At 43.2% G+C, this 115274-nt stretch carries 97 protein-coding genes, 1 pseudogene and 1 riboswitch (1 of these 99 only partly in view); of the genes and pseudogenes, 51 read left to right on the top strand and 47 right to left on the bottom strand.

Features of this window, described 5'->3' with window-relative positions; all coding sequences use genetic code 11:
• Nucleotides 1-75: 75 nt before the first annotated feature.
• The 7 genes and pseudogenes from JMX95_RS01375 to glnE form a co-directional block, all read right to left on the bottom strand.
• Nucleotides 76-816 (bottom strand): annotated as a pseudogene (locus tag JMX95_RS01375) (DegT/DnrJ/EryC1/StrS family aminotransferase); the annotation flags it as partial.
• Between the two features lie 106 nt (nucleotides 817-922).
• Nucleotides 923-1657, bottom strand: coding sequence for an N-acetyltransferase (locus JMX95_RS01370; protein WP_201559832.1), 735 nt, complete (start codon nucleotides 1655-1657; stop codon nucleotides 923-925).
• Nucleotides 1654-2049 carry a sugar 3,4-ketoisomerase gene (locus tag JMX95_RS01365; protein ID WP_201559831.1) on the bottom strand — a complete coding sequence of 132 codons (396 nt, stop codon included), beginning with the start codon at nucleotides 2047-2049 and terminating at the stop codon, nucleotides 1654-1656. The genes JMX95_RS01370 and JMX95_RS01365 overlap by 4 nt, the downstream gene beginning before the upstream one ends.
• Complete coding sequence (gene rfbA / locus JMX95_RS01360; protein WP_201559830.1) at nucleotides 2046-2924, bottom strand: glucose-1-phosphate thymidylyltransferase RfbA; 879 nt, start codon at nucleotides 2922-2924, stop codon at nucleotides 2046-2048. Before rfbA ends, JMX95_RS01365 begins: the two co-directional genes overlap by 4 nt.
• Entirely contained in the window at nucleotides 2924-3997 is a 1074-nt protein-coding gene (gene rfbB, locus JMX95_RS01355; RefSeq protein ID WP_201559829.1) for a dTDP-glucose 4,6-dehydratase, read from the bottom strand. The genes rfbA and rfbB overlap by 1 nt, the downstream gene beginning before the upstream one ends.
• A 103-nt stretch (nucleotides 3998-4100) precedes the next feature.
• Nucleotides 4101-5030, bottom strand: coding sequence for a branched-chain amino acid transaminase (locus tag JMX95_RS01350; RefSeq protein ID WP_201559828.1), 930 nt, complete (start codon nucleotides 5028-5030; stop codon nucleotides 4101-4103).
• Nucleotides 5031-5313: 283 nt separating this feature from the next.
• Nucleotides 5314-8193 carry a bifunctional [glutamate--ammonia ligase]-adenylyl-L-tyrosine phosphorylase/[glutamate--ammonia-ligase] adenylyltransferase gene (gene glnE, locus JMX95_RS01345; RefSeq protein ID WP_201559827.1) on the bottom strand — a complete coding sequence of 960 codons (2880 nt, stop codon included), beginning with the start codon at nucleotides 8191-8193 and terminating at the stop codon, nucleotides 5314-5316.
• A 216-nt stretch (nucleotides 8194-8409) separates the two neighbouring features.
• Between glnE and tusD the strand changes: the two genes are divergently transcribed.
• The 4 genes from tusD (at nucleotide 8410) to JMX95_RS01325 (ending at nucleotide 10048) form a co-directional block, all read left to right on the top strand.
• On the top strand, nucleotides 8410-8841 hold the full coding sequence (gene tusD, locus JMX95_RS01340) for a sulfurtransferase complex subunit TusD (RefSeq protein WP_201559826.1): 432 nt from the start codon (nucleotides 8410-8412) through the stop codon (nucleotides 8839-8841).
• 71 nt (nucleotides 8842-8912) lie between these two features.
• Nucleotides 8913-9236, top strand: coding sequence for a hypothetical protein (locus JMX95_RS01335; RefSeq protein WP_045454966.1), 324 nt, complete (start codon nucleotides 8913-8915; stop codon nucleotides 9234-9236).
• A gap of 114 nt (nucleotides 9237-9350) precedes the next feature.
• The gene (locus JMX95_RS01330) at nucleotides 9351-9695 is read left to right on the top strand and encodes a hypothetical protein (protein WP_201559825.1); all 345 of its coding nucleotides are present in this window, start codon (nucleotides 9351-9353) and stop codon (nucleotides 9693-9695) included.
• A complete protein-coding gene (locus tag JMX95_RS01325; RefSeq protein ID WP_087945575.1) occupies nucleotides 9692-10048 on the top strand; it encodes a TusE/DsrC/DsvC family sulfur relay protein in 357 nt (118 codons plus the stop codon). Before JMX95_RS01330 ends, JMX95_RS01325 begins: the two co-directional genes overlap by 4 nt.
• Before the next feature lie 83 nt (nucleotides 10049-10131).
• Here JMX95_RS01325 and JMX95_RS01320 read toward each other — a convergent pair whose 3' ends face one another.
• Entirely contained in the window at nucleotides 10132-10704 is a 573-nt protein-coding gene (locus JMX95_RS01320) for a tRNA (cytidine(34)-2'-O)-methyltransferase (RefSeq protein ID WP_045454970.1), read from the bottom strand.
• Nucleotides 10705-11006: 302 nt separating this feature from the next.
• Here JMX95_RS01320 and JMX95_RS01315 point away from each other — a divergent pair, with 302 nt between their 5' ends.
• Nucleotides 11007-11147: an entericidin A/B family lipoprotein gene (locus tag JMX95_RS01315; RefSeq protein WP_045447789.1), complete on the top strand. Its 141-nt coding sequence runs from the start codon at nucleotides 11007-11009 to the stop codon at nucleotides 11145-11147.
• Nucleotides 11148-11262: 115 nt separating this feature from the next.
• On the opposite strand, the gene hemW is transcribed toward JMX95_RS01315, so the two are convergent.
• On the bottom strand, nucleotides 11263-12561 hold the full coding sequence (hemW, locus tag JMX95_RS01310; protein ID WP_201559824.1) for a radical SAM family heme chaperone HemW: 1299 nt from the start codon (nucleotides 12559-12561) through the stop codon (nucleotides 11263-11265).
• A 276-nt stretch (nucleotides 12562-12837) separates the two neighbouring features.
• On the opposite strand from hemW, the gene JMX95_RS01305 reads away from it, so the two are divergent.
• The 5 genes from JMX95_RS01305 (at nucleotide 12838) to accC (ending at nucleotide 18546) form a co-directional block, all read left to right on the top strand.
• Nucleotides 12838-13332, top strand: a complete 495-nt coding sequence (locus JMX95_RS01305) for an EVE domain-containing protein (protein WP_201559823.1) — start codon at nucleotides 12838-12840, stop codon at nucleotides 13330-13332.
• Between the two features lie 148 nt (nucleotides 13333-13480).
• On the top strand, nucleotides 13481-14521 hold the full coding sequence (locus tag JMX95_RS01300; protein ID WP_201559822.1) for a hypothetical protein: 1041 nt from the start codon (nucleotides 13481-13483) through the stop codon (nucleotides 14519-14521).
• Nucleotides 14522-14983: 462 nt separating this feature from the next.
• Nucleotides 14984-16351 (top strand): MATE family efflux transporter, encoded by a 1368-nt coding sequence (locus JMX95_RS01295; RefSeq protein ID WP_201559821.1) that lies wholly within the window; start codon nucleotides 14984-14986, stop codon nucleotides 16349-16351.
• A gap of 250 nt (nucleotides 16352-16601) precedes the next feature.
• Nucleotides 16602-17030, top strand: coding sequence for an acetyl-CoA carboxylase biotin carboxyl carrier protein (gene accB / locus JMX95_RS01290; protein ID WP_201559820.1), 429 nt, complete (start codon nucleotides 16602-16604; stop codon nucleotides 17028-17030).
• Nucleotides 17031-17184: 154 nt separating this feature from the next.
• Nucleotides 17185-18546, top strand: a complete 1362-nt coding sequence (gene accC / locus JMX95_RS01285) for an acetyl-CoA carboxylase biotin carboxylase subunit (protein ID WP_045454980.1) — start codon at nucleotides 17185-17187, stop codon at nucleotides 18544-18546.
• Nucleotides 18547-18661: 115 nt separating this feature from the next.
• Here the strand turns inward: accC and JMX95_RS01280 are convergent, their stop codons facing one another.
• On the bottom strand, nucleotides 18662-19282 hold the full coding sequence (locus tag JMX95_RS01280) for a hypothetical protein (RefSeq protein ID WP_201559819.1): 621 nt from the start codon (nucleotides 19280-19282) through the stop codon (nucleotides 18662-18664).
• A 259-nt stretch (nucleotides 19283-19541) separates the two neighbouring features.
• Nucleotides 19542-21326 carry a 2-isopropylmalate synthase gene (gene leuA / locus JMX95_RS01275; protein ID WP_201559818.1) on the bottom strand — a complete coding sequence of 595 codons (1785 nt, stop codon included), beginning with the start codon at nucleotides 21324-21326 and terminating at the stop codon, nucleotides 19542-19544.
• Nucleotides 21327-21544: 218 nt separating this feature from the next.
• Between leuA and JMX95_RS01270 the strand changes: the two genes are divergently transcribed.
• Entirely contained in the window at nucleotides 21545-22033 is a 489-nt protein-coding gene (locus JMX95_RS01270) for an Lrp/AsnC family transcriptional regulator (RefSeq protein ID WP_201559817.1), read from the top strand.
• Nucleotides 22034-22042: 9 nt separating this feature from the next.
• Here JMX95_RS01270 and JMX95_RS01265 read toward each other — a convergent pair whose 3' ends face one another.
• From JMX95_RS01265 to JMX95_RS01245, 5 genes are all read right to left on the bottom strand, one after another.
• Complete coding sequence (locus JMX95_RS01265; RefSeq protein WP_201559816.1) at nucleotides 22043-23299, bottom strand: YbfB/YjiJ family MFS transporter; 1257 nt, start codon at nucleotides 23297-23299, stop codon at nucleotides 22043-22045.
• A 94-nt stretch (nucleotides 23300-23393) separates the two neighbouring features.
• The gene (locus JMX95_RS01260) at nucleotides 23394-24746 is read right to left on the bottom strand and encodes an ABC1 kinase family protein (RefSeq protein ID WP_055124146.1); all 1353 of its coding nucleotides are present in this window, start codon (nucleotides 24744-24746) and stop codon (nucleotides 23394-23396) included.
• Nucleotides 24747-24832: 86 nt separating this feature from the next.
• A complete protein-coding gene (locus tag JMX95_RS01255) occupies nucleotides 24833-25627 on the bottom strand; it encodes a HesA/MoeB/ThiF family protein (protein ID WP_201559815.1) in 795 nt (264 codons plus the stop codon).
• Nucleotides 25628-25662: 35 nt separating this feature from the next.
• Nucleotides 25663-26574 (bottom strand): peptide chain release factor N(5)-glutamine methyltransferase, encoded by a 912-nt coding sequence (prmC, locus tag JMX95_RS01250; protein ID WP_201559814.1) that lies wholly within the window; start codon nucleotides 26572-26574, stop codon nucleotides 25663-25665.
• 51 nt (nucleotides 26575-26625) lie between these two features.
• Nucleotides 26626-28527 carry an AmpG family muropeptide MFS transporter gene (locus JMX95_RS01245; RefSeq protein ID WP_201559813.1) on the bottom strand — a complete coding sequence of 634 codons (1902 nt, stop codon included), beginning with the start codon at nucleotides 28525-28527 and terminating at the stop codon, nucleotides 26626-26628.
• A gap of 739 nt (nucleotides 28528-29266) precedes the next feature.
• Between JMX95_RS01245 and katG the strand changes: the two genes are divergently transcribed.
• The 5 genes from katG (at nucleotide 29267) to JMX95_RS01220 (ending at nucleotide 34848) form a co-directional block, all read left to right on the top strand.
• Complete coding sequence (katG, locus tag JMX95_RS01240; RefSeq protein ID WP_201559836.1) at nucleotides 29267-31444, top strand: catalase/peroxidase HPI; 2178 nt, start codon at nucleotides 29267-29269, stop codon at nucleotides 31442-31444.
• Between the two features lie 140 nt (nucleotides 31445-31584).
• Nucleotides 31585-32169 (top strand): HAD family hydrolase, encoded by a 585-nt coding sequence (locus JMX95_RS01235; protein ID WP_060490936.1) that lies wholly within the window; start codon nucleotides 31585-31587, stop codon nucleotides 32167-32169.
• 182 nt (nucleotides 32170-32351) lie between these two features.
• A complete protein-coding gene (locus JMX95_RS01230; RefSeq protein ID WP_045446223.1) occupies nucleotides 32352-33281 on the top strand; it encodes a LysR substrate-binding domain-containing protein in 930 nt (309 codons plus the stop codon).
• Between the two features lie 346 nt (nucleotides 33282-33627).
• On the top strand, nucleotides 33628-34629 hold the full coding sequence (locus JMX95_RS01225) for an LLM class flavin-dependent oxidoreductase (protein ID WP_055124150.1): 1002 nt from the start codon (nucleotides 33628-33630) through the stop codon (nucleotides 34627-34629).
• A gap of 48 nt (nucleotides 34630-34677) precedes the next feature.
• Entirely contained in the window at nucleotides 34678-34848 is a 171-nt protein-coding gene (locus JMX95_RS01220; RefSeq protein WP_157908376.1) for a hypothetical protein, read from the top strand.
• Between the two features lie 148 nt (nucleotides 34849-34996).
• Here the strand turns inward: JMX95_RS01220 and JMX95_RS01215 are convergent, their stop codons facing one another.
• The 6 genes from JMX95_RS01215 to ispF all read right to left on the bottom strand — a co-directional run bounded on the left by JMX95_RS01215 (nucleotide 34997) and on the right by ispF (nucleotide 41282).
• Nucleotides 34997-36028 (bottom strand): ornithine cyclodeaminase family protein, encoded by a 1032-nt coding sequence (locus JMX95_RS01215; RefSeq protein WP_201559812.1) that lies wholly within the window; start codon nucleotides 36026-36028, stop codon nucleotides 34997-34999.
• 60 nt (nucleotides 36029-36088) lie between these two features.
• Complete coding sequence (locus JMX95_RS01210) at nucleotides 36089-37048, bottom strand: AEC family transporter (protein WP_201559811.1); 960 nt, start codon at nucleotides 37046-37048, stop codon at nucleotides 36089-36091.
• Between the two features lie 270 nt (nucleotides 37049-37318).
• The gene (gene mnmG / locus JMX95_RS01205; protein WP_055124153.1) at nucleotides 37319-39214 is read right to left on the bottom strand and encodes a tRNA uridine-5-carboxymethylaminomethyl(34) synthesis enzyme MnmG; all 1896 of its coding nucleotides are present in this window, start codon (nucleotides 39212-39214) and stop codon (nucleotides 37319-37321) included.
• A gap of 264 nt (nucleotides 39215-39478) precedes the next feature.
• Nucleotides 39479-40009, bottom strand: a complete 531-nt coding sequence (locus JMX95_RS01200; protein ID WP_055124154.1) for a hypothetical protein — start codon at nucleotides 40007-40009, stop codon at nucleotides 39479-39481.
• A gap of 217 nt (nucleotides 40010-40226) precedes the next feature.
• Nucleotides 40227-40577, bottom strand: a complete 351-nt coding sequence (grxD, locus tag JMX95_RS01195; protein WP_045446215.1) for a Grx4 family monothiol glutaredoxin — start codon at nucleotides 40575-40577, stop codon at nucleotides 40227-40229.
• Between the two features lie 201 nt (nucleotides 40578-40778).
• On the bottom strand, nucleotides 40779-41282 hold the full coding sequence (ispF, locus tag JMX95_RS01190; protein WP_045446213.1) for a 2-C-methyl-D-erythritol 2,4-cyclodiphosphate synthase: 504 nt from the start codon (nucleotides 41280-41282) through the stop codon (nucleotides 40779-40781).
• Between the two features lie 260 nt (nucleotides 41283-41542).
• On the opposite strand from ispF, the gene mnmA reads away from it, so the two are divergent.
• From mnmA to purB, 3 genes are all read left to right on the top strand, one after another.
• The gene (gene mnmA / locus JMX95_RS01185) at nucleotides 41543-42769 is read left to right on the top strand and encodes a tRNA 2-thiouridine(34) synthase MnmA (RefSeq protein ID WP_201559810.1); all 1227 of its coding nucleotides are present in this window, start codon (nucleotides 41543-41545) and stop codon (nucleotides 42767-42769) included.
• Nucleotides 42770-42822: 53 nt separating this feature from the next.
• Nucleotides 42823-44679 carry a hypothetical protein gene (locus JMX95_RS01180; protein WP_055124156.1) on the top strand — a complete coding sequence of 619 codons (1857 nt, stop codon included), beginning with the start codon at nucleotides 42823-42825 and terminating at the stop codon, nucleotides 44677-44679.
• 149 nt (nucleotides 44680-44828) lie between these two features.
• Nucleotides 44829-46220, top strand: a complete 1392-nt coding sequence (gene purB, locus JMX95_RS01175; RefSeq protein WP_055124157.1) for an adenylosuccinate lyase — start codon at nucleotides 44829-44831, stop codon at nucleotides 46218-46220.
• Nucleotides 46221-46344: 124 nt separating this feature from the next.
• On the opposite strand, the gene JMX95_RS01170 is transcribed toward purB, so the two are convergent.
• The gene (locus JMX95_RS01170) at nucleotides 46345-46539 is read right to left on the bottom strand and encodes an NF038104 family lipoprotein (RefSeq protein WP_045446204.1); all 195 of its coding nucleotides are present in this window, start codon (nucleotides 46537-46539) and stop codon (nucleotides 46345-46347) included.
• 156 nt (nucleotides 46540-46695) lie between these two features.
• Between JMX95_RS01170 and JMX95_RS01165 the strand changes: the two genes are divergently transcribed.
• On the top strand, nucleotides 46696-47868 hold the full coding sequence (locus tag JMX95_RS01165; protein ID WP_201559809.1) for a cupin domain-containing protein: 1173 nt from the start codon (nucleotides 46696-46698) through the stop codon (nucleotides 47866-47868).
• A gap of 174 nt (nucleotides 47869-48042) precedes the next feature.
• Here the strand turns inward: JMX95_RS01165 and JMX95_RS01160 are convergent, their stop codons facing one another.
• From JMX95_RS01160 to JMX95_RS01150, 3 genes are all read right to left on the bottom strand, one after another.
• On the bottom strand, nucleotides 48043-48735 hold the full coding sequence (locus JMX95_RS01160) for a 1-pyrroline-5-carboxylate dehydrogenase (protein WP_045446201.1): 693 nt from the start codon (nucleotides 48733-48735) through the stop codon (nucleotides 48043-48045).
• An 11-nt stretch (nucleotides 48736-48746) separates the two neighbouring features.
• On the bottom strand, nucleotides 48747-52010 hold the full coding sequence (putA, locus tag JMX95_RS01155) for a bifunctional proline dehydrogenase/L-glutamate gamma-semialdehyde dehydrogenase PutA (protein ID WP_201559808.1): 3264 nt from the start codon (nucleotides 52008-52010) through the stop codon (nucleotides 48747-48749).
• Between the two features lie 742 nt (nucleotides 52011-52752).
• Nucleotides 52753-54048 carry an NCS2 family permease gene (locus tag JMX95_RS01150; RefSeq protein ID WP_055124161.1) on the bottom strand — a complete coding sequence of 432 codons (1296 nt, stop codon included), beginning with the start codon at nucleotides 54046-54048 and terminating at the stop codon, nucleotides 52753-52755.
• A gap of 445 nt (nucleotides 54049-54493) precedes the next feature.
• Here JMX95_RS01150 and tolQ point away from each other — a divergent pair, with 445 nt between their 5' ends.
• The 4 genes from tolQ to JMX95_RS01130 all read left to right on the top strand — a co-directional run bounded on the left by tolQ (nucleotide 54494) and on the right by JMX95_RS01130 (nucleotide 58120).
• Nucleotides 54494-55234, top strand: coding sequence for a protein TolQ (gene tolQ / locus JMX95_RS01145; protein ID WP_055124162.1), 741 nt, complete (start codon nucleotides 54494-54496; stop codon nucleotides 55232-55234).
• 4 nt (nucleotides 55235-55238) lie between these two features.
• Entirely contained in the window at nucleotides 55239-55697 is a 459-nt protein-coding gene (gene tolR, locus JMX95_RS01140; protein ID WP_055124163.1) for a protein TolR, read from the top strand.
• A 75-nt stretch (nucleotides 55698-55772) separates the two neighbouring features.
• Nucleotides 55773-56744, top strand: a complete 972-nt coding sequence (locus JMX95_RS01135) for a cell envelope integrity protein TolA (protein ID WP_055124164.1) — start codon at nucleotides 55773-55775, stop codon at nucleotides 56742-56744.
• 74 nt (nucleotides 56745-56818) lie between these two features.
• Entirely contained in the window at nucleotides 56819-58120 is a 1302-nt protein-coding gene (locus JMX95_RS01130; RefSeq protein WP_227675919.1) for a translocation protein TolB, read from the top strand.
• A 144-nt stretch (nucleotides 58121-58264) separates the two neighbouring features.
• On the opposite strand, the gene JMX95_RS01125 is transcribed toward JMX95_RS01130, so the two are convergent.
• The 3 genes from JMX95_RS01125 to JMX95_RS01115 all read right to left on the bottom strand — a co-directional run bounded on the left by JMX95_RS01125 (nucleotide 58265) and on the right by JMX95_RS01115 (nucleotide 62240).
• Nucleotides 58265-58897 carry a c-type cytochrome gene (locus JMX95_RS01125; protein WP_201559835.1) on the bottom strand — a complete coding sequence of 211 codons (633 nt, stop codon included), beginning with the start codon at nucleotides 58895-58897 and terminating at the stop codon, nucleotides 58265-58267.
• Nucleotides 58898-59001: 104 nt separating this feature from the next.
• The gene (locus JMX95_RS01120; RefSeq protein WP_201559807.1) at nucleotides 59002-60603 is read right to left on the bottom strand and encodes a flavin monoamine oxidase family protein; all 1602 of its coding nucleotides are present in this window, start codon (nucleotides 60601-60603) and stop codon (nucleotides 59002-59004) included.
• Nucleotides 60604-60770: 167 nt separating this feature from the next.
• Nucleotides 60771-62240: a cytochrome c gene (locus tag JMX95_RS01115; protein ID WP_201559806.1), complete on the bottom strand. Its 1470-nt coding sequence runs from the start codon at nucleotides 62238-62240 to the stop codon at nucleotides 60771-60773.
• A gap of 642 nt (nucleotides 62241-62882) precedes the next feature.
• On the opposite strand from JMX95_RS01115, the gene JMX95_RS01110 reads away from it, so the two are divergent.
• A complete protein-coding gene (locus tag JMX95_RS01110; protein ID WP_193009190.1) occupies nucleotides 62883-63068 on the top strand; it encodes a hypothetical protein in 186 nt (61 codons plus the stop codon).
• A gap of 103 nt (nucleotides 63069-63171) precedes the next feature.
• On the opposite strand, the gene JMX95_RS01105 is transcribed toward JMX95_RS01110, so the two are convergent.
• The 3 genes from JMX95_RS01105 to JMX95_RS01095 all read right to left on the bottom strand — a co-directional run bounded on the left by JMX95_RS01105 (nucleotide 63172) and on the right by JMX95_RS01095 (nucleotide 66168).
• Nucleotides 63172-63774, bottom strand: coding sequence for a flavodoxin family protein (locus JMX95_RS01105; RefSeq protein ID WP_201559805.1), 603 nt, complete (start codon nucleotides 63772-63774; stop codon nucleotides 63172-63174).
• Nucleotides 63775-63860: 86 nt separating this feature from the next.
• Complete coding sequence (locus JMX95_RS01100; protein ID WP_201559804.1) at nucleotides 63861-64823, bottom strand: polyphenol oxidase family protein; 963 nt, start codon at nucleotides 64821-64823, stop codon at nucleotides 63861-63863.
• A gap of 106 nt (nucleotides 64824-64929) precedes the next feature.
• Entirely contained in the window at nucleotides 64930-66168 is a 1239-nt protein-coding gene (locus tag JMX95_RS01095) for an RluA family pseudouridine synthase (RefSeq protein ID WP_201559803.1), read from the bottom strand.
• Between the two features lie 781 nt (nucleotides 66169-66949).
• Here JMX95_RS01095 and JMX95_RS01090 point away from each other — a divergent pair.
• From JMX95_RS01090 to yfaE, 16 genes are all read left to right on the top strand, one after another.
• A complete protein-coding gene (locus tag JMX95_RS01090; RefSeq protein WP_087815188.1) occupies nucleotides 66950-68149 on the top strand; it encodes an outer membrane protein assembly factor BamD in 1200 nt (399 codons plus the stop codon).
• A gap of 208 nt (nucleotides 68150-68357) precedes the next feature.
• Complete coding sequence (locus tag JMX95_RS01085) at nucleotides 68358-70520, top strand: DNA primase (protein ID WP_201559802.1); 2163 nt, start codon at nucleotides 68358-68360, stop codon at nucleotides 70518-70520.
• Nucleotides 70521-71052: 532 nt separating this feature from the next.
• Nucleotides 71053-72969, top strand: a complete 1917-nt coding sequence (rpoD, locus tag JMX95_RS01080; protein WP_045452235.1) for an RNA polymerase sigma factor RpoD — start codon at nucleotides 71053-71055, stop codon at nucleotides 72967-72969.
• A 178-nt stretch (nucleotides 72970-73147) separates the two neighbouring features.
• Nucleotides 73148-73354, top strand: coding sequence for a ParD-like family protein (locus tag JMX95_RS01075; protein ID WP_045446174.1), 207 nt, complete (start codon nucleotides 73148-73150; stop codon nucleotides 73352-73354).
• Nucleotides 73347-74120, top strand: a complete 774-nt coding sequence (gene map, locus JMX95_RS01070; protein WP_201559801.1) for a type I methionyl aminopeptidase — start codon at nucleotides 73347-73349, stop codon at nucleotides 74118-74120. The genes JMX95_RS01075 and map overlap by 8 nt, the downstream gene beginning before the upstream one ends.
• Before the next feature lie 217 nt (nucleotides 74121-74337).
• Complete coding sequence (locus JMX95_RS01065) at nucleotides 74338-75264, top strand: bestrophin family protein (RefSeq protein WP_087815182.1); 927 nt, start codon at nucleotides 74338-74340, stop codon at nucleotides 75262-75264.
• A 372-nt stretch (nucleotides 75265-75636) separates the two neighbouring features.
• A riboswitch (TPP riboswitch) is annotated at nucleotides 75637-75756 on the top strand.
• Nucleotides 75757-75894: 138 nt separating this feature from the next.
• A complete protein-coding gene (tenA, locus tag JMX95_RS01060) occupies nucleotides 75895-76542 on the top strand; it encodes a thiaminase II (RefSeq protein ID WP_087815180.1) in 648 nt (215 codons plus the stop codon).
• Between the two features lie 112 nt (nucleotides 76543-76654).
• Nucleotides 76655-77353, top strand: coding sequence for a class I SAM-dependent DNA methyltransferase (locus JMX95_RS01055; protein ID WP_087815611.1), 699 nt, complete (start codon nucleotides 76655-76657; stop codon nucleotides 77351-77353).
• Between the two features lie 256 nt (nucleotides 77354-77609).
• Nucleotides 77610-77930, top strand: a complete 321-nt coding sequence (locus tag JMX95_RS01050; protein WP_045446256.1) for a YbeD family protein — start codon at nucleotides 77610-77612, stop codon at nucleotides 77928-77930.
• A 537-nt stretch (nucleotides 77931-78467) separates the two neighbouring features.
• On the top strand, nucleotides 78468-80744 hold the full coding sequence (gene nrdA, locus JMX95_RS01045) for a class 1a ribonucleoside-diphosphate reductase subunit alpha (protein WP_087815613.1): 2277 nt from the start codon (nucleotides 78468-78470) through the stop codon (nucleotides 80742-80744).
• A gap of 11 nt (nucleotides 80745-80755) precedes the next feature.
• Nucleotides 80756-81973, top strand: coding sequence for a hypothetical protein (locus tag JMX95_RS01040; RefSeq protein WP_109591375.1), 1218 nt, complete (start codon nucleotides 80756-80758; stop codon nucleotides 81971-81973).
• Between the two features lie 154 nt (nucleotides 81974-82127).
• Nucleotides 82128-82379, top strand: coding sequence for a type II toxin-antitoxin system Phd/YefM family antitoxin (locus JMX95_RS01035; protein WP_109591377.1), 252 nt, complete (start codon nucleotides 82128-82130; stop codon nucleotides 82377-82379).
• Nucleotides 82369-82656 carry a type II toxin-antitoxin system RelE family toxin gene (locus JMX95_RS01030; protein WP_201559800.1) on the top strand — a complete coding sequence of 96 codons (288 nt, stop codon included), beginning with the start codon at nucleotides 82369-82371 and terminating at the stop codon, nucleotides 82654-82656. Before JMX95_RS01035 ends, JMX95_RS01030 begins: the two co-directional genes overlap by 11 nt.
• A gap of 39 nt (nucleotides 82657-82695) precedes the next feature.
• Nucleotides 82696-83079, top strand: coding sequence for a hypothetical protein (locus tag JMX95_RS01025; RefSeq protein WP_087815623.1), 384 nt, complete (start codon nucleotides 82696-82698; stop codon nucleotides 83077-83079).
• A gap of 77 nt (nucleotides 83080-83156) precedes the next feature.
• Nucleotides 83157-84290 carry a class Ia ribonucleoside-diphosphate reductase subunit beta gene (nrdB, locus tag JMX95_RS01020; protein WP_045446160.1) on the top strand — a complete coding sequence of 378 codons (1134 nt, stop codon included), beginning with the start codon at nucleotides 83157-83159 and terminating at the stop codon, nucleotides 84288-84290.
• 86 nt (nucleotides 84291-84376) lie between these two features.
• Complete coding sequence (yfaE, locus tag JMX95_RS01015; protein WP_045446158.1) at nucleotides 84377-84643, top strand: class I ribonucleotide reductase maintenance protein YfaE; 267 nt, start codon at nucleotides 84377-84379, stop codon at nucleotides 84641-84643.
• 141 nt (nucleotides 84644-84784) lie between these two features.
• Here yfaE and JMX95_RS01010 read toward each other — a convergent pair whose 3' ends face one another.
• A complete protein-coding gene (locus JMX95_RS01010; RefSeq protein ID WP_087815625.1) occupies nucleotides 84785-86113 on the bottom strand; it encodes a S1C family serine protease in 1329 nt (442 codons plus the stop codon).
• 315 nt (nucleotides 86114-86428) lie between these two features.
• Here JMX95_RS01010 and JMX95_RS01005 point away from each other — a divergent pair, with 315 nt between their 5' ends.
• Together JMX95_RS01005 and JMX95_RS01000 are read left to right on the top strand one after the other, a co-directional pair.
• Nucleotides 86429-87262 (top strand): Nif3-like dinuclear metal center hexameric protein, encoded by an 834-nt coding sequence (locus JMX95_RS01005; protein WP_087815627.1) that lies wholly within the window; start codon nucleotides 86429-86431, stop codon nucleotides 87260-87262.
• 1054 nt (nucleotides 87263-88316) lie between these two features.
• Nucleotides 88317-89525 carry a transglycosylase SLT domain-containing protein gene (locus JMX95_RS01000; protein WP_201501400.1) on the top strand — a complete coding sequence of 403 codons (1209 nt, stop codon included), beginning with the start codon at nucleotides 88317-88319 and terminating at the stop codon, nucleotides 89523-89525.
• 129 nt (nucleotides 89526-89654) lie between these two features.
• On the opposite strand, the gene JMX95_RS00995 is transcribed toward JMX95_RS01000, so the two are convergent.
• The 3 genes from JMX95_RS00995 to JMX95_RS00985 form a co-directional block, all read right to left on the bottom strand.
• A complete protein-coding gene (locus tag JMX95_RS00995) occupies nucleotides 89655-92654 on the bottom strand; it encodes a LysM peptidoglycan-binding domain-containing protein (RefSeq protein WP_201559799.1) in 3000 nt (999 codons plus the stop codon).
• Nucleotides 92655-93004: 350 nt separating this feature from the next.
• Nucleotides 93005-93499 carry a nuclear transport factor 2 family protein gene (locus JMX95_RS00990; RefSeq protein WP_060490899.1) on the bottom strand — a complete coding sequence of 165 codons (495 nt, stop codon included), beginning with the start codon at nucleotides 93497-93499 and terminating at the stop codon, nucleotides 93005-93007.
• A 445-nt stretch (nucleotides 93500-93944) separates the two neighbouring features.
• A complete protein-coding gene (locus JMX95_RS00985; protein WP_087815657.1) occupies nucleotides 93945-95228 on the bottom strand; it encodes a CNNM domain-containing protein in 1284 nt (427 codons plus the stop codon).
• Nucleotides 95229-95767: 539 nt separating this feature from the next.
• Between JMX95_RS00985 and yajC the strand changes: the two genes are divergently transcribed.
• The 6 genes from yajC (at nucleotide 95768) to JMX95_RS00955 (ending at nucleotide 102788) form a co-directional block, all read left to right on the top strand.
• A complete protein-coding gene (gene yajC / locus JMX95_RS00980) occupies nucleotides 95768-96097 on the top strand; it encodes a preprotein translocase subunit YajC (protein ID WP_045446152.1) in 330 nt (109 codons plus the stop codon).
• A 584-nt stretch (nucleotides 96098-96681) separates the two neighbouring features.
• Nucleotides 96682-98559, top strand: a complete 1878-nt coding sequence (secD, locus tag JMX95_RS00975; protein WP_055124186.1) for a protein translocase subunit SecD — start codon at nucleotides 96682-96684, stop codon at nucleotides 98557-98559.
• Nucleotides 98560-98568: 9 nt separating this feature from the next.
• Nucleotides 98569-99831, top strand: coding sequence for a protein translocase subunit SecF (gene secF, locus JMX95_RS00970; protein ID WP_087815635.1), 1263 nt, complete (start codon nucleotides 98569-98571; stop codon nucleotides 99829-99831).
• 313 nt (nucleotides 99832-100144) lie between these two features.
• Nucleotides 100145-101560: an MATE family efflux transporter gene (locus tag JMX95_RS00965; RefSeq protein WP_176393095.1), complete on the top strand. Its 1416-nt coding sequence runs from the start codon at nucleotides 100145-100147 to the stop codon at nucleotides 101558-101560.
• Nucleotides 101561-101701: 141 nt separating this feature from the next.
• Nucleotides 101702-102433 (top strand): AzlC family ABC transporter permease, encoded by a 732-nt coding sequence (locus JMX95_RS00960; protein WP_227675918.1) that lies wholly within the window; start codon nucleotides 101702-101704, stop codon nucleotides 102431-102433.
• Nucleotides 102423-102788, top strand: coding sequence for an AzlD domain-containing protein (locus tag JMX95_RS00955; RefSeq protein ID WP_087815638.1), 366 nt, complete (start codon nucleotides 102423-102425; stop codon nucleotides 102786-102788). Before JMX95_RS00960 ends, JMX95_RS00955 begins: the two co-directional genes overlap by 11 nt.
• A 169-nt stretch (nucleotides 102789-102957) precedes the next feature.
• Here the strand turns inward: JMX95_RS00955 and purF are convergent, their stop codons facing one another.
• From purF to JMX95_RS00900, 11 genes are all read right to left on the bottom strand, one after another.
• On the bottom strand, nucleotides 102958-104493 hold the full coding sequence (purF, locus tag JMX95_RS00950; RefSeq protein WP_055124190.1) for an amidophosphoribosyltransferase: 1536 nt from the start codon (nucleotides 104491-104493) through the stop codon (nucleotides 102958-102960).
• Between the two features lie 317 nt (nucleotides 104494-104810).
• Nucleotides 104811-105308, bottom strand: coding sequence for a CvpA family protein (locus JMX95_RS00945; protein ID WP_045446136.1), 498 nt, complete (start codon nucleotides 105306-105308; stop codon nucleotides 104811-104813).
• Nucleotides 105309-105444: 136 nt separating this feature from the next.
• Nucleotides 105445-106479, bottom strand: coding sequence for a quinone-dependent dihydroorotate dehydrogenase (locus tag JMX95_RS00940; RefSeq protein ID WP_060490895.1), 1035 nt, complete (start codon nucleotides 106477-106479; stop codon nucleotides 105445-105447).
• Between the two features lie 182 nt (nucleotides 106480-106661).
• A complete protein-coding gene (locus JMX95_RS00935; protein WP_227675917.1) occupies nucleotides 106662-107207 on the bottom strand; it encodes a DUF4870 family protein in 546 nt (181 codons plus the stop codon).
• A gap of 165 nt (nucleotides 107208-107372) precedes the next feature.
• Entirely contained in the window at nucleotides 107373-107948 is a 576-nt protein-coding gene (gene gspM, locus JMX95_RS00930; RefSeq protein ID WP_087815640.1) for a type II secretion system protein GspM, read from the bottom strand.
• Between the two features lie 65 nt (nucleotides 107949-108013).
• Nucleotides 108014-109270, bottom strand: coding sequence for a type II secretion system protein GspL (gene gspL / locus JMX95_RS00925; protein WP_087815642.1), 1257 nt, complete (start codon nucleotides 109268-109270; stop codon nucleotides 108014-108016).
• A gap of 230 nt (nucleotides 109271-109500) precedes the next feature.
• A complete protein-coding gene (locus JMX95_RS00920) occupies nucleotides 109501-109959 on the bottom strand; it encodes a SixA phosphatase family protein (RefSeq protein ID WP_087815644.1) in 459 nt (152 codons plus the stop codon).
• A gap of 84 nt (nucleotides 109960-110043) precedes the next feature.
• Nucleotides 110044-111339, bottom strand: a complete 1296-nt coding sequence (locus JMX95_RS00915; RefSeq protein WP_201553718.1) for an NAD(P)H-dependent glycerol-3-phosphate dehydrogenase — start codon at nucleotides 111337-111339, stop codon at nucleotides 110044-110046.
• 177 nt (nucleotides 111340-111516) lie between these two features.
• Nucleotides 111517-112161, bottom strand: coding sequence for a nitroreductase (locus JMX95_RS00910; RefSeq protein ID WP_087815646.1), 645 nt, complete (start codon nucleotides 112159-112161; stop codon nucleotides 111517-111519).
• Between the two features lie 189 nt (nucleotides 112162-112350).
• Nucleotides 112351-113451 (bottom strand): cell division protein ZapE, encoded by a 1101-nt coding sequence (zapE, locus tag JMX95_RS00905; RefSeq protein WP_087815649.1) that lies wholly within the window; start codon nucleotides 113449-113451, stop codon nucleotides 112351-112353.
• Nucleotides 113452-113579: 128 nt separating this feature from the next.
• A complete protein-coding gene (locus JMX95_RS00900; protein ID WP_087815651.1) occupies nucleotides 113580-114239 on the bottom strand; it encodes an alpha/beta hydrolase in 660 nt (219 codons plus the stop codon).
• Between the two features lie 314 nt (nucleotides 114240-114553).
• Between JMX95_RS00900 and JMX95_RS00895 the strand changes: the two genes are divergently transcribed.
• Nucleotides 114554-114922: a hypothetical protein gene (locus JMX95_RS00895; protein WP_045446124.1), complete on the top strand. Its 369-nt coding sequence runs from the start codon at nucleotides 114554-114556 to the stop codon at nucleotides 114920-114922.
• Between the two features lie 233 nt (nucleotides 114923-115155).
• Nucleotides 115156-115274, top strand: partial view of an exodeoxyribonuclease VII large subunit gene (gene xseA / locus JMX95_RS00890; RefSeq protein WP_201553717.1) — the beginning only. It continues 1396 nt past the right edge of the window; 119 of the gene's 1515 nt are visible here — the first part of the coding sequence; the start codon lies at nucleotides 115156-115158; its stop codon lies beyond the right edge, outside the window.

Raw genomic sequence — 115274 nt, 5'->3', positions numbered from 1 at the left:
AGTGATCCAAAACGTCAATTACACCAGCTAAAACAATGGGTTAAACAGGAACTGAACTAGTTATCTAGGACAGCCCCTTAATTTAACACTCAACATAGCGGCCTGGATTTCATCCAAACGACTATTGATCCCTTGATATAGGTTTTTATATTTTTCATGTGAGCCATAATTACGTAACGCGCGCAATGTGTGAGCCAGCGCTTCGTCACTCGTAGTAATTGCACCCGCATCACCTAAGGCGCCAAGATTTTTACCAGGATAGAAACTAAAACCTGATGCATCACCCCAACTCCCTGCTCTCTTACCTTCAAGAGAAGCACCATGTGCTTGCGCAGAGTCTTCTAATACCAACAACTCATGACATTTAGCAATATCCATAATCGCTGGCATATCTGCTAGTTGCCCATATAAATGCACAGGAAGTATCGCTTTTGTTTTGCTAGTAATAGCCATCTCAATTTTTTTGGGATCAATATTGAAGCTGTCGACACATGGTTCAACTAAAATAGGCATTAAGTTATTAGCGCTAATTGCCAATATACTCGCAATATACGTATTTGATGGGACAATGACCTCGTCACCATCTTTTAGCTTACCTAGCTCCTTCCATGCTCGCAGCGTTAGAATAAGCGCGTCCAAACCATTAGCAACACCTATGGCAAATTTCGTCTCACAATAATCAGCAAACTGCTGCTCAAATTGTTCGAGCTCACTGCCGCCGATATACCAGCCTGAATCAATAACACGAGCACAAGCGTCTACAAGCTCATCACGATATTGAGCATTAATTGCTTTTAAATCAAGAAAAGGAATCATGTGGTAACCCTATGAGGTAAATATTTAAGCAAATAGTTAAATTGAGTATTATTGTGTTTGGTGATTGACTCTAGGCTACAAGGGCTTTCATACCTTTTTATCTTTTTTACTCACTCATCCACGATGTTACCAATTCTTCTGGATAACCACGATGGAAGTGTTTACGCCACGGATAAGCATCACCCGTTCCATCATGCAATTTGACTTTAGTAGTGGGGCATATTTTCTTAGCAGGAGAGCCGGCATAAATCATATCGGCTTCTGTGATACCTTTAATCGATGAATGCGCAGCAATTAGGCAGCCATGACTTATTTTAGCACCTGGCAAAACAACACTCATGGTGGCAATGACAGCATAATCTTCAACAGTGACACCAAGCAAGGTGTCGCTAGGCGGATGCGGATCATTGGTTAAGACCACATATGGAAAAATCCAAACATAGTTGCCGATTTTACTTTTTTGCCCAATATGGACATTACTGTGAAAACGTACAAAATCGCCTATGTCACAATGACCTTGTAAATCAGACAAAGTGCCTATTTGTAAGTTTTTTCCAGCGTTTACTTTCTCTCTTACCGTGACTCGATGACCTGTCACTAATGCTTCTAAAAAATGTGAGCCTTCATAGAAAATACTATGTGATCGAATATGGGAATTAACCCCTATATATAGCTTCTCTCCATTTGACAAATGATTTGAAACGCCTATCTCGCAGAACGCTTCAATCACTGTATTCTCACAGATCTCTACATTGTCATAAACAATGGTGTAAGCACCAATCTTTACATTAGAGCCTATAATAGCTTTGTCCGAAACTATTGCCGTAGGATGGATACTCATAGACACCTCAAAAATTCATCATAATCGCGAATATAATCATTTTCGTCGTAATGCTCGCTTGCCAGTACCAAAAGCACACAGTCGTGACTAAAGTTATGCATCTCACGCCATACCAAATCACCAACGATTAAGCCTTTCGTAGGAGAATCAAGCCAAGCTTCTTGACGCTGCGCACCATCATCAAGAACCATACGGCACTTACCAGTCACACAAATAGCAACCTGTTGGAGGTTGTGATGCGCATGAAAACCGCGTGACGCCTCTATCTGTGTACCAAAAATATAGTAGACACGCTTTATTTTAAATGGCACAGTCTTTTCTGCTTCCAAAGCAACTAGTGAACCACGTTCATCGCCCAATGCTGGAAAATCAACCCATTTTATTAAGCTCATGACTCTTCATCCGCTAGAGAAATCAAATACTGGCCATAAGCATTTTTGTTCATACTGCGACCAATCTCTAACACTTTTTGCTTACTCAACCAGCCATTATTGAGGGCAATCTCTTCCAAGCATGCCACTTTATAACCTTGACGCTTTTCAATAGTCTCAACAAACTGTGCTGCTTCTAGCAAGCTTTCATGTGTACCTGTATCAAGCCACGCAAACCCACGACCTAGTAGCTCTACGCTTAAATCACCACGTTCCATATACATCTGATTGACGGTGGTAATCTCAACTTCGCCTCGATCGGAAGGCTTAACATTTTTCGCAATCTCTATGACATCATTATCATAAAAGTATAAACCCGTCACCGCATAATTGGATTTAGGCTTGGTAGGTTTTTCTTCTATCGAAATAGCGCGCTTATCTTCATCAAATGCCACTACGCCAAAACGCTCTGGATCTTTCACTTGATAGCCGAAGACGGTTGCACCGTTTTTACGATTGACGGCTTGACGTAATAATGGCGTGAACCCTTGACCATAAAAGATATTGTCACCTAGTACTAGACAAACATTACTATCACCAATGAAGTCTTCACCAATAATGAATGCTTGAGCCAAACCCTCTGGACTTGGCTGTACTGCATAGCTAATGTTAATCCCTAGCTCGCTACCATCGCTAAGTAAACGCTTAAAACACCCTATATCATCAGGCGTACTAATGATGAGCACGTCACGGATACCTGCAAGCATCAATACGGATAACGGATAATAAATCATCGGTTTATCATAGATAGGTAGCAGCTGCTTAGAGATACCTTTAGTAATGGGATAAAGACGTGTGCCTGAGCCACCCGCTAAAACAATACCTTTCGTATTCATTACTCACCTGCTCCTATTCTGCTTATTCCAATTTTTTGACGTTGATAACTGCCATTTTGGACACGACTACACCATTCCGTATTACTTAAATACCATTCAACTGTTTTTCTGATACCGCTATCGAAGGTCTCTTTTGGTGTCCAATTTAACTCATTAGCAATTTTACTCGCATCGATTGCATAGCGTAGGTCATGTCCTGGACGATCTTTTACAAATGTAATCAATGACTCGTATTGAATCCCATCAGCGCGAGGTTGCAATTCATCCAAAATTTGGCAGATCGTTTTGACTACTTCAATATTTTGTTTTTCGTTATGTCCGCCGATATTATAAGTCTCACCCACTTTCCCTTCAGTGACCACTTTATATAGTGCACGCGCATGATCTTCTACGAATAACCAATCTCGTATTTGGTTGCCTTTACCGTAGATAGGCAAAGCTTTGCCATCTAGAGCATTTAAGATAACCAACGGAATAAGTTTTTCAGGAAAATGATAGGGGCCATAATTATTAGAGCAGTTAGTAACTAAGATAGGGAAATCGTAAGTACGATGCCATGCACGAACCAAATGATCAGAACTTGCTTTAGATGCAGAATAAGGTGAACTTGGCGCATAAGGAGTGGTTTCGGTAAATAAACCAGTCGTCCCTTCCAGATCGCCATAAACCTCATCGGTAGAGATATGATGAAACCTAAACTGCTGTTTACCTATGCCATCAAGCTTTTGCCAGTATTGACGTGCGACTTCTAATAAATGATAAGTGCCTACAATATTAGTATTAATAAATTCAGCAGGCCCATCAATAGAACGATCTACATGTGACTCGGCTGCTAAATGCATGACAAGATTGGGCTGAAAACTGTCAAATACTTGCTCTAACGCTTCTTTGTCACAGATATCTATCTGTTGAAACTCATATCGTGGACTTTGATCAATGTCTTTGAGTGATTCTAAATTACCCGCATAGGTTAATTTATCAATATTTAATACTTCGTCATCCGTATTGTGGATAATATGACGAATAACAGCCGAACCAATGAATCCGGCACCGCCAGTAACTACTATTTTCATATCAACCTTTTTATGATATTTGAATAAAATCGCATAAGTATAAAAAAGCTAAGCCCACATGGTCTTAGCTTTTTAATCGTTAATTCACAATCATACAGCTGTTTTAATCAATAAAGCTTAACCAATCCATATACTGCTCATTGCGACCATGAACCACATCAAAGTACAAGGTCTGTAGCTGCTCAGTCAAAGGTCCTCGGCCACCATTTCCGATATTACGATCATCATATTCACGGATAGGTGTGACTTCAGCCGCCGTACCCGTCATGAATATCTCATCCGCCAAGTAGAACTCATCACGGGTGATACGGCGCTCAACGACCTTGATTCCTAGATCATCGGCAAATTGAATGATAGTACGACGCGTGATGCCGTCAAGTGCACCGCCCGCTAAATCTGGCGTATGCAATACACCATCCTTTACTAAGAACAAGTTCTCGCCAGCACCTTGGCAGACATAACCTTGCGGATCCATCAAAATTGCTTCGTCATAGCCATTACGAGTGACTTCTTGGTTTGCCATGATAGAAACTGGATAGTTGCTCGAGGCTTTTGCCTTACACATGGTCACATTGGTCATATGATGAGTAAATGACGAGGTTTTTACACGGATACCATTTTTGATACCCTCTTCACCCAGATAAGCGCCCCAATGCCAAGCAGCAACCATTGCATTGATACTGTTATCACGTGACGATAAACCAAGCTTTTCTGCACCGACCCAAATGAGCGGACGAATATAGGCTTCTGCCAAGTTGTTTTGCTTGACCACATCTTTGTGCGCCTGCTCCAGAGTCGCTGCATCAAACGGTACATTCATTTGAAAGATTTTTGCAGAGCCTAACAGGCGCTCAGTATGTTCTTTTAGACGAAAGATTGCTGTACGCTTGTCAGCAGTTTGGTACGCGCGCACACCTTCAAACACAGCCATGCCATAATGCAAGCTATGCGTCAGCACATGGACTTTGGCATCTGGCTGCTCAATCATTGTGCCATTCATCCAAAGCTTACCATCTTGTGTTGCCATATTCATTTTATAATCCTTATGTTAGCACTAACGGCTATTTTTTTAGGTATAGTCGACGCACGTATAAATGCTTCGACTATAGGTTTTGTTTAATCGTATTTATCAACATCATATGATAACACCGCAGCGTCAAATTTTATTGCTAAAATATAGTGTTATCCTTACTCAGAAATAACCAACAACTGACAGCTTTATCGTAATGTGTCGCCGATTATATCACTGGCGGTGCTAGCAAATGAAATCTTTTAGTTTGAGTATCACAGGCTATTATTTATAAGCAAAAACCTTCTTAAGAATTGGGCGAATCGCTATCGGACAAATTAACACCCATCAAATGTTGCCATTGCGCTTGTACTAATGCTCGTGTTTCTTTCCACAGTGACTCATCCACCAATAGCGATTGCTCTGATAGTGCCAATTGATGAGTAGCAGCACGAATTCTGAGGTAAGCATCCGTTAAATCTTGGCAGACTTGCTCCTCCCAAATACCCAGTGATGCCACTTCTTCAAAAATACGAACGTTGTCGCTCCATTTGGTCAGGCTCGGATGCTCATGCGAATAAGCCAATACTGCAAATTGTGCTAAGAACTCAATGTCGATGATCCCGCCTGCATCTTGTTTAAGATGAAACTTACCTGCTTGTTGTTGCCATTGACTGGTGCCCAGATGTTTTTGCATCTTAATACGCATACTGGTGACTTCTGTACGCACCTGCTCTATCGTGCGTGGTAATGATAATACGTCTCGGCGAATATCACAAAAGCGTGCCGTCACTCGTTTGTCACCGCAAATCGCTCGTGCCCGTACCAAGGCTTGATGCTCCCATGACCATGCCTTTTCTAGCTGATAGGTTTCAAAAGCATGACAAGACACCACCATCATGCCAGCATTACCTGAGGGGCGCAGACGCATATCAATCTCATAAGCGCGGCCATCTCGAGTTTGGGTATTGAGATAGTTCATCAGCTTTTGTACCAAACGGGCAGCAAACTTCATACCGCTGACTGATTTTTCACCCGTAGTCATACCCTGCTCTTTTATCTTATGCAAAAACACCAAATCCAAATCTGAAGAATACGACAGCTCTAGCCCGCCAAGCTTGCCATAACCAATGATGGCAAAACCGCAGTCTGCCTCGGTCACTGGGTCGCCATCTTGACCAATAGGATAGCCGTAGCGTTTGACAATTTCTGCAAAGGCCCGTTCTAATGCGGCTTCTAGTACCACCGCTGCGATATACGTAAGAGAATCCGACACCTTCATAATCGGACGCTCAGCCAATACATCACTGGCGGCGACCGCCAACACTTGGTTCTTCTTAAATAGTCTTAATACGCTGAGCAGCTCTTCTTCGTCATTAGGCTCTACGCGCAATAGCTGTTGACGCAAAATATCACGCAACTCTGGCTTGTCCGGCAAGTGGCGATAGCGCTGCTGTAAAAAAGTATCTAAAAGCACAGGATAATGTGCCAACTCTTTGGCAATCCAAGGACTGGCCGATAGCATGGGTATCAGCTCAATTGTCGCATTGGGATTTTCTGCAATCATCACCAAATAGATAGAACGACGACAAATCGCTTCGAGCAATGTAATGAGACGCGGCAAAGCGGTATTGGCCAATTGCTGCTGCTCTTGATGAGCGAGTAACGCATGGATAATCACAGGATAAGCGTCATCCAACCGCTCGCGAGCCTCATCGCTTAAGTTAGCGACCATCTTTGACTGCCAAAAATCTTGTAATAACACTCGATTTTCTGCCGTGAGCACATCATTCAATCGTGCAATCTGTTCATCAAGATGTTCGGGCTCAAGATCTGTGTCTTCATGATCCGGTACCTGACGTTCGGTCACCATACGCTCAAAGGGAACATTGACATTGTCTCGGTGGTGATTAAGGGTATCTAACAGCGCATTCCAATCGTCAAACCCAAGGGTAACCGCCAAGTTATACTGCCACTGCGGATCATGTGGCAAACGCTGAGTCTGTTGATCATTAATCGCTTGAATGGCGTGTTCAAGCCGACGTAAAAAACGATACGCGGCTTGGAGCTCTTGATAAGTAGTCCTCTCTAGATACTCAAGCTTATGTAATACCTGCATTGCTTGTAAACAAGATTTCACCTGTAATTGAGGATGCCTGCCACCATAAATCAACTGAAAGGCCTGCACAATAAACTCAATGTCTCGGATACCACCAGCACCCAGCTTGATGTTATCCAAATCCTCCCGCTGAGCGACTTGGTTTTGAATAAGGGATTTCATCTCCCTGAGCGCTGAAAAAGCACTATAATCCACGTAATAACGGAAAACAAAGGGTTTGATGAGCGCTTGTATCTCATCATAAAACGGCTGTTCTATCTGCCCGACTACTCGTGCTTTCAGCCATGCAAAACGCTCCCATGCACGTCCATGTTGAGAGAAGTACTTCTGTAATGCGGACAGATGAATGGCCAAATCACTACCATCACCCCACGGTCGCAGACGCATATCGACCCGAAAGACAAAGCCATCAGCCGTCTTTTGATCCAGTAATTTAATAATACCTTGACCGAGCCTTGTCATAAACCGCTTATTATCTATGCTGCGCGTGCCTTTTGATTTATCACCGTTGGTTACACCGCGAGCCTGATGGACAAAGATAAGGTCTATATCACTCGATAGGTTCAGTTCATGAGCGCCAAGCTTGCCCATCGCCATAATCGCCATATCATCAATTTGCACGTTACCTTTAGCATTGATAAAAGTCGGTTCGCCGTACTGTTTAATCAAATGCTGGTAGGTGTAATCTTTGGCAAATGAGATACAGCCGTCTGCAAACTCAGACAGCTCGTCGGTCAATTGCTCAAGTGCTATCAGTTGTAAGGCATCTTGCCAAATCCAGCGCATCATCAGCAGTGTACGTAGATGACGCAGGCCACTCATCACCTTCACTTCATCAGCAAGTTGGTAATTATCATCTAACGTATAATCTTGAATCAAATCATCGATTTGCTGCCGAGTTAAGGTTCGATCTAACGGGTAGCTGCGTAAAAACGTTTGGCATGAAACCGTTCGACTCTCCCAAATCTGATAAGCGAACTCGCTTGCCGTCTGCAATATTTGCAGCTGTTCGGTTGTATACTGACAATCTGTACCATGGGTCGCACGTGAAGGCATAGCGGGTGACATAGGGAACATAACTCCTTGCATAGAGTGATAAGACTACGTGAACTTAGCGCATAAGTTTATCGTTTTTTCTTACGAAGCAGTCACAGCATCAACTAACGATACGCAATATGTCAGTATTTAATATAAAACTACGTTTAATGACAGTGACCCTATTTGCTTTTGAGCGCTTTATGGTAGCATAAACAACTTTAGCGCAGATGATTGAAAAGAGCTCTTATGACAACCATGACCCCATTGCTTCTGATTACTGCTGATCCTAGCCACCCACTTGCCCATTTAGCGCTACGCTATGCACGCGCTTATCTGACAAATACTGCCAATAATAAAGATACCAATGACAATGTCACCTTAGATAATATCACCTTAAACGTGTTTTTTTATGGCGATGCGGCGCATACGGCCAATGGTTTACGCTGGCAGTCGGCGGATCAAATTAATTTGACCAAAGAGTGGCAAACGCTCGCTGAGCAGTTCCAGTTAGCGCTGCCTGTCTGTGTCAGTACTGCACTCAGTCGCGGCATTAGCGACACGGATAACAGCAAACGCCATCAACTTAATGGTGACAACCTTGCCACCGGCTTTTCACTGGTCGGACTGAGTGAGCTTGCGATGATGATGCAAGGCGACTGTCGTTTGATGCAGTTTTGATGACTTGCCGTGCAGACAGATTACATCTTATGATAATAATTGTCAGCGACCAATTAGATTAGGAATTAACCATGAAATTATTAATTCAGCTGCTCACGCCGACTGAAATGGCGAGTTATGAAGGCTGTGCGCTTGCATTAACGCTAGCGACCTTTGGTCATGAAGTACAGCTGTATTTGGATGCGCCTGTTTTTGGCTTGTTGATGCAGCCTGCGTCGCGTTTGCATGGCATGATTCAGTCGCTTGAGCTATATGACATGCCAGCCGCTTGGCTACCTGACGATGTCTTTAGCGGGTGGGTCACAGGTATGCTGCCTATTGATTTGGCTTCACAATTGACATTGATACCTGAAGTGGTGAACGCTTCAGACTTTGAGCAAATACTACGCTTTTAGCCTCGCAATTTTATTTGTAATACTTTAAATACTAGGGCGTGTCCTCATTTTAAAAATAGAGATGAAAATGAGGACACGCCTTATCCTAAATCTAGCAACGAATCGGACACTGTTATGGCAACTTTATATCAAATACACAGCACAATGGATATGCTCAGGCGCAGTGTCGATGAGATGTCACGGACATGGCGCACCGGTGACAGTATTCTCTTGCTTGGTAGCACCGTGGCTTTTATCAGTTGGCTTGATGCGTATTTGAGTGACAGTGAAATACAAGGCATCGCAAATATTTATGCCTTAGCCGATGATGTGGCGCAGCTGAGTAACAATACCAGTGCTAAGCTCAATCTAGAAACCAAGTTGAGTGGGCTGTTAACCGATGAAGAATGGGTCAATCTAACTCAGAATACCGATGCTAATAATGCGGGGTTTGATAAAGTAGTGACCATCGCCCTATGAATAACGATAATACGATTAATCACGATATAACAGCGGCAATCAACGTTGAATTGGATCAAGACGGTCATTTATGTGACCATAATATCTGGACCCCTGATGTCGCTCAGCAATTGGCCGACACTCTAGAGGTGCATCTAGAAACTGAGCATTTACAAATTTTACAACAGGTACGGGCATTTTTTACTCAGTTTAATCACGCACCAGCCACGCGCCCACTGATTAAATGGTTACAGAAAACCTTGCCAGAGCATGATATTAGCAATCAGAAACTACAGCAGTTATTCAACACTGGCTTGGTTGCCCGCCATGTTAATCGCCTTGCCGGTCTGCCCAAACCACCCAACTGTTTGTAAGATATATGATTGATAAGGGATTATGAATGGCGATGAATACCTGAATGTTGGATCATCGCCTGCAATCAGTAAAAAATGCACGGCTATTTTGGATCGTACACTGTCAACGTCTCATACCCGATACTACGACCTTCATCACCAGTGAAGCCTTGCTGACGCCAGACCTCATACAGACATATCGCCACACTATTCGATAAGTTCAAACTGCGTGAATCAGCCAGCATAGGCAAGCGTAACCAGTGATCAGCGCCGATATCTTCACGTATATCATCTGCCAAACCTGCTGTTTCAGAGCCAAATACTAAGGCGACATTAGGTATCTGTTCAGGCATCAAAGCACGATCAGATTCGGCAGCCATCTGTTGCCCACCAAAGTCATAGTCATAAAAAGGCTTGCTCAGTTTGGTGGTCAATGCTGTGACAATATGACAATCCGCTGCCTGTAGCGCCAGTTTTGCTGCTGCCCAATCATCATGTACTTGTAGGTGCGCGTATTCATGATAATCCAAACCTGCACGCCGTAGCTTTTTATCATCAAGCTCAAACCCTAATGGCCTGACCAAGTGTAGCTGCGCGCCCGTGTTGGCACATAAGCGGATAATATTGCCCGTGTTACTAGGCATTTTTGGCGCTACCAACACAATATGGGTGGTCATATCGACTCCTTAAGTCGTCAAATCTGCGTGTTATCGTCGATCCAAGATAACGTGGACAGACTCTACTAAGATGATGGTTATTTGAATTTCTGAGCAAAAGGTAATTAAAAGTTACAGTTTACTGCCAATAATTACATTTTGATACTTTGCACAGTTTTTAACTTTCACTATGATGTCTCTAACGGATATCGAGATAGTATTTATCAATTATTATCTTATCCAATAACCCCTCAGTGAGGCTCAAGCCTAATGCTTAGCATCACTGTTATTATTTATAACGACCCATTTTTGAGGATTCTATTATGAAAAAATTAATCATTGCATCTTTAACTGCTATGTTTGTTCTAACTGGTTGCAACACTTTTAAAGGTTTGGGCCAAGACGTATCAAGCGCTGGCGAAGCTGTTACTGGCGGCGCACAAGACGTACAAAATAAAATCTAAGTATTGATTTTTTTTGCGTATTTGAAAGGCTTATCATTTATGTGATAAGCCTTTTTTTATGACTTTATTTTTCGATAGTAAAGACTGACATTAAAGACACCGTGAATATCTCCAATTATAAAAAGGCTCGCAATATCTGATTGAGATAACGTTGACCCAATAGCGTTGGCTGTAGCCGCTCAGTACTGTCTACTAGCAATCCCTGAATAATCAATTGCGCCACTTGTATAGCAATATCATCGTAACTCAGCCCTGTCCTTGCGGTAAACATCGACCAAGCGACACCGTCATGTAGACGTAGCGCATTCAGCATAAACTCACTGACCAACTCCTCACTGTCAATTTCCTGCCAACCCACCATTTTTGGTGCGCTTTGTTTAACAGAAGAATCAGTGTTATCTTGATAATCCACATAATCTTTAGGCAGTCGTGACTTACTAAAACGATAAATACCAGAGTCTGCTAGCAAGTCATTCTTTAAGCCATTCTCTGTTAATGCTGATGCTTCATGAGCAATCGTTACTTTGCCATGCGCGCCCGCACCAATCGCTAGGTAGTCACCAAATTGCCAGTAATTAACATTGTGACAGCATGCCTCATCTGACGCGCCTGCCCACGCGGATACTTCGTAATTATGGTAGCCCAACTGCTGCAACAACGCTTGACCTGCCTGCTCAATATCTGCCAAGTTATCCTCATCTGGCAAAATCGGCTGGCTACGGTAAAATACGGTATTGGGCTCAATCGTTAATTGATACCAAGAAATATGCGTCGCCCCAGCATCATGCGCCATCTGGATATCGTTCAGCGCCTCATTCATCGTTTGCTGCGGCAGCCCATGCATCAAATCGACATTGACTCGCTCAAACCCAGCCTCGCGAGCCGCACGAATCGCTGACAATGCTTGTGCAGGGTCATGTATGCGACCAAGGGTTTTGAGCTTATCAGCAGCAAAACTTTGTACCCCTATCGACAAACGATTGATACCCACCTCTAAATATTGGGCAAAAGGCGCATGCTCAAGCGTGCCCGGATTGGCTTCCATCGTCACTTCAATGCTATCAGCAAACTTAAAAATGTTGCGTAAGCCAGTAAACAATCGCTGGTATTGCGCAATGGGTAGCAGTGAAGGCGTACCACCACCGATAAAAATCGAACTGATTTCACGCGCTTGGGTTAACGACTGCTGCATGGCGGCATCTGACAGCAGCGCATCCACATATTCGTCATACATAGATAGCTGCGTATCCATCGGCAGCTCATGCGAATTAAAATCACAATAAGGGCATTTTTTGACACACCACGGGATATGAATATAAAGCGCCAGTGGGATGGCGCTTACCTGTATCCCACTCGCAGTATTATTAGAGATGCTGAGATTATCAGAAAAATGAGCAGGTGTAATATTTGACATAAACGAAGGTATCTATAAAAAAGGTTACATAAATGGATGACTGCTGTCACTAGCAGAAAGTAACGCTAGGATAACGGCTAATGTGATTAAAAAAAAGGCTATCTTAAAGAAAAGCCGATCAATAACAAAACCAGTCACAAACATCCATGTTAACCCTGTACTTTTATAGGCAAAATAGTGAAGAATGATGGCATAAAGTGACATTGTATTAAATGACATTGCATAAAGTGATATTGCAAATAATGAATGGCTGATAATGATAAATAGGATAAAGATATGGCTTATTGGTTAATGAAGTCTAACCCCAAGTTTTTTGGTATTGATGATTTGCAACGCCTAGAGACCGACAGTTGGGATGGTGTGCGTAATTACCGCGCTCGTAACTTCATGCGTGACGAGATGCAGGTCGGCGACAAGGTGTTCTTTTATCACTCTAGCGCTAAGCCGTCTGGCGTCGCTGGCATCATGACGGTAAGCAAAGCAGGCTACCCTGACCCTTGCCAGTTCCATCCTGAGCACCGTCATTACGATCCTATTGCCACCGAAGATGAGCCACGCTGGTATATGGTAGACGTCACTTTTGAGCAAGCATTTATTGATATTCTACCACTATCAGCCCTTAAATTTTTACCCGCACTTGAGGATTCACTATTAATGAGAAAAGGCTGTGAGCAACTTACCGTGATTCCACTAGACGCCAAACACTGGTACGCCATTATGGATATGGCAGAAACCCTTCATCTACTATCTGAGCAACCAGTGGTGAGATAGTAACGATTGAGTAAGGTTTTTAGTGTTATCAACGAACACTTATTGATGCGCTGTCTGCAAAAAATTTGCTATATTTGCGATTTATGCTCAACAATTCATTTATCGATTTTCTTTATCATGCCTTTATCCCCATTATCAGGACCCGCTTATGAGCGCACCCAAACTACTATTATCTGTATTAACCGTCAGCATGTTCAGTCTGACCCTTAGCGCCTGTGGCAGTGACGGGGACAAGGTGAAAGAGGAATATGACCGAATAGAAGATCAGGTGAAAGATGAATATGATCGTGTGGAAGACAAGGTCAAAGAGAAGTATAAAGAAGTCGAAGATAAGCTGAGCGATGATGAAAAATCCATGGCTGAGATTTTGGAGTCGGTATTTTTACCAGAAGAATCACTCGATAATTTCTTGGATAAAATAACCCCAGAAGGCGGTCGCGGCGGTTTATATGTCGGACACTTTATTGAGATTGACGATGGTGACAACGACGATATCGATATCGGTGCCGTTTACTTTGACATCAGCAAAGATGGCGCTGGCAGCGTCGATGGTAGCGTTAGTTATCAGCAGCAAGCCTGCCAAGAAAATAACACTTTGGGTATCAACTCAGCCATTAAGGTTGACAACTATATCGCGGGTAAAATAACAGGCAGTCTCGATACGTTAGCGTTTTTAGACATTAAATATGTCAATGATTTGGGCGTAGAAACACCAAACTTATTAACCACTTTTGCGGGGAGCTTTGAGGAAAAAGAAGCAGGATCACCTTGGAGAGGTAGCTTTGAGTATCAGGATGGCATCGGCGGTAAAAAACTGACCAGTAGCGAAAAAAATTGCAACGTCACCTACACCATCAGCGATCGCTCTAATTTTAAGACGTACCCACTTGATTATAGTCTGGGCAAAATGACTCTTGATGTCATCGGTAATGGCAGTCAAAAGACTGTCACTTGGCAAAATCCTGCCAATACCAAGCATTTACTGGTCAGCCAAATTGATGTCAATAAAGCCGAGTCTGGTGCCAACGGCTATGTGCAGAACGTGATATTAAGTAATCTTGAAACGCAGTTTGCTCCTGTTATTCCAGTCATGTTCACCAATTACGTGATTGTCGTGCAAGCATTTGATGCCAATAATACCTTGATTGGCTATCAAGCAGTGGTGCAAGATTTGCCTGAGTCGCTATAAATGCCTGCTGATGTGCCTATAAATTAGAACGGTTATCGTCCAGTGCACGCTCTATTGAATCGATTACCTTTCACAGTCAGTTTTTAAGATCGATACAACGCTTTTAAAGCGTTGACATCATAGCGTGGCTTCTTTACCATTCTATTTATTTATGACCTGTCAATCCACTGCTTGGATTGACGGGTTATTTTTATTTTTGTGCCTGACTTTTTTTTGCATACTCTGTCTATATAGGCTTGCTCATATTATTTATCGGAGTATTATCGTCGGCACGACTCCCCCTTTTACATCCAGCCAAAAAACTAGATTGGCTTGGTTAAACTTGCTTAGAGCATGTCCTCATTCTCATTTGCTTTTCCGCTCAAGTTTTTGGTCAGGGTATGACTGTCTCGCTATTGTTTTGTTGATGGCAATATTTGCTCATCTATCATAATTACCGCAAAGAATAAAAAGTTGCTCACTATGGTTTTCCCATTATCTTTTAGAGATTTTAAAAGCTACAGCTTACGCTTAGGCGTGCTCGCGCTTCCTATTTTAATTACTCAGTTTTGCCAAGCAGCACTTGGTGTGGTCGATGCTATCATGGCAGGTCAAGTCTCCGCGCTTGATTTGGCTGCCGTCGCCGTTGGCTCTGGTATTTGGCTGCCGCTGTTTTTATTAGCCACTGGTATTTTAATCGCCACCACCCCTCTTATTGGTGAGGCGATCGGTCAAAATAAGCACCATCAAGTGCCACATATCACGCAGCAGTCTTTATGGACCGCCAGTGTCATTGGTATTATGGGCTTTATCATCGTTAATTTAGCACCCAATGTACTTGGGGTCATGGGTGTGCCTGAAAACATCCAACCGATAGCAACGCAGTATTTGCATGGCGTGTCGTTTGGTTTTCCCGCACTGGCTGTCTATGCGGTACTACGCAGTTATTGCGAAGCACTTGGGCGACCTGAGCCGGTGACAGTGATTAGTATCATCGGACTACTTGCCGATATTCCCCTTAACTATATATTTATCCACGGTCTGTTTGGTATGCCCGAAATGGGCGGCGCAGGCTGCGGGGTCGCAACGGCTATTGTGTTATGGATAAATGTTTTATTACTGGCGGCTTATACCAGCTTCACTAAGCGACAGCAGTTTGCCAGCACGCGCTTCTTTTATGCCTTTGCCAGTCCTAATCGTGCACAGATTAAAAAGCTCCTTAAACTTGGTATTCCGATTGGTATCTCTATCTTTTTTGAAGCCAGTTTGTTCAGCTTGGGCGCTCTTGTTATCAGTCCATTAGGTGAGCTAGCAACCGCATCGCATCAGGTGGCATTAGCAGTGACTTCCCAGCTGTTTATGATTCCGATATCGGTCGCGATGGCACTGACAATAATGGTATCCAATCGTTTTGGCGAAAAAAACCTCATAGCGTTACGTCAAGTGCAAGCCACTGGTCTTATCTGGACAGTATTGATTGCGCTCACTTGTATGATTGGTATTTGGCTATTTAGGCCGCAATTGGCAGCCGCATTCTCTGATAACCCAGCCGTTATCACGCAATCTATGCATTTACTTATTTTTGCTCTTGGTTATCAGCTGTTCGATGGCTGGCAAGTCAACGTCGCTGGTATATTGCGCGGCATGCAAGACACCACGATCCCAATGTGGGTCACGTTGTTCTGTTACTGGCTGGTGGCATTGCCACTCGGTGTTTATTTGGTGCGCTTCACCGATATAGGCGCACAAGGGTTTTGGATGGCATTAATCACGGGTTTATTCTTATCGTCTATTCTACTCACCCTACGCCTGCGCTATCAACAAAAGCGTCTGACGACGATGTGGGGTTAATGCATCAGCTATACTGATGTAAATGCAGTATCTACTAACCATGACTAGCGCTACATGGTCACATAGACTATGATAAATCATTAAGCATTTCTTACTCGTAAGAAATGCTTACGTCATAATATGTAAAAAAACTCAGTTAACAACTGTACATCGATTGCTCATTGCCATGAATATAGGTATCATTAGCAATTACCTACACAATATTTAGTTACACTATTTCTTGAAATTAGTAGAAGGCAAAATTAAAACTATGGATATTGAAAAAATACGCACCCTAATCGCCCTCATGGAAGAAAGTGAACTGGTTAATTTAGAAATCAGCTCAGATGATGAGCACATCAGCTTAACTCGTCACTATGATGCGCCTGCACCGACCATGATGGCCGCACCTGCTGCTGGCATTACCCCTATCACTGCTGAAGCAAAGCCAGCGGTAAAAGCGGGTAGCGTTGAGACATCGCCGATGGTTGGTGTTTATTACTCAGCCCCTAGCCCTAATGATCCGCCATTCGTAAAGGTCGGACAAAAGGTGCAAGCTGGTGACACATTGGGCATCATCGAAGCCATGAAAATTATGAATCCTCTTGAGGCAACGCAAAGTGGTGTCGTTGACGAAATCTTAGTCGATAACTCCGAAGTGGTACAGTTTGGTCAACCCGTCATACGCTATAGAGCTTAACGACACTATTTACCAACCTTTACCTCATTATGATAGAGATTTCGTTATCATTTGGCATTTTAGCTTGAGTTATTTTATCTTTATCGTAGCTCGATTTAATGGTGCCTAAAATAACGACTCTATCAATGACCGCCGCTTCGACAAGGATGACCCCATGATAAAAAAACTGCTCATCGCCAATAGAGGTGAGATTGCCCTACGTATCGTTCGAGCCTGCAAAGCCCTTGGCATAGAGACCGTCGGTATCTACTCCACAGCTGATGCAAACTTGATGCACCTGCGCTTTGTTGATGAGGCAATCTGTATTGGCAAACCCAATGCCAATCAAAGCTATCTTGATATCAATACTATTTTAACCGCAGCTGAAATCACTGGTGCCGACGCTATCCATCCGGGTTATGGTTTTTTGGCTGAAAATGCTGAATTCGCTGAACGCGTCGAAGAAGCAGGTCTCACTTTCGTTGGTCCTAATGCTGATCATATTCGATTAATGGGCAATAAAGTCTCTGCCATTAATGCGATGAAAAAAGCTGGCGTACCGACCGTCCCTGGTTCAGTGGGCGCGGTAACGTTGCATAATGCTGAAGAGCAAGCACGCCATATCGGCTTTCCGTTATTGATTAAAGCCGCTTCTGGCGGCGGCGGTCGCGGTATGCGTGTGGTTGAGCGCTTCGAAGAAGTCATTGGGCAAGTACAGGCTGCTAAGCAAGAAGCTGAGCTGTGGTTTGGTGATGATACCGTGTATATGGAACGCTACCTACAAAATCCGCGCCACGTAGAGATACAAGTGCTTGGCGATGGTAACGGTAATGCCATTCACTTATACGATCGAGATTGTTCATTGCAACGTCGTCACCAAAAGGTATTAGAAGAAGCCCCTGCGCCTGATATCCCTGATGATGTACGTCAGCCTATCTTAGATGCTTGCGTTAAAGCATGTGAGTTGGTGAAATATCGCGGTGCCGGTACTTTTGAGTTTTTATTTGAAAATAATGAATACTTTTTTATTGAGATGAATACTCGTGTGCAAGTTGAGCATCCGGTAACTGAGATGATTACTGGCATCGACGTGGTTGTCGAGCAGTTAAAAATCGCAGCCGGCTACGGTTTGTCTTATCGTCAAAGCGAGATTGAAATTCAAGGCCATGCCATTGAATGTCGCATCAATGCTGAAGATCCAGCCACCTTTATGCCTTGTCCTGGTACAGTCACTCAGTTATTTGCCCCCAGTGGTGCTGGTGTACGCTTTGACTCGCACCTCTACCCGGGCTACGAGATTCCAAGCTATTATGACTCATTGATTGGCAAGCTTATCTGCCATGGTCAAACGCGCCAGCAAGCCGTCTCTAAGACGCTGCATGCACTCGATGAATTGGTGATTGAGGGTATTAAAACCAATATCCCGCTGCATCGCGATGTCATTTTGGCAGATGACAATTTTATTCACGAAGCACAAAATATTCATTACCTTGAAAGAGAGCTTCTAACTGGCAATAAAAAGAAGGCGGATGTATAACCTGCTTTGATTCATTGTTAAACATAAAAAAACCGCTACCTATTTAGATAGCGGTTTTTTTATGTTTCTATTGTAGAAAAAAATGGTCTTAAGTCTTATGATTAACGATAAAGTGCTATGGCAACACTCTATTAAAATTCATAAAGCATTCATTACCATCAGGATCCGCACACCACTGCATTTGGTTGCCGTCGTGGTTTAAAAACGCAATCAACGCTTCGTCAGTTTGGTCGATTTGGTTACCTGAACAATCTACTTCATTGTTGTCATAGACTGTTTTTAGCGCAATAATGGGCAGCCCTTCTTCGCGGTGCGTGATTAGGTAACGACCATATGTCCACTCTTTGCCACTCACTGCCCACATCTCATTATCGGCCGCAAAATTGTATAGCTCGCGGCACTGGCTTGCTTTTTTGGCAGAGACCTTTAACTGGTTGTTGGTATTTGGCTTAATATTAAGGACGCGCTTTTCACTTTGCACAAGGACACCGCCTTCTGTACCAGCAGTTACTTCTGGCTCATCACTTTTTGTCTGTTTCAGCTCTTTTGCTACAGCTTGTCTGGCTTTGGCTTCTTTGGTCATCGTGATACTACTGTCTAAGTCGATTTCCCATTGTCCTGCGATAGCTGGGCTGATATGAGTGGTAATAGTCGGTTTAGTGACCACTTCGCCATTTACTGGCAATGACGCCAAAATAGCAGCCAATGAAAATGAAGCAAGTGAGATAGGTTCCATAATTAACCTTTTGTTTATAATAATATAATAATATGAGTTATGTACATTAGCGTAAGTCTTAGACATCAAAAACACAAGTAACATTATGCTATTAGTCGCGATGCTTTAGCCAACTGCAAGATAGGCGATAATCATAAATGTCTACTTTCTACATATAGACTGTCTTTTTTCATGCAAAAAATAACGCCATCGCTTTACTTGCTAAAGACAAGAAGCGACAGCGTTATAGCGACAAGTTATCAAAACGATCATAAAGACATTAAGCAGTGATAGTACTAACTGCTTGAGCAAACGCTGATAAGGCGCCTTTAAGCATCGCTGATACAGTACTGCTGCAAGTGCCAATACCAGAATAAACCTCCCCATCAACATTCAACTGAATGTAAGCAGCGGCATTGGCATTGGTTTTGTTGTCATTATTGGTATCATCATCGATGCCATCACCGCTATTGTGCTGTGGATTGATGGCATGCTCAGCGTAATTAATAACATGGATAGATTTACCAGTGTGCTGGGCAAGTCCGTCTATAAACGATGATAATGGACCATTACCAGTGCCATCAATATTAATGATGTCCCCATTCATTTGTACTTGACCAGTAAAGTAGACTTCACCGCCTTTATTATTGACCGTATAATCTAATAGCTCAAAACTGCCTTGCTGTAGATACGTGTCTTCAAAGGTTTGTAAGATTTCATCATTCTGCAATTCGCGAGCAGCTGATTCAGCTTGCTTCTGTACCACGCCGCTGAAGTCAATTTGCATCCAGCGCGGCAAATTAAAGCCATAGTTGCGCTGCAAGATATAAGCCACACCGCCTTTACCAGACTGGCTATTGATACGTACCACATCCTGATAACTACGACCGATATGCGCCGGATCAATTGGCAAGTAAGCCACATCCCAAACGTTATCCGTCTCGTTTTGATGCTTTTCGTTATAATCGAGAGATTTTTTGATGGCATCTTGATGCGAGCCACTAAAGGCCGTAAAGACCAATTCGCCGACGTATGGATGACGCGGATGTAAGGGCAAATTGTTACATTCGCTGACCACTTGTACAATTTCGCTCATGTTACTAAAATCAAGCTCTGGATCGATACCTTGACTAAACAAGTTCATCGCCATGACCATGATATCCATATTACCCGTACGCTCACCGTTACCCAATAGCGTACCTTCGATACGATCGGCGCCCGCTAATACCCCAAGCTCTGCTGCTGCAACCGCACAGCCACGGTCATTATGCGTATGCAAGCTGATAATGACATGCTCACGCTGGGCAAGATGACGGCAGAAATATTCGACTTGGTCGGCAAAAACATTGGGCATAGACGCTTCAACCGTCGCTGGCAAGTTTAAAATTACTTCCTGCCCTTGTTGTGGTTGCCACACATCACAGACCGCATCACAGACTTCTACAGCATATTCAGTTTCCGTTTGACTAAAGCTCTCTGGTGAATACTGGAATACCCACTCTGTTTCTGGGTATTTAGCCGCATATTCAACCAATAATTTAGCACCAGTAACAGCAATTTCTTTGATTTCAGCTTTATCTTTACCGTAGACCTTTTCACGTTGTACACGGCACGTTGAATTATAAACATGGACAATCGCACGCTTCGCGCCTTTCAATGACTCAAACGTACGGGCGATCAAATGCTCACGAGCCTGTACCAATACCTGCAAAGTCACATCGTCTGGGACGTGATTTTCTTCGATAAGTTTACGAGCAAAATCAAACTCAACCTGCGCCGCTGATGGAAAGCCAATTTCAATTTCTTTAAAACCAACCTCAACCAACGTTTTAAAAAAACGCATTTTTTGTTCGATCGTCATCGGGTCAATCAGTGCTTGATTGCCATCACGCAGATCCACACTTGCCCAAATTGGTGACTTTTCAATCGTTTTGCTCGGCCAAGTACGATCTGACAGCGATGGCGCAAAAGCAAATGGACGATACTTTTTATAATCAAAAGCGGCATTTTTGGGTGTAATCTTTGCAGTCGTTGAAGCTACAGTGCGTTTGGCTTGGTCAGACATAATCAATCCTTAGATGATATGGGAATTTATGTTTTTAGCTGGACGGCTGGTGATTAGATCAATGTTTATCATACGAGATAACCAATGTTTATACCATAATAATATCAGAGTTTATGCAATAGAAATCAGCTTTCTTTGATAATATATGGCGCTATTTTAGTGAAAAAATACAATTTAATCAGTATAATTAGCTGAATTCACTAATAAAGCAACAGATCATGCCAAACAGTCATCTGGATAGTCCATATTTAGCCGATATTGATGAGATCGATCGACAGCTCTTGCGCGTATTGCAAACTCAGGCACGTATGAGTATCACCGAGCTTGCCGAACGCGTCAACCTGTCAGCCACGCCTTGTGCACGCCGTATTAAACGCTTAGAAGATGCTGGTATTATCACAGGTTATCACACCAAAACAGATGCGCAAAAACTTGGCTACCCGCTCGCCGTCTTTATCGCGATTAGTATGGACCGCCATACGGCTGAGCGCTTTGAGCAATTTGAGCGCAAGATTCAGAGCTTTGATGAAGTCATTAGCTGTAGCATTGTCACGGGTCGTACGGAAGACTACCTTATCAAGGTAAGGGTACGCGATATGGCACATTATGAGGAGTTTTTATTACATAGGCTCAATCGTATCGAAGGTGTTGCTCAAGTGCATACCAGTTTTGAGTTGCGAGAAATATTTAATCGTAGTGTGGTTTAGTAGTGTCGTTTAAATGGTAGTCGGTGGCTGTCGACGAAACAATAGTAACAGCACCAATCCAACCATCAATCCAGCGGCGGCAACGAGTAGCCCTGCATTGAAATTGTCGTCCTGCCCTGCCAATGCTACCGTCACCAATGGTCCCAAGAACTGACCCAATGCATAAGCCAAAGTTGCCAATCCTATCAGCAAATTTGAGTAAGCAGGATTGATGTTTTTAATCAAAGTGAGCGTCATCGACACCATACCTACGAATGTCAGCCCTAAAATAGCAGCATTACCATACAACCCAATAGCGCCGTCGAACCATATGGGCAAGCACATGCCAAATGCTTGTAATATTGTTAAACCTATTAATGTTTTTATTTCACCAATTCGTTTGGCAAGTGCGCCCCACAGTGGATTTGATAACATCGCAAACACACCAACGACTAGCCAAATGAGCAATCCAGCATACGTCTGCGTCGTGAGCCGCTGTGCTGCCATGACTGGCAAAAAGGTCGCAGAGGTAATATAACCGAATCCTGCCAGTACATAGCTCGCTGACAGCAAAGCAATAGCCTTACGATGACCAGCAATGGCCTCATACAAAGCGCGCTTAAAGCTCAAATAGGTTTGATGCACTGACACGTGCTGTTTAGGATCAGTCCGCAGCAAGTCGGAACCATTTGTTTGTCTTGGTTTTACCGCATAGAGTAGCCATACCAGAGGTAAACTTGTAAAGCCTGCTACCAACCAAATGACATCAAAATGATAGCCCAATATTAACAACCACCACGTCAGTATGGCAGAGGCACTGATGCCCACACCAATACCTGCGTAGTGTACTGCCGACAGTACAGAGCGGCGTTCAGGACTTAAGCTTTGAATCACAAACGATGAGCTTAAAATCATCGCTACCCCGCTTGCAATACCTGCGATTAGACGAATGAGATACCATAGAGTTAATGACATATCAGGTACGACAAGTAGCATCGTTGTGACGACACTTATAATCGCCCACAGTGTCAGTGCTTGCCACGTTGAACGCTGAGGCACAAACATGGCGATGAGGGCACCGATAAAATAACCGATGTAATTGATAGAGGCAAGACAGCCTGCAATCGTCGTTGAAATCGACAGTTGCACCATAATATCAGGTAAGGTGGCAGTAAACAAAAAACGTCCATAGCCCATGACGACTGCCATGCAGTACATACCAATACAGGCAATGGCAGCTTCATTGGTAATATGAGGAAAAGCACGGCTTTTGAGAGCAGTCATCATGACAGAGCCATTTTTGCGGCCATTAGCACACAATCCTTTGTGTTAGAGCATTCAAGAGCAGCGGCAGATTAATAATCAAACATACAAGCGAAAACTACGATACGTTTACTATTGGCGGCATGGTCACATCTGTTTCTGTGTGTCCTAGCATTTGTACGCGTTGATCACTAAACATATCCATATCAGGTGCCAGCGTACGCATAAAGCGATCAAAATACAGCATCTGCTTGGTCAATAAAGCAAAGTCACGTGGGAAATGAATACCATGACGCTTACCGACTTCTACAATCTCAAGCATCATTTTATTTAGCTCATCGGCTTGCTCTTTACTATTAAAAGGCACACCACTGGTAAAGGATTTGTCCTCCGCCATAATAGTCTTCATCATACGCTGCAAATCATTACCCAATGCCACTACATCGACTTTATTGCCACCATGGGTCATTTCCATATCAATCATATGGCGCGCCATCGCTTGATAGTCACTGTCCTGCATAGCTTGCATCATACCCATGCACGCACGCCAACTCTCAGCTTTTAGCTTACCGACAATACCAAAATCCAAGAAGCCAATACGACCATCGGTTAATAGCATCAAATTGCCCGCATGCAGGTCAGCATGGAAACTGTTGCACAGCATGAGACTGGCAAACCACGTATTCAAGGTATCCGCCATGACTTGCGCAGGATCAGCACAATACTGACGCATGAGCGACTCATCGACCATAGAGACGCCGTACAAGCGGCTCATGGTTAGTACACGCTTGGTCGTCAGCTCTTCATATACTTTGGGTGCTACCACGCGTGTATTGCCCGATACGGCTAAGAACTGCTGAAAATCGCGGATGTTTTGTGCCTCAGCGATAAAGTCCGTCTCGGCAAGCATTCGCAGGCGAATCTCATCGATAATCGGCGCAATACTGGCAAACTTCATCGACGGCATCAAGATCTCAAGTAACTTAGTCACCCCATGCAATACGCCCAAATCGGTTTGCATAATGGTCTCGACGTCAGGCTTTTGTACCTTTAATACGACTTCATCGCCATTATGCAACCGTGCCGCATGAACTTGAGCAATAGAGGCTGATGCTAGTGGATTTGAGTCGATATGGGCGAACTTATCATCAAGCGTCATGCCATCAACCGCCAACTCTTCTTTCAATACCTGCTCGATATAAGCATAGGACAATGGCGTGGTTTGATCCAGACAGCTCTGAAAAGCTTTTACATATTCACGTGGAAACAGTGACGGCGTACTGGCGATAAACTGACCAATCTTGATATAAGTCGTGCCCAATTGCTCAAACGTTTCTTTTAATAATGTGGCATCAGGCTTTTCACCTTTTGCCACTCTCAGCGCAGATAAACCTGCCACGCTGGCTGTTTGGCGAACACGGTTCATGACATTGAAGGTATGCTTTAATAAATGCGGACGATGAATTTTCATAAAAAACAACTATGGTCATAAGAAAGGTTTTTGAGAATAGGCGATCATAAATAATGACAAGTTACACAGTCACTAATGAACAATAACTAATGACTACCACAGACAGGACACTGCGCATCTTTTCTATAGCCCATCAGCCGTTGCTGCATCTGGCTACCATCCCATATTAATAGCTTATTTGTCAGTGGATTTTTGGTTAATCCCAAATACTGCAGAGCAGCATTCGCTTGCAAATTACCCATGATAGCAGTGGTACTCGCTAGCACACCTGAGTTGGCACACGTACGCTCATCAGCCGCTGCATCAAGTACTACCGAACCAAACACGCAGTGATAACAACCAGTGTTTAGTTGCGGCTCAAACAGCGCCAACTGACCTTGCATCGCAATGGCTGAGGCAGATAATAGCGGGATTTTATAGCGCACGCTAATACAATTGATGACATCACGCGTAGCAAAATTATCGGTGCAATCTAAAAGTAAATGAGGCTTGCCTGTCGCCATATCGAGCAATTCATAAGCATTGTCTTCGCTTAATCTTGCAACTGTACCGCGAGCGGTAATTAAAGGGTTAATACGCTCTAGCATTTGCGCCGCTGTTAGCGCTTTAGTTTTACCGATATCCTCAGGTAAAAACAGCGTTTGGCGCTGCAAGTTGCTGGCTTCAATGACGTCATCATCTATAAGATGAATTTGCCCAAGTCCTGCACGCACCAGCGTCTCAGAAGCAGGACAACCAAGCCCGCCTGCCCCTATCATAACCACACGAGCTGATTTTAAGCGTAGTTGAGCGTCAATATCCCAACCATCTAATAATATCTGCCTCGCATAACGCAGCAGCTCCTCATCCAACAACTGCCCTTCATCTGATGTGTGCGCCATATTTATTACCAATAACCTATTATTAAAGAAGTCTACTAACAAAAATCTGATGACTTAATTTGACCCAGCGTAACACGATCATTACCACCATAATCTTGTACTGTACGCACAGATTCAAAGTCACTGTCTACAAACAACTTGCGAACGGCATCACCTTGGTCAAAACCATGTTCGATAGCCAGCAGCCCACCGACACGCAAGTATTTCGGTGCCTGTCCTACGATATGCTCTATATCGGCAAGCCCATGATTGGGGGCACTTAAGGCACTAATAGGTTCGGCTACAAGGCGTGCCAAATGCTCATCTTCCTCATCGATATAAGGAGGGTTAGAAACAATCACATCAAATAATAGCTCACCATGACTGGGCAGCTCGTCATACCAACTGCTTTGTATAAACTCAATATCAGCAACATCATTGATAGCTGCATTGTGCTGAGCAACCTTGAGCGCTTCTGGCGACATATCCACCGCAACGACTTGCCAGCTTTCGGCCTTACTGTCTGAACGCTGCGTATTTAACTCGTGAGCGAGACTAATCGCAATACAGCCTGAACCTGTCCCTAAATCCAGTAACCGTTTTGGGCTGCTGACACTGTTTGGCTGATATTTTATCCAAGTTAATACTTGCTCAATCAGTATCTCAGTATCAGGTCGCGGAATTAAAGTGTACTTATTGACAGTAAACGTCAGCGACCAGAACTCTTGCTGACCAGTCAAATACGCAAGTGGCATTCCTTGCTGCATCTTCGTTACACCTGCATTGAATTGCTCAAACTCACTGTCTGTTAGCTGGCAACCTTCATCTGTGATTAGCGCTATCGCAGGCTTATCAACGACATACAACAGCCAATCGGTCAGCCAAAATGACGGTAGCTTGCTATTTGCAGTCTCATTCGTCAATTGCTGAATGTGCTGCTTTATTTGACGAATAGTCGATGCTGTCATAAGTAACTCTTAAAAATATGATGAATCAATGAGAATAAAATACTGCTTAGCCTACTCTGACGCGCGTGGTGGCTCTTTGGTGTCGGTCAGGTTTGGATTCGCCTTGGCCAACTTATCACTGCTTCCATCATTATTGTCATCGCCATAAATATCATCGTTATCACCAATGACGATATGTTTATCAACAAAGTAAATCAATACCAAAATCGGAATCCCAATAGCGAAAGTAAAGATAAAGAAAAATGGATAGCCCATATTATCGACGATAGCACCTGAATAACCGCCCATCACCTTGGGAATGAGCGTCATTAATGAAGAGAAAATCGCATACTGCACTGCCGTAAAACGAATAGACGTTAGAGCAGATAAGAAAGCAATAAACACGGCACTCGCCAGCCCTGCGGCTAAGTTATCAAATATGACCGCAACATACATAAACGGCAAACTGCCTGGGTTGTAAGTTAGTAGTACAAACAATAAATTGGTCGCACACGCAAGAATAGCGCCAATCATCATGGCATGCATCATACGGAAACGCTGTGCCAATAGCCCACCTAAGAACCCACCTGCAATCGCCATAATCACGCCGACGAGTTTCACTGCATTGGCAATATCTGTTTTACTAAACCCCATGTCTTGATAAAAAACGTTGGAAATCACGCCTGCCACAATGTCTGAAATTCGATATAGTCCAATGAGCGCCAATAGTAATAACGCCTTTTTGCCATAGCGTCTAAAAAAGTCTAAAATCGGCTCAACCCAAGTAGCCATGGCTACTTCTTTTTTCACCAACCCTACTTGCACTAATGCATAACCTGCTACTATCGCTACACCCAAGCTTATCAGCAGATGCAATGTTTCAACAAAGAAGCTGGAGAATGCTCCTTCAAACTCTGGCAGTACTGGCCCCATCAATATATAAGCGGCGATAAAAGCGATCACAGAAAATACAAATAGCGCCACCAATCTCACGTAGTCTTCGCGAGTTTCAGCAACCAATGGGGCTTTATTGATAATTTTTGGTTGATTGATGATGAAATACAACAGCAATAACGGTGCGCAAGCGACCAGTGCCAAAAAGTAAAACTTAATCGCTGGCATGACCATTAACGGTATCATCGCCAATGTGCTATCGAACACTGTATTAATCAAAATATTGATCAGATAAATAATGCCAAAAATCAGACCTGGGATAAGTAATAAAGCAGAATAAATAAGAAATACTTTTAAATTGCCCTTTTGCTTTTTACTTTGCAACATTTCAGCCGTTGGCTCATAGCTGGCAAACGTGGTTAATACTCCTAAAGTCATGACACCTGCCATAATGTAGTAAGTATTTCGCCATGCCTCATAACTATAAAAAGTCTCATTCGAGCCAAAAAAATCTGCCAAATATAACGCGCCTGCCCCCGCGACGATCATGCCGATACGATAACCCGACACATAAATAGAGGATAGAATGGACTGCATCGATGGCGGCGCAAGCTCGATGCGGTAAGCATCAATCACGATATCTTGGGTGGCAGAAGAAAAGCCAAGCAAAACCGCAGCGCCTGCCATGTAGACTAAAACGTCTTCACTAACTGGATTAACATTTGCCATCAAAAAGATAGCCAATATGATAAGCAGCTGTGATACCACCATCCAACTGCGACGACGACCCAACCATTTGGTCAAAAATGGCACAGGAAGCGCATCTATTAATGGCGCCCAAATAAATTTAAACGAATAACCCAGTGCCGCCCAGCTAAACATGGTCACAACACTACGATCAATGCCTGCCTCTCTCAGCCAAAGTGATAAACTTGAAAAAATAAGCAGTATAGGAATACCCGCTGAAAAGCCCAAAAACAACATGATAATGACACGAGGGTCTAAATAAGCCTTTGCAGCCTCTCCCCATGATTTTTTGACAGCTGATTGATTGGGTGGCACAGATTTGACAGCAGACATAATCGCTCACTAGCACTTAAGAAAAAGAACACAACCGCGCACAATTTTTATCAATCATTAGTATCATCTATCGGTAACTGACACTGATAAATAGCACTGATAAACGGGATCGATAAAAATTGCTTAACGTTGCACAAATACAGCCATTACAACAAAATTGAATTATGGTACTTGAGAACGCTGACCTTGACTAGACATTCTAACGATATTTTTGCATTAACCTTTCTTTCTACTGGTTAATAAAACCTAGCTTATAGACTAGGGTTTACTTTCATATTGAGCATGGGTATAAAAATAAGGAAAATCTCGCATTTTGCATCATAACCATTTTATACAAACCCCTTTCTTTTGTGATTAGCCCATCATCATCCTGATAAGTCATTAATAATTAATGCTTCAACAACCAGAACTTATTACTAAATCCTTACTTTTATATATTTAAAAAATATAATTTTATTAGATATATCATTTATTTTACAAAACAATGCGTTTGTATAAATTAGTTCCCTAAATCAATAATTATTCTATATGCTAGAGATGACAAATAATTTTTGCAAACAATAGTAAATAACACCCTCGATTGCTATTTATCTGATTACTGCCTAGGAGCCACATGATGACTAACTCAAACTCAACATCAGATGCTGCAAGTAACACCACTTATGATAAAGGAGATGGTCATGGACCAACCATTCATAGTGAAAATGTAGATACTTCGCACGAGCCACAACGTCCAAGCATGGGTGGCTGTCCTGTCATGCACCAAGCACATACTACGAACGCCTCGGCAGCAACCGATTGGTGGCCGAATAGCTTAAACTTAGATATCTTGCATCAGCAGGATCACAAAACCAATCCAATGGATCCTGACTTTGATTATGCAAAAGCCTTTAAGCAATTAGATTTAGAAGCCGTCAAGCAAGATTTAAAAAATCTAATGACTGAGTCACAAGCATGGTGGCCTGCAGATTGGGGTCATTATGGTGGTTTGATGATTCGTATGGCTTGGCATTCTGCCGGTACTTATCGACGCTCCGACGGCCGCGGTGGTTCTAACACTGGTAATCAACGCTTTGCGCCATTAAACAGTTGGCCGGACAATGTCAATTTGGACAAAGCACGTCGTCTATTATGGCCAATCAAGAAAAAGTATGGTAACAAACTTTCTTGGGCAGATTTGATGATACTAGCGGGTAATATGGCTTATGAATCTATGGGCTTTAAAACGTTAGGTTTCGCTGGTGGACGTACCGATATTTGGCATCCAGAAAAGGATATCTACTGGGGTTCTGAGCGTGAATGGCTTGCGGCTACCAAAAATCGTTATGAAGATGATAATCAGCGTGAATCACTAGAGAACCCTTTAGCAGCGGTACAGATGGGCTTGATTTATGTCAACCCTGAAGGCGTCGACGGCAACCCCGATCCTATTAAAACGGCACAAGATATTCGTACCACTTTTGCTCGTATGTCAATGAATGATGAAGAAACGGTCGCCTTGACTGCTGGTGGTCACACGGTTGGTAAATGTCATGGTAATGGTGACGCTACCTTATTAGAAGATGAGCCAGAAGCTGCTGATATCAAAGAGCAAGGTCTAGGTTGGCGCAACCCTAAAGGTACAGGCAATGCTGGCGACACCGTCTCAAGCGGTATCGAGGGCGCATGGACCACGCATCCAACCCAATGGGATTATGAATATTTTGAGTTATTGCTAAATCATGAGTGGGCACTGACTAAGAGTCCTGCTGGTGCTTGGCAATGGGAACCTATCGATATCAAGGAAGAGGATCGTCCTTTAGATGCACATGATCCAAGTGTACGCCGCAACCCTATCATGACCGACGCTGATATGGCAATGATTAAAGACCCTGCTTACCGTAAAATTTCAGAGAACTTTCATCAAAATCCAGAATATTTCGATGAGGTATTTGCAAAAGCTTGGTTTAAGCTTACCCATCGTGATTTGGGGCCAAAATCTCGCTATTTAGGAGCGGATGTGCCAAGCGAGGACTTCACTTGGCAGGATCCAATTCCACAAGGCAATATTGATCTGAGCGCTGATGATATTGCGATCTTAAAAGCACAGATACTAGGCAGTGGTATCGACCATCGCGAATTTATTATTACCGCTTGGGATAGCGCTCGTACATTCCGCGCCTCAGACTATCGCGGCGGCGCCAATGGTGCACGCATTCGTTTAGCCCCGCAAAAAGACTGGTTAGGTAATGAGCCTGAGCAATTGGCTCGCGTACTTGAGGCGCTCACTGCCATCCAGACGAACTTTGATAAAGACGTCAGCATCGCGGATTTAGTGGTACTCGCTGGTAACACCGCCATTGAAAAAGCAGCAGCTAATGCAGGTGTTCAAATTGAAGTGCCATTCGATGCGGGTCGTGGCGATGCGAGCGATGAGATGACTGAAACAGAGAGCTTCTCTGATTTAGAGCCACGACATGATGGCTACCGTAACTGGATCAAAGGCAGCTATGCCATATCACCTGAAGAGATGCTATTAGATCGTACTCAGCTGATGGGCTTGACTGCACCTGAAATGGTCGTTTTAATCGGTGGTATGCGTGTCTTGGATACCAACTACGCTCAGAGCCAACAAGGGGTCTTTACTGAGCGTGCTGGAACACTTAGCAATGACTTCTTTGTGAACTTGACAGACATGAGCTATTCTTGGCATCCCGTTAAGACAGACAATAATGGCGCCCCTGCCCTCTATGAAGTGCGTGAGCGTGCTACTGGCAATGTAAAATGGCAAGCCAGCCGCGTAGACCTAGTGTTTGGCTCAAACTCCATACTACGCGCTTACGCTGAGCTTTACGCACAAGACGATAACCTAGAAAAATTCGTTCATGACTTTGTAACTGCTTGGAATAAAGTGATGAATGCGGATCGTTTTCGCTAGAGGCAGCCGCAAATCGTATCATTATTGAAGTTGTAAGCTAAGACAGTCATCGAAAGATGGCTGTTTTTTTATGTTTGTATCACATCTAATTCAAAGTAAATATTATAATGAATACGCCCTATTTATTAGAGAATTAAATTATGAATATAGCCTTATTTGACTTTGACGGTACCATAACGAACACAGACACCTTTACCAAATTTATATTATTCGCAGCAAATAAAAGAAAAATTAATGTAGGTAAAATCATTTTATTACCAACTATCGTTAAATATAAGCTAGGTAGATTACACGGTAGCGAGATTCGAAAAAAAGTTTATAACTTCGCTTTTAAAGGGACAAATGAGGGACAGCTTAGAATAAAAGGTGAAGCATTTTCTGAGCTGATGATACCTAATTATATAAGAGCTAATGCTTTCGAAAAAATAAAATGGCATCAACAAAGAGGAGACATCGTCGTTATCGTCTCTGCATCTTTGGATTTATATCTCAATCCATGGTGTATAAAATATGGACTAGACTTGATATGTACTAAGGTAGATGTCGTTGATGGTATATTGACGGGTAACTATCTCAATGATGACTGTAGCGGAATAACGAAAAAGCAGTTGGTTGAACAAAAATATAATCTAAGTAATTTTGACACTATATATGCTTATGGAGACACATTAGAAGATGAAGAGTTGCTGAGTCTAGCAGATGAAAGATTCTATCAGTACTTCTGAGTACTCAAAAACAATTTCAATGTATACTTTTAATCACATATTCCAAATACGTATAAATAGATAACTATTAAGTATATACAAGAATAAACACTTTGTTTTACACTACCTGCTTACTGCATATTTGTACATTTTCACTTTTGTATACAGACAGGGTTTGTATATTTATACAATAGGATTTAGTTATGGCAATCGACGTAGTGGTCAATCAGCGGCATTTACAGATTCAGCTCAAGCAGTTGGAGACAGTATGGCATACGGTGATTAATGGCTATAACTTAAGTCAGGCGGCGACCGTACTGCACACCAGCCAATCTAGCCTATCAAAACATATTGCGGCACTTGAAAATCAGCTCAAAACGGAAGTATTCGTCCGTCAAGGCAAACGCCTAACGGGTCTTACGACCATGGGCACAGCACTAATGCCGCATATCGAATCTATCTTCGCCGAAATCCGTACGATTGAAAACCTAAGTCTCGATTTTAATAATCCGAATATTGGCACGCTGACGATTGCCACCACTCACACGCAAGCGCGATATGTATTGCCGCAAGTCGTCAAAGAGTTTAAAGAGCGTTTCCCCAAAGTCAACCTAATACTACAACAAGCGGATCCAGAGACCATCGCGCAGATGGTCATTCGCGGGCAGGCAGATATTGGCATTGCAACCGAGTCTTTACTTCATAACAATTATTTACGCTGCTATCGCTATTATGACTGGACGCATCGCGTCATTGTGCCAAGCGATCACGAACTGGCCAATCACGAGTCTGTGGATTTGCCGACCCTCGCCAGCTATCCGATTGTGACCTATCACGGTGGCTTTACGGGGCGCGGTGCGATTGACAAAACTTTTGAAGAAGCAGGATTGGAACCAGATATCGTACTAGCAGCACTCGATGCTGATGTAATCAGTACTTACGTAGGTCTGGGCTTGGGTATCGGTATTATCGCAGAGATGGCGTTTGAACCGAGTCACTATCAAAATTTAACGGCGATACCTGTAGATCACTTTGGGCGCTTTACCAGTTGGATGGCGGTACGTGATGATGCAGAAATTCGTCAGTATGGTCGAGCATTTATGGAACTGTGTCAAAAACAATTTAGCCAGTAAAGAACCATTAATTCATATTTTCACTAAACGTCAATGGCATCGTTATCAACAGATAATGATGTCATTTTCTATTCTCATTTCTACTCAAAATCGACTGCCACGCATGTGATTATTATAACTCTACACCATTATTAAGATTTGTTATCGTCTTAACTTCTGACCTTTATATTCAATAGAACCGCCCCATTATATGAACTATTGAGCGACTAGTTACAGCAATATTGAATTAGCCCTAGATTCTTGAGGTGCTGGTTTATCATTGCTGTCGCTAGTCTCTTTTATAACTAGAATCAAATACCAATATAACCATGTCGTTGAAAGGCGGCATCATAAAAACAGGTGATTTATGAGTAACGCTATTCCCTTATCCTTTTTAGATCTAGCCCCCGTGCCTGAAGGTAAAACCATCGCTGAAGGCATTGCCCAAACAGTTGAGACAGCACAGCAAGCAGAAAAAGTCGGCTTAAACCGTTATTGGATGGCAGAGCACCATAATATGCCGGGCATCGCTAGTGCAGCGACGTCAGTACTACTAGCGCATATCGGTAGCCAAACCAAGCATATACGTATTGGTGCGGGTGGTGTGATGCTTCCGAACCATGCACCGCTCGTCATCGCTGAGCAATTCGGCACTTTGCAGGCATTATATGGTGATCGCGTAGATTTAGGGTTGGGTCGTGCGCCGGGTACTGATGGCGCAACCTTTCAGGCACTACGCCGTCAGATGCAAGATGCTGATCGCTTTCCGCAAGACGTCCAAGAATTGATGTACTTTTTAGGGAACGGTACAGATAATAGCCCAGTACAGGCATTTCCTGGGGCAAAGTCAAACGTTCCTATCTGGATATTAGGCTCTTCTCTTTTTGGGGCTACGTTAGCGGCGCATTTGGGACTTCCTTATGTGTTTGCCTCACACTTTGCACCGCAAATGCTTGGGCAAGCGATTACAGCTTATCGTGAACAGTTCAAACCATCAGCCTATTTAGATAAGCCTTATGTCATGCTGGCAGCCAATTTATTACTCGCCGATGACGATGCTACTGCACAGTATCATTTTACCTCTGCGCAGCAAAGTTTCGTACGCTTGCGCCGTGGTGAAACAGGTCAAATGCCGAAACCTACTCACGATATGGACAGTATCTGGAGCCCTGCTGAAAAAATGATGGTGGATAGCGCATTGTCAGTGTCATTCATCGGTTCTGTGGAAACTGTCAAACCGAGACTGGCGGCATTCCTTGCCCAGTATGAGCCAGACGAGCTGATTGTGACGGCTAACGTTTACGATCAGGCAGCGCGCATGCGTTCACTGGAACTTACACCTGAGTTAAATTTATTTACTTTACAATGAAATCAGACACTTGCATAATTATTGATAAACCTTAGCTGGATGTTTGACATGGATGCAACTCCTATTATCGGTGCCTCACTACTTATTGGCTCATCAATATTTATGTACATTGTGGCTTTTCTTGCGGTGATGGCTGTCGGTGGTTATTTGACCTACCGCACCAGCCCAAAACGTAAGCAGCGGCGCGAAGACAAACGTAATAAAGACAATCCAAATTAATAACCGCTCTGAAAATATGCTAGGGCGTATTAATTTAACGTTTAAAGCAATGTAAAAAGCCCTCTTTTCTTATTTAGAAAGAGGGCTTTTTTTGGCTTGCTACATAATAAAAACACAGCAATCTTTACGTACTTTCACTTAGATGGCATTACCATTCAACTGACGAGCCAAGATTTTTTTGTGCGGCTTGTTGTGCGACATATAGAGCGACTGCTGCATCAAAACTGGCTGCACCAACCGATTTAAATAACGTAACACCATGATTAGACTTAGCGGTTTTTTCTTGTAGCGCCCCTGTGACTAGCGCCTGTAAGTCACCACTGAGGTCGTCCCATGTCCATGCACAATCGACACTATCGTGAGCTTGGATTAAATCGCCCGCTTCATGACGACTGCCAACCAAATCATCGACAACGACCATGCGACTGTTTGCAATGACATCATTGCTTATCTCTTTCATTGAAGGCTGATAGGCACCGACTGCGTTGATGTGTGCATCAGATTTAATATGGTTGAGATCAAACAAACCTTCTGTTGCGCGGGTTGCGACGTTGATAACATCTGCATCACGGACAGCATCATTGATATTTTCACAAACCGTTATAGTAACGTCCCATTGCGGATACTCACGAGTAAATTTCACTTTGAAAGTCTCAGCGCCTTCCCTGCTTCTATTCCATAAATATACTGTTTTAATCTCAGGACGTACTGTCATTACCGCATGTAATTGCTCATAAGCCATGCCACCACAACCGACCACCGCCACACTTTGACAGTCAGCGCTTGCCATATATTTGGTCGCAATACCTGACAATGCTGCCGTACGCACTTGGGTAATATAAACCCCATCCATAATTGCCAATATCTCACCAGTATCATTGTTTGACACGGTAATAATCGCCGTTGTGGTTGGTAAATTTCGGCTCGGATTATCAGGACAAATGGTGACCAATTTTACGGCTGTATACTCGTTCTTACCATCATACATCGTGGCTGGCATGGATAAATGCGAACCTAAGCTATGGGCGTCATCTTCACTAAAAGTTTCAATGACCAAACGTTCAGGCGCTTTGATCCAATTGGGATGCGCTGCCTGTTGATGCAACAATGCTTCTATCGCCCCAATGGCAGATTGCATATTGAGATGTTCGGTCACGATTGCTTTGTTTAGTAATTGCAATTTGAGTACTCCTATTTATAGATTTATTATTAGAACATGTTTTATCACGCCAAACGGCTACTACATTAATCCTGACCCGCGTAATATTGCCGCACCAATCGCCATTCCAAACATACCTACGACGGTGGTAAAAGCCAAAATATTAGCAGCTAACACATCATTGCCACCCATGGCTTTTGCCATTACATAGCTGGCGGCGGCTGTTGGTGAAGCTGCCATCAAAAACAACACACCCATATGCACACCTGATAGACCAAATCCGAGTCCAATAGCGATGGCAATCAATGGCGCAACAATAATACGTCCGATACTCGCCTGCATGGATAGCCCTGAAGGGTGCAACATCGACTTCAAATCAATACTGGCACCGGCGCAAATCAATGCTAAGGGCAATGCCACTGCCGCCAGTAAATCACCAGTCGTATGAATCACACCTGTAATAGGCGGCAGTGGTGATGCCTTATAAGCAAATGCTGCTACCAATGCGATAATCAGTGGGTTAGTAAATAGTTTTTTAATAATCATGGTACTGCGACTGAGCCAAGTATCATCCACACTTTTGGACACACGGCTGAGAGTGATAACCGCTAAGATATTAAACAGTATCGTCACCACACCCATATAGACAGCGCCGATACTTAAGCCACGTTCTCCGTAGGCATTAGCAACCGTTGCCAGTCCAATAATAGCCATATTACTCCGAAATATCCCTTGTACAAACACCCCTTGATCAGCCGGTTTGCTCACAAAATATTTGGCGTAAATCTCTGCACCTATAAACAAGATGAATGTCACCAGAATACCAGCCACTATCAGCGTGATTTGTTTGCTGTAATCGACATCACTATCAACGACGCTAAAAAAAAGCAAACAGGGTAAACAGTAATTAAAGACAAAGCTCGATGCTTGATCAATAAAAGTCTGGCTCGCCTCACCGCGTCTCTGCATAAAAAAACCCAACCACATTAAGGCAAGGTTGGGCAAGACAATGGTAATAGCAAAGACAATAGCATCAATCATAAATAGGCTCAGTTCGTTGACAAGCCCATCATGATATGGACATCAGCGAGATAAATTGACAAGTAATCATTAAGTTTTCTAACCTAGTATAGAGACAAAATAGCAAGTAAGACAAGCGCCTGCTCTATTTTCTTTTAACAGCGGCTGTATTTTTAACAAACAAAAGCCCATAGCGATATATCGTTATGGGCTTTTGTTATACTAGTTATACTAGTTATACTAGTTATACTAGTTATACTAGTTATACTAGTTATACTAGTTATACTACTATTACGAATCTAGCGCGGCCTTCGCTTTTTTCTGTTTCTTCACTGTCATGGCTAGCAATTGAACGGCCGCAGGCGTCACACCGCTTACACGCCCCGCTTGGGCGAGCGTCGCAGGACGTATTTGCGTCAATTTCTGTACAATCTCATTTGATAAGCCTGATACTACGCTATAATCAAAGTCCAGTGGCAGCGCTGTATTTTCTAGGCGCTTCATCTGATCAATGTCTTCTTGCTGACGGTCAATATAGCCTGCGTACTTCACAGAGATTTCTATCTGCTCGCCTACTTGGGCATCGACTTGCGAATCAGTGATGACAGCGATATCAGCAAAATGAATCTGCGGACGCTTGAGCAAATCAAAAGCAGTCGATTCTTTTGACAGCACCTCGCCCGTTTGCTCTGTGACTTTTTTGCCTAGCGCGTTAGCAGGGGTTGCCCACATATCTTTGAGACGTGAGGTCTCCGTTGTGATCGCTTCCATTTTTTCTTGATAAGCCTGCCAGCGCACATCATCTACTAGACCAAGCTTGCGACCCGTCTCAGTTAGGCGTTGATCTGCATTGTCTTCACGTAATAATAGACGATATTCTGCGCGGCTCGTAAACATACGATATGGCTCAGTCGTACCATGGGTAATCAAATCATCAACGAGCACGCCAAGATAGGCTTCATCACGGCGCGGTGTCCACACGTCAAAATCGCTGTTATTAGTGGTTACCAATGCGGCATTAGTACCTGCTAGCAAACCCTGTACGCCAGCCTCTTCATAACCAGTTGTACCATTAATCTGTCCAGCGAAGTAAAGACGATCGATAGATTTGGTTTCAAGCGTTGGCTTTAGGTTTTGCGGATCAAAATAATCATACTCAATGGCATAGCCTGGACGGGTAATGTGTGCGTTTTCTAAGCCTTTCATACTATGAATAAACTCTAACTGCACATCAAACGGCAGACTCGTTGAGATACCATTTGGATATAGCTCATGTGTCGTCAAACCTTCTGGCTCAATAAATATCTGATGGCTGTCTTTATCCGCAAAACGATGAATCTTGTCTTCAATTGACGGACAATAACGTGGACCCACACCTTCAATTTTGCCTGAGAACATTGGAGAACGGTCTAAGTTTTCACGGATGATGTCATGCGTGCGCGCATTAGTATGCGTGATGTAGCAATTGACCTGCTCAGGGTGCATCGACACGTCACCCATATAACTCATCACTGGTAGCGGCGTGTCGCCCGGCTGTACGGTCATCACACTAAAGTCAACGCTACGCGCATCAATCCGCGCGGGCGTACCTGTCTTTAGGCGACCGACTGGCAGCTTAAGCTCACGCAAACGATCTGCCAACTTGATAGAAGGTTGATCGCCTGCGCGACCACCTTTTGAGCTTTCGAGACCAATATGAATAACTCCGCCTAAAAACGTACCTGAGGTCAGTACCACCGTTTGCGTATTAAAGATAATACCCGTTGCAGTAACCACTGCCGTCGCACGACCATTTTCAACTAAGATATCATCAGCCGCTTGTTGAAATATATCAAGATTTGGCTGATTCTCAAGCGTATGGCGAATAGCGGCTTTATATAAAATACGATCTGCTTGCGCACGCGTAGCTCGAACTGCCGCACCTTTACGACTGTTAAGCACACGAAACTGAATGCCTGACTTATCCGTTGCCAGTGCCATTGCACCGCCAAGTGCATCAATCTCACGTACCAGATGGGATTTGCCAATACCACCAATTGCTGGATTACAACTCATCTGCCCGAGCGTCTCAATATTATGTGTCAACAGCAAGGTCTGCGCGCCCATACGTGCGGCTGCCAAAGCAGCTTCTGTGCCAGCATGACCGCCACCGATCACTACCACGTCGTAATTTTTTGGGTATTGCATATACGCCTCACTTGACTCATAACGCCGCTTTTAGCCAAAAACTATCATTACCAGAATTTTATGGCTAAATAGCATGGTCATCAGCAAATAAACGTCAGTCGGATTTAAAAAGTTAACGACTTGGAAAAGCCGCTAGATATTGGATTGCTAACCCATCATTATAACAATTTTTTGATGCTTAAAAAACGCCGCAGTAGAAACTATTTACATTAAGTGTTAAGCATCATTTTTAAACTTAGTAACTAGTAACTTAATAATTAGCGCCTAGTTACCAGGGCTCAGCGGTACGATTTGATCTGATTGACCACTGCTTAGCATATGCTGACTGCCATAACCTTCTGGATTGATCTGCAAATAAGCATTCATCAAGCCAATAGCATCGCCATCATTACTCGCCAAAATTTGCTCTTTAATCATGTCCACTGGCGGTAGTAGCAAGTTTTTTAGCAATGCCAAACGCTGCTGATTATCGCCTTTATTAACGACCATCTCGATAAGTTGACGCGCATCAATGGGTAAATCTGGCGTATTCTGTGCCAATAATGCCAAATGATAAGCGCCCGCAGAATCTTGATCCGCAACGATACGCTGCTCAATCGCAATATAAGTGGCTTCTGTTGCGCCGCCTGCCACGCTAAGCTGATGAATACATTTCAGCGCTGAATGTGGCTCATTGCCAGCAATTTCAATGATGCGCGTGGATTCATTTTTTAAATGCTCACGGCGTTTTTCGATTACCGCTTGCTCAGCAGCTTCTTTTTGCACGTCCGGCTGTTCCGTTGCTTGACTATTCATAAAGCTCTCTCACTCGTATGATAATTATTATTTATATCGCTGATATCTTGCACACTATATGGGGGTAAATTCGATAAAAACAACGAAGCCTAAAAACACTAAAGCGTAAAGACACTAAAAAACCCAAATAGCCATTAACTGACCATTTGGGTTTACTGTGCTTTATCTTATCAAGTTTATTTGAATATCAAAGACATCCAAAGCATACTATCAAGTATTAAGCAGCAGGGCTGTTTGCTTCAACCAATGGCTTAAGCTCGCCTGATTGATACATTTGCAAAATAATGTCTGATCCGCCCATCAATTCGCCGTCAATCCACAACTGTGGAAAAGTCGGCCAATTAGCCACTTTAGGTAACGTCGCACGGATTTCTGGGTTTTCTAAAATATTTACAAACGCAAATGGACGACCGATTTGAGTAAGCACTTCAATCGATTTAGCAGAAAAGCCACACTGCGGAAATTGCGGCGTTCCTTTCATATAAATAATAACTTTATTGTCACGGATTTGATCACGGATCAATTGTTCAACGTCGTTTGCAGCAGTATTTGGGGTTTGCTCACTCATAAAAGCTCCTATTGATAAAGCGGTTCATTGAAAACAGTGATTGATATTACAAAATGATTGAGAAAAGAGATGGCTGATACATGGGGCAAGCGCCACGGTATTACAAGTATAACTCTATAGAGTCTATATATAAAATCTACGCTCAACTCACCAAGTCAATATGACTCGGAGTGCTCAAGCAGCGATGACACCCGATCTAAGCTATCTAGATTCGACAACATTAGGGACTAATAATACCACGGCATTGGCCATAATGCCCTCTTGCCGACCGGTAAAGCCTAACTTTTCAGTGGTGGTGGCTTTAACGCTGATATTATTAACCGCCGTCTGCAAATCACTGGCAATATTATCACGCATGGCTTGACTGTGCGGTGCCAGCTTTGGACGCTCACACATCACAGTGATATCAGCGTTGCCTAGACTATAACCAGCCTCTTGCACTTTACTGTAGACATAACGTAGCAGCACCCGCGAGTCCAAACCTGCATGGGCGGCATCTGTATCAGGAAAATGCTGACCGATATCTCCAAGCGCCAATGCGCCAAGCAGTGCATCGGCAAGCGCATGCAGCACCACATCTCCATCAGAGTGTGCCAGCAAACTGTGCGTGTGTTCAATAGGCACACCTGCTAGCACCACATATTGCTGCTGCTGACCATTATTGTGAAAAGCGTGAACGTCGATACCTTGACCAATTTTTATCATTATTATTCCAAGATGAGTGAAACGTGATTAAAATAATTCAAAACCACTATCTAAATTTCTAAAGCGATTTTACCAATGCCTAGACACCATCGGTCGCCACCAGTTTCAATTAACTGGTATAATATGACGTTTATTTTATCATAATACCAGATCCAAAAGATAAGCTGACGTCGTTCTGCTGAGACTACCTATTGTAGCAATGGCATAATTTTTGGCGTCAATATCTATTTTGGAGAACGTACAAATAGTTGAGCCGCTTTATGTCAGCCATACAAGATACCTCAAGCATAGCCATTTCTAAGTCTTTTACGCCTCATCGTCCATTAACACTTGCCGATATCGAAAATCCTAGCGCCAAACACGTGATTGTCGGTATGTCAGGTGGCGTTGATTCTTCTGTATCAGCCGTTTTACTTCAACAAGCAGGCTTTAAAGTCGAAGGTCTGTTTATGAAGAACTGGGAAGAAGATGACGGCACCGAATACTGTACGGCAATGGACGACCTAGCGGACGCACAAGCGGTATGTGACAAAATCGGTATGAAGCTACATACGGCTAATTTTGCCATGGAATATTGGGATCGCGTCTTTGAGCATTTTTTAGCAGAATACAAAGCGGGTCGTACGCCCAATCCAGATATTTTGTGCAACAAAGAAATCAAGTTCAAAGCATTTTTAGACTATGCTTTGACGTTGGGCGCAGATTATATCGCCACCGGTCACTACACGCGCCGTAGTATGAACTATACGAATGCTAATGGCACTGAGGTTGCGCAGCTATTACGCGGGCTTGATAACAATAAAGACCAAAGTTACTTTTTACATGCGGTTGGCGGCGATAAAATCGCTAAGACACTGTTCCCAGTCGGTGAGCTTGAAAAACCAGTGGTTCGTCAAATCGCTGAAGAACATGATCTTATTACTGCCAATAAAAAAGATTCAACGGGTATTTGCTTTATTGGTGAGCGCCGCTTTAAAGACTTTTTACAACAGTACTTGCCGGCACAAAAAGGCGATATCGTCACGGATGATGGTCACATTATCGGTCAACACGATGGTTTAATGTATTATACGTTAGGTCAGCGTGGTGGTATTGGTATCGGCGGTGTCAAAGATCGCCCAGAAGAGCCTTGGTTTGTATTGGCAAAAGACTTGGACAACAACCGTTTGATCGTTGGACAAGGTCATGAGCATCCCATGATGCTGAGTAATGAGCTGCAAGCTTATAAGCTCGATTGGGTCGATGGTTTACCGCCTACAGATATATTTAGCGAAGACGGCTTACGTTGTATGGCAAAATCGCGCTACCGTCAGCCAGACCAAGCGTGCCGAGTGTTTGCTGTTGATGATAAAGGTTTAGAAGTACGAGTGATATTTGATACGCCGCAACGGGCAGTGACGCCAGGTCAGTCAGCGGTGTTTTATATCGATGAGGTTTGTTTGGGCGGTGGCGTCATTGCCTCTATTCATGCGCCTTGCGGAATTTGACATCTCAGTTAACATTAATTAATACAATGATTTGTCTTTTTTTAGGATACTGAATGACCGCTCGCCTTTTCGCCTTGCTGAATATCTCATTTTCTTGTTCGATATGGGTAAAGAGAGGTCTTACGCTTACTTTTATTGCTGCGTCATTTAGTGCACAGTCAGCACCATCAGAGCTGGGTAGTATTACGGTTACCAGCTCTAATGCTTCGACTGGTACTGCTTCTGGCACCTATATCGCAGCAGGTTCTGGTGCTACTGGTCGTTTTACTTTAGTGCGCAATGAAAATATTGGTTATAACAGTAATGCTGAGATAACACCATCTAGTGGTACGCGTACCAATGGTATTGAGATCAGGAATGATTCTAATACTAGTATTGATAGAGATAAGTTTAAGTACACTTTTACTATTACGCCTAATGATAACGCCTCTATACATACCATAAAGATTGGTCAAGCCAGCTATTCAATGGGTGGTAACTCAGAAATTGCACGTCAAACGTTAAATTTTACTCAAAATAGTCAAATTAGTATACCTGCGCAAGCCACTATCAAAAACAACCCAGATGTCCCCTATTACTATAATGCAATGGGTGATTATTTTATGGGCAGCAAAGTCAATAGTACCCAGCTGAATTCACAAAATGCTGTGTTCAACCCGCAGCTGCGTACCGATAGCTCAAATGTGAATGGTAGTGGTTTATATTATTATAATATTACTAATCTAGCTGGTATTACCGGTAGCCAAAACCCATATACCCCTACCTTGAATACGAATAAACAAGTAAGCCTCAATTCAAATAACGGAGTTTTACCACCGACGCCAACTTTTGAAAATATTATTAAAAGTATCAATAATGGCAGCACGTATTCTGCACTCTCATCTAATACCGCTATTTCCAATGGTGGTACTTATGTCAGTTATGGCATTGAAAACAGTCAAAGCAATTATGTTGTCGCGGTAAGAAACGCGAACGCCGTGACTTTGACTTATGAAGGGATTATGAATGGTAATATCGGCATTGCGCGTAACGTAATCGGTGAAACCTATAACGAATGGATCAGCTTTGGGGTAGAAAGTGAACCGTTGAATTACGTCTTTTCAGGCACTGTATTCAATGATAATGGCGGTATAAATGATAGCGACATCAATGTCAAAAAAGATAACGCTACGATAGACAGCGGTATATATAACAATACCAACTTCTTCAATGGTACTTTTGACTCTGCTGAAAGTGGTATTGCAGGTAGCACAGTCAAGCTGGTTGACTGTACAACCAATGCTCCTCTTGAAACTATCAATATTCCTACTAATATTGTCGGTAAATATGAGATTAAAATACCTATCGCTTCTCTAACTGGCAAAAGTACTGTCTGCCTGATTGAAGAAAATAGTGGTAGCACTTATCCCATTCGTACTACTAATGAAAAGACTGTTATTTCCTTGACTACTAACAAGTCTAACTATGAAAATAATAACTTTGGCAGAGTGATTGATAAAAGCACAGCTTTAGTCCTTGAAAAAGAACAAGCACTTAACGATTGCAAAATCGCCTCATTGTTACCAAATCTAGAAAACAAGCTTGCCTATAGTAAAGCCGCCCTATCTGAAGTAACTCCAGGACAATGTATTGCCTACAAAATTACTGCGACCAATCGAGCCAACCTTAGTATTAATCACTTTGTTCTACAAGATGTCTTGCAAGAAAAAAATGTGAATGGCGCGATAGTGACGTCAAAACTTGCGAATCCAATTCATCAAGCAAGCGAATATGCCGCAGACAGTGTCGCTATCGGCAATAACGGTACTGTTAAAACGGTAACCTCAATTTTAGATCCAAGGACAAAACGTAGTTTTTACTTTAATACTAAGTATGGCACCACACACTCTAATACACCCGATACCCCTTAATAATAGCGTTATATGCATATTTTGGTTTTATCAACGGCTACATTTGCTACACTACCCGTATTTTTTTGACCACAGTCTTATATGATGTGTTCATTTGTGTGATTTCACAGTTTTCATCACTTTTACTTTTTTAATTTAAAGGCATTATTATGAACTTACTTACCGCACTCTCCCCAATCGATGGTCGCTACGCCTCCAAAGCTGACAGCTTGCGTCCTTATTTATCTGAATTTGGTCTCATTAAAGCCCGCGTCACTGTCGAGATTCGCTGGTTACAGTCATTGGCTGATAACAATGCGATTGGTGAATTGGCAGCATTTGATACCGATACCAATGCCTTTTTAAACAGCATCGTTGATGACTTTAGTGAAGCCGATGCCCAAGCTATCAAAGACATCGAAGCGACGACCAATCATGATGTAAAAGCCGTTGAGTACTTCATCAAAGACAAGTTCCGTGGTCAGGCAGCGCTTGAAGATTCATTAGAATTTATTCATTTTGCGTGTACCAGTGAAGATATCAACAACTTATCATATGCGTTAATGCTAAAAGACAGCCGCGAGATTGTGGTTGCGAAAATGCAGCAATTGACTGATAGCATCGTTGATTTGGCGATTGCTCATGCTGATCAACCCATGTTATCACGCACCCATGGTCAAACCGCGAGCCCAACGACGCTAGGCAAAGAAATGGCAAACGTCGCTTATCGCCTAGCCCGTCAAATCAAACAAGTCGGTCAAGTTGAACTATTGGGCAAAATTAATGGCGCGGTTGGTAACTATAACGCTCATTACGCCTCATACCCTGACGTCGATTGGCAAGCACATGCAGAACGCTTCATTGATGAAAGTCTTGAGCTGACTTTTAACCCTTATACCACGCAAATTGAGCCGCATGATTATATCGCTGAGCTATTTGATGCTGTCAAACGTTTTAATACTATCTTAATCGATTTTAACCGTGATATTTGGCAATATATTAGCTTAGGCTATTTTAAACAGCGCCTAAAAGATGGTGAAGTTGGTTCTTCTACCATGCCGCATAAAGTCAACCCGATTGATTTTGAAAACTCTGAAGGCAACTTGGGCGTTGCGAACGCCATGCTGGCTCATTTGGGTGAAAAACTGCCAATTTCGCGTATGCAGCGTGATTTATCAGACTCTACCGTACTTCGTAATATCGGTGTTGGTCTGGCACAAAGCATGATTGCTTATGATGCTTGTTTAAAAGGTGTCAGCAAACTTGAATTGAATGCCCAGCGCTTAAATGACGATTTGGATAATGCACAAGAAGTATTGGCAGAGCCGATTCAAACCGTCATGCGTCGCTATCGTGTTGAGAACCCATATGAGAAGCTTAAAGCTCTGACTCGTGGCAATGCCATGACTCGCGAAGCCATGCTGACATTCGTTGAAAGCGATGAGCTATCTGCCGTTAGTGATGCGGATAAAGCGCGCCTACGTGAGATGACGCCAGCCACTTATATCGGTAATGCGGCGGAGCAAGCAAGCACGATTAAAGAGTGGATTGCTAAGATTTAACTGGTAACAATCTTATCTTTATAAAATGTAAAAAAGATATAAACGAGCATTCATTTATATCTTTTTAAAAAAACCTTACTCTAAACACTATGATTTTTTAAATACATAGTTAATGGGTGAGGTTTTATTCTTTATCGTCTTTGTCTTTTTTGTCACTACTATCGCCCGGTATGATGGCTTTAGTAACAGCAACAGTACCTTTGACGACGCCTTTAGTGGTTTTGTAGGCGACTTTTACAGGTACAGTGACGATTTTATGCACACAAGCTTGCAGCATAAACATACTCGCGATGATGACGATAAACTGTAATTTTTTCATAAATTTCCTACGGATAATGAGAGGCATTGATGGCTATATTTTGACCATCAGCTAGACGCTAATCATAAACCAATACACGTCAGCTATAAAGCACTGTTCTAGTTTTATATTCTGCTTACCTTGATATCCTTTCTACTTAAACACACGGATCTACCCATGACTTCTATACCGCTTTGTTTACCCGACTCTATCACGCCTGAGCAATTTTTAAGCGAATACTGGCAAAAAAAGCCACTCTTAATTAAACAAGGCTTACCACAACTAATTGGCATGTTTGAACCTGACGACATGCTCGGTCTAGCCCTAGAAGAAGATGCCGCAGCGCGCCTGCTGACTCAAGCAGCAAGTAAAAAAGAAGGTCAGGCGCAGTGGCAACTTAAAAAAAGCCCATTGACTGAAACTGATTTCGATAACTTACCTGAGCAATGGACCGTACTGGTGCAGAATATGGAACAGTGGTCACCTGAGCTTGGTCAATTGTGGCAAGCCTTTGACTTTATTCCACAATGGCAACGTGATGACATCATGGTTTCTTATGCGCCAAAAGCTGGCTCAGTCGGCAAACACTATGACGATTATGATGTGTTTCTTGCGCAAGGCTACGGCACTAGACGTTGGCAACTGGGCAAATTCTGTGATAAAAATACCGAGTTTGTCGCTGATGAACCGATTCGATTGTTTGATGATATGGGCGAGATTATCTTTGATGAGATATTAGAAGCGGGTGACGTGCTTTACGTACCACCGAAGCTATCACATTTTGGTGTGGCACAAGACGATTGCTTAACCTTTTCATTTGGCTGCCGTCGTCCCAACTTGATGCAAATCATCGACAGCTTGGCTGATATTGCCACCAACGATAGCGATTTATTTATCCCAATACTGCTGCCACAAGCGCTGCAAGCGTCAGGTGAATTGCAAGCGAGCAGCATCAATGCGATCAAAGATCAGCTATTACAAATGCTACAGTCTGAGCGTGGTAATGATATCATTCGTCAAGCAGTTTCTGAAGTCGTCAGCAAACGCCAGTATGATGCGCTGATGCCAGAGGATACATTGGATACGGATGAGCTCATGCAAGCTCTAGCAGAAGGTGCCACCTTGCAAGCGGATTATAGCAATCGTTTGCTCTATAGCCAGACTAATGATGGCATTATGCTATATGCCAATGGTCAGCGCATTGACGGGCTTGACGAGACCGCAGTAGCGGTATTGGTGCGTTTGGCTAATGGCGAACACCTAAATAGTCAAGATGTCACCGATGTTGATGCAGATGATTTGAGCGAATGGCTAGAGAACGGTTGGGTATGGATTGATATTGCTGAATAACATCTATTAATCAGACATGAATCAAATAACGCAAATAAAAAAACCGCTATCTGACAATTATTCAGATAGCGGTTTTTTCTTATAAATCGTATTCGGTATTTATAGCTATACCAAACACTGCTTCGCACTTATCAAAACGGATATAAGAGAGAAGCGGGTTTGTAATTAATACGGTTATTCTGTACCAAGTTCAAGCAAGCTAGCATTACCACCGATCGCTGTGGTATTGATTGTTTTGACACGCTCAGTGACAAAACGATGCAAATAATCAGGCGTTAGCATCTCTGACAAGCCTTCCATATCGGTGACGCTGATGACTTGCGTTAAGATACCATCGGTATTGGCAAGCTCTTGACTGATAGTCTGCACTTCGCTTCGATTGCCAGAGACTGCAACCTGTGCCAGACGATCGATATATAAAAGCGTGACGGTTTGCGAGTCATTCGCCACACTCAATACATCTTCGCTGATACCTGTATCGTATAGTATCTTGGCAGCTTCATTGCACATCTCATCTTGGCTTGGGCAATGCAGAATGACTTCATTACCTGTCAATAGTGCGGCTACCAACTGTCCTAATACCGCCATGGCTCTAGCAGATTCACCACCAATAACCATGGTTTTACCACGACCAGTGACATATAGATCATTGGATTCACCAGTTGCACCAGTCATGCGATGCACCTCATCCAAGCTAGGCGCGGCGCTCAATAGATGATTGAACAAACGCTTTGCTTTATTGGCATCACCAGTCAGCAATGCCAACTTTGGAATAGCCGCTTGCAGATATGTTGCGCGATTCACTGCGCCAAGTAATCGCCAAGATTCACAAACCTGGGCATGATTTTTTTTGAATTCAGTCGCCATGTTGCTACTCCTTATGCGAGTTCTGTTTGAGTGGTGGTTTGGGTAGTGGTATTAGTAGTATTAGCAGTTGTCTGATTACTGCTATTTGACTCTGAGCTAAGCTGCATCAAACGTGCGACATAATGCGGGCCACCAGCTTTAGGACCCGTGCCAGACAGACCACAACCCCCGAATGGTTGTACGTTTACGACGGCACCGATTTGGTTGCGGTTGATATAAGTATTACCTACAAATGCACGGCGCTCGATGTGCTCAACGGTATTTTCGATACGGCTATGAATACCCAAGGTCAAACCAAAGCCTGTCGCGTTGATGGCATCAATCAGCTTATTCAGATCACGTGCTTGATAGCGCAGTACGTGCAAAATTGGACCAAAATGCTCGCCACCTATCACGTCGATACTTTTCACTTCGATCGCTGTTGGCAATACAAAGGTAGACTGTTCTTGACTGACAACTGAGCTTGAGCTCATTGGCGTCTGTGCCAAGATAGTCGCCGTTGGCTCAGCGTCCATACGCTCGATATGCGCTTCAAGACTACGTTTGGCATCCGCATCAATCACTGGACCCACATCTGTAGCAGCATATAAAGGATTGCCGACCGATAGCTCAGCCATATTACCTTGTAATAGCTCAATTAAATTATCAGCCATTTCTTCTTGCACGCACAATATACGGCAAGCTGAGCAACGCTGACCTGCTGAACCAAATGCAGATAAGACAGCGTCTCTAACCACTTGTTCTGGCAATGCCGTTGAATCAACAATCATAGCATTCTGACCACCAGTTTCGGCGATAAAAACAGGTAGCTCACCACTGGCTTGGGCATGATCATTTAGGCTTTGGTTAATACGTTGAGCCGTTTGGGTTGAACCCGTAAATATCACACCTGCTATATTGTCAGCCGCTGTCAATGCACCACCAACATCGCCAGCACCGATCACTAACTGTAAGGCTTGTGTTGGTACGCCTGCTTGGTACATTAGCTGAGCACCAAAATGGGCAATCAAGCTGGTTTGTTCGGCAGGTTTCGCCACCACCGTATTACCTGCTGCTAGCGCCGCTACGATTTGACCCGTATAGATAGCCAATGGGAAGTTCCATGGGCTAATACAGACAAAGGTGCCACGTGCTTTATAAACTTGACGAGATTGCTTGCCAGCCAAATCGGTAAATTCATGCACGACGTCGTCTAAACGCTCTGCTTCATCGGCATAAAAACGGCAGAAATCAACCGCTTCTTTAATTTCATCAATACCGTCTTGAAGGGTTTTGCCCGCTTCGATTTGGCATAGCGCCATTAGCTCAGCGTAGTTTTCTTCATAGAGATCAGCTATCTTACGCAATATTTCAGCACGCTTAGCAGCTGATACTGCTTGCCAGACACTTTGCCCTGCCACTGCCGCATCGATCGCTTGACCAGCTATTTCAGCATTGGCATAAGTGACTTCACCAGCACTTACTTCGTGGTTCCAAGGTGCACGTACGGTTTGAGTCTCAAGCTTATGCGTTATGCCTTCTACTTCATATTCATCAATTGCTTTGCCATTGACGATTGACGTCGCTGACCAAGTTTTATGCAGATGGCTATCGATAGCAGATTTAAAGGGCAGCCATTGTGACTCTACGAATATATTAGGACCAAAACTGGCACGGCGCGCACCATAAATCTCTAACGGCAACGGAATCTCTGGATTGTGTAACGTCGCATTAGCCAGTAGCTTGTCATAAGGATGTACTGTTAGCTTCTCAATCGGATAAGACTTGTCTAGCAGCTGATGGACAAACGAGCTGTTGGCACCGTTTTCGAGCAAGCGACGTACCAAGTACGGCAGCAAGTCTTTATGCGCGCCAACTGGGGCATAGATACGTACCGGAATTTTATACGCTTGTAAGATATGATCATAAAGCGCATCGCCCATACCATGTAGACGCTGAAACTCAAAGTCTCTATGCTTACTCATGGTCATAATTGACGCTAGGGTGTGCGCATTGTGTGTCGCAAACTGTGGCCAAATCAAGCCTCGCAGATGATCTGATAACAAGAAACGCGCACAGGCAAGATAAGCAGTATCCGTGCCTTCTTTACGTGTCCAGACAGGATAGCCTGACAGACCTTTTTGCTGGGCAAGCTTGATCTCAGTATCCCAATAGGCACCCTTTACCAGACGTACTGGAATACGATCTCCCACCTCAGTCGATAGGCGAGCCAGCCACACCAAAATAGCAATGGCACGCTTAGAGTAACCTTGCACGACCAAGCCAAGACCATCCCAGTCAGCCGTCAAATTGTCACGGTACAAAGACTCAAACAGTTTTAAAGAAATTTCAAGGCGGTCGGCTTCTTCGGCATCGATACTAAGGTCAACGTTGACTTCACGTGCCGCTTCGATGAGCAGCAAGCAGCGTTGACGTAATAAACCCATGACTTGGGCTTCTTGCGTGGCTTCATAGCGAGGGTGCAATGCTGACAGCTTGATAGATACTGATGGCTTAGGCATGCCTTCTTTGACTTTGATACTGGCAGTGGCTCTGATCGCATGCAGGTAGTCATTGAAGTATTTTTCAGCGTCTTTATGCGCAATAGCCGCTTCACCGAGCATATCAAACGAATAGGTATAGCCTTTATTACGATAAGGCTGGCTATTTTTATTGGCGTCCTCGATGGTCTCGCCCAATACAAACTGATGACCCATGATCCGCATGGCTTTTTGCATGGCACTACGAATAACAGGCTCACCCATCTTTTTAGTCATGCGATCCAAAAAGCCTGATGCTGTGGTGCTACTATCAATACTGACGACACGACCTGTCATCATCATGCCCCATGTCGAGGCATTGACCATAAAACCGTTGTCATTTTTGATGTGCTTTTTCCAATCAGCCACACTCATTTTGTCATGAATCAAGGCATCAGCAGTATAATTGTCTGGCACTCGAATCAAGGCTTCTGCTAAGCTCATCAGCAAGATACCTTCTTGGGTATCAAGACTATACTCAAGCAGTAATGAGTCGACCATCTTGACCGCTTTGCCATCATTACGTACATGCTCAACCAGCTGGCGCGTTTGCTCAGCAGCGGCGTCACGTTCTTCTGTGCTGGGTTCAGCCAGTGGCAATAATTTGGACAACCAGCGCTCTTCATCGACGCTATACAACGGCGAAATACGGGCGTGCAGAGTTTCTGCCGACTGGGTAATGTAGTCTGGCGATAGCAAATCGACAGGATTAAACAAAATCGGCTCTTGCGGGGTAAACTGGTCTACTGGGTTCATAACAACTCCATAACTATCGTTTAAAAACCATCATAAATAGTGCTTTAGGAAGTCTGATCGTCTGGTATAACTAGCCATCACCATCATTCATTTAGATGATAGCTATCGATAGATACTTATAACAATAATCAAAAGTCCAAACGGCGCCATCACAAAACGAGAAAATCCAGCGTAGGCTGGAAGCGGTTAAGTAGGTCGTTCGACTGTTAAACGGGCTACGTTAACAATACAAAGGCAACAACGAACAGCTAAGCGGCATTAGTGCCTTCTTCTTGTTTGTAGTGAAAGGAGTGTGATGATCAGATATCGCTATTAAAACGAAAAAATCGCTTTAGCAAAAAAATCTGCCACCTTGGATGCTGCTAATTCACTGTAAGAAAAACCTCTACGGCGTTGATTGAGGTGATGCGCTTAACTCGGCTATAATATCATGAAAAAAAATTTCAAACTAACGATATTGCTTATTTTCACAAATTAATATATTTCTAAAAAACAATCAGTTAACAGCACTTTATCCCTTATGACGCACTGGTTATACTTTTCTATTTACTATTGGCGATTAATTATTTTATTAAATCAAACACTTGAATAAATTTAGGGAAATTTGAGCCATTTTAAATCAAAAAAAACCCCTTTATCGTTTCCGAATAAAGAGGAATTTAACGTAACAAAACTCAAAAGCAGTAAAATAATATCGAAAGCAGTAAATTAGTATCAAACGCTCACCGCATCCTAGTAAAACTTATAAAACCACCAACTTGGTCAGCAAAATAACCGTCAATACCCAAACTGGGATCGTAATTTCAGAGAATTTACCGGTCATCAGTTTTACCGCGGTAAAAGTGATAAAACCAAGCGCAATACCATCAGCGATAGAGTACGTCAGCGGGGTCAATAACAGAACAACCGCTACAGGAGCCGCTTCTGTCAAATCTTCCCAGTTGATTTCTTTTAGGGTAAATAACATCAGTACCGACACATAGAAAATCGCGCCAGCTGTGGCGTAAGCAGGAATCATACCAGCCAATGGTGCAAAGAAAATACTCAGTACAAACAATACGCCAACCGTCACTGCCATCAGACCTGTACGACCACCTGATGCTACTCCAGAAGCACTCTCAATATAACTGGTAGTCGATGACGTACCCAACATTGCACCAGCGACCGTAGCAGTAGAATCCGCCAGTAGCGCTTTGTCCATATTAGGAATATTGCCGTCTTTATCAATTAAACCCGCTTTATTGGCAATACCAACCAAACTACCTGTCGTATCAAATAAATCGACGAATAAGAAGGCAAAAATAACGCTGATCATACCAACGTCAAACGCACCGGCAATATCAAGCTCCATCAATGTTGGTGTGATAGATGGCGGCGCAGACATGATGCCAGCAAACTGTGTATGGCCTGTCAACAAGCTAATCACGGTGATAACCAAGATACCAATCGTTACGGCACCTGGGACTTTTTTATAGACCAAACCAATAATAATAAAGAAACCCAAAGCAGCCATCATAGGTGCAAATGAGGTCATATCACCCAGCATCACCAATGTCGCATCACGACCGACAATGATACCTGAGCTCTGTAGCGCAATAAATGCTAAGAAAGCACCAATACCTGCCACAATACCCTGCTTAAGGCTGTTTGGAATGGCATTGATAACCCATTCGCGAATCTTAAACAAACTCAAAATGATAAACAAGCAACCCGATAAGAAAACAGCACCTAGCGCAGTTTGCCAAGCGTAGCCCATACCCAATACAACGCCGTAAGTAAAAAAGGCGTTCAAACCCATACCTGGTGCGAGTGCCACCGGCAGTCTGGCATAGATACCCATAATAAAGCAGCCTATTGCCGCTGCTAAACAGGTGGCAACAAATACCGCCCCTTTATCCATACCAGCTTCCGCCAATACGTTGGGGTTGACAAAGATGATATAAGCCATGGTCAAAAAGGTGGTTATACCGGCAAGGATTTCCGTTTTGACTGTGGTGTTTTCACCATTAATCCCAAAATAGCGTTCAATTGCATTCATAAGTGTCGCGCCCAGCTTGCTAGTGAAAGAACAAATTTATTGATGCCTAAAATAAATATGACGTCAGCCAATGGATGGCGACGTCATTATCAAAAGACAGCGGTAACAAGGTGCAACATTTTAGAGAAGTTGCGGTACAAATTCAATCATTACCAGTGCCTTATGGGTACAAACCCACCTTTTCAGTCAATTAAGACATAACAGCCAGATAATATTTCAGACATCCACATATAAATTAACCTTATACTATGAATTGTACAAACAGCTGTTAATTATTTGGTATTTAACACTTTAACAAATGACCTTTTCGACATTTAGCAGTACACTAGGCGGCTGATAGCAATATGCATCATGACTGTCATATTATATTTTCGTTATTAAAGATCCTATCTGGTCTGCGTGTCGCGCCATACCAGCTATTATTAATTATCCATGAGTCCCATACATGCCTGAATCATTAAATATTATCGACCTTATTACCCAAGCCAGTCTCTTGGTGCAGATTGTGATGGCATTATTGTTATTGGCGTCTTTAGTCAGCTGGGTAATTATCTTTCGTATGAGCGCGCGGCTTGGTACGGCCAAAAATTTCGATCAACAGTTTGAAACTTGGTTTTGGTCAGGTGAAGACTTAGCCAAGCTTTACCAAGGCGTGCAAGGCTCGCCTGAACGCCAAGGACTTGAGCAAATATTTTATGTGGGATTTTCTGAATACTTAAGAATGCATAAAAAGCGCCAACCCAAAGATGACATCATCGATGGTGTTGAGCGCAAGCTACGAGTCGGTTTAGGACGTCAGCAGCAACTATTAGAATCAGGACTGACTACGCTAGCGAGCATTGGCTCAGTCGCGCCTTATGTTGGATTGTTCGGTACAGTTTGGGGCATCATGAACGCCTTTTTAGGGTTGTCACAAACGGAACAAGCAACCCTCGCCTCTGTCGCACCTGGTATTGCCGAAGCACTAATCGCAACCGCTATGGGCTTGTTTGCAGCGATTCCTGCCGTACTAGCGTATAACCACTTTACCGCCAAATCTAGTCGCTTGTACGATTCACGTGCTTTATTTTGTGATGAAATGACGGGCATGCTCCAGCGCGAGACAAGTGCAGAAAGCACTGTTGGTAGAGACAATATCGCTACGAGAGAAACGACATCTACAGCCAATCAGGCACAAGGACTATGAAATCATGAAACAGAGTCCCTATCGCCGTGAAAAAAAAGCGCTAAATGCGGAGATGAATGTCGTTCCTTATATCGATGTGATGTTGGTGCTGCTCGTCATATTTATGGTCACAGCACCCATGCTGATTACGGGCGTCGATGTTGACTTGCCAAAAGAGCAAACCAATACCATGAGCCAAAGCCAACTACCCGTCATTGTGTCCTTGACCGATAGTGGCGATATTTTTATCAGTTATGAAGACAATGTCGACCTGCCGATTAGTGAAACAGAGCTGATTGATACGCTCGCCAATCTGCAAAACCAAAGCAGCAATGTAGGTGCTCAGCCCGTACAAGTGATGATTAATGCCGATCAAAACAACCAATATGGCGCTATCATGACACTCATGGCCACCTTACAACAAGCAGGCATTCAAAAGGTGGGATTATTAACAGGCGCACCCTTGCCCACACCATCATTGTAATAAATCCTATTCCTCGCTCAGCTTGCTATAATAAAGTAGATAATTTGATGAACCTCGTCCTTGAGTATCTTTACCATGCATAATGCTCCTGTCGTTTACGTACCGACCCAACCTGAAGGCAATGGGCTAACATTGCCTACGCTACTTAGCGTGCTGGCACATGGTCTCGTGATTGGGATACTCGTTTATACTTATCAACATACTAAAACCGACACTGTGGAAAGTATTGAGACGGTCATGGTCTCCCCTGAGCAATTGGCTGAAATGCAAGGTCAAATCCTTGCCAATCGTGCAGCGGCAGCTAGCGCGATGCAAGCTGAAACTAGCACAAGCAGTGCATCGAGCACCTCATCATCAGAAAGTTTTAGCGATAGCGCCAGTCAGCCAAACTCGCAGCGTGTGCCTGTCTTTACGCGCTCTAACGATCCTGCCAGTCAACCAATGCTGATGAGTGAAGAGCAGCATCAACGCTTACTTGAGCAAAACCAAGACTACGAACGTCGAATGGCAGAGTGGGCAGCACAATTAGATGAGTCGGTGACAGAAGAGCATGGTCAGGTGGAGCAAAACAAAAAAGAGCAGCTAATAGAAGAACAAAAACAGCTGGGCGATTTCCGTAATAAACAAAATAACCCGCCAAAGATTACACGCCCGACTGCGACTGATAAAAATTTAAAGATTAATACAGGTGATTCTGGTAGCGCAGGTCAGAGATATGATCTAGAAGCAGACGGCAACTCAACAACATCTAATGGTGGTAGTAGCAGTACCTCTGGTTCTACTGGTGCTAGCGATAGTGATATAAAAGCACTAATCAAAAAGAATCTTATATCACCAGAAGGAGCTAAGGGGCAAACTGTCTTAGCAACTCTGACTATTACTGTTGATAGCAGTGGTATTATAACTGGTTACAATGCATCAGGAAGTAACCCAAAATATAACAAAGCACTAGAAGATGCAGCTAGGGTTACCAGAAAATTACCCATTGGTCCTGACGATCCTAAATACCCTACTTTTAGCATAGAATATATTGGAACAACTAAATAAAACTCAGTATATAAAAATCTCATTTCTTAAATTTTAAAAGTATCAAGATTCTTTATTAATTTTAGGAGAATAAATTGTACAATTATATTTACAAAAAAAAGCTGACAACTCTGTGTATTAGCGCATCATGTTTACTTGCTTCTACTAGTTTGTTTGCCAAAGAAATAGTCGTACTACAGGATAGTTTCGAAATTCCCGTTCAACAAAACCAAGTCGCGTTTGTGCCATTTGCTGGTGATTCTGTATTATCGCCGATTATTCTAAATGATTTAAGCAAAACAGAGCTAAAAGTGACTAGCAAAGATCTACCACAGCAGCCGCGCAGTAGCAGCGAGCTGGCAGGCACATTGCCGGTATGGCAAAGCATGGGGATTCCTTATTTAGTGGTCGGCAGTACTCGCAGCAATCGCGGTAAAATAGTAACCGATTACGAAGTGATTGACGTTAAATCTGGTAGAGTAATCGAAGGCAAACAAAGCTTAACGGCTGACAATAATAAAGAAAGCATGCGCTATGCTGGTCACGTCATCGCTGATAAAGTATATGAGCTAATTACTGGTACGCCAGGGGACTTTTCAGGGCGTATTGCTTACATTGAAGAGATTGGTGCTGGTAAAGAAAAAGTCTCACGTTTAAAAGTGATGGATGCCGATGGCGAAAATGCCAAAACCATTACTGAAGTAACCGGTTCTATCTTTTCACCAACATGGTCGCCAGATGGCAATCGTATTGCTTATTCCGTACAACGTGATAAATCTTATCCCGTTATTTATGTACAAAGTGTGAGCGGTGGCGGTGCAACCCCGTTAACCCCCTTCCCTGGCAGCAATCTCAGTCCATCATTCTCTCCTGATGGCAGCAAGATATTATTCTCTAGTAGCTTTGAAGGTAGCGCAGATATTTATGAGATGAGTGCCAGTGGTGGTCAACCTAGAAGGCTTATCAATTGGCCAAGCAGCGAAGTTCAACCAAGTTATGCGCCTGATGGCAAATCCTTTGTTTTTGTATCAGACAAAACTGGATTTAACAAACCACAGATTTATCGTTATGAGTTTGGTTCAGGACGTACTACTAAGGTATCAAGTAGCGGTTATGCCACTAGCCCGCAATTTAGTAACGATGGCTCACAAATTGCCTTTTTAAGTGGTCGCTCAGCGGCGATCATGAATAGCGGCGGCGCTGTTACTACTAACTTGGGCAATACGGGTATCGATGAAGCGCCTAGCTTTTCGCCTAATGGTAAGCGTGTCGTTTATGCCTCAAAGCAAGGCGGCAAAGGTGTATTAACCATCAAATCATTGAATGGTGGTGAGTCGTTTGGTAAGTCGGGTCAAGGCACTATTCGCTCACCAGTCTGGTCATCTAGTCCTAAATAAACCCTCTTTCTTAATTCATAAAGTCTTGCTCACAAAAAAAGCGCCTAATAAATAATTAGGCGCTTTTTTATATTGCGAAGCACGGTTAAATCATTTTGCCACTAGCATGTATTGGACAATTATTGACTAAAATAGTAAACACGATTAATCATCACTCGGATCACCCGCTGATGGATTGGAATGCCGCAGTTTTGCCACATCTTCAGCAGTCACGGTATCGGTAAAACCATTTAAGTCACTGACCACATATTGAGTAACCGCCGCCATCTGCGCATCGTTCATCATTCCATGGAATGAGGGCATGCCACGAAAGCCATTAATCAAGATATCGATGATGTAATACTTTGATTGCATCTTACTGTTATTCGCCAGTGGCGGATAATAGCCTGCACCGTAAGCACCCTCGCCTTTGTGCATGTGACAAGCCGCACAAGAGTCGTGATACAGCTTTTTGCCATCTGTCGTCACAAAGCCATTTGTGCCTTCAAACTTTGCATCCCATTCAGTAATACTTGGGTCGTCTTCCATATTGGGCAATGAGCTGTCGTCGACAATATTGATAGCAGGTGCAGTAAGCTCCTCACGGCTCATATAAACGCCGCCCCACGCACCCGTATTTCGGCTTGCTTGATAGTCATTGGTTGTTAGGGAGTCCTGATCTTGTACACTGGAAACCGTCACTTCATCATCTGACCGTTGACTACAGCCCAACAGTGCTGCACTGCTTATCCCACTCAGCAGCATCACCGTCAGCAGTTTGAGTGTCATGTTTTTCATGACTTTTTTCTTCAAGATTGCTTTCTCCACGATTGCCTTCTTCACAATTGCATTGTCCATGATAGCCTCTGAATCTTATAGTTATTTATATAACCCAAGCGTTATTAAACCAGCATTTTTGCTTTTTTATGTAGGCGCTTTGCGGCATCCATACCAGATAAAATAGCGCCTTCTTGCCATGCCGGAATGTGTGAGCAATGTTCGCCCGCCAGCACAATACGATTATCAATACTGCACAAGGTATCGTAATGTTGACGACGGGTCGACTCATTCCAAATACCGTAACAGCCGAGCGTCCATGGGATGCGGTGCCAGACAACTGATGTCCCTGCACGGAATTCTTTTGGATACTGAGGATGGATGTATTTACCATAAGCAAGCGCAACATTAATACGTTCTTGCGGCGTTAAGCTATTAAACTTATAAGACGTCGGACCATAACCATACGCACCGAGTAGCACGCCAGTACCATCTTTAAACATATTTTGTGAAGGATAAGCAATTTGCGCAATGGGCATGTCGGTATAAGTCAGACCACCAAATATCCATTCATCTTCTTCCCAAAAACGGCGGTTGAACTCTAAGCCGACTTTATAAGAGGTTTCATAAGGCACAGCGGCCATCGCCTGCTTCATTGGTTTTGAGACATTAATATCCATCTGCGTCAATATAGTTAATGGAATATTGCACACGCACCAGTCTGCACGAATGGTCTTGGTGGCACCATCTGGGCTGTTGCTGTCTACATAATCGACAGTGACGCCACTGTCATCTTGATGAATTTTAGTGACCTTTGCATTAAACTCAATCATATCGCGGCATTCACGGGTGAACGCATCACCAATTTTCCCCATACCACCTACTGGCTGAAACATCGTCGGTTGATGACCATAAGTCATATGGTTGCCATAAATATCTGCCCACATACCTGAATCTAGTATCTCACTGATCGGCAAAGGTTTTGATGGCGTTGCATCAGGCATCAAGCCACCACCCGGAAACACACTAAAGCCGCGATGTTTACTGGTCTCATTACTGGCGCGGTAACGATAATCTTTATCCAGCACACCCCAACCTTTTAAGCCTTCTAATAACTTTTCTTTGTCCTCAGTATTGACCGAGCGATCAAGACCACCAACGTTGACTGATTTCGATAGCAGCTCCGCGACATGACCTTGGATGTCGTTTTTCACATCACCCAAGCGCTGCGGCACGCCGTCGAAATGAGTACTGCGATGCAGATAAGCACGATCATTGGTTTGAATAAAGGGCTGCATCTCAACGCCGAACTGTTTGCAATAATGGAAGACGGCATAATGATGGCTTGGCAGACGCCACGGTCCACCATTAAAGTAATTGCCCTCTTCAAAATCACAGGTGACTTCTTCGCCGCCAAGCTCGGTATATTTATCACCGCTGTTCAATGTCCAGCTACGACCGCCGCCACGATTTTGATATTCAAGTACTTTGACATCGTAGCCTGCTTTACGTAACTCATAAGCCGCGGTCAGCCCGCCAAGACCCGCACCAAGAATGACAATACTAGCGCCCGGAGGTGCACCCTTCAGATCCATGGTCTCTTTAAAACTCGACTCTGACGCAAATCCTAACGTCGTCATCGCCTGATACATCGCTGTTGCGCCTGCGGTTTTACCAATCATCGAGAGCAGTTGGCGCCGCGTTGGTGATTGAAGCATGTCTTTCATAATAATGTCCTTAAAGTAGACGTTCCTGCAAGACGGTAGGCATATATATATTATTAATCAGCTCGACTTAGTTCTAAGTCTGTTTTTCGAGCTGTTGTGCCTTACCATATTGCCTGTAGATCTTGTCCTATAATAAATATGTAAATCGTCTTTATAGAATCAATGAATTAAAGACGGCGCCTAGACCGCAAGATTGCTCGTATAATAAACACAATGATAATAATAGCCACGATGATGCCGATTACTGCCAGTAAGCCCGCATATTTGATTAAGAAGGGCTTGTCAGTACCTGTCGTTGCGATACGATCAACATCATTAGCACTCACCTCACTACTGTTGAGACCACCAAAATTCACACGCACATAATTGGTAATACCAGCGATTTGCTCGCTATTTAGCTCATCTGAGAACCCTGGCATGATAGGTGATGTGTTAGTCGCGCCTTCTACCCCATGAAGGATCATATTGACCAGCGCATCAGGTTTCTCACGGCGAATACTGCTGAGTCCAACGATAGGAGCGTAACGCGCATCAGGCTGACCATAACCGTCAACGCCGTGACAGCTACCACAGGCTGCCAAATATAGCGATTCTGGTGAATTGCTGCCATTACTCACCTGTGCTTTGGCTTGGGCTAAATAATCTTTTTGCGCCAGTAAATCATGAGTGATAGATTCGCTAATGGGTGTTGGTAAACGCGAGACATCAACGGCTGCGACCTTATCATCTGTTTGGATAGCAGGCACCGCTTTTAGATAAGAAGCAATGGCATTCAAATCTTCATTTTTTAAGTAGCGCGTACTATGTGCAACCGCCTCGCCCATAGGACCACCCGCATAGGCACGCTGGTCAAGCTCACCAGTACGCAGATAAGTGACGATATCTTGTTCACTCCAACTACCGATACCGCTCGACTCGTCAGACGTGATATTTGGTGCATGCCAATGACCAAGCTGAGCACCTGATAGATACATTTTTTTATTGAAACCCATAGTGCTATTACGCGGGGTATGGCAAGTGCCGCAGTGCTCTAAGTTATTGACAATATATTCACCACGTTGCTGCGTCTCGGTGAGACCATCACGGTTTTCAGTAGACGGGACATTGAGAAAATTCCAGCCAATCATTAAGCTGCGAATGTTAAAGGGAAATGGCAGGTCAGTTTTATATTTCGGTGCTTCATCGACAGCAGGTACGGTTTGCAGATAAGCAAACAACGCACTGATATCTTCTTCTTTCATGCCACTATAAGAAGGATATGGCATGGCAGGGTAAAGCATATGGCTTGGCGTACGACCTTTTTGCAACGCAGCCTTTAAATCCTTTTCGGTATAATCACCGATACCATAACGTTTAGACGGGGTAATATTGGTTGAGTAGATATCTCCCATCGGCGTTTCGATCGCTGTACCGCCAGTATAATCTTCGCCATGACATGCCATGCAATCGGCCGCACGGGCAATGTAAGCACCGCGATTGACAAGCTCGCTATTGGCTGGACTAATATTAGGTAAACTGGCATTAGGCAAGCTAGCATTGGCTAGGCTGGTATTGACGACGCTTGCGCCTTCAGCCATCGCAGCGCTGGAGGTCATACCAATGACGAGCATCGATAACATCACAGAAAGTGGCTTCATAATATCCTCATATAGCGGGCACCTAGGGTGTTGTAATTATTATTAGGATGAATGATTGAGATGAAACATTTTATATTGAGCAAGCCTTAATGAGTGACGACTTGTTATACTCAATTGATAGTCCATTAAGTGAGGTAGCAAATCATCCAGTAAAATAGCGTGACAAAAGTAATTTCATAAGCGTAGTTACTAAGCATGGTTACTAAATGATGTCTACTCACTCTACTAATGTAAGACTATTTCGCTACTATTACTTAATGAGTAACGTATTGATCTCAAATTTTTACAAAACGTAAAGAACCGCATTGTCATTATCAGTTTTTGATAACGTAATATATTTTTTTATATTGTAATAATAGGTAATTTAAATAATACCTTTAAAATCAGTAACTAAAGTTCTATTTTTTGGGTGCATATCTTTTATAAAAAACCTATCATTATAGATAATTGTCATATATGCGCTTCATTTTTTGTCATCATCGATTTTAGTTGTACATAATAGATACATAGACTTAAGTTAGCACTCGCTTTTTTTACCAGTCAGATTTTTATAATGCTACGAAACAAACTATTGCACCGCACCATATTTTGTTTATGATAGGCGCTATTTCCACATTGCCGATCGCCGCCTGAGACACCACTATGAAGTTACCAATCCTTGCTTATATACTTACATCAGCCCTGTTAATGACAGGCTGCCAATCATTTCAGTTTGTCGACAGCCCTATCCCTGTGAATACCACCCCTACCAATAGCATCTTGGTCAAAAATACGCCTGCCACCACTGTGCAAGTTCAAAATAATACCAGTACAAAAAATCAAAAATAGTGCCATCACACTCATAAAATAAGCAGAAAAAAGGCAGATATCGGTTTGATATCTGCCTTTAATGTTTAATAAATTACCTTGAATGATTCAATAGCCATTCATTTCAAGGGCGCGACGCTGGCTGATGCTTGATAATTGTCTTGGCCAAATGATCGCCGAACCAAATAGCCGTATCAATATCTCCCCGTCCTGGCGTTTCCTCAGGAGGACCATCAAGCGACTGGGTCATCAAGCCCAAAAAGCTAGATAAACGGTTTAAATCATGAGCCTCATGACCTGTCGGCATCAGCGGTAATCCAATCCAGTTCATGCCATGCTGCATCGCATACAAAGAAATCTGCTGTAATACCGCCAGCTTATCACCGCTCAGCCCACCAGAGTTGGCAAAAGCGGCTGCCCACTTGCCTTCCCATTTACGATGATACCAGCGCTTTGAGGTTTCATCCATAAAAGTCTTAAATTCAGCAGTGACACTACCCATATATACGGCACTACCGAAAACCAGCAAATCCGCCTGATCCAAATAATCCCAGTCAACCTTGTGGACATCAACGGCTTTGGCCTGTGCTGCTGGCAATTGCTGATGCGCCCCTTTAACGATCGCTTCAGCGACGCGCTTGGTATGACCGTAGTTGCTATGATAAATAACAGCAATAGATACAGTCGGTATGCTATCAGTAATGGACGATTTGGCAGGTGTATTCATACAAACTCTAATAATGGCTATAAATGGTTAAATAAAAACAATATAAACTCAACAGTTAATCGCACGCAACAGCAAATAGCGTAATCCTACGCAGCGACACGTACAATGACCAGCGCCATTCGACCTGTAGCAGGCTGCTGCAAATGCGTTTGACGCCGATAAGAATAATAGTGGTCATCAGTATAACTACAGCTGCTAGATAAGGTGTCATCTACTATAACGCCCGCCGCACTAAGCTGATCCGCTGCCAACTTTGGTAAGTTTAGCTTGATTTTCATTGCGTCAACTTTGTCACAGCTTGACAGCTTATCAATCGTATCCTGTACATGTTGAGTCTCGCTATCACCTTTAATAGTAGCCACAGAATCTATGACATATAACGAATCAAAATGTTCAATACTTGCTGTGTTCAATAACTTATTTTCTGTGCAACCTTTTAATAATTGATTGCGAACTTGAGCGCCAACTTCATAGCTGTCTTGACTGATACAAACACCAATCCAAGCTTTGATTTGTCCCGATTGCGTAAAGCATTGCACAGTCGCTTGAATAACCCCGCAAGCCAGACCTTGCCAACCCGCGTGAATCGCTGCTATTTGACCACTAGCTGGCTGATATAAGACTATCGGCACACAGTCAGCCGTCATTATCGCCAGCCCAAGCCCTTGTTGCCGACTGACCATCGCGTCAGCAGACATTGGCGTCATACCTAGCGCCGTGCCATCAATATCATGAATTTGCTTACCGTGAACTTGGTTAACCCAGTGTAAGCGTTTGATGGGTACGTGTTTGCATGTCGACGATAAGGGTGCAAGCTGCTCATTGATAGCAGATAATAAACGCATGCGATTGCTCAGTACTTTTGCAGCATCGTCATTGACATGCAAACCTAAATTTAGCTCACCGTAATTCGCTTGACGTTGCTTTCGTACCAACTGTTCTGTGGGCTGGTCTTGTGAGTCAACATCATCGCTTGAAAAGGCAGCCGTTTGAAAAACAGCCACATCATCAATCTGTGCGAGCAATGTCATAGGAAACTGATGAGTCATGGCTGATTTACCGTCTTAATGAGTCATTTTTATGTCGCGGATCGCTATTTACTACTAGGCTCTGTTTTTTACAAGCGACTTTACGCTCTCGCCTGCAAGGAGCGGTCTACTCGTCATCATAGCCATCACTTAGCACAGCCATTAACTGCTGCATATCTTCAGGCAGTGGTGTGGTGACTTCAATATCTTCACCTGTCGTTGGATGTACGAAACCCAGTGTGTAGGCATGCAAGGCTTGACGTGGAAAATTATTAATCGCTTGACGTTGTGCTTCTGTCAGTCCTGCCCGCAATTGACGACGACCACCATAGACACGATCACCCACTATCGGATAAGTAACATGACTTAAATGCACACGAATTTGGTGAGTGCGTCCCGTTTCAAGACCTACATCCAACAGGCAATAATTGCCATTAAGCGCGGTCACATTCAGTAAATGAGTCACAGCTTCGCGTCCTGCCGTCATTACCGTCATTTTAGTACGCTGGTTGCGGTGACGACCGATTGGGGCGTCAATACGGCGATGGCGCGATAGACTCGCTGCATCCCCCGCTACCACACATTGATAATGACGATATACCGACTTATCCTTTAGTTGCTCCATCAGCGCAAGCTGTGCTGGCTTGGTTTTACCAATCAACAATAGCCCTGAGGTATCTTTATCAATACGGTGCACCAGACCTGCACGCGGCAGATGGTGCTGCTGCGGATAATGATACAGCAGTGCATTGACCAAGGTGCCGGTTTGGTTGCCCGCACCAGGATGCACTACCATGCCAACAGGTTTATTAATGACCAATACGTCATCATCTTCATAGACCACATCGATGTCTATATTTTCTGGTTGATCTTCACTATGCTGCTCTAATGTGGTGGTTAACTGCAGCACATCACCCGCTCTGACACGAATTTTTGGTTTTTGCACGCCACCGTTATACAGCAGGCTGCCATCACTGATCCAACCTTGTAATTGAACACGTGAGAAATCGGTAAATATTTTTGAAGCCAATTTATCAATACGTAAACCAGCTTCGTCTTCTATAACCGTATGCGTCATATTAATAATCACTGGCACCACTTGACCGGCGGCTGACGCTTCATCATCGTCGATATCAACAATGTCGTCAGCATCTTCATCGCTGCTATCTATCATATCGTCGTCAAGCACATCACTATCTTTTAACATAGCTTCTTCTAAAACATGATCGCTATGGATTTGCTCATCAAGCATCGACTGATTATTGTCAGGTAATTCACTATTATTTAAAACGTCATTTGGCATCGGTGACTCTTGTGCTGATGAATCAGTCTGTCGTGATTGATTCGGTGGTAAATGGGTAGTCATAGCATTATTATTCATAGCAGATTTATATATGGCAAAGCGCCTGACATGGTTTTGAAAGGTAGCTTTTGAGAAAATTTCTAATAAAGTGTTAAGCGTAACGCTATAAAAAACAAAAGGCCATTCGCTATCAATCGCTTATCATAAAAGCGATCGTCGTCGAAAAAAGCGGAGGCAATACCGTGCTAGTGTATCACGCCAAGCGCCTAAGCCCTATAGAAGCTGTGTGTTATCTGTCATTTTTTGATTATACCGCAGCGAGCCTCAGCGTCGTACTTAACTCTCTAAAATATGACATTGCTGTAATTTACTGTATATTTGTCAGTGTCAGCGACATTCGATATCGCTCGTGACAGCAGCTCATGTTAAAATGCCAAACTGACATGCGCTAGTGTACAGCTCATTGCGAGCAGCAGCATATCGTATATGCGTTGCAGTAGACTAATAACTGTACGATACTGACTCAAATCCGATGAGCACGATTGGATTAAGTACAATATAGATGGCGAAAAAATAGACGAAGCAAACGTTATTCTATAAAGTATAGCCATATTTTGCTGTATGCTATGCCACTGTATGCTTATCGAATTTTTATTAAAAGCATTTGGTTTGATATAAACCCTATGCCATCAAGCGTTTTTTAATAACGATAACTGGTATGTCCGATGATTGACATAGTAGATGACAGACCACTATTGATGCCTACGCATCGTTTTTTATCATTAACCTAATATCTAGTATGATAGCGTCGCTGCTATTATACGTCTTGTGTCGGAGAAGAAGTATGCAAGCTGTTGGCAATACGTTTATCAAACTGTCCTCAATAACCCTACTTGCGCTAAGCGTAAACTTAGTGGGCTGTCAGACTTTCAAAAACCTGACTGGCGGTAAAGACGTCGATGCAGTAGAAACTGCCGAAAAATCAGAGCAGAACTATTATAACGACGCCATTACCCAGATTGATAAAGGCCGCTATACACAAGCCATCGAAGATTTGACCAATCTGCGCACTTTTTATCCTACTGGACAATACGCTGAGCAAGCATTACTCGACATGATGTACGCACAATATGCCAGTGGTAAGTATGAAATGGCAGCTGCCAGCGCTGAGCAATTCATTAACCTATATCCTTCTAATCCGCAAGTCAGCTACGCTTACTATGTGCGCGGCGTCGCCAATATGCAAGGCTCATCAGAAGGCCTGAAACTGTTTAAGCTCAATCAAGCTGAGCGTGATACCGCCTATTTACGTATTGCCTTCGCTAACTTTCAAGAGCTTATTAACAAGTACCCTAACAGCCCTTACGCGCCAGATGCCGCTCAGCGCATGACTTTCATTTACAATCAGTTTGCTGAAAGTGAGATGAGTGCAGCCAACTGGTATATCGAGCGCGAAGCTTATGTCGCTGCTGTTAACCGTGCCAAATGGGTGTTTCAATACTATCCACTTAGTGAATCCATCCCAGACGCAATCGCGGTCTTAGCTTATAGCTATGATAAATTGGGTATGTCTGATTTGGCAGCAGAATACAAAACTCTATTGCAGATTAATTATCCCAACATGTTAAGTGCCGATGGACGCGTTAAACTCGACACCAAACGTGAGCGTTCTTTCATCAACAAATTGACTTTTGGACAGTTAAGTCGTTTTAACAAAGATACTTCATCAGTTGCGACAGGCGACTATAACGGCGCGACCAAAACTCAGGTTATTCGTAACGCCAGTCAATTAAGACTGCCAAGCGATAATGCAGCAGCCAGTGCAGCGCAAGGTACTTCACCTGTGCGCGCTAATACTGGCATCAATGTCGGCTTAGGTCTGCCTGAAGCATCCGCTGAGCGCATTACTAGCCAATCGAGCACTGGCTCTACGGCAAGAGAAGCCAATGTCGATCCGCAAAACACCAATCCTGTACGCCGTACGACATTGCCTGTTCAAGGGATTGATATCCTGCCAGCAGATGTCGATATGAATGATGAATAAATGCGCTAAATTTGAGGCAACGTCTCTCTTTTAATTAAGAGAACGTCTCTTCTTTTTAGTACATCAACGCACATCATGAAAAAAATAAGGTCAACAACAGAGTTGGCCTTATTTTTTCTGTTTCTGTTTCATTATCTATGCCCAATATTGTTTGTGCCCAATATTGCCTATGCTTAAGATAATACACCTATGGTAAACTGTTTTTTGCATGAGTATTCCAAATCACATTCTCGACCAATTAAATAGCCAAGCTGACTTAATCAGTATCATTGGGCGTCATACGACGCTTAAACGTGCTGGTAGTGAGTTTAAAGGCTGCTGTCCATTTCATGGCGAAAAGTCGCCCTCTTTTTATGTCAATCCACAAAAAAACATCTATCACTGCTTTGGCTGTAGCGTCGGCGGTAATGCCATCAGTTTTTTACGCGATTATGAAAATTTAACGTTCATTGAAGCGGTCAATGAGCTATCAAAGCAGACGGGCATCGAAGTCCCAAAAGAAGAGCAACAAAACGTCAGCTACCAGCGCCGTGCACCAAAACCGATTGCACCACCGTCAATACCTAGTCCGACTATCGACGCTAAAAGTCCTGCTCAAACAATTGATGCGCCTTCTATTAACGCTACTTCGGCTATTCAGCAACAAAACCAGTACGGCGATACCGATCAACCCGTTTATCACGATAGTAGCAACGGCTACGATGAGTATCCACCGCTAGATGCTTACGACTCAGCGTCTTATCCAGAAGATTCTTATGGCACAGACTACCAAGATGATAATAGCTATCCACCAGCATGGTTGACAGGTGGCGATACTGACGCTGCGGCATTGTACGATGATCATAGCGTTTCCGATAAAGACGGTAATCTGTATGAGCTGTTAGAGCAAATCCAGCAGTTTTATCAGCACAATCTCACCCTTCATCCACATGCCAAACATTACTTTTTATCACGCGGTATCACTGAAGATATCTTTGAAACGTTTGGTTTGGGCTATGCGCCATTTGGTTGGCAGCATCTTGAGCATCAGTTTCCGCAGGATATTGAAGGGCTCAAAGCGTTAGGCTTAGTGCGCCAGTCCGAGTCTGGACGTGATTATGATCTACTCCGTGATCGGGTCATTTTCCCGATTCGAGACAATCAAGGACGCACCATTGGCTTCGGTGGACGGGCGCTCGATGATGAAGTAAAACCTAAATATATCAACTCCTCTGACTCGCCCGTTTTTCATAAACAGCATGTGCTGTATGGCTATTACGAATCACGCCAACAACGTGCCGACAGCTGGCTGGTGGTCGAAGGCTATATGGATGTGATCGCCCTTTACCAAGCGGGTATCTATGGCGCTATTGCTTCCATGGGTACGGCGATAAATGAAAGTCAAATATCACGATTACTGACGCTGAACCCAACCCTAACGTTGAGCTTTGATGGCGATAGCGCTGGGCAAAAAGCCGCTTGGCGCACCCTTGAAGTTGCGCTACCCGTGCTTGCCGATGACAAAGAGTTGCGGTTTTTGACCCTACCCAACAATCATGATCCTGATACGTTTATTAAAAGTCAGGGTGGCGATGCCATGCGTGAGCAAATCGCGAATGCCATGCCATTGTCACAGTATATTTTTGCCTATTTAAGCGAGCGTTACGATTTAACCTTAGCAGAAGGCAAAGCCAAGCTCATGTCGCAAGTACGTGCCTTGACCACTGCATTACCTAAAGGCAGTAGCTTTCGCTATTTGCTGAACAATGACGTCTATCAGAAGCTGGGTGGTAAACGTAGCCAAAATATCGAAGCCAAAGATGCGCTGCTAGATTTTGATGGTGACATGACCATCAGTCAGCAATTGCAGCTTTGTTTTTTGTTTCAGCCACGTGCCTTAATTGAAGACCCTATCGAAGCCATTTGGCAGCAGGCAGGTATTAATGATTTACAGCTGCCAGCACACATCAAGCAAAAAGCCGCGCCTGACATCTTGCGTCCGCTGGCTTGGGAAGATTTGCAAGATATCGCCTTGCTGGATATCGTTAGCACCATCAAACGCTGCCTGAATCATTTACCCAAAGATGCCAACGCCGCCGCACACTTTATATTGTCTAATGTCAAACCAATCACCCAAGAGACACTTAGCCGTAGCTGGGGCGGATTTTATAAGACATTAATTGGCAGAAATATTTTGAGCTTGGATGAGTTGATCGAAAACTTGGTGATGCAGTTGCTCAAGTTACATCTGCAAAAAAAGATGCAAGAGCTCATCAAAAATCCTGATCATATCAAGCTGGCGATTGTCCGTAAGCAGTCGCAGTTATTAAATGACTGGTTACGCGCGCAGCAAGCTGAGCAGTCAGCGCAGATGGTTACCGTCAAATCTTAACGTTTGCCATTATTTTTGCTAAAAAATCTCTAACCCTTTAAAAGTATAGCGGCTGCCCCCACTACTAATGATTATGCCCAATAGCATGTATTACCATTTAATCATTTGGCTGATATAAAATAATCAGCAAAAAACGGTCGGTAGATATCACTACCTCGTGCTTGATTACGCTGGTGTGTGTTAAACTGTGTCGCTAACTATTTATAGCCCGATTTAATAGATGGCGATAAATCCGCCTCATTAAGCACAAATTTTAGATATTATTTTGAAGTATCCGTTTTTAGGTACCGTTATCTTTATATATTATTTTTTAGATAATGTTATCTTGAAGAGTTTTTAGCGCGACCAATTTCTAGCAGTTTTTTAGCATTGTAATTGTAGTATTTTGAGCCTTTATTCATATCAACTCATTTTTGATATTATTGACAACCTCTACGCCATATTTTGATGAATCGATTGATTACATCAACGCACTGAACGAGCGATAGCGCGTCACAATATAAAAATGTCCGATGCAAGTAAGCGAGTATTTATGAACGATAAGTCAGTTTCTAAGTCCACATCTCAACTGGCCACCTTAATCCAAATGGGTAAAGAGCAAGGCTATCTCACCTATGCTGAGGTGAATGACCAACTGCCCGACTCTATTACCGAAAGCGATCAGATCGAAGATATTGTGCAAATGCTGACCGACGTTGGTATCAAAATCTTTGAATCTGCGCCTGATGCCGATGACATCTTGATGAACGACGATTCAAGCGATGATGACATGGCAGCGGATGAGGCAGCGGCGGTATTGGCCTCTGTTGAGACTGAGCCGGGTCGCACCACTGACCCTGTACGTATGTATATGCGTGAAATGGGTACGGTTGATCTATTAACCCGTGAAGGTGAGATTGCTATTGCCAAGCGTATCGAAGAAGGCATTCGTGACGTACAGCATGCGATGTCTTACTGGCCGGGCACCGTACAGTTCGTCCTTGATGAGTATCAAAAAGTACAAGATGGCGAAAAAAAGCTTTCTGACGTCATTACTGGCTTTTTAGATCCTGAGACCGAAGCAGACAAAATCGCTGCCCAAGAAGCGAAAGAGGCAGCAAAAGAAGAACGTGAACGCATAAAAGAAGAAAAAGAAAATCCACCTGTGATCAAAGCAAAAGCCAAAGCAGCGGCGCTTGATGATGAGGACGAGGATGAAGACGACGTTGAAGAGGAAGCTGAAGAAGAAACCAGCGGTATCGATCCTGAAGAAGTACGTCTGCGTCTAGAAGAAATCGAACACTTATTTATTAAAGCCAAGCAAGCCTTGCTAGATTATGGCCGTGGTAGCACAGAAGCAGATACTGCTTATGCCCTACTTGCCGAACGCTTTATGATGCTTAAGCTAAACAATCGCTTGTCAGACCAAGTCATGGCCATCATGCATGATGTCTATGATGATGTACGTAAGCAAGAGCGTCAGATTATGCGTTTGGTCATTCGCCGTGGTCGTATGCCACGTGAAGAGTTCCGTAAGACTTTCCCTAGCAACGAAACCAACGTTGATTGGCTGATTGAGCGCATCAAAGGTAAGCCTGCATTTGCTGGTACGCTAGAAAAAGTCACTGATGATGTTATTTTATTGCAACGTCGCATTCGTGACTACGAGCAACAGCTCGACATGAAAATCCACGACATGAAAGACGTGGCGCGCCGTATGGCAGTCGGTGAAGCAAAAGCTCGCCGCGCCAAAAAAGAAATGGTCGAAGCTAACCTGCGTTTGGTTATTTCTATCGCGAAGAAATATACCAACCGTGGTCTACAGTTCTTAGATCTAATCCAAGAAGGTAACATCGGTCTAATGAAAGCAGTCGATAAATTTGAATATCGCCGTGGTTATAAGTTCTCGACCTATGCGACATGGTGGATTCGTCAGGCAATTACCCGCTCTATCGCTGACCAAGCGCGTACCATCCGTATTCCTGTACACATGATCGAGACCATTAACAAAATAAATCGTGTTTCTCGTCAGTTGCTACAAGAAATGGGACGCGAGCCAACGCCTGAGGAGTTAGGTGAACGCTTAGAGATGGACGAAGTTAAAGTCCGTAAAGTACTGAAAATCGCCAAAGAGCCTATCTCTATGGAGACACCCATCGGTGATGATGAAGACTCGCATCTAGGTGATTTCATCGAAGATGGTACGATCTCAAGCCCTGTTGATGATGCGACCGCAGCTGGTCTGCGTGAAGCGACTCGTGATGTATTGGGCAATCTGACTGAGCGTGAAGCACGCGTACTAAAAATGCGCTTTGGTATCGACATGCCAACCGACCATACCTTGGAAGAAGTGGGTAAGCAGTTTGATGTAACACGTGAGCGTATTCGTCAGATTGAGGCAAAAGCACTGCGTAAATTGCGTCATCCGTCACGCTCTGAGCATCTGCGTTCTTTCTTAGAGAATGATTAATCATAAAGCAAACTAAGCACCAATAAAAAAGCCGAGTTTATCTCGGCTTTTTTGGGTCATCGATTTGATGGCTCGAATGCTATAACTACATGTCTTCATCGAGGAATACAAGAACGAGCTTGCAATGGAACTATACAATATGTATGATTCGTATACATTTCATATACTAGGTAAAACAATGGGTATTGTTAAAATTGATGATGCGCTACACGAAGAGCTTCGTAAAGCCAGTGCGGTAATGGTACGTTCGATTAACGCGCAGGCAGAGTATTGGATAAAGATAGGTATGTTGGCCGAGGCCAATCCTCACGCATCTTATACCGATATCATCAGCGAGCAGTTAAAACGAGCAGATGTTAATATAGGAAATCTTATCGATGGCTAAAATCGCGCTAAAAACTACTGAAGAGTTGGCCATCATGCGTGAGTCTGGACGCTTATTGGCATCGGTTTTTGCTTACTTAGATACGCACATGGTCGCTGGCATCTCCACAATGACTGTCAATGATTTGGCTGAGCGCTATATTGTGGATGTTTTACAATCACGACCTGCCAGCAAAGGTCAATACGGCTACCAATACGTGCTCAATACTTCTGTCAATCAAGTAGTTTGTCATGGTGTACCCTCAAGCAACCAAGTCCTAAAATCAGGCGATATCATCAATGTGGACATTACTTTAGAAAAAGGCGGTTTTATTGCCGACTCTAGCAAAATGTATATGATTGGCGATGTGATGCCCTTAACAAAATGCCTCGTCGATAACACTTATGAGGCCATGTGGGCAGGTATCCGTGTTGTCAAACCGGGTGCAACGCTCGGTGATGTTGGGCATGCCATTCAAAGCCATGCCGAACAGCACGGTTACTCTGTCGTTAGAGAATACTGCGGGCATGGTATCGGTCGCGAAATGCACGAACAGCCTGAAGTTTTACATTATGGTCGCGCAGGTGCAGGCTTGGTTCTAAAACAAGGTATGACCTTTACTATTGAGCCAATGATTAATCAAGGCAAAGCCAAAGTAAAAATGAAAAAAGACGGCTGGACGGTGGTGACTGCAGACAAAAAGCTTTCTGCCCAATGGGAGCATACCATCGCGGTGACTGCCGATGGTTATGAAGTGCTGACGCTGCGTGAAGAAGAGACCCGTTAGAGCGTGCTTACAGTTTTCCTTGCTGCTGCGTAATACAAGAGTGATTCAAGTATTTAAGTATTTAAGTATTTAAGTATTTAAGTATTTAAGTATTTAAGTATCATCTTATTATTGCCATATTGGTAACTACTGATATCATAGGTCGCGATGATTTGAGTATACGCTGATTGATACCCTTGCCATCGCTTTTTTATACATGCCATCGATAGGAAACACCATGATTGTCCGGCAAACCCCAAACGCTCTCAAGATACTTTTTACCCTGCACGGCTCTGTCATTCCAAAAATTTATCCGCAAATTTTGCTGATCGCGCTTCTCAGCACACTTATAACAATTATTCAGCACTGGCTTCCTGACTCTTTTCCTTATTATGGTATGGCTCCTTTTACCTTGCTAGGAATCGCGTTGTCGCTATTTCTTGGATTTCGCAACAATGCCAGTTATCAACGCTGGTGGGAAGCTCGAGGGCTTTGGGGTCAGTTGGTATATGATGCGCGTAGCTTAACCCGTCAAGTGCTTTCTTTTATAGATACTGATACCGAGAATGGGCACGAGACTGGGCGAACGATGGTTTACCTGACCATTGCTTTTGCGCATGCTGTGCGCCATCGCCTGCGCGGCTCGTCACCTTGGCATGATGTCGAGCCTTTTGTCGCATCGAAACACCATGATAGTATGCGCCAAGCGCGCAACCTACCTGATTACATCATGCGCCTCATGGGTAAGCAGCTCGGCGACATTCGGCGTCAAGGACTGGTGTCAGAGCAAGTCATACAGAACATGGACGAGCGCCTGACGTCTATGACCATTGTATTGGCGGCCTGCGAGCGCATTCATAATACACCGCTGCCGTTTGCTTATATGCTGCTGGTCCATCGCACGACCTATCTGTATTGCATCATGTTGCCTTTTGGCTTGGTGGCCTCGCTCGGTTGGGTGACCCCACTGATTTGTGCCGTGATCGCTTATACCTTTTTTGGTTTGGATGCCCTCAGTGAAGAGCTAGAAGAGCCTTTCGGCTTAGCCGCCAACAAACTACCCCTGACTGCATTGTCGCGTACTATCGAGATTAATCTGCGAGAAGCACTAGAAGAGGCAGATATTCCGCCTGAGATCACTCCTATCAATGGCTATTTGCCATAGCCTCTTAGCTGAATGATTATAAAGCATAAATTAATCAATGCTAAATGAGACAGTGTCCCATAAACATGTTGCCTTAATTTATAAGATATTTTTTAATATCCTACCGTCGGGTAGCTAAATAATATAGGCAATCGTAGAGCGTTTATGAATAAAAAATACATTTGAAAATAGTGATTTCTTTCACCATTCTCGTGGTACTTGATCAGCTTAATAAAAGGTAAAAACTTGCCTATTTACGCTTGTAAGACAACCTTTATTCATGGTTTTTTGCGCATCACTTGCTAATGATAACTGAATTCGTCTACCATAGAGCCGATTGCTTAAGTACGAGCAGTTTAAACTTATATAAACTTTATATTTATTTCTGAAAAATAAACCTTGTCGGGGTGCTTTGATTTTTGATGCTTTAACTACAATTCAAAATCATGGCTGAGAGTTACCCGCGAACCTGATGCAGTTAGCACTGACGTAGGAAACAAGCGTGACATTTTATAGCACACCTCTTAAGCATACATTGCTAAGCAAGCCTTGCCAGTTTATTCATATAATCTGGTAAGGTTTTTTTGTGCCTGCTCACTGATCACCTCCTACTCTTTGCTTACTCGCATTTTATAACAGTAAGTGAACACTATGAACTACCAAACATTACGCCACCATTGCCCCACATGGGATGACTACATTCAGCATGATTTTGTCAAACAGCTAACAGCAGGTACGCTCGCCCCTGACAGCTTTCGTCACTATCTTGTGCAAGACTATTTATATCTTATTCACTATACCCGTGTGATGGCGTTGAGCGTGTATAGGAGTGATACGCTGGCACAAATGCGAGTCGGTCAAGCAGGCATCAATGCCATGCTAGATATGGAAATTGGCATGTATCTCGATTTATGTCATGAGTGGGACATCCCACTTAAAGAAGTAGAAAGCGCTTCTGAATCTGCCGTGACTATTGCCTATAGCCGCTACCTATTGGACGCTGCCATGTCAGGCTCATTAGCTGAGCTTTATGCGGCAATTGCTCCTTGTTTGATGGGCTATGGCGAAATTGGCAAACGCATTAAAGAACAAGGTTTTGTCGCGGACAATCCTTACCAGCCATGGATTGATGTCTTTGCCAGTGACGAATTTCAAGCGATTACCGCGCAGAATGAAGCGCAGATTAATACGCTACTAGCACAGGCTAACCCCGCTCAGGCAGACAAATTCCAACAGTTATTTAATACTGCTTCACGTATGGAAGTGAATTTTTGGCAACAAGCGCTTGATCTGTCCTAGCCCTATGCAAAGTGCTAGCTTTATGGCAAATACTTTTATATACCATATTTATTATAAATAAAATTTAACTTAACCCTAAACATAATAATGGACACACTCAAGGAGAAACATCATGGCAGCATTTGATGAACATGCAAGCGCGTATGACAGCTGGTTTTTTGACAACCAAAACTTACTGACCAGTGAGCTAAAGCTGGTCGCGCATTTCTTAGATAAGGATAGTGAGATATTGTCTATCGGCTGCGGTAGTGGACTGTTTGAGTCACTATTGGCGCAGGATTATGATATCCATATCAGGCACGGCATTGAGCCTTCTAAAGACATGGCTGAAATCGCTAAAAAGCGCGGCTTACAAGTGGATATTAGTCCTGCCGAGACTTGCGATATTGAGCCAAATAAGTTTGATATCATCATGTTTAACGGCAGTGTCAGCTACATCAACGATTTGGATATCTGTATTAAAAAGGCATTTGATGCCTTAAAAACCGGCGGCAAATTGATTGTTATCGATGTGCCAAAAGAAAGCGGTTTTGCCAGCTTATATAATTTGGCCAGCTCATTAAATACTTGGGAGCATCCGCTACTTGCGCATATCTCTCCTGCTGATCCCTATCCTATTGAGCTGGTTAAATCAGCAAATTGGCGCACCTCTGATGAAAAAATCGCGCTGATGCAAGCCAATGGTTTCGTCGATTTTGAGTATGCGCAGACCTTACTGACCCATCCTATGTATGCCAATGACAAGGTGCAAGAAGTCATCGAAGGCTATGACCGTGGGGATTATGTCGCTGTTTGTGCTTATAAAAAATGAGCTGATATGTGTATTAACATTTGATTATCATGGATGACTGAGCAAAATTTATGACAGATCACAGTGATCCATAGCATACTGTCATTGCCATTTTAGCACTTGAATTATAAGTTTAGTGCCACTATAAATGGTGAATAAAGCTCTTATGCTAATAGCTAACATTTAATAAAGCGAGGCACACATCATGACTGACGATCCAAAAGACAGCACCAATCAAAACAACAACCAAGCACCAGCAAATGAAAAATCAGTAAAAATGACCAACCTAACGCCCAATCAAGGTGTGATCACAGGCAAAAGGACGGATATTCAAAATCCTGAGCTCTGGGACTTTCCAATGAACTATCCACTTAGCATCATTGGTCATGAAGGCGAGCGTGAGAACTTACTCAATGAAGTGAAGCTTATTTTGGGCAGTCAGTTCCCTGATTTCGATTTGGCCTCGATAGAAGTGAAACCGTCTAAAACGGGTCGCTTCCATTCAGCACGGGTCAATCTATATCTTACAGCAGCCGATCAGGTCAATGTACTGTATGCCTCACTCGACGCTGCCAAAACAGTCCGTTTGGTCGTATAAACAGATAATTGTCGTTTAAAAAAAGCCAGCTGCTTTTCCGTCGAAATCGTCACTCGCTATTAATCACATACGGGTGGCGATTTTTTGTGGTTTGCTGTACAATCTGCGCCCTCATGATTATTGTTCTATATCCCCTTATTGGTGGGTCATTTACTCGCGAATGAAAAGCAAATGATCCTACGATTTTTACAAAAAACTTATTATTTGAGTCAATCGCGTCTAACCCTTACCCCATCGTCCTTTGCTAAAATTCGGACACAGCACAACCTCACAGCAACATAGTTTGATGCTAAAATCAATATAGTATTTTCAAAATTTTCCCGCTATATTGTGCCTACCTACTAACAAACACGCTATATGTAGTACTCAGTGAATTTAATTGTCACTATGAGTAGCGGTAGATTTTTGCCTAAAAAAACACCTATCGCGGCGCAAGCATCGTAGCATTATAAAGAATGCCTGCCGTTTACTGACTGTGCAGCATCACTATAAGCAACATTATAAATAATTACCAAGTTATCAACTTAAGAGGGCAACATGACACACATCGACAAAATCAAAGTGACCAAACGTGACGGACGATTAGAGCTTATTGATTTGGATAAAATTCATAAGGTAATCGAGTGGGCAGCTCACAATTTGGATAATGTGTCTGTGTCGCAAGTTGAGCTAAAGTCGCACATTCAGTTTTATGAAGGTATCAAGACTCGCGATATTCACGAGACCATCATCAAGTCAGCAGCAGATCTTATCTCTGAAGATACGCCTGATTATCAGTATTTGGCTGCGCGTTTGGCGATTTTCCATCTGCGTAAAATTGCTTACAATAAATTCACCCCGCCGCACCTTTATGATCATGTCAAAAAACTGACCGACGCTGGTAAATACGATCAGCATATCCTAGCTGATTATAGCCGTGCTGAGTTTGATGAATTAGAAGCATATCTTGATCACTGGCGCGATATGAACCTTGCTTATGCCGCTGTTGAGCAAATGGCAGGTAAATACCTCGTCCAAGACCGTGTCAACAAGACCGTCTTTGAAAGCCCGCAGTTCTTGTACATGCTGGTTGGTATGTGTTTGTTTAGCCGTTATGACAAATCAGATCGTTTGGACTACGTAAAGCGTTTTTACGATGCGACGTCGCAATTCAAAATCTCGCTACCAACACCTATTATGGCAGGAGTGCGTACCCCATCGCGTCAGTTTAGCTCATGCGTATTGATCGAATGTGGTGATAGCCTAGATTCTATCAACGCGACCACCAGCGCCATCGTACGCTATGTGTCACAGCGTGCTGGTATCGGCATCAACGCGGGTCGCATCCGCGCCCTTGGTAGCCCTATTCGTGGCGGCGAAGCACAGCATACCGGTTGTATCCCATTCTATAAACTGTTTCAGACAGCTGTTAAATGCTGCTCACAAGGCGGCGTCCGTGGCGGTGCAGCGACGTTGTTTTACCCATTGTGGCATTTAGAAGTTGAGTCATTATTGGTACTTAAAAACAACCGCGGCGTGGAAGACAACCGTGTGCGTCATATGGATTACGGCGTACAGCTAAATAAAACGATGTACACGCGCCTCATCAAAGGTCAAGACATCTCGCTATTCTCACCAGGTGACACGCCGGGCTTGTATGATGCGTTCTTTGAAGATCAAGACAAATTCGAAGAGCTATACACCAAGTACGAAAATGACCCAAGCATTCGTAGCCGTCAAATCCCAGCCGCTGATTTGTTCAGCCTAATGATGCAAGAACGTGCGAGCACGGGTCGTATCTACATCCAAAACGTCGATCATTGCAATACGCATAGCCCATTTGACCCAACGGTTGCGCCGATTCGTCAGTCAAACCTATGTATGGAAATTGCCCTACCGACCAAGCCACTTGATAATATCAATGACGAAGAAGGCGAAATCGCGCTTTGTACGCTATCAGCGGTCAACTTGGGTAAAGTCGACAACGTCAGCGACATCGAAGAACCAGCTGAGCTAATCGTCCGTGCGCTTGATGCCCTGCTTGATTATCAAGACTATCCAGTTAAAGCGGCTCAAAATGGCAGCATGCGTCGTCGTACACTCGGTGTGGGCGTTATTAACTATGCGTATTACCTTGCTAAGAATGGCGTGCGCTATTCAGACGACTCAGCATTGGGTCTCACCCATCAAACATTTGAAGCGTTGCAATTTTATCTCTTGAAAGCGTCAAACAAATTGGCAAAAGAGCAAGGCGCTTGCCCTGCGTTCAATGAGACGACGTACTCGCAAGGTATCTTGCCGATTGATACGTACAAAAAAGATTTGGATAAAATCTGCCAAGAGCCGCTACATCTCGATTGGGAAACCCTACGTACTGAAATCACCACTCACGGTCTGCGCAACTCTACCCTAACCGCCTTGATGCCGTCTGAGACCTCTAGTCAGATCGCCAACGCGACCAACGGTATCGAGCCACCACGTGGTTTGGTGTCTATCAAAGCGTCAAAGGACGGCATCCTAAAGCAAGTCGTGCCTGAGATTGATAAGCTAAAAAATCAGTATGAGCTACTATGGCAAATGCCAAACAATGACGGTTACCTACGGCTGGTCGCTGTCATGCAGAAATTCGTCGATCAAAGTATCTCTGCCAATACCAACTACGATCCCGTTCGTTATGAAGGCGGTCGTGTACCAATGAAGATATTGCTTAAGGATTTACTAAACGCGTATAAGCTTGGCGTGAAGACGTTGTATTATCACAACACCCGTGATGGTGCGAACGATGCCCAAGCGGATATGGAAGATGATTGTGCTGGCGGTGCATGTAAGATTTAGGCTATTGATGGATGGCGGGTTTAGCTTTTGAGCTAAATCCGCTGTACGCTGTTATCATATATTTATCTACTAATATCGAGATAACTATGATCTTTCCTTATAAAAGCCCTCAATTTGAAAACCTAAAGCGAAAGTTTGAAAACCAGATACACAAACATTCTGAATATTTAGATTTAAGCACAGAAACAAATGACCTAGTTAAAGCTGTACTCAGTATATTAGATAGTAAGAACAAAAAAAATCTATCTATTTTAGATAGTATTGATCTCAAGTATCATAACTGGGAAAAAATAGGTGTTGCACTGAATGATAACGCCTTAGCGGAAGACAATAAAAATCTGTATGATTTTTCTAAGCAAGAGAAACCTCGAGCTAGTTTAGTTAGAAAAGTCATAGAGTCGATATATATAGTATTACTAGCAGACATATATGAAGCTTCATTGATAACTACTTTTGAAACACATAGATCTTTTTTTGAGCAGGCAGTAACAAGCTTACAGTCTTACTCTTATACACTGACATATGATAGTTTAAATAAACTCTGTTATTTATGGTATATCATTCCACAAGAAGTATTCTCAAGACATTTGAATCGACGCCTCGATAGTTCAGTCATCCAAACTATTAATAATTTGCATGAACATCAAGATCTAATTGAGGAAGAAAATAGAAAAAATATTCTATTGAAACAGGACATTAGAGAAATACAGGAAACCTTAAACAACCAAAAAAGTGAATATAACTTTGTTGGCTTGTCAAATGGCTTCAGAACACTTAGAAAACAGAAGAAAAAAGAATTGAATAGTCAAGGTTATATATATTATGGTCTGATGGCTGTAATAGTTTTACTTATAGTCTCAAAATCTATCTGGTCAGCTTATTACTTAAGTGCTAATAGCTTTGAGAACCCAATATTTGTCATAGTTACTATCTCAACGGTTTTGTTCCTTTTCATACTTCTTTATTTTTTTAAAATATCATTGGTTAACGTTAGATCTATCAAATCACAAATACTGCAAATAGATTTACGTCTCACTCTCTGTCAGTTTATACATAACTACGATTCTGACACTAAGGGACTAAGAGAAGGAATGAAAGAAAGCTTTGAAAGGTTCGAGAGTGTTATTTTTGCTCCTATCGTGGCTACTGAAGACCAAATGCCAGCAACTTTTGATGGTCTTGAACAATTGACAGGATTATTAAGTTCATTTAATAAAGGCTCAAAGTAGTTGTAGGGTGCGCCCAGCGCACCGATGATATGTAAATTATATTTAAAGGTGCGCGAGGCGCACCCTACAAAATATATAGATTAACAAATAAGACCTAATTTTCGTGCTAAAATTAGCCCTATATTTAGAGCTTAATTTTAATGGAGAATGAATCATGCAACCGATATTTGCGACACAGACAGCGAGTATTTCAGAGTTAAAGACTAACCCGTCGGCACTGATTAAACAGTCAGACGGCGAGTCCATTGCTATTTTAAACCACAATAAACCAGTGGCTTACTTAGTCTCAACAGACGTTTTTGAGCGCATGATGGAAGCGATGGACGACATGGCATTAAGCCAAACCGTTAGTGCACGATTGAATGATGGGCAGATACCGATAAAGGTAACTTTGGATGACTTATAATCTTGAGTTTCATCCTTTGGCATTAAAAGAGTGGAAAAAGATAGCGCCAAATATTCAGCAGCAGTTTAAGAAAAAGTTACAGCAGCGATTGTCAAATCCTCATGTGCCTGCGTCAAAACTATCGGGACGTACCGATACTTATAAAATCAAACTACGCACCGTAGGCTATCGTCTGGTATATACCGTAAAAGATGATGTGGTGGTGGTTTATGTATTAGCAGTCGGCAAAAGAGAAAACAACAAAGTATATGATGCGCTTGCGACACGCCACCCCTAATTAAAACACAGACAGAATAAAAATAACGGAGGTCATAGAGTGCAATATACCGCAATCATCAAAGACGGTGGTTTGTTTATCCCTAACGTATTTTCAGACCTAAACGATGGTGACTCGCATATCGTACAAGTGGAAGTCGACATCGCAGACGTCCGTGAGCAATTAGGCGAAGGCACAGCAGCAAAACCAGAAGCATTAAAGAAAGTCACCACAAAAGTATTGAAAAAACCAATAAAGAGAACGACTAAAAAAGACGTACAGAAAGAAATGCATCAACTATCAGATGATGATGGCTTGAGTGCGCTGCGTAAGAGTGCGATCGATGAATTGGAAGGTTTGGACGATAGTGAGCTAAGTGAGATATTTAAAGCGTATATGAATGATGGACAGACGCCAGAACAGATATCTTTAGAGCACTTGTAATACAATCCCATCCAATCAAACCAAATCTAGTCAAAACCCTATAACTTAATAACCATATCAATGATAAAGGCAGTCTCATGACTTATTCGATTTTTTCCCAAACGCCAAACAATGCGCTAACAGAGCCGATGTTTTTTGGTAATCCGGTCAACGTGGCGCGTTACGACCAACAAAAGCACCCTATCTTTGAGCAATTGATTGAAAAGCAACTGTCGTTCTTTTGGCGTCCAGAAGAAGTCGATGTATCACGTGATCGTATGGACTATGGCAATTTGTCCTCACACGAACAGCATATTTTTATCAGTAACCTAAAGTATCAAACGCTACTCGACTCTATCCAAGGTCGCAGCCCAAACGTCGTACTACTGCCATTGGTATCGATTCCTGAGCTTGAGACGTGGATTGAGACGTGGACGTTTTCTGAGACCATTCACTCGCGCAGCTATACCCATATCATTCGCAATATTATCAATGACCCTGCTATCGTCTTTGATGACATCATGCAAAACGATCATATCCTAGAGCGCGCCGCAGACATCGCCAAGTACTACGATGACTTATATTATAACTCATCGCTATATAACCTATACGGTGCAGGCACGCACACGATCAATGGTAAGCAAATTACTGTCGATTTAAAATCGCTGAAAAAGCAGCTTTACTTGTGCTTGATGGCAGTCAACGTCTTAGAAGCCATTCGCTTTTATGTGTCATTCGCTTGCTCATTTGCCTTTGCTGAGCGTAAGCTAATGGAAGGTAATGCCAAGATTATTAAATTGATTGCTCGTGATGAGGCGCTACATTTAACGGGCACTCAGCATATTCTTAACCTCATGCGCATCGGTCGTGATGATCCTGAGATGGTCGACATTGCCAAAGAGTGCTATGAAGAAAGCATCGAGATATTCCGTAAAGCGGCTGAGCAAGAAAAAGAATGGGCAGGCTATCTATTCAAAGACGGCTCAATGATTGGTCTCAATAAAGACATTCTTTGCCAATATATTGAATACATCACCAATTTACGTATGGAAGCGGTTGGCTTGCCAGTCGCATTCCCGAATTCTAAATCAAACCCAATCCCGTGGATTAACACATGGTTGTCATCTGACAACGTACAAGTTGCCCCGCAAGAGACGGAAATCAGCTCATACTTGGTTGGTCAAATTGATTCAGATTTATCAGACAGTGATTTTGATGATTTTGAACTTTAGAGCTTATGTGTTCATTTAAAAAATAGTTTTTGAAAGATTATTGTTTAGAAAGTACAGAATGATAGGGAAACAAACAGGATAAGACTATGACTTGGGTAATGACGAGTAAAAAGCAATTTTACTTGCATGATGACGAAAGCTTGCTTGATGGATTGCTACGCACCGGACATGATATCAATTATCAATGTAAGGAAGGCTATTGTGGCAGTTGCCGCATCAAGCGTATCGCCAGCTCACACGTCATTGACTATCCGTTTGCGCCCCTTGCCATGATTGATGAAGACGAGATCCTACCCTGCTGTTGTCGTGTGCAGGGGGTGATTTACATTAATCACGAGCCTACTATAGAGTAATATTAACCAAAATAGTGCTAAAAAAGTCGAAACAAAAAGCGCGTTATCTTCAAGATAACGCGCTTTTTTACTGTCTATAAATTGTTCAAGCCATTTTGATTAAGCTTATTTTGCTTAAGTTTTAGGTGATGAAGAGTGACCTTATAAGGGTGCACCATCTCTTTCAAACAGCTGCAACAGCTCTTCACGCATACGGTCACGCTCGGCTTCTGACATCATCGGTACGTCTTGTCTCTCACCTTGTAGATTTGGATCTTCTATACCACCAACATTTTCATCAAGAATCACAACCGGACGTTCCATCGGCTCTTGTGCTGGACGCTCTTCTAACAGTATTTTGACTTGCGCATTTTTACCACGGCGTAATATTTGCGCATTCAGCGTGGTATTCGGTGCTTTACGAGCGACATACTGAATCAAGGTATTGGCATCCGTCATCTCAACGCCGTCAATCGTCAAAATAATATCGCCGATACGCAGACCACTCTTAGCAGCAGGACTCTTAGGAACGACATTAAGCACTTCTACCCCAGTCGAGGTTTCAAGCTGCGTTGGGTCACGTAGCTGTGACTGTATCTCAATCCCCAACCAACCACGGCTCACCTTACCATCTTTGATAATGGCGTTCATCACTTGCTCAACGATAGCGGTAGGAATAGCAAAACCGATACCCATAGAGCCGCCAGAGCGTGAGTAAATGGCCGTATTAATACCAATTAATTCACCAAAAGCGTCAACGAGTGCGCCGCCCGAATTACCTGGGTTAATCGCTGCATCGGTCTGAATAAAGTCTTCAAACTTGTTGACCCCAAGCCCAGTACGTCCTGTCGCCGAGATAATCCCTTGCGTTACCGTTTGACCGACACCGAAAGGATTACCAATCGCTAATGCGACATCGCCAACTCGGATAGGTTCTTTACGGAAACCAAGTGGTGCCAAACCGGTCATATCTACTTTAATCACTGCCAAATCACTGTCTGGATCTGTACCAACGATTCTAGCGCGGCTCTTACGACCATCATTAAAGGCGACCGTAATTTCATCAGCTTTTTCGATCACATGGGCATTGGTCACGATATAGCCATCTTCTGAGACAATCACCCCAGAGCCTAAATTGGTATTGCCCTGCTCTTCTGACGGTGCACCATGGAACTCAAAAAAGCGGCGCAACACAGGATCATTCATATAAGGATGCTCTGCCATCGTTTGCGTGGTGTAGATATTCACGACTGATTGTGAGGCGCGAGCAACCGCATTATGATAAGAAGAAATCGCTGCGGGTGTATCAGAAACAGGTGCTGACGCTTGCTGCTCAGCAGGTGTGGTTCTGGGCGGCTCCCATGCTTGCTCTGATGCCGTCTTCATACTCGCAAACAACCAAATAAATGCGGCAATCACGACTAGCAATAAAACCCAAGGTAACCATTTTAATACAGACGCCTTGCTGCTGGTGTTCCGAGATGACGACATATAAAACCTCTATAAATTTGATACAAACAGACGAAGATAAATAAGGTAAGAAGCATGGTGTATATTAGGATGCATTGAGCGGCATTTATCAAACGTTCACAGCCCACTAGATGGTTGTTTTTTTGCACTATCTATACGGCAAGCTTACATGTATAAATTATAACCGCCAATACTACCCAGTTGTAACGTATCGTGTACCATTTCAGTGAGTAGGATTGTCTATCCTACTGTAGCTACATGTTAAAATACTCATTATCAAAAGCCACATGTTAGCCATAAATGCTTGCCCCACTGAATCAATTATAAGGGAATACCATGACCACACACAATATCTCAAGCGAGCCCTCAAACACCGCCATTACCGTTCAAGCGCTGACCACATTCTGTGATGACTATTTATTAGCAGATGCTTTTAAAGATTATGCCCCTAATGGTTTACAAGTAGATGGGGGTCGACCTATCAAACGAATCATCACTGGTGTGACGGCTTGTGAGGCGTTGATTGATGCGGCGATTGCTGACAATGCAGACGCCATTATGGTGCATCATGGTTATTTTTGGAAAGGCGAACCTGCCCCCATCACTGGTATGAAAGGTCAGCGTATCCGTAAACTTATGCAGCATGGTATCTCTTTGATTGGTTATCATCTGCCGCTCGATGCCCATCCTGTCATTGGTAATAATGCCAAGTTGGCTGACGCATTAAACATGACCGTTATCGGCGCTTTATACCCTAGTGAGTCGCATCCAGTGGGTAATATCGCCACTTGTACCCCGCAGAATGCTCAAAGCCTCATTGCTCACATTACTCAGACACTAGGACGATTGCCATTGCATATCTCTGCCAATTATAGCGCACCGAATAGTACAAGCGCTCATATCGATAATAACAGAATTATCGAACACGTGGGCATTTGTACGGGCGGCGCACAGGATATGATCGAGCAAGCTGCATTGATGGGCTGTGACGCCTTTATCTCTGGCGAAATATCAGAACGTACCACCCATATTGCCCGTGAGCTGGGCATTGATTATTTCGCTTGTGGACATCACGCGACAGAACGCGGCGGTATTCAAGCACTCGGTCACATAGTTTCTCAAGCATTTAGTATACCCGTGACCTTTGTAGATATTGATAATCCTGCTTAAACTGTGTCCTCAACTCTACTCATAGCTATCTAAATTTAGAATAATTTTCGGAAAACAAGGCTAATAACAATCAGTATTGTCGTCCAGTATGCACAATTTTTGCTGCTGCAATTTTCAATAGTGTATCAATAACAATGGCCTTTTTAACCGTCTATAGCCCAATTGTTAAGTTTTATCGCTAATTTCTTAACCACACTTGAATAATCCAAGGAATATCCGCATATTAATATCCGAAGAAAGAATGTCTTGTCATGAGGCTTCCCATTTATTACAGCTTCCGGTTATGGTACTTAAATGAGTATAACCGCCTAAAATCTTACTATGTTGTATAGCTATTGAGGTCATATAGATAGCGAGGTTTTGGACGGTTTACTAATAGACACACTGTGCGTGATATATTTTCAGCAGCATGGTATGTCTTGATTTAAGTGTCGCGATACTGGGTTAGCAACCGCTGATTGGTAGTAAATTTTCTATCATTTTTTTATTAGTAATGAAAATAGCGACTTGCTTACCCTTATTGCTGGACAAAAAATTAATCACTGTTGACTCTATTACAAATGATTTAAAGAGGACATGGTCATTAATATCAGCATAGAAAAGCTGAGTGCATAAGCACCCCGCTCATTTTATGTTTTGTCTCAATAACTTAGTTCATGACCTTACCTATGTTTAATATATAGTTGTTTTATTCTTAGCCCTATCTATGCATCGATGAAGGAATCATCCGATTTATATCCTTCGCGGTGTTGTGCGTTCATCATTTTGTATTGATACTTTATATCGATGTTTTATATTGATATTTTGAGAGATTTTTTAGCCCTCTTACCTGATACACTGAATACGCCAGTAGATAACCAGCTAATTAAAAACTGCACCGCTACATCTGATAAAAATTCATTAGCGGCACTATTATTAAACAAGATGACGACGCACTTATCTTATTAAGAAGTGCGTGGTTGTCTAAAATGCAACATCGATGTATGACTACTTTATAAGCATACATTCATAAGCGTTTTACGGTAAGCAGGATGGCTAAAATCAGGAGACATCCATGCAGCGTATTACTTATCGTGTGAAAGTATCTGCGCAAGGGGCTAGACGCCGTATTTCTTATTTACTGCGTCCATCTAAACGCCTACCGAACACTAAAAGTAACATCGTTTCATCCGTTACCCCGACGACATCGAGTCGTTTTTCTAGAACCAAAAAGCTTGCGCAAGTTTCTAGTATCGCCCTTCTCTCTTTACCTGCTGAGAGTCTGACGACGATGCGTGCGCCAGTGCCAGCCTATGATAACGTTATGCTAGAAAGCACGTTAACTATCGCTGCCGTCCCCGGTGACAGCACTTATTTTGCGACTGACGGTTTTCAACATGGCTTTGGTTTTGATTTGGTGCGTACTTATGCTGACGAGCTTGGCGTTGATATCGACCTAAAAGCGTATGCCAATGAAGAAACTGCCCTAAAGGCGCTGAGATCGGGCGAGGTAGACATGGCATTAACAACGGCCAGTACACAGTTAAAGAGCAAGTTTAACTTATCGTCTATCAACATCAGTTGCGGCTATGACGCCAGCTTAACAAAGAATGGTTTACATCCAAAAGTCAGTTGGACGTTCAATTCATCCAATGACCCATTATCACAAAAAGCCAGTTACTTTTTATGTGACAGCATTAAGCTGAAAAACACACAAAAACTTGCTGCCTTTTACAATCAAAACTTGCTAAAAGACGCCTATAGCCAAGATCATTTCCAAAAAACGTTGACCGAAAAACTGCCTGATTATCAATCGTCTTTTGAAGAGCAAGCACGCAATTATAATCATGATTGGGAATTATTGGTGGCCATGGGTTATCAAGAATCACACCTTGATGCCAATGCCGTATCGCCAACGGGTGTGCGTGGTCTCATGATGTTGACCAATAATACAGCCAAAGCAATGGGCGTCTCAGATCGCGTCGATCCCTACCAAAGTATCGGCGGCGGCGCGCGTTATTTAGAGCAAATGAAAGCTGACTTTGCTGATGTGCCAAAGACAGATCGTATTTGGTTTGCGCTTGCCGGCTACAACATGGGACCAAATGCAGTAAAGAGTATTCAGCGTAAACTGCGAGATCAAGGTATTGATGATAAAAGCTGGGCGAACGTTTATGCGTACTTAGCTGATAATAAAGCTGCCAATAGTCGTTATGGTCAAGCAATGCATTATGTTAGCAATATTAGAAGTTATCTTGAGACTATCAAAACTCAAACTGTCTAGTTGATAAATATTTTGAGAATTGAATTTTATAGATAAAAAAAGCTGCTCTTATAAAGAGCAGCTTTTTTATGCAGAATGATCTGTCTTAATCGTATTTACTTGGCTATTATTTCACTAAGCAACTTACTCTTAACGATTAGGTACGGTCAGGCGCTGACCGCGCTGTAGCATCGTATCCGCCGCGATATTATTCATCTCAGCCAATTCTTGCGTAGAGACGCCATATTTACGTGCTAAGCCAATCAAACTGTCTCCTGACCCAACGGTGTAGCTCACTGTGAGCTTTGGTACTTTAAGCGTTTGCCCACGCTGTAATTGGGCATTGGTCGCGAGATCGTTGGTCGCAGCCAAGTCGTCTATCGAAACACCAAATTGACGTGCCAAAGCAATCAAACCATCACCAGATTTAACTTTATAGCTCTCGGTGTTGCCCAATTTTTTGCCACTGCTCGCTGTGCTAGTCGCGGCAGTGCTACTAGCCGAACTACTGCTTTGGTTATTGCTACTAGAGGTCGCTACAACGCTGCCACTGGCAGGAATCGTAATCGTACGACCGAGTATCAAATTAGAGTTGGTTTTCAGGTTGTTCGCTGTTGCCAAGTCACTAAGACCAATATTATAACGTTGCGCCACGCCTGTTAACGTATCGCCTGATTTTACTTTATAACTGACAGTTTTATCATTTAGCTGACGATCAACCAATCCTTTAGACACGGGTACTTTGATGGTTTGACCACGTTGTAAGCGTGCTTTTGCATCAAAGTTGCTATTCACCGCCGCAAGCTCAGCTGGACTGATACCCACGCTATTGGCAATGCCGATCAAAGTATCGCCAGATTTTACTTTGTAATTGGTGGTTGCCACCGAACTTGAGCTACTGTTACGGCTACTAGAGCTTGAGATGTTTGCTGCATCGAAATCAACACTTGCAGGTACTTTTAGCGTTTGACCAACATATAGTGAGCTTGTAGTGCTCATATTATTGAGGCTGGCAAGTGTATCAGTTGAAACATTGAACTGACGTGCGAGAGCAATCAAGCCATCGCCCGCTTTTACCTTATAGTTCTTAGTAGCGGTGCTTGATTTACTTGGCTTGGTCGAGGGAGCGGCAGGTGTAGTCACTGGCGCAGTCACCTTACCTGGTATCAGCCATAGCTTTTGACCACGTAGTAAATCCGCTCTACTACTCAAATTATTGTAGGTTGCCAACTGAGTCACCGATAGACCAAAGCGGTTAGCAGTACCAATCAGCGTATCGCCACTCTGTACTACATAGCTCTCTGGTTGACTTGCCGCGGTATTGTTAGCTGTGCTCAACGGTTCGATGGTTTTTGCATTGTATAAGTATAAGGTACTGCCTGATAGCAGCTTAGAGCTGGCATCTATTTGATTCCATTCAGCGATATCGCGCCAACTGACACCCGCACGACTGGCAATATTAGATAAGGTATCGCCACGCTTGACAGTATAAGTGGTACGTGCACCTTGGGGTTTTGGCTTGCTTACTGATGTTTTTGCAAAGCTAAGCTTTTTCTCTTCGCCACTGGCTTCTAGAATAGACTGCTGTGTCTGTACGGCGGATAAATTAATATTACCATCAGCATTGATCACATTGGTTTCAGGCGTGTTACTGCGAATTTGATTGGCAATAAAATCACGCTCTTCTTTGCTCAGTGGTGGTTCTTGGACAATCGTATTATTCTGTGTAATTTGAGCAGAGGTGGTCGGTAGACTGTTACTGCTTTTTAGCTCAGCATTGATCTTGTTGGTTTCTGCCGTACTCAATGGTGGCTCAGTACGCACCGAGGCATTATTACTGTAGACAGAGCTGCTAGTCGGTGTGGCTGACGGTGATATATAACTGGTCGTTTGCTGCGGCACACTAGCGCTTGCAGCATAATCAGCCAAGGCGCTACCTGTAGATGGTAATGAAGAGCCAGTATAGGGTTTGTTATTATAGCTTGGCGTCGTGGTCGTGCTACTTGGTGTGCTTGTATTACTCGATGCCAGTATATTGCCCGTACCATTGCCTCTCAATGAGCTCAATTTAACATCGGTATTAAGACTCACATCATTAGGAATAATAATACGCTGGGGACCAGAAGAATCAACACGCCCTGATGTTAAGGCCGTATTTAACCTTTCTAATTCGTCGTAACTCACGCCTGTCATTTGCGCAACTTCAGCCAAGCTCACGCCATAATTCACTGGCACACTACGGAAATGCTGACGGTTGGCGATGGCTGGCAAGTAGACACCATATTGCTCAGGCTTGGCAACAATTTCCGCTACCGCCAAGAAACGCGGCACGTAATTCATCGTTTCAGTAGGCAATCTCAGAGACCAATAATCTGTCGGTAAACCCTGAGCTCTATTAGCATCAATGGCCTTTTGCACGCGACCAGGACCCGCATTATAAGCAGCCAATGCTAACTCCCAACTGCCAAACTGGTTATGTAGTGCGGTCAAAAAGTCATAAGCGGCGCGAGTTGATTCGATGACATCACGGCGACCATCATAGGTACTGCTTTGATTCAAACCATAAATACGACCCGTGCTTGGAATGAACTGCCATAAGCCTGCTGCTGCCGCACTACTGGTACCGCTTGGATCGTAAGAGCTCTCAATAACAGGTAACAAAGCCAGCTCTGTCGGGATATTACGACGCTCAGCTTCTCGTACGGTGTGATAGATATAGCGACTAGCACGTGCAGTCAAACGGTTTAAATAGTCTTGTCGACTGGTAAACCAGCTTTTTTGCCCTTCGATACGCTGATTATAAGTCGGCTGACCGCCATTCATACGATAGCCAGCACGTAAGCGACTCCATAAATCACCATACTGCTGAATAGCAAGTTTGTTGCCTTCCACCATAGTCATGTCAGTGGCTTCGAGTAAATCGGCTAACTCATCCAAGCTATCTGCATCTAAATATGCCGTTGAATAGTCCGTACTGCTGCTTGCTGCAGGCGCTTTAGTAGCTGGGCGTTTAGTAATAACAGATGAGCTATTGGTCGCACCCTTTTTTACCGCTGACGTATTGCTACAAGCACTGATAAGTAAAGTTGATACCGCAAGCGTCAATGGCAACGCAATAAATGAGCGAGATTTTGATAGCACAGTAGACATGATATTGGAAGTTTCCTAACGACAGAAAGTGATAAGATAAAGTTGCTTGCTAGTATAGTATGCAATGTGAAGCAAAGACCAGTCTAATATAAAAAGATAATCATCATAAGTTGAGTCAATTTTTAGACCTCTCACGAAATGCAATCAACCATTTAGTTGTTCAACCCTGTGAATTTGTATGGCTATTTATGATGGAATGCTTAGCTTTCGAAGAGCCTGATTAATGCACTATTGTCTTTGATTATCCACTGATAAAGACGTTTCTTAATCAATGCTTATCCATTAATACCTAATTGTTGATAATGTCTAATTGCTGACTAGCCAGTACTGAGTTATTAGTCGAGTAACGATTAATTAATCGTTACTTGTGATACGGCACGTAGCAGCACCGCATTACCAGTCGATAACGTCAGCGTCACTCTTGAGGTAGTGACAAATGAGACATTTTTACCATCTTTTACCCAGCTCTCATTGGTCGTGACATTGGCTTTGGCCTGATCGCCCGTAATAACGATGTTATCCACAGAAATATCATAACGGTAATTAGAGGTGTTATTCCAACTATTTTGCAACAACTTTAAATAAGCATCTTTATCTAAACTGGTAGACTTACCTTTTCTAGATAATGAAATCAGTGCATCGTCAGAGACAAGACGCGCGACCTGATTGACATTTTGGCTATTCGCTGATGACTTCATTGCTGCTATATAGTTCTGCACCAAAGCTTCGGTCATGGCTGCCGCTTGTGCACTGATACTCACAGTACTTACAACGGTCACTACCGCCGCCACGCTGGCACTTTTTAGCAATAATGCCAAAAGCCCTTTTCCCCATAATCGTTTCATCATAATCCTTAGCAATGCTGTTATCGTTGTTGCCATCTTTTGATGACTAACGTTTTTTATTGATTAAATATAGTAGTCGTTTATTACTCATTAACATCATGATAAATGAAGCGAGCACTGGCTAGCGTGTGCCCTCTTCATTCTACTTGTGAAAAATATCTGTTTAATCATCACCTACTTATTAATGATGACAGCGTACTTTTACCATAGAGTGAGACTATCATTCAATTCTCACAGCTATGTGACACCCTGTGTAATTATTGCGAATACTAAAATACCAACCATATGGCACAATTATTTCTGGAAATATGAGTCACTGCCCATCGTTATCATAAATACTAGATATATTAACTGAACCACTTACGCAGTACACAGCTCAGTTTTCGCTCTAATTTTAGGTCGCTTTCTGTCAATCCAATCTCAATTTAATAAGCCAAATGGAAGCTTACTTAGCGTCCGTACTATTATCTTCGTATTGTTGTTCATCATCACTAAGCTTCATGCCCAATCGCTCTACTCGTCTGTCCATCATTTGTCGAGCCAGTGCTTGCATGTCTTCGACGCGGTCTATTTCATCCACAATCTCAAGTCCCAATAGCGTCTCAAACACATCTTCTAAAGTAACCAAACCTTTGACTTCACCATACTCACCGACTGTAATCGCAATATGTATACGGTTTTTTAGCATCAGCTCTAACAAATCAAACAGTTTCATTTTTGAAAAAACAAAAGTAATGTCACGTTTAAACTGAGTCAACGGCTTGTGCATCGCATGGTTTACTTTTGCTAATAACATGTCTGTTTTTAATACAAAACCTGTGATGTTATCCAAGTCACCATCATAAATTGGCAGTCGTGAAAACGTCAATTTTGGGCGATCAACCAATAATTCAGCGACTGTTTTGTTTTCTTCAAACGCCAACATCACCGAACGCGGGGTCATGATATCTTCGACTTTGATCGCACCAAATGCTAGTAAATTGCGAATAATGCGCGATTCTAATGGGTCAATCTGTCCTGACTCTTCACCGATACTGGCAAGTGCCGCAAATTCACGACGACTGAATGCTTGGGGTTCTTTGCCACGTACTAGCAATTTGGTTAACTTTTCTGAGATCCAAATAAGTGGATACAACAGCAGGATAATGCCTCGCACGAAGTAAGCGACCATACCGCTTAGTTGACGCCAGTATAGTGTCCCAAGCGTTTTTGGAATAATTTCAGATAAAAACAAAATCGCCAAGGTCATAATGGCAGAAAACAGTCCAAACCAAGCACTACCAAACACAATCGTGGCTTGGGCACCAGCACCGATAGAACCTAATGTATGAGCCACTGTATTCAAAGTCAAAATAGCCGCCAATGACTGATCGATATTATCAACCTTTAAGCGTCTTAGCATATTTGCTTTTTTCGGATTGCTTTCTTGAACATCAGCGATATAAGACGGCGTCATGCTCAGTAATGCAGACTCAGCCAATGAACAGACAAACGAGATACCGATAGCGACAACCACAAAAAGTATGAGTAATAGCACACTGATCGCGGTCGGCTCTGCTAAAGCATCAGCGGCAAAAGCTGGATATGGCAATAGCAGCATCGCCGTCAGTGCTGATAATCCAGCAATTGAATTGGTACGACTAAGACGCTTTGAATAGCGTGATGTCGGAGGAGGTTTAGCAGACGCTTCTTTACAAGCGCGCGGACGACACAAACGAGGTACAAACATAAAAGTGGTAAACAAGTTAGGTAACCTAAACAGAAAAAAGTAAAAGGGATAATAATATAATGAGCAAACGATACTAAATCATTAAAAACAAACATGATTAATTAGCTATTAGTTATCTGCTAAAACGATGGTAACTCGCTGCTCAAAACTGATTTAGCAGCAGATAATAGGATATATTATATACTAATAAACTGTGCGCTAAATGCAGGGAATTATTGCCATTTGATAGTAGCATTGATGATGTCATTTCACAATAAGACGCTATTGTTAAGTCTTTGTTTTTTGGTATCCTTGATCATACCTTTTGCTACGCTACTACTACCTAGCATCCATTCGCTGCTTGAATTTTGTTATACTCTCAGCGCTTTGGCGTCACTTATATGAGGTGGCAAAAATATTGCCGCAAAAAGTAATGACCGCTAGCATGCCATTACCTTAAGAAAAACATACTCAGCCTATGATTAACAGTTACCAAGTCTGGGATTTTTTGTTACTATGCGTTTAATTTTATTATTATCTATGACTTACTGAGAGAAATTATGTTGTTATTTATCCAAGCTGCCCATGCTGCACCAGAAGCTGCTGGTGCGATGTCACTATTTAGTCAAATACTATTGCCTGTTGCTTTTTTTGCGATTTTTTACTTCTTAGTCATTCGTCCACAGTCTAAGCGTACCAAAGAACATCGTGCCATGGTCAATGCATTGACTGTCGGTAGCGAAATCATTTTTGCTGGTGGTTTGATGGGTCGTATCAAAGCCATTGAAGGTGACTATGCAGTGGTCAGCCTAAACAATAATACTGATGTCAAAGTACAACGTGCTTCTGTTATTTCAGTGTTACCTGCTGGCACAATCGAAAGCGTTTAATGATTGATTGAAATATTAGTCGCGTTTTATTAATGATTACTAGGGCGTGTCCTCATTTTAAAAATAGGGGTAAAAATGAAATAAATTGCCGTCAAACAAGGAAAGTAGCGCAAATAATATCGAGATATTAATAAGCTATTTGACGATGTTTGGCAAAATTTAGCCATTTTTAGCCCATTTAGAGGATAATCGATTGAATTGAGGACACGCCCTAATCTTTCGTTAATAAATATAGTGATTAATACAGTGCCTAAGAATGACCGTACCTTATTTACGGTCATTTTTCGCTATAGAGCAATGATGTAAAAACAGTCTCATAGAGTATAGACAATTTATGTTTATGCTTTTGACCATGCTGTCTTTATTGATTTTATCAGTGATATTTTGCTGACTATATATTTTTGATGACTATATAAAGATACGTCTGTATTATTTGCTCTACTGTTTTACTATCATCGCGGATGATCGCAATGGTGCATGATGACGACTGCTAGATACAGCACTCAACCATTGCTATCGCTAACTTCCCATCTGCTAACTTGTGGCCTACGTCGCCAGTCGTTTATCAACCTAAAGAAGTGATTATGCAATATCCCGCTTGGAAATACTTACTTATTGCCGTCGTGCTAATCATTGCCGGTCTATATGCTGCTCCTAACCTCTATCCTGATGAACCTGCCGTGCAGATTACAAGCGCCGCTGCAGGTACACAGCTGTCTGAAGGTATCTTGACTGAGTCTCAAAGCTTGCTTGAAGAGGCTGGCATCAATAACCATGATGGAACCTTTGAGGGCAACAGTGCACTGGTACGTCTTGACAATCCAGTCGATCAGCTCAAAGCTCAGGAAGTACTGCGTCAAAACTTGGGCGAAGACTATGTCGTCGCGCTTAACTTGGCGCAAACGACGCCGCAGTGGCTACGTGATATCGGGGCAAAACCGATGAAACTCGGCCTTGATTTGCGTGGCGGTGTGCGTTTTGTACTAGAAGTCGATATGGACAAGGCGCTTGAACAGCGTTTGACCAGTGCCAGTCGTGACATGCGTCGCGAGCTACGTGCTGAGCGAATTGCGATCAAAGGCATTAAGACAGAAGATCGAAGTGTGGTATTACATTTCGCTGATACAGATGCTCGTAACCGTGCACAGAATGTTCTGCAAGGCTCAATGGGCAATACCTTTAGCTTGCAATCCTCTATTGATGAGCAAGGTCCTGCACTGATTTTAGCGTACAACGATGCAACGCTTGATGAAATCAATAGCTATGCGGTCAATCAAAACTTGACCACCCTTCGCAATCGTATTGCTGAGCTTGGTGTGACTGAAGCTTTAGTACAGTCTCAAGGTGCTAGCCGTATCGTCGTCGAGCTTCCTGGCGTACAAGATACTGCTGAGGCAAAACGTGTCTTAGGGCGCACTGCAAACCTTGAGTTCCGTATGGTTGCTGAAGACAGCGAAAACTATACGGGCGGCATCCCTCCAGCGGGTACCGAAGCTTTCCCGTTTGAGACGCTTGATGGTCCGCCGGTACTGCTTGAACGTCAAGCGATTGTCACGGGTGATAAAGTCACTAATGCTCAAACTGGTGTGGATGAAAGCGGCTCTCCTGAAGTCAGCATTACTTTAGATAGTGCTGGTGGTAAGCTCATGCAAAATGCCACTCGTACCGCCGTTGGCAAACAGATGGCTGTATTGTTCATCGAAAACAAGCAAAGAATCACTTACGAAGAAGATCCAGAAACTGGCGAAACTGTCGAAGTTAGAACGCCTTATGCTGAGACCAAAGTCATTAACCGTGCCAATATTCAAGCGGTCCTTGGCTCATCCTTCCGTATTACTGGTCTAGATAGTAGCGCTGAAGCTGCCGAGCTTGCACTACTACTACGCTCAGGCGCACTTGCCGCACCGATGTACTTTGTAGAAGAACGCACCATTGGTCCATCATTAGGTCAAGACAATATTGATAAAGGTCTATTCTCTACGCAAGTCGGTTATCTATTAGTGTTTGCGTTTATGATTATATTCTATCGTCTATTTGGTGTGATTGCCAACGTGGCGCTGGCCGTGAACGTTATTATCATCATTGCTATTATGTCAATCTTAGGCTCATCACTTACCTTGCCTGGTATTGCTGGTATCGTTTTGACCATCGGTATGGCCGTCGATGCCAACGTACTGATCTTTGAGCGAATACGTGAAGAGCTAGCAAACGGGGTACGGCCCAAATCCGCCATCGTGGCAGGTTTTGATCGAGCCTTTAGTAGTATTTTCGATGCCAACATCACCACCCTATTGATTGCTTTTATTCTATTTGCAATTGGCACGGGTCCGATTAAAGGCTTTGCGGTTACATTGGCTATTGGTATTGTCAGTTCACTGTTTACCGCTATTATGGTGACACGTGCGCTGGTACAGATTGCTTATGGTAAGCGTAAATCTATCAAACGTTTGAGCATCGGTTAGGAGAACATTATGACGATTGATAAGAACAATCCTTTAGAACAGCAGAATAATCCAGATCGAGATGGTTCAAGTGGCTCAAATGTTGAGGCAAGCACACACCGCCGTAAAAAACCACGCCGTGATGGGAAAGGTAGTAATACCAAAGCCAATAACCCAACTACCGCTAAATCAAAAAAAGGCAAAGCTCTGAGCGGCAGTAAGGATGCGGGTAAAGACAGTCAAGCACTGACCACCCAAGCAGCCAATCCTGATGTAGAATCGGGTGATGCCGCTGATGATGCGGCTGCAATCGCTGAAGGCGGTATCAAAGCCGTTGGCAACCAGCGTATTATTCCGTTTATGAAGATAGAAAAGCCAATGGCACTTTTATCTCTATTGATGGTTATTGGTAGTATCATTGCAATTGCAGTAAACGGTCTAAACTTAGGACTTGATTTTACGGGTGGTGTGTCCGCAGATGTGCGTTACGAGCAGCCTGTTGAGCAAGTTGAAGTCGTACAAGCATTGGCCGATAATGGCTTTGATGATGCCGTGGTACAATATCTTGGTACGCGAGAAGAACTCCTCGTACGCTTGCCACCACAGTCTGATAACGTAGACGGCCTAAATAGTAGCCTGACTAAAGCATTAACCCTGCCTAATAATAATGTTGAAATCAGTAACGTTAATATTATTGGCAGCCAAGTTGGTAATGAAATTTATCTAAACTCAGTCATGTCACTGGTATTAGCATTGGTCTGTATGTTGGGCTATGTTGCCTTACGTTTCCAATTTAAACTCGCTCTTGGTGCGGTATTATCGCTGTTTCATGATGCTATCGTGACCATTGGTGTTTTTGCGTTATTTGGTTTCCCATTTGACTTAACCGTCTTGGCGGCCGTCTTGGCACTGGTTGGTTATTCTATCAATGATACAATTGTTGTGTATGACCGTATTCGTGAGAATTTTCGTCGTGTCCGTGGTATCACACCTCGCCAGACCGTTGACCTGTCTTTGACCGAAACGTTGCGCCGTACCATTATGACCATTTCCACTGTTTTACTCGTCGTACTTGCCATGCTATTCTTAGGCGGCGATGGACTGTTCTGGTTCTCAGTAGCGCTCTTCATTGGTCTGCTTGCCGGTACTTACTCATCAACGTATATTGCAAGCTCGATTCCATTACGTATGGGTCTATCACGCGATGACTTTATTGTGAAAGTAAAACCTGAGTTTGAAGAAGAAATTGTCACTTTCAATGATCCAAAAATGTTTGAACAAGACAATGCTTAATAAATTTTATACTTTCTCAAGCTAATCGCTAGCTAAGATAGTATTTAAGCAAGCATCAAGAAAAGCACCTGACTCGTGAATAATGAGTCTAGGTGCTTTTGTCTTTGTAGCTATTTTTGCCTTGAATATCACACTTGCTAGAGCTAACTCCATTTAAAACAGAGTCCAGGCAACAAAGTACAAATATATAAGCCATACTTCAAGTAAAGTTAACGCCGTAACGCCTTTATAATGAATTGACTATACGGTAATGTCATAGCGTTAATGACACTAACTCCGCCCTTCTTGTTTTTCAGCGATAAACGAGCCAAAAATGCCAATGACCACCTCGCCACCTAGTGCTATGCCACCGATTGATACTCGATATGCGCGCATCGTTGCTATTGCGTTGCCCGTGTTATTGGCCAACCTAGCCATGCCACTACAAAGCGTCATCGATACCGCGATCGTGGGTAACATGAATGACACGGCTAAACTTGCTGGGATGGGCTTGGCGATACAGTTATTGTCTTTATTGCTCGTGAGTTTTAACTTTTTGCAATATGCGTCTTCTGGGCTATCGGCTCAAGCGCTCGGACAATCGGTCAATCATGTTGATAATTCTACTCATACCACAAAATCGTCAACCCCATCACCCCTACTATCAATCTTGCAACGTGCCTTGTTATTAGCGTTTGCTATCGGTAGCATTCTGTTACTGGCAAAGCCTTGGTTGATAGATTTTGGCTTGCAAGCCCTATCGGCTAACCCTGAAAGTGGGCAAGCGGCAAAGACTTATTTGGATGTACGCTTTTGGGGCGTCATCGCTGAGCTAATGAACTTTGCCTTTATTGGCTGGTTTGCTGGTCAAGGTAAGACTCGCTACATGCTTTACCAGCAAGGCTTTATCGCTATGCTAAATATCATTCTAACCTTGTTTTTTGTCTACGGCATGCAGATGGGCTTGGTTGGGGTGGCGTTAGGAACCACTATTGCCTTTTGGCTAGGCGTGATACTAGCATTGTGGCTCAGCCGTCAGCATTTGCAAATATCTTGGCAAGCCTTATTCACTGCCGACAAGCAACATTTTTCTAAAGAAAAAATGCTTAGGCTATTTTCATTAAATAAAGATATTTTTATCCGTACTCTAATCTTGACGTTGAGTTTCGCTTGGATTACCCGCTTGTCGGCTCAAAGTGGTGACGTCATCCTAGCCGCCAATGCTATTTTGCTTCAAGTATTAAGTATCTCAGCCTTTGCTCTTGATGGCGTGGCAGTATCGGCTGAGACGTTAAGCGGTCAAGCAGCAGGACGACGGGATTGGCCACGTTTTCGTATTATCGTCAAGCGCACCGGTATCGTCAGTTATGGTCTAGCGATAACGTTGAGTGCAATATGGTGGCTGGCAATGCCAACATATTTGCAATTTATGACCAATATCGAGTCCGTTTTTACGTTGGCATATGAGTACCATCTTTATGCGGTATTACTACCTCTCGTTGGCGTTGGTGCCTATTGGCTAGATGGTATATTTTTTGGCTTAACTGCCGGTAATGTGATTCGTAACGCAGCATTGATACTCGCCGCTATCTTTTTTCCACTTAGCTGGGTGCTCTACCAACAGTGGGATATGACTGGTATTTGGCTAAGCGTGTGGTGTTTGTTATTACTTCGGCTGATTATTTTGGGTGGCTTCTTGTACCGGGCTCATCAAACAGCCAGCTATGAAAAGCTCCAGCCGTCTGTGTAATGTTCTTCGATTAAGTGTATTTTTTCTAGGGTGTTTTTGCCATTGCTCGCACTAGGCTTCATTTTAAAACCAGTTTTCTAACATTAATCTTTCAGTAAAATATTAATAATAACCAAAAAACAGCAAAAATTAGGATGTCATGTGACTACTCATTCAAAAGAATTACATCAACAGCATGAGACCAGCTACGACTGGGCGGCGGGGTTCAAAAAAAGCCTACCTGTGGCGATGGGCTATTTACCTGCGGGTATCGCCTTTGGTGTGCTGGCACAAGTTGCCGGTATCCCTGTGTGGGCAACGATTATGTTGAGTGTTGTACTGTATGCGGGCGCCGCTCAATATGCTTGTTTGCCGATGCTGAGCGCTGGTTTACCGATTGGTAGCATCGCAACCAATATTGCCGCTATTAATCTACGTCATGTATTTTATGGTATGCCATTATTGCAATACCTACCAGAACATAAGCTTGCCAAAACCTATTGCCTATTTGCCCTGACTGATGAAACTTTCTCTGTTATGACCAGTTTACCTAATGAGTCAAGACAAGCGTTGATACTACCATTGAGCTTATTTAATCAAAGCTGGTGGGTACTGGCGAGCACGGTTGGTGTCATGATCGGCAGTACTCTGAGCGATTTGGTACCACATTTGGATTTTGCCTTAGTCTGTCTGTTTGCAATCTTAGCTTATGAGCAGTTCCAAAGTATCAAACGTTATTTCCCCATTGCTATTGCTATCATTTCTTTAGCGGTGGCCTCCTTATTTACTAGCAATTGGTTGTTATTGGTAGCTATCACCATTTGTATGCTATTGATTTTAGCTCGTGGGTTTTGGACGCAGCGCAATATGACAGGAGCCAACAATGACCAGTAGTTACCTTATTTTCGCAACCTTTGCGATGGCCGCCGTGACCTTTATTACCCGTGCGCTACCCGCCTTAATACCCAGAAAGTTGTTAGACACACCTTGGCTGCATCGGCTCAATGAGAGCTTGCCGCTATCAGTCATGGTATTACTTATTTTGACCAGCCTTTCTTATCAAAATTTATCAGCAACGACTGGGCTAGATAGTGCTGAACTGCATTTATTGATGGCGCAAATTGGTGCCCTTATTTTGGTGTTGTTCGTTTATCATATCAGCCGTCAGCTGTTGGTCAGTATGGTCGTTGGCATCGCCGCCATTAATGGCTTACTATGGGTATTTACTAATTTTTTAAGTGGCTACTAGAAAATTGATAAACACGTGAATGGATAACAGCTTATAGTTCATATGAATAATTTTAAACCCTGTAATTGAACTATATTTAAAATAAAAAAAGGCTGGATTCTTATGAGAATCCAGCCTTTTACTTTCTAAAAGTGCTGCAAAAAACTGATACTTTTAAGAAATTGATAGCTTAAAGCTCTTCGACGCCCATCATATCAACTGGGGTATCAGCCACTATCTGTACGCCTTTTTTGCCCGTCTTGGCAGTGTCATTGCGCTGCTCTTGTAGATGCTCAAGATACGCTTCATTGATCTGCCCAGTGATGTAGCAACCATTAAATACGGCACAATCAAAACCTTCAACTTTGCTGTACTTGGTATCTTTTACCGCATCAATCAAGTCGTCCAAATCTTGGAAAATCAATCTATCCGCACCGATGATATCGCGTACTTCTTCTACCGTATGACCTGAGGCAATAAGCTCACTGCGTACTGGCATATCGATACCATAGACGTTTGGATATTTAACCGGTGGCGCGGCACTAGCAAAAAACACTTTATTCGCACCAGCATCGCGTGCCATTTGGATGATTTCATGGCAAGTGGTACCACGAACGATAGAATCATCAACCAACAGGACGTTTTTACCTTTGAACTCAAGTGGTACGGCGCTGAGTTTTTGACGAACTGATTTTTTACGTTGTTGTTGACCTGGCATAATAAAGGTACGACCGATATAGCGGTTTTTCATAAACCCTTCACGGTACTTAATATTCATTTTTAGTGCCAGCTCCATCGCTGACGTACGCGAGGTATCTGGAATAGGAATCACCACATCGATATCGTGATCTTCACCCCATTCAGCAAGGATTTTATCAGCCAGCTTTTCACCCATACGTAAGCGTGCTTTGTAAACTGAGATGTTGTCCATGATAGAATCTGGACGGGCAAAATACACATATTCAAAGATACAAGGCGTGTATTCTTGCTGCTCAACACACTGATGGGTATGTAATTTATGATCTAAATCAATGAATATGGCTTCGCCAGGTTTGACATCACGGATAATACTAAATCCTGATCCTGTCAGTGCAACTGACTCTGAGGCAACCATGTACTCGGTGCCGCCATTCGGTGCCATGCGCTTACCGAAAATAAGCGGACGAATACCGTTTGGATCACGAAATGCGAGCAAACCATGACCAGTAATCAGAGCGACCACGCCATAAGCGCCTTCGACGCGACCATATACAGCCGTGACTGCTTCAAAGATATCAGCAGGCGTTGCTTTGGTTTTACCCAAGTTTTGCATTTCATGGGCAAGTACGTTTAGCAATACTTCTGAATCTGAATCGGTATTAAGATGTCGGCGATCTTCGATGTATAAAGACTTGGCTAAGCTCTCAGCATTGGTCAAGTTACCATTGTGTGCAAGGGTAATACCATAAGGTGAGTTGACATAAAATGGTTGCGCTTCGGCACTGCTTGACGTGCCTGCTGTTGGGTAGCGGACGTGACCGATACCAAACTTACCAACCAGTTTCATCATATGACGATTCATAAATACGTCACGTACCATGCCATTTTCTTTACGTAGATAGAGTCGTCCATCTTGCAAAGTGACAATACCCGCTGCATCTTGCCCACGATGCTGTAGCATCGTCAAACCGTCATAAAGAATCTGATTGACTGGTTCGTGAGCTGCAACTCCAATGACTCCACACATAATAGCTATATCCTATTTTGACTCATTAATTAGTACTACAATAGTGGCAAGACTGCTAACAGTAGATTATAAAAAATGCGTACTGTCACTCACCGACGACATGATGATTGTTGTTCAGAATTTAACGAATATTTATCTTTTGACTATTAGCAAAATGCACTATTTGTTGGCATTTGTGGTCTCTAAATGCGATTAAATAATTTTTTATCAAGGATGACTTACACAGAGGATATGATAGAAGCGATAACCTCTAGCACCATAAATCCAAGCTATCAGCATCGAAGCGTTGAGACATTAAAGGCTAACCGTAAAAATACTTACGACTGATTGACTTGATCCCAAGCCATACCTAATACATCTGAGACCAACGCTTTACCCATCGGGGCATAAGGCAATAGCTCAGGCGCGAGCACTGACGTTTGCCATTGTGGCATTTGCACCAGTAACGGCGCGCTGACGCTAAGCACAACTAAAACCATCAGTACATTTTTAGCAGCACCAAGAACACCACCTGCCATTTTGTCAACGACACCCAAGCGTAAGGTTTTAAGCACGCCTGAGAATACAAATGCCACTAAGTGCATGATGGCCAATATGATTATCACCACCAATAAAAATGCCATTGCCATTTGTAAAACAGGGTTTTGTACCATGCCTGATAGTTGCGGCGAAACCACTCCTGCCAAACGTGTGGCAGCAATCAGGGCAATAAACCAACCGACTAGACCAACGGCTGTTTTAATCAATCCGACTTGAAAGCCGCGCCATAAGCCGATCAAAACAACAATAGCAATCACGATATCCAGACCACTCATGTTCTACGCCTCATACCTTATCGATTTTTATCAGATGTTTACTTTCTTTTTTGTGACACATTAATCTTTGATGACTCAGCTCAAAATACAGTCATCTTGTGCATATGATAGGTAATGAGCTAAGGATATTGATCCGCTATAGCTCCATCGCGTCGTAATAGCCACCGATTGCTTGAATACAAGACTGTACCAGCCCAGGACCACGATAAATGAGCCCCGTATAGAGCTGCACCATATCTGCACCCGCTTCGATTTTTTTGACGGCTTTTGCACCACTGTCAATACCGCCGACGCCTATTAAAGCGACTTTACCATCTAGCTGATCGGAGAACTGTTGTAAAATTTGGGTACTAATGTGGCTGACTGGGCGACCGGATAGACCACCTGCTTGCTCACCATCAGGTAAATCTTCAACACCAACACGGCTCAACGTTGTATTGGTCGCAATCAACCCATCTATCTCAAAATCGAGCAATTGCTGCGAGATATAATCCACTTGTAGCGGCTCTAGATCAGGCGCAACTTTCAATACCAGTGGCACATAAAAACCATATTCAGTGGCTAATTGGCTGTGACGATTTTTAATCGTATCCAAAAGCTGAGTCAAGGCCTCGCCACTTTGTAAATCACGCAGATTCTTAGTATTTGGTGAGGAGATATTAACGGTGATATAGGAGGCATGCGGATAAGCACGCTCTAAACAATAGACATAATCATCGGCGGCTTGCTCTACTGGCGTATCGGCATTTTTGCCAATATTAATCCCAATATTGCCTTTATATTGACAGCGCTTGACGTTTTCGATCAAATAATCGATACCTTGGTTATTGAAACCCATTCGATTGATGATAGCATCCGCTTGCTTGATTCTAAACAACCTTGGCTTATCATTGCCTATTTGCGGTCTTGGCGTGACCGTGCCCACTTCTATAAAACCAAAGCCCAGCTCAGCCAACGCATCGATATAATCACCATTTTTATCCAGTCCTGCCGCTAGGCCGACCGGATTGGTGAATTGCAAGCCCATACAGTCTGTTGGCTGCATTGACTGACCGTATACCAAACCTAAAACACGTGCTTTATGAGCTTTATCTAATAAAGATAAGGTCATCTCGTGGGCGTGCTCTGGATCCATCTTAAACAAAAAAGGGCGAAGTAAGGCATAAGACATAGTAATGGCAGACCCTGCTCGAAAGAAATAGTGAGTGAATAGTGCGAATAAAATCAAGCGCTGCGATTATATCAGCTTAACAGAAATAAGAGCAAAGTTTCATGCGCTAAATTTCTGTATTAGAGTACTAATAGCTATACCTACATATTGGCTAAGGAGCTGACAGATGTATTCTAAAGTCCCTAAGGTACAGGACGACCATCCGTCAGGGCTATCCAACCACGGACGATACGATAAAGATGCCATATGAAGGTAAAAATCATGATTAGCAGGCCAAATACCGCTAATAATACCGAACCAATGGCAATATTATTGCTATCAGCCAGCATACTGATGCCAAAACCCCCTAATGCAAAGGTAATGATAATGATGCCTAAGAAGAAAAACACGATGCTATACCAAAAGGTCTTAATCTGCCAATCGAAATGCGTGGACAACCACGAACCCTCTGCGTCATGGCGCTTCGCATAGTTCATCACAATTGGTACAACCCACAGTAATCCAGCGGTAAAATAGCTGATTACGTATAAAAAATAAGTAATATGATTATAAGTGATTAAAGAACGGCGCTTACCAGTGCTCATATTGTCACTCGCCCCATAGCTCTGCCTTTGCTGAGTCATTTCATGATCAAATGCAGCTTCAACTGACGCATTACTCTGGTGTTCAGCAGTTCTGGTCTGCTGATGGCTACGTGTGTCAGGTTTGCGATCAGAAGATTGATTCATCTTAAATATCCATCTCTGGCTGTGTGATAGTTAATCAATTGTGTCAAACGTGCAATTTTTCAATGATGCTAATGATAAATGGCTATTTTAGAAATTGATGATTAGTTAATTTGGGGCAATAGTAGATAAAGAGTAAAATATTTCCAGTTTCCACAGCATATCGATTTATGAGGTGACAGTCGCTTGTACTTGAATGGCTTTGGTAACCAAGTCTTGCTGTATCGATAGCTGACTGAACTGCCAGCCTTGCTGTTCCAGCTTTCCAAGTGCTGTGCTGACCACCGCTTGACTGGCATGATTGAAGCTCAGTTGCACAGCATCACCCGTCGCAACGACTTGAGCGTTGGCAATACCTGAGTTGTTTAACAATGCACTGATACTATTGGCAGGTGGCATGGCGGCTTCACCATCCGCCGTGTTTGCCGCATTGATCGCATTACTATCGATATTGCCAGCTTGGGCACGCAACCAAAAGTAATCAGCCACTTGCTCTTGATAGTCGCGCTTACTATCGTTTGCCGCTTGATGAATACTATAACCACCATAGCCCCCAATGAACAATAATAAGAACATAGACAATACGGCCAATGCCAACTGATCACGTGGCGAAAGTGCCTGCCAACGTAACGATAGCATCTGTTGAAAATTATTTACACGCGTTGACAGCACATTGGTTCCAATACTGTTACTGGTCTCTGGCGTGATGTTATTACGTTTAGTGCGGCGCTGCAATCGTTTCATTTTCCAACCTTTTTGACTTTTATTACCACTGCCTATTTATTACCGTTGCCTAGTTGGCAAATAAATTATGATGCCGCTACATTGGTTTGCGTAGTGTCATTATTTTCTACGACATTCACCGTAACTTGACCACTAAACTGCCCTTGCTCATTACTGTTTACCTGTGCAAGCTTGGCATTTAAACCCTGCGCAACAAGTGTGCTCGTAAACTTATCAAGACTATTACGATCAGGGGCAATCAAGGTAAAGCTGAGTGCTGATGGCTGCATCACTAATGCTTGCGCCCGCAGTGAAGACTGTTTGATTAACGGGGATATACGAGTCAATGCTGCCATATGAGAGGCTGGTGCTTGGCTGTCACTGCGCAGCTTTGGTTGCAATTGCACTTGCAGTTTGGTGCGCGAGCTTAATGGCTCATTTGGAAACCAAGCTTGATACTGCGCCGCAATCTCAGCTTTGGTCGCTACCGTCGCCTTACTATACTGATACCACTGCAGGCCATCGGTCGCCATCTGTAATACCAGTGCCGATAACGCGACCATCGCTGCCACACGCAAATACGGTGAGAGCTTTGAGTCCGTTGATTTAATAAAGAAGTTAAGCGCGTGACGCTCAGGGCTGTCAACAGGCTTGGGCGGCGTGGTCAATGTGGTTAATAATAACTGATGATCTGCAACAAGCGCGGCCGTTTGTGCCATAAAGCTCGTGGGCATTGCCGAATTTGTTGGCTTTGAAAGATCATCTAAAGCCGTTATGGGCGGTAATATATTCACTTCACTTAAATGCGGGAAACGTTCAAAGATCAAGGGCAAATAACTGACAGCCATACCTTGTCGCAATGACTGACGCAGTAGCATGGTTTGCTCATCTTGATACAGTGTTACTTGCTGACCTGCCCCTTCATCTGGCGTTGGCAGCAATAAAAAATCAGGCAGTAACGCCGTTATGCTCATGCCAGCGAGCTTAGCACTCTGCTGCCATGACTCGATATCGCTTTGCGCCAGTGCATACAGTTGGTGATTATCAGCTTCACTGATTTGCCGAATCGCCAATTGCTCAACAGGGGTCAAGGATGTCTCTTCAAACAAGTATTGCTTGCCGCTATTGCCCAGCTGTTTAAGCTGAGTCGCATTCAGCTCAGTATCTACCTGCAATATATGGCTTGATGGAAAGTATAGACACAAAGTCTTCTGTGCATTGGTTTTATAATTACCATAGATTGCTTGTAGCTGTTGCCAACCATCGACCGTTTGCCATTGCTGAATATCTTCATGCCAGACAGCTAGCGGGCTATGCTGCGCTCGTAACCAAACATGTAACACTAAGCGTGTCCTTAATTATTAAAGCTGCTTTAAATGTAGGATAAGATAGGATTCAGACAATCTCATGCTGATGCAGGTTGGTTTGTTATCATCATTGTTCTCCTGTAATAGCTAAAACCTGATGCATTGGCGACTGAAATTTTAGTAGCCAACCCTTACTTAGCCAGTTTAACACCACTAAGCATCAATAGACTAAGTGTCAACAATATCACTGACGATTCGACCTAATCTCAATACGGCTGCTCAGGCACAAAACGATCAATCTCTTTTGCCATACCTGCCATTACAAATTCCATCTCAAACACCCTTGCTTCTGCAAGAGAAAATGATTCAGGATAATCACCGGTTAATAAACCAGCGATATAAGCAACGATAGACATATGACACACCACTACCAGACACTCAGCGTCAATATTCGCAATATCTATTAAGGCTTGACGCGCATCATCAGAAGGCGTGATATTTTGCTGTACGATTACTGGAACCTTGGGCGCGCGCGTCTGAAATGCTGCTAGCGTCTGCTGTGCTCTATCATAGGGACTGACGACAAAATAATCAGGATGATAGTGAGTCATCACATACTCTGCCGTCTGCATTGCTTGCTGTTGACCAAAGTCAGTTAACTGGCGCGCGCTGTCTGGGCGCGACTCATCTTCTGCTTGACCATGACGTACTAGTATAATTTTCATAACCTTCCTTTATGCATTGTCATGATGACGTTGTTTGCAGAATAATCATTCTTAGAACAACGTCATCATTTAACATTGGGGTTTTTACTTACTGTCAGTATCGCCACTTTCATCATCAGTGCTATCGCTTGACGTCTTCATCTGCGCAGTTAGCGCCGCATTACTATGATCATGTGCCATTACAAATTCAACATCACTACGGAAGCCCGCTTCCATGAGATGTAACGCCACACCTAATGCTGCTTTATCTTCATAAATGACCGCATACAATGCATGGGTAATAGGCATGTAGATGCCTTCTTTGGTAGCTTTCTCATGCACTTGCTGAATGGTATTGACCCCTTCAGCTGTTTGACCGAGTTTTTTCACCGCGGCCTCAATACTCATACCGCGACCGAGCATGTTGCCGATACGATAGTTACGACTGAGCTCTGAGCTACAAGTGGCGTATAAATCACCCACACCAGACAATCCTAAGAAGGTAAGCGGATTCGCACCCGCCTCAACCCCAAAGCGGCTCATCTCTGCCAAAGCACGAGTCAATATCATTGCCTTGGTATTTTCACCGACATCATAGGCCGCCGCCATTCCCATGGCAATCGCATAGATATTCTTTAGCGCACCGCCAAGCTCCACACCTTTGACATCATCACTGGCAAACACTCGAAAAAACGCACTATGTAATGCGGCTTGTACGGCATGGCGCAAGGGCTCAGACTCACTGGCGATAACGGTCGCCGATGGCATGTTTTTCATGATCTCTATCGCAAGGTTTGGCCCCGACATGACACCGAAATTCACTTCAGGTAGCTCATCTTTAATAATGTCGCTCATCATGGCAAAAGTATCTTTCTCCATACCTTTGGTCAATGACACAATAGACTGACCACTGATAAATGGTGCAATATTCTTTAGGGTCTCACGAAAAGCTAAGCCAGGCACAGCGATGAAAACGATATCTTTGTCTTTGACGGCTGCTGCCAAGTCATGGCTGTACTTAAGGCTGTCATCAAGCTTATAACCTGGTAAATATTTTTTATTGGTCTGCGTTTTTATCATCGCTTTTACCGTACGCTTGTTACGTACCCATAGCGTGGTATCACAGCCATTGCGTGCAGCCAAGTTTGCCATTGCTGTACCAAAACTACCACCGCCTAGAAACGCCAAACGTAGCTTGGTAGGATTGCTGTGAATATCCGCCATGTTTTTTGCCACTGCTGATTCTACCGCGCTAGGATTGAGTTTTTTACGACCAATACCCGATTTGGTAGCACGTTCGATGATACCTGCCAGCAGACTGTTTTGCTTTTCAGGGGCATTCGTATTCACCTCAGTATTATCGCTACTTATGTCTTTATTGCTCTCATTAGGGCTGGTCATTTGCTGTTATCCGTATTGGCTGATTTATTATTAATAGAATTTATCATGGGTTATTTATCATGACTTATGACGCTTTGGAGTATTGAGGCTATCTATCTTTTTGCTACACGACCGACTGTCTTCTTAGAGAGCGGTATTCGTCAAGAGAAAAGCGCCACTAAACAGCGCTTAGATATATTATGACTCAAATCGCACTAAAGACTCGATATCAATCGGTTTACGGGCGGGTTCATTTTTGGGACTGGTGCCAGTATAAACAAAAGCCGTCACATAATCATCTGGACCAACGTCAAAATATAATTTAACAGCAGCTTCATTACATAGCAGTCCCGTACGCCACACTGTACTAAAACCTTGGGCTTTTAGCGCCAAAATCAGGTTTTGTACAGCTGCACCCGCACTTAGCATTTGTTCAAAAGGAGGAACTTTTTTGTGCGCTTGTATTTTTGTGACAACTGTGATGATGACGGGCGCTCTTAATGGCATGGCCTGAGTTTTTACGATGTCCTTTTCGGACAGCGTTTCGCCCTCTTGCACCGCTTTAGCTTGAGCCGCTGCGACCAAGGCATTGCCCAATTCATGACGGGCGTCCCCCTGTGTCACTATAAAACGCCATGGGCGCAGTTTTTTATGATCTGGCGCTGTCGCCGCACACTCAATCGCTGTTTCGATTTGGGCATGTGTGGGTGCTGGCGTATCCAAATTGCCCATACTGCGCCTTGAATTGATCCAGCCAATCATTTCTTCACTGCTAATCGGCATACTGTTAGTGGTGATGTCTTTGGTCGACAGTTTTTTATCATTTTCGTCGGATGTAGTCATTACCGCTCCTTATTTATTATTATCTTTTTATGCAAAAAACCAATGCTTTGGTTGGCTCTCAATACTGTCAAAAAACACGTTATGTCAAACGAATATATATCAATATTGAGTGTGAATGACTTGAATGGAAAACCATGAGTGTTTTAATCGACAACTTGTAGATTATCATCGGCTATGAAGAGGCTTTAATTATGCCGCATCATCGACCCGATGCTCCATGCGCAGATAATCCTCTGACTGCATCTCAAGTAAGCGCGAGCGTGTCCGTTCAATCTCAAACGCCAATTTCTCTCCTTGATATAGGTCCAAAATCGACTGCTGCGCTCTAACCAGCAATTTAACACGGCGATCATAAAACTCATCAACCAGATAAATAAACCGACGGGTCGGATCACGTAAGTCATCATCTAAGGCAGGCACGGCATTGACCAATACTGTGCTGAACTGCTTGGCGATTTCGATGAAATCAGATGCTGATCGTGGCTCCATACATAAATGACGGAAATCACAGAATAAAATATCCTCAGTGCGAGCATTAATTCTAATTTCGCGACCATTAATCGTAATTGGCTCATTACTGATTTTTTGGTTATTGGATAAACTGGCAAAACGGTTGGCTAACCAATGATGATTCGCTTTCGTCATAGGCGACTCATATAGCTCTGCCTGCTGCAATACGCGCAAACGATAGTCGATACCAGAATCGATATTCATCACCGTAGTATGACGCTCTACTTCAGCGATAGCGGGCATAAAACGGTCACGATGTAAGCCGTCTTTATACAATCCTGATGGCTCAATATTTGAGGTGGCGACCAATGTAATACCACGATTGAACAGCATGGTAAATAAATCACCCAAAATCATGGCATCAGAAACGTTAGAAACAAAGAACTCATCGAAACAGATAATAACCGCTTCTGCATAAATGATGTCGGCGACTTTTTCTAATGGGTCACTCTCACCTTGCAGCTTGTTTAGCTCTTGATGAACGCGCTGCATGAAATGATGAAAATGCAGACGCATCTTGCGATCAATGGTCAATGAATCATAAAACATGTCCATCATCCATGTTTTACCACGACCTACCCCGCCCCACATATACAACCCCGTTGGTGCTGTCGGCTTGGACTTTAAAAAGCCAAAAAAGCTTTTCTTCTGTGGCGCACTATTGATGAGCTGATGATGTATCTCATCAAGATAGCTCATGGCCTTAAATTGCTGCTCATCTCGAGTAAACTCATCTGTACTGACGGCTTGCTCGTAACGTTGCAATGGAGATAAACTCATAATACGACTCATCATTAGACAAAATAAATAGTAAGGTAATGGTTGATTCTGCATGAACTCGTCAAAGTAAAGCGATCAGAGCTCATGACTTGATAGCGGTTCTCTATCCTAATATTACTAGGTAACAACTAAGCGTCGCTACCAAAGGTATGCTTTTCTAATAAGCCTTTCAACTCTGACAGACGTCCATGAAAAAAGTGCCCTGCGCCCTCTACAACGCTGACAGCAATTCCTAATCGCTCCGCAAATGCTTGCATATTATCAGGGTCAATCACTTCATCAGCATTGCCATAAATCTCAAAAGTTTTATCGGCTGGCAAGCTTATATCACTGCTGTTATTTTTTTCAACGGATGGAGCAATAAGGGCGATTTTAGTAATCTCAAAATCGCCTAGCCCCCAAATATGAGGGGCTTCAAGTACCTGCTCAGCCACCCGTGCTGTCACATAACCGCCAAAAGAAAAACCACCCAACCATAACTTGCGCGCATTGGTTTGCTCTGCAATCCATTGTAGCACGGTCATTGCATCTACGACTTCACCATCCGCATAATCGTGCTCGCCAGTCGACTGCCCGACACCGCGAAAGTTAAAGCGTACCACGTGCATACCATTATCACGAGCAAAGCGATACATCGTCGTTACCACTTTATTATTCATCGTGCCGTCGAATAACGGATTGGGATGACACAGTAACGCCACTGTATCGGTATTTGGATTGTTAGGATTATCTTGTTGCCAAAGCGCGTCGACTTCGAGCACGCCAGCAGGAGCAGGAATTAATGGCATAAAATTACTTATTGATTAAAAATGAATAGGTCAATTATCCTAGATATGGTTTATATTTCAAGTGATTTGCTGTGTCATAGTACCGCTTATTTTCATTTTCGCTCATCATAAGTAAACGTCGCCTATGAATATATGATGAATATGTGCGGTCTCTGCAATACCGCACACAATAACCGACTAGACACCCCAGAGCCGAATAGGGTAGATTCATCATAGTTGTTGAGCCACCTATGGACGGATACGTGCATGGCGTATCCTCAACTTTGCTGTGATATTCAACTTTATATATGACTGACAGACATTAGGAATCGTTTATGAATACTATTAATAAAACCGCTGCACTGACTGCTACTTTGGCGGCAGCACTCGCCCTAAGTGCTTGCCAAACTACGCCTTCATCACCAGTTATCCAGCGTGCAAACTCTATTTATGAGACGACTGGCATCGCCGATAGCAAAGTAAAAGCACAGCAAAATGCGATAGACAGCGCACAAAAGACTTGCAGAGGTAAGCAAGTTATTATCGTCGATGACAAAGTCACTTATAACGGTATTTTAGATGAAAATACCGGTCGGATGATTGGGCAAGCCAGTGCCGTCCTCGGTACGATCCTTGGTACGGGCTCGCCGAACTTATCACGTGATGACGATTACGAGTATAAAATCAACTTTCGTTGCCAATAAAATAATTATTATTTCATAAAGCACTTATTTGGCGGCTCGTTATTTAATAAAGTATCTTGTTATTTAACAAAGTATTTAGCGAACCAATCAGCGATAAGAATATATTAGTCGCTGACTGGTTGGCTTCTCTTTTTGTGTGCTCGCTTTTGGGGTAAACTATCCTTTCTGATTTTTTATGACTCTTATTCTATAAACAGCTCGTTTTTAAGCTCCCTCACTTTTGGTCTATTATTATGCGCAAACCCAACCTGTCAAATATGAAACCAGCTAAGGTATTAGCGCCTGCTAAAGATTTAGCGACCTTGGAAGCCGAGTTAGCTGAGCAAGAAAACAATATAGAAGTCAATTTAGA

The organism is Psychrobacter sp. NC44 (assembly GCF_904846655.1).
GTDB lineage: Bacteria > Pseudomonadota > Gammaproteobacteria > Pseudomonadales > Moraxellaceae > Psychrobacter.
Note: the sequence above shows the minus strand (reverse complement) of the source record. Positions and strands in the feature narration are given on the sequence as shown.

Bases quoted from the DNA above. Each gene is read 5' to 3' on its own strand.
- JMX95_RS01370 (WP_201559832.1), bottom strand. From the start codon at position 1,657: ATGAGTATCCATCCTACGGCAATAGTTTCGGACAAAGCTATTATAGGC.
- JMX95_RS01365 (WP_201559831.1), bottom strand. From the start codon at position 2,049: ATGAGCTTAATAAAATGGGTTGATTTTCCAGCATTGGGCGATGAACGT.
- rfbA (WP_201559830.1), bottom strand. From the start codon at position 2,924: ATGAATACGAAAGGTATTGTTTTAGCGGGTGGCTCAGGCACACGTCTT.
- rfbB (WP_201559829.1), bottom strand. From the start codon at position 3,997: ATGAAAATAGTAGTTACTGGCGGTGCCGGATTCATTGGTTCGGCTGTT.
- JMX95_RS01350 (WP_201559828.1), bottom strand. From the start codon at position 5,030: ATGAATATGGCAACACAAGATGGTAAGCTTTGGATGAATGGCACAATG.
- glnE (WP_201559827.1), bottom strand. From the start codon at position 8,193: ATGTCACCCGCTATGCCTTCACGTGCGACCCATGGTACAGATTGTCAG.
- tusD (WP_201559826.1), top strand. From the start codon at position 8,410: ATGACAACCATGACCCCATTGCTTCTGATTACTGCTGATCCTAGCCAC.
- JMX95_RS01335 (WP_045454966.1), top strand. From the start codon at position 8,913: ATGAAATTATTAATTCAGCTGCTCACGCCGACTGAAATGGCGAGTTAT.
- JMX95_RS01330 (WP_201559825.1), top strand. From the start codon at position 9,351: ATGGCAACTTTATATCAAATACACAGCACAATGGATATGCTCAGGCGC.
- JMX95_RS01325 (WP_087945575.1), top strand. From the start codon at position 9,692: ATGAATAACGATAATACGATTAATCACGATATAACAGCGGCAATCAAC.
- JMX95_RS01320 (WP_045454970.1), bottom strand. From the start codon at position 10,704: ATGACCACCCATATTGTGTTGGTAGCGCCAAAAATGCCTAGTAACACG.
- JMX95_RS01315 (WP_045447789.1), top strand. From the start codon at position 11,007: ATGAAAAAATTAATCATTGCATCTTTAACTGCTATGTTTGTTCTAACT.
- hemW (WP_201559824.1), bottom strand. From the start codon at position 12,561: ATGTCAAATATTACACCTGCTCATTTTTCTGATAATCTCAGCATCTCT.
- JMX95_RS01305 (WP_201559823.1), top strand. From the start codon at position 12,838: ATGGCTTATTGGTTAATGAAGTCTAACCCCAAGTTTTTTGGTATTGAT.
- JMX95_RS01300 (WP_201559822.1), top strand. From the start codon at position 13,481: ATGAGCGCACCCAAACTACTATTATCTGTATTAACCGTCAGCATGTTC.
- JMX95_RS01295 (WP_201559821.1), top strand. From the start codon at position 14,984: ATGGTTTTCCCATTATCTTTTAGAGATTTTAAAAGCTACAGCTTACGC.
- accB (WP_201559820.1), top strand. From the start codon at position 16,602: ATGGATATTGAAAAAATACGCACCCTAATCGCCCTCATGGAAGAAAGT.
- accC (WP_045454980.1), top strand. From the start codon at position 17,185: ATGATAAAAAAACTGCTCATCGCCAATAGAGGTGAGATTGCCCTACGT.
- JMX95_RS01280 (WP_201559819.1), bottom strand. From the start codon at position 19,282: ATGGAACCTATCTCACTTGCTTCATTTTCATTGGCTGCTATTTTGGCG.
- leuA (WP_201559818.1), bottom strand. From the start codon at position 21,326: ATGTCTGACCAAGCCAAACGCACTGTAGCTTCAACGACTGCAAAGATT.
- JMX95_RS01270 (WP_201559817.1), top strand. From the start codon at position 21,545: ATGCCAAACAGTCATCTGGATAGTCCATATTTAGCCGATATTGATGAG.
- JMX95_RS01265 (WP_201559816.1), bottom strand. From the start codon at position 23,299: ATGATGACTGCTCTCAAAAGCCGTGCTTTTCCTCATATTACCAATGAA.
- JMX95_RS01260 (WP_055124146.1), bottom strand. From the start codon at position 24,746: ATGAAAATTCATCGTCCGCATTTATTAAAGCATACCTTCAATGTCATG.
- JMX95_RS01255 (WP_201559815.1), bottom strand. From the start codon at position 25,627: ATGGCGCACACATCAGATGAAGGGCAGTTGTTGGATGAGGAGCTGCTG.
- prmC (WP_201559814.1), bottom strand. From the start codon at position 26,574: ATGACAGCATCGACTATTCGTCAAATAAAGCAGCACATTCAGCAATTG.
- JMX95_RS01245 (WP_201559813.1), bottom strand. From the start codon at position 28,527: ATGTCTGCTGTCAAATCTGTGCCACCCAATCAATCAGCTGTCAAAAAA.
- katG (WP_201559836.1), top strand. From the start codon at position 29,267: ATGGGTGGCTGTCCTGTCATGCACCAAGCACATACTACGAACGCCTCG.
- JMX95_RS01235 (WP_060490936.1), top strand. From the start codon at position 31,585: ATGAATATAGCCTTATTTGACTTTGACGGTACCATAACGAACACAGAC.
- JMX95_RS01230 (WP_045446223.1), top strand. From the start codon at position 32,352: ATGGCAATCGACGTAGTGGTCAATCAGCGGCATTTACAGATTCAGCTC.
- JMX95_RS01225 (WP_055124150.1), top strand. From the start codon at position 33,628: ATGAGTAACGCTATTCCCTTATCCTTTTTAGATCTAGCCCCCGTGCCT.
- JMX95_RS01220 (WP_157908376.1), top strand. From the start codon at position 34,678: ATGGATGCAACTCCTATTATCGGTGCCTCACTACTTATTGGCTCATCA.
- JMX95_RS01210 (WP_201559811.1), bottom strand. From the start codon at position 37,048: ATGATTGATGCTATTGTCTTTGCTATTACCATTGTCTTGCCCAACCTT.
- mnmG (WP_055124153.1), bottom strand. From the start codon at position 39,214: ATGCAATACCCAAAAAATTACGACGTGGTAGTGATCGGTGGCGGTCAT.
- JMX95_RS01200 (WP_055124154.1), bottom strand. From the start codon at position 40,009: ATGAATAGTCAAGCAACGGAACAGCCGGACGTGCAAAAAGAAGCTGCT.
- grxD (WP_045446215.1), bottom strand. From the start codon at position 40,577: ATGAGTGAGCAAACCCCAAATACTGCTGCAAACGACGTTGAACAATTG.
- ispF (WP_045446213.1), bottom strand. From the start codon at position 41,282: ATGATAAAAATTGGTCAAGGTATCGACGTTCACGCTTTTCACAATAAT.
- mnmA (WP_201559810.1), top strand. From the start codon at position 41,543: ATGTCAGCCATACAAGATACCTCAAGCATAGCCATTTCTAAGTCTTTT.
- JMX95_RS01180 (WP_055124156.1), top strand. From the start codon at position 42,823: ATGACCGCTCGCCTTTTCGCCTTGCTGAATATCTCATTTTCTTGTTCG.
- purB (WP_055124157.1), top strand. From the start codon at position 44,829: ATGAACTTACTTACCGCACTCTCCCCAATCGATGGTCGCTACGCCTCC.
- JMX95_RS01170 (WP_045446204.1), bottom strand. From the start codon at position 46,539: ATGAAAAAATTACAGTTTATCGTCATCATCGCGAGTATGTTTATGCTG.
- JMX95_RS01165 (WP_201559809.1), top strand. From the start codon at position 46,696: ATGACTTCTATACCGCTTTGTTTACCCGACTCTATCACGCCTGAGCAA.
- JMX95_RS01160 (WP_045446201.1), bottom strand. From the start codon at position 48,735: ATGGCGACTGAATTCAAAAAAAATCATGCCCAGGTTTGTGAATCTTGG.
- putA (WP_201559808.1), bottom strand. From the start codon at position 52,010: ATGAACCCAGTAGACCAGTTTACCCCGCAAGAGCCGATTTTGTTTAAT.
- JMX95_RS01150 (WP_055124161.1), bottom strand. From the start codon at position 54,048: ATGAATGCAATTGAACGCTATTTTGGGATTAATGGTGAAAACACCACA.
- tolQ (WP_055124162.1), top strand. From the start codon at position 54,494: ATGCCTGAATCATTAAATATTATCGACCTTATTACCCAAGCCAGTCTC.
- tolR (WP_055124163.1), top strand. From the start codon at position 55,239: ATGAAACAGAGTCCCTATCGCCGTGAAAAAAAAGCGCTAAATGCGGAG.
- JMX95_RS01135 (WP_055124164.1), top strand. From the start codon at position 55,773: ATGCATAATGCTCCTGTCGTTTACGTACCGACCCAACCTGAAGGCAAT.
- JMX95_RS01125 (WP_201559835.1), bottom strand. From the start codon at position 58,897: ATGAAAAACATGACACTCAAACTGCTGACGGTGATGCTGCTGAGTGGG.
- JMX95_RS01120 (WP_201559807.1), bottom strand. From the start codon at position 60,603: ATGAAAGACATGCTTCAATCACCAACGCGGCGCCAACTGCTCTCGATG.
- JMX95_RS01115 (WP_201559806.1), bottom strand. From the start codon at position 62,240: ATGAAGCCACTTTCTGTGATGTTATCGATGCTCGTCATTGGTATGACC.
- JMX95_RS01110 (WP_193009190.1), top strand. From the start codon at position 62,883: ATGAAGTTACCAATCCTTGCTTATATACTTACATCAGCCCTGTTAATG.
- JMX95_RS01105 (WP_201559805.1), bottom strand. From the start codon at position 63,774: ATGAATACACCTGCCAAATCGTCCATTACTGATAGCATACCGACTGTA.
- JMX95_RS01100 (WP_201559804.1), bottom strand. From the start codon at position 64,823: ATGACTCATCAGTTTCCTATGACATTGCTCGCACAGATTGATGATGTG.
- JMX95_RS01095 (WP_201559803.1), bottom strand. From the start codon at position 66,168: ATGACTACCCATTTACCACCGAATCAATCACGACAGACTGATTCATCA.
- JMX95_RS01090 (WP_087815188.1), top strand. From the start codon at position 66,950: ATGCAAGCTGTTGGCAATACGTTTATCAAACTGTCCTCAATAACCCTA.
- JMX95_RS01085 (WP_201559802.1), top strand. From the start codon at position 68,358: ATGAGTATTCCAAATCACATTCTCGACCAATTAAATAGCCAAGCTGAC.
- rpoD (WP_045452235.1), top strand. From the start codon at position 71,053: ATGAACGATAAGTCAGTTTCTAAGTCCACATCTCAACTGGCCACCTTA.
- JMX95_RS01075 (WP_045446174.1), top strand. From the start codon at position 73,148: ATGGGTATTGTTAAAATTGATGATGCGCTACACGAAGAGCTTCGTAAA.
- map (WP_201559801.1), top strand. From the start codon at position 73,347: ATGGCTAAAATCGCGCTAAAAACTACTGAAGAGTTGGCCATCATGCGT.
- JMX95_RS01065 (WP_087815182.1), top strand. From the start codon at position 74,338: ATGATTGTCCGGCAAACCCCAAACGCTCTCAAGATACTTTTTACCCTG.
- tenA (WP_087815180.1), top strand. From the start codon at position 75,895: ATGAACTACCAAACATTACGCCACCATTGCCCCACATGGGATGACTAC.
- JMX95_RS01055 (WP_087815611.1), top strand. From the start codon at position 76,655: ATGGCAGCATTTGATGAACATGCAAGCGCGTATGACAGCTGGTTTTTT.
- JMX95_RS01050 (WP_045446256.1), top strand. From the start codon at position 77,610: ATGACCAACCTAACGCCCAATCAAGGTGTGATCACAGGCAAAAGGACG.
- nrdA (WP_087815613.1), top strand. From the start codon at position 78,468: ATGACACACATCGACAAAATCAAAGTGACCAAACGTGACGGACGATTA.
- JMX95_RS01040 (WP_109591375.1), top strand. From the start codon at position 80,756: ATGGCGGGTTTAGCTTTTGAGCTAAATCCGCTGTACGCTGTTATCATA.
- JMX95_RS01035 (WP_109591377.1), top strand. From the start codon at position 82,128: ATGCAACCGATATTTGCGACACAGACAGCGAGTATTTCAGAGTTAAAG.
- JMX95_RS01030 (WP_201559800.1), top strand. From the start codon at position 82,369: ATGACTTATAATCTTGAGTTTCATCCTTTGGCATTAAAAGAGTGGAAA.
- nrdB (WP_045446160.1), top strand. From the start codon at position 83,157: ATGACTTATTCGATTTTTTCCCAAACGCCAAACAATGCGCTAACAGAG.
- yfaE (WP_045446158.1), top strand. From the start codon at position 84,377: ATGACTTGGGTAATGACGAGTAAAAAGCAATTTTACTTGCATGATGAC.
- JMX95_RS01010 (WP_087815625.1), bottom strand. From the start codon at position 86,113: ATGTCGTCATCTCGGAACACCAGCAGCAAGGCGTCTGTATTAAAATGG.
- JMX95_RS01005 (WP_087815627.1), top strand. From the start codon at position 86,429: ATGACCACACACAATATCTCAAGCGAGCCCTCAAACACCGCCATTACC.
- JMX95_RS01000 (WP_201501400.1), top strand. From the start codon at position 88,317: ATGCAGCGTATTACTTATCGTGTGAAAGTATCTGCGCAAGGGGCTAGA.
- JMX95_RS00995 (WP_201559799.1), bottom strand. From the start codon at position 92,654: ATGTCTACTGTGCTATCAAAATCTCGCTCATTTATTGCGTTGCCATTG.
- JMX95_RS00990 (WP_060490899.1), bottom strand. From the start codon at position 93,499: ATGAAACGATTATGGGGAAAAGGGCTTTTGGCATTATTGCTAAAAAGT.
- JMX95_RS00985 (WP_087815657.1), bottom strand. From the start codon at position 95,228: ATGTTTGTACCTCGTTTGTGTCGTCCGCGCGCTTGTAAAGAAGCGTCT.
- yajC (WP_045446152.1), top strand. From the start codon at position 95,768: ATGTTGTTATTTATCCAAGCTGCCCATGCTGCACCAGAAGCTGCTGGT.
- secD (WP_055124186.1), top strand. From the start codon at position 96,682: ATGCAATATCCCGCTTGGAAATACTTACTTATTGCCGTCGTGCTAATC.
- secF (WP_087815635.1), top strand. From the start codon at position 98,569: ATGACGATTGATAAGAACAATCCTTTAGAACAGCAGAATAATCCAGAT.
- JMX95_RS00965 (WP_176393095.1), top strand. From the start codon at position 100,145: ATGCCAATGACCACCTCGCCACCTAGTGCTATGCCACCGATTGATACT.
- JMX95_RS00955 (WP_087815638.1), top strand. From the start codon at position 102,423: ATGACCAGTAGTTACCTTATTTTCGCAACCTTTGCGATGGCCGCCGTG.
- purF (WP_055124190.1), bottom strand. From the start codon at position 104,493: ATGTGTGGAGTCATTGGAGTTGCAGCTCACGAACCAGTCAATCAGATT.
- JMX95_RS00945 (WP_045446136.1), bottom strand. From the start codon at position 105,308: ATGAGTGGTCTGGATATCGTGATTGCTATTGTTGTTTTGATCGGCTTA.
- JMX95_RS00940 (WP_060490895.1), bottom strand. From the start codon at position 106,479: ATGTCTTATGCCTTACTTCGCCCTTTTTTGTTTAAGATGGATCCAGAG.
- JMX95_RS00935 (WP_227675917.1), bottom strand. From the start codon at position 107,207: ATGAATCAATCTTCTGATCGCAAACCTGACACACGTAGCCATCAGCAG.
- gspM (WP_087815640.1), bottom strand. From the start codon at position 107,948: ATGAAACGATTGCAGCGCCGCACTAAACGTAATAACATCACGCCAGAG.
- JMX95_RS00920 (WP_087815644.1), bottom strand. From the start codon at position 109,959: ATGAAAATTATACTAGTACGTCATGGTCAAGCAGAAGATGAGTCGCGC.
- JMX95_RS00915 (WP_201553718.1), bottom strand. From the start codon at position 111,339: ATGACCAGCCCTAATGAGAGCAATAAAGACATAAGTAGCGATAATACT.
- JMX95_RS00910 (WP_087815646.1), bottom strand. From the start codon at position 112,161: ATGACTACATCCGACGAAAATGATAAAAAACTGTCGACCAAAGACATC.
- zapE (WP_087815649.1), bottom strand. From the start codon at position 113,451: ATGAGTTTATCTCCATTGCAACGTTACGAGCAAGCCGTCAGTACAGAT.
- JMX95_RS00900 (WP_087815651.1), bottom strand. From the start codon at position 114,239: ATGCCATTAATTCCTGCTCCTGCTGGCGTGCTCGAAGTCGACGCGCTT.
- JMX95_RS00895 (WP_045446124.1), top strand. From the start codon at position 114,554: ATGAATACTATTAATAAAACCGCTGCACTGACTGCTACTTTGGCGGCA.